The organism is Streptomyces sp. NPDC006602 (genome assembly GCF_042870385.1).
GTDB lineage: Bacteria > Actinomycetota > Actinomycetes > Streptomycetales > Streptomycetaceae > Streptomyces.
This window is the reverse complement of record NZ_JBIAHG010000020.1, coordinates 57249-159726: the sequence shown is the minus strand read 5'-3', so window position 1 is coordinate 159726 and position 102478 is coordinate 57249. Positions and strand designations below refer to the sequence as shown.

The 102478-nt window shown below is 71.1% G+C and carries 78 protein-coding genes; 24 read left to right on the top strand and 54 right to left on the bottom strand.

Going from position 1 to position 102478, the window contains the following annotated elements:
* Positions 1 to 160: 160 nt before the first annotated feature.
* The 6 genes from ACFYO2_RS35135 to ACFYO2_RS35110 form a co-directional block, all read right to left on the bottom strand.
* Entirely contained in the window at positions 161 to 289 is a 129-nt protein-coding gene (locus ACFYO2_RS35135; RefSeq protein ID WP_388357371.1) for a hypothetical protein, read from the bottom strand.
* A gap of 169 nt (positions 290 to 458) precedes the next feature.
* Positions 459 to 2426, bottom strand: a complete 1968-nt coding sequence (locus ACFYO2_RS35130; RefSeq protein WP_388357368.1) for a hypothetical protein — start codon at positions 2424 to 2426, stop codon at positions 459 to 461.
* An 86-nt stretch (positions 2427 to 2512) separates the two neighbouring features.
* Positions 2513 to 4609 carry a glycosyltransferase family 4 protein gene (locus ACFYO2_RS35125; protein ID WP_388357365.1) on the bottom strand — a complete coding sequence of 699 codons (2097 nt, stop codon included), beginning with the start codon at positions 4607 to 4609 and terminating at the stop codon, positions 2513 to 2515.
* Complete coding sequence (locus ACFYO2_RS35120; protein ID WP_388357362.1) at positions 4606 to 6381, bottom strand: stealth family protein; 1776 nt, start codon at positions 6379 to 6381, stop codon at positions 4606 to 4608. The genes ACFYO2_RS35125 and ACFYO2_RS35120 overlap by 4 nt, the downstream gene beginning before the upstream one ends.
* Entirely contained in the window at positions 6378 to 8000 is a 1623-nt protein-coding gene (locus ACFYO2_RS35115; RefSeq protein ID WP_388357359.1) for a sugar phosphotransferase, read from the bottom strand. Before ACFYO2_RS35115 ends, ACFYO2_RS35120 begins: the two co-directional genes overlap by 4 nt.
* Before the next feature lie 15 nt (positions 8001 to 8015).
* On the bottom strand, positions 8016 to 9671 hold the full coding sequence (locus tag ACFYO2_RS35110; RefSeq protein WP_388357357.1) for a stealth family protein: 1656 nt from the start codon (positions 9669 to 9671) through the stop codon (positions 8016 to 8018).
* 420 nt (positions 9672 to 10091) lie between these two features.
* Between ACFYO2_RS35110 and ACFYO2_RS35105 the strand changes: the two genes are divergently transcribed.
* Complete coding sequence (locus tag ACFYO2_RS35105; protein WP_388357355.1) at positions 10092 to 11177, top strand: LCP family protein; 1086 nt, start codon at positions 10092 to 10094, stop codon at positions 11175 to 11177.
* 50 nt (positions 11178 to 11227) lie between these two features.
* On the opposite strand, the gene ACFYO2_RS35100 is transcribed toward ACFYO2_RS35105, so the two are convergent.
* Both ACFYO2_RS35100 and ACFYO2_RS35095 read right to left on the bottom strand, forming a co-directional pair.
* Positions 11228 to 12349: a hypothetical protein gene (locus ACFYO2_RS35100; RefSeq protein ID WP_388357352.1), complete on the bottom strand. Its 1122-nt coding sequence runs from the start codon at positions 12347 to 12349 to the stop codon at positions 11228 to 11230.
* Between the two features lie 255 nt (positions 12350 to 12604).
* The gene (locus tag ACFYO2_RS35095) at positions 12605 to 13621 is read right to left on the bottom strand and encodes a hypothetical protein (protein ID WP_388357349.1); all 1017 of its coding nucleotides are present in this window, start codon (positions 13619 to 13621) and stop codon (positions 12605 to 12607) included.
* A 135-nt stretch (positions 13622 to 13756) separates the two neighbouring features.
* Between ACFYO2_RS35095 and ACFYO2_RS35090 the strand changes: the two genes are divergently transcribed.
* The gene (locus tag ACFYO2_RS35090; RefSeq protein WP_388357348.1) at positions 13757 to 14647 is read left to right on the top strand and encodes an NAD(P)-dependent oxidoreductase; all 891 of its coding nucleotides are present in this window, start codon (positions 13757 to 13759) and stop codon (positions 14645 to 14647) included.
* A gap of 43 nt (positions 14648 to 14690) precedes the next feature.
* Positions 14691 to 15065: an NTP pyrophosphohydrolase gene (locus ACFYO2_RS35085; protein WP_388357345.1), complete on the top strand. Its 375-nt coding sequence runs from the start codon at positions 14691 to 14693 to the stop codon at positions 15063 to 15065.
* Between the two features lie 42 nt (positions 15066 to 15107).
* Here ACFYO2_RS35085 and ACFYO2_RS35080 read toward each other — a convergent pair whose 3' ends face one another.
* The 9 genes from ACFYO2_RS35080 to ngcE form a co-directional block, all read right to left on the bottom strand.
* Positions 15108 to 16628, bottom strand: a complete 1521-nt coding sequence (locus tag ACFYO2_RS35080) for an amino acid permease (RefSeq protein ID WP_388357343.1) — start codon at positions 16626 to 16628, stop codon at positions 15108 to 15110.
* Positions 16629 to 16784: 156 nt separating this feature from the next.
* Positions 16785 to 18713, bottom strand: a complete 1929-nt coding sequence (gene dxs / locus ACFYO2_RS35075; RefSeq protein WP_388357340.1) for a 1-deoxy-D-xylulose-5-phosphate synthase — start codon at positions 18711 to 18713, stop codon at positions 16785 to 16787.
* A 300-nt stretch (positions 18714 to 19013) separates the two neighbouring features.
* Positions 19014 to 20333: a sugar ABC transporter permease gene (locus ACFYO2_RS35070; protein WP_388357338.1), complete on the bottom strand. Its 1320-nt coding sequence runs from the start codon at positions 20331 to 20333 to the stop codon at positions 19014 to 19016.
* Positions 20330 to 21121: an ATP-binding cassette domain-containing protein gene (locus ACFYO2_RS35065; protein ID WP_388357336.1), complete on the bottom strand. Its 792-nt coding sequence runs from the start codon at positions 21119 to 21121 to the stop codon at positions 20330 to 20332. The genes ACFYO2_RS35070 and ACFYO2_RS35065 overlap by 4 nt, the downstream gene beginning before the upstream one ends.
* 218 nt (positions 21122 to 21339) lie before the next feature.
* Positions 21340 to 22422: a sugar ABC transporter substrate-binding protein gene (locus tag ACFYO2_RS35060; protein WP_388357389.1), complete on the bottom strand. Its 1083-nt coding sequence runs from the start codon at positions 22420 to 22422 to the stop codon at positions 21340 to 21342.
* Positions 22423 to 22554: 132 nt separating this feature from the next.
* Positions 22555 to 23754 (bottom strand): ROK family protein, encoded by a 1200-nt coding sequence (locus tag ACFYO2_RS35055; protein ID WP_388357333.1) that lies wholly within the window; start codon positions 23752 to 23754, stop codon positions 22555 to 22557.
* A 183-nt stretch (positions 23755 to 23937) separates the two neighbouring features.
* The gene (locus ACFYO2_RS35050) at positions 23938 to 24861 is read right to left on the bottom strand and encodes a carbohydrate ABC transporter permease (protein ID WP_388357330.1); all 924 of its coding nucleotides are present in this window, start codon (positions 24859 to 24861) and stop codon (positions 23938 to 23940) included.
* A gap of 2 nt (positions 24862 to 24863) precedes the next feature.
* Positions 24864 to 25790, bottom strand: coding sequence for a carbohydrate ABC transporter permease (locus ACFYO2_RS35045; RefSeq protein WP_388357327.1), 927 nt, complete (start codon positions 25788 to 25790; stop codon positions 24864 to 24866).
* A 16-nt stretch (positions 25791 to 25806) separates the two neighbouring features.
* A complete protein-coding gene (gene ngcE / locus ACFYO2_RS35040; protein ID WP_388357324.1) occupies positions 25807 to 27261 on the bottom strand; it encodes an N-acetylglucosamine/diacetylchitobiose ABC transporter substrate-binding protein in 1455 nt (484 codons plus the stop codon).
* Between the two features lie 703 nt (positions 27262 to 27964).
* On the opposite strand from ngcE, the gene ACFYO2_RS35035 reads away from it, so the two are divergent.
* Together ACFYO2_RS35035 and ACFYO2_RS35030 are read left to right on the top strand one after the other, a co-directional pair.
* Entirely contained in the window at positions 27965 to 28489 is a 525-nt protein-coding gene (locus tag ACFYO2_RS35035) for a hypothetical protein (protein WP_388357323.1), read from the top strand.
* Positions 28482 to 30461 (top strand): alpha-glucuronidase, encoded by a 1980-nt coding sequence (locus tag ACFYO2_RS35030; protein WP_388357320.1) that lies wholly within the window; start codon positions 28482 to 28484, stop codon positions 30459 to 30461. Before ACFYO2_RS35035 ends, ACFYO2_RS35030 begins: the two co-directional genes overlap by 8 nt.
* On the opposite strand, the gene ACFYO2_RS35025 is transcribed toward ACFYO2_RS35030, so the two are convergent.
* From ACFYO2_RS35025 to ACFYO2_RS35000, 6 genes are read right to left on the bottom strand one after another with little or no spacing between them, the layout of a single operon-like run.
* The gene (locus tag ACFYO2_RS35025; protein WP_388357318.1) at positions 30400 to 32487 is read right to left on the bottom strand and encodes a beta-galactosidase; all 2088 of its coding nucleotides are present in this window, start codon (positions 32485 to 32487) and stop codon (positions 30400 to 30402) included. The genes ACFYO2_RS35030 and ACFYO2_RS35025 overlap by 62 nt on opposite strands.
* A complete protein-coding gene (locus ACFYO2_RS35020; protein WP_388357315.1) occupies positions 32484 to 33167 on the bottom strand; it encodes a hypothetical protein in 684 nt (227 codons plus the stop codon). The genes ACFYO2_RS35025 and ACFYO2_RS35020 overlap by 4 nt, the downstream gene beginning before the upstream one ends.
* Positions 33164 to 34675 carry a xylan 1,4-beta-xylosidase gene (locus ACFYO2_RS35015; RefSeq protein ID WP_388357313.1) on the bottom strand — a complete coding sequence of 504 codons (1512 nt, stop codon included), beginning with the start codon at positions 34673 to 34675 and terminating at the stop codon, positions 33164 to 33166. Before ACFYO2_RS35015 ends, ACFYO2_RS35020 begins: the two co-directional genes overlap by 4 nt.
* Positions 34672 to 36342 (bottom strand): extracellular solute-binding protein, encoded by a 1671-nt coding sequence (locus tag ACFYO2_RS35010; RefSeq protein WP_388357311.1) that lies wholly within the window; start codon positions 36340 to 36342, stop codon positions 34672 to 34674. The genes ACFYO2_RS35015 and ACFYO2_RS35010 overlap by 4 nt, the downstream gene beginning before the upstream one ends.
* 36 nt (positions 36343 to 36378) lie before the next feature.
* Entirely contained in the window at positions 36379 to 37260 is an 882-nt protein-coding gene (locus ACFYO2_RS35005; RefSeq protein ID WP_388357308.1) for a carbohydrate ABC transporter permease, read from the bottom strand.
* Positions 37254 to 38249, bottom strand: a complete 996-nt coding sequence (locus ACFYO2_RS35000; RefSeq protein WP_388357307.1) for an ABC transporter permease — start codon at positions 38247 to 38249, stop codon at positions 37254 to 37256. Before ACFYO2_RS35000 ends, ACFYO2_RS35005 begins: the two co-directional genes overlap by 7 nt.
* Positions 38250 to 38516: 267 nt before the next feature.
* On the opposite strand from ACFYO2_RS35000, the gene ACFYO2_RS34995 reads away from it, so the two are divergent.
* Entirely contained in the window at positions 38517 to 39542 is a 1026-nt protein-coding gene (locus ACFYO2_RS34995; protein ID WP_388357304.1) for an acetylxylan esterase, read from the top strand.
* A gap of 1 nt (position 39543) precedes the next feature.
* Here ACFYO2_RS34995 and ACFYO2_RS34990 read toward each other — a convergent pair whose 3' ends face one another.
* From ACFYO2_RS34990 to acnA, 5 genes are all read right to left on the bottom strand, one after another.
* Positions 39544 to 40635, bottom strand: coding sequence for a lytic polysaccharide monooxygenase (locus ACFYO2_RS34990; RefSeq protein ID WP_388357302.1), 1092 nt, complete (start codon positions 40633 to 40635; stop codon positions 39544 to 39546).
* A gap of 254 nt (positions 40636 to 40889) precedes the next feature.
* Positions 40890 to 41222 carry a hypothetical protein gene (locus ACFYO2_RS34985; RefSeq protein ID WP_388357300.1) on the bottom strand — a complete coding sequence of 111 codons (333 nt, stop codon included), beginning with the start codon at positions 41220 to 41222 and terminating at the stop codon, positions 40890 to 40892.
* Positions 41223 to 41304: 82 nt separating this feature from the next.
* Positions 41305 to 42885, bottom strand: a complete 1581-nt coding sequence (locus tag ACFYO2_RS34980) for a sensor histidine kinase (protein WP_388357298.1) — start codon at positions 42883 to 42885, stop codon at positions 41305 to 41307.
* 47 nt (positions 42886 to 42932) lie between these two features.
* Positions 42933 to 43268 carry a hypothetical protein gene (locus ACFYO2_RS34975; protein WP_388357296.1) on the bottom strand — a complete coding sequence of 112 codons (336 nt, stop codon included), beginning with the start codon at positions 43266 to 43268 and terminating at the stop codon, positions 42933 to 42935.
* A 146-nt stretch (positions 43269 to 43414) separates the two neighbouring features.
* Complete coding sequence (gene acnA, locus ACFYO2_RS34970) at positions 43415 to 46132, bottom strand: aconitate hydratase AcnA (protein ID WP_388357293.1); 2718 nt, start codon at positions 46130 to 46132, stop codon at positions 43415 to 43417.
* Positions 46133 to 46409: 277 nt separating this feature from the next.
* On the opposite strand from acnA, the gene ACFYO2_RS34965 reads away from it, so the two are divergent.
* From ACFYO2_RS34965 to ACFYO2_RS34955, 3 genes are all read left to right on the top strand, one after another.
* Positions 46410 to 46607, top strand: a complete 198-nt coding sequence (locus ACFYO2_RS34965) for a DUF4236 domain-containing protein (protein WP_388357292.1) — start codon at positions 46410 to 46412, stop codon at positions 46605 to 46607.
* A gap of 63 nt (positions 46608 to 46670) precedes the next feature.
* On the top strand, positions 46671 to 48200 hold the full coding sequence (locus ACFYO2_RS34960; RefSeq protein WP_388357289.1) for a helix-turn-helix domain-containing protein: 1530 nt from the start codon (positions 46671 to 46673) through the stop codon (positions 48198 to 48200).
* A 244-nt stretch (positions 48201 to 48444) separates the two neighbouring features.
* Positions 48445 to 48897, top strand: a complete 453-nt coding sequence (locus ACFYO2_RS34955; protein ID WP_388357287.1) for a flavodoxin family protein — start codon at positions 48445 to 48447, stop codon at positions 48895 to 48897.
* An 8-nt stretch (positions 48898 to 48905) separates the two neighbouring features.
* On the opposite strand, the gene ACFYO2_RS34950 is transcribed toward ACFYO2_RS34955, so the two are convergent.
* Entirely contained in the window at positions 48906 to 49250 is a 345-nt protein-coding gene (locus ACFYO2_RS34950; protein WP_388357284.1) for a hypothetical protein, read from the bottom strand.
* Between the two features lie 169 nt (positions 49251 to 49419).
* On the opposite strand from ACFYO2_RS34950, the gene ACFYO2_RS34945 reads away from it, so the two are divergent.
* Positions 49420 to 49614 carry a DUF5999 family protein gene (locus ACFYO2_RS34945; protein WP_388357282.1) on the top strand — a complete coding sequence of 65 codons (195 nt, stop codon included), beginning with the start codon at positions 49420 to 49422 and terminating at the stop codon, positions 49612 to 49614.
* Positions 49615 to 49623: 9 nt separating this feature from the next.
* Here ACFYO2_RS34945 and ACFYO2_RS34940 read toward each other — a convergent pair whose 3' ends face one another.
* Both ACFYO2_RS34940 and ACFYO2_RS34935 read right to left on the bottom strand, forming a co-directional pair.
* The gene (locus ACFYO2_RS34940; protein ID WP_388357280.1) at positions 49624 to 50022 is read right to left on the bottom strand and encodes a RidA family protein; all 399 of its coding nucleotides are present in this window, start codon (positions 50020 to 50022) and stop codon (positions 49624 to 49626) included.
* Positions 50019 to 51416: an acyl-CoA dehydrogenase family protein gene (locus ACFYO2_RS34935; protein WP_388357277.1), complete on the bottom strand. Its 1398-nt coding sequence runs from the start codon at positions 51414 to 51416 to the stop codon at positions 50019 to 50021. The genes ACFYO2_RS34940 and ACFYO2_RS34935 overlap by 4 nt, the downstream gene beginning before the upstream one ends.
* Positions 51417 to 51576: 160 nt before the next feature.
* Here ACFYO2_RS34935 and ACFYO2_RS34930 point away from each other — a divergent pair, with 160 nt between their 5' ends.
* The gene (locus tag ACFYO2_RS34930; protein WP_388357274.1) at positions 51577 to 53169 is read left to right on the top strand and encodes an AMP-binding protein; all 1593 of its coding nucleotides are present in this window, start codon (positions 51577 to 51579) and stop codon (positions 53167 to 53169) included.
* Between the two features lie 15 nt (positions 53170 to 53184).
* On the top strand, positions 53185 to 53997 hold the full coding sequence (locus tag ACFYO2_RS34925) for a PaaX family transcriptional regulator C-terminal domain-containing protein (protein ID WP_388357271.1): 813 nt from the start codon (positions 53185 to 53187) through the stop codon (positions 53995 to 53997).
* 126 nt (positions 53998 to 54123) lie between these two features.
* Here ACFYO2_RS34925 and ACFYO2_RS34920 read toward each other — a convergent pair whose 3' ends face one another.
* Both ACFYO2_RS34920 and ACFYO2_RS34915 read right to left on the bottom strand, forming a co-directional pair.
* Positions 54124 to 56460, bottom strand: coding sequence for a bifunctional salicylyl-CoA 5-hydroxylase/oxidoreductase (locus tag ACFYO2_RS34920; RefSeq protein ID WP_388357268.1), 2337 nt, complete (start codon positions 56458 to 56460; stop codon positions 54124 to 54126).
* A gap of 47 nt (positions 56461 to 56507) precedes the next feature.
* Positions 56508 to 57335, bottom strand: a complete 828-nt coding sequence (locus tag ACFYO2_RS34915; RefSeq protein ID WP_388357266.1) for an enoyl-CoA hydratase family protein — start codon at positions 57333 to 57335, stop codon at positions 56508 to 56510.
* A gap of 317 nt (positions 57336 to 57652) precedes the next feature.
* Here ACFYO2_RS34915 and ACFYO2_RS34910 point away from each other — a divergent pair, with 317 nt between their 5' ends.
* Complete coding sequence (locus ACFYO2_RS34910; protein ID WP_388357263.1) at positions 57653 to 58105, top strand: ATP-binding protein; 453 nt, start codon at positions 57653 to 57655, stop codon at positions 58103 to 58105.
* Positions 58106 to 58160: 55 nt separating this feature from the next.
* Here ACFYO2_RS34910 and argF read toward each other — a convergent pair whose 3' ends face one another.
* Both argF and ACFYO2_RS34900 read right to left on the bottom strand, forming a co-directional pair.
* Positions 58161 to 59168 (bottom strand): ornithine carbamoyltransferase, encoded by a 1008-nt coding sequence (argF, locus tag ACFYO2_RS34905; protein WP_388357261.1) that lies wholly within the window; start codon positions 59166 to 59168, stop codon positions 58161 to 58163.
* Positions 59169 to 59292: 124 nt separating this feature from the next.
* The gene (locus tag ACFYO2_RS34900; protein ID WP_388357258.1) at positions 59293 to 60516 is read right to left on the bottom strand and encodes an arginine deiminase; all 1224 of its coding nucleotides are present in this window, start codon (positions 60514 to 60516) and stop codon (positions 59293 to 59295) included.
* Between the two features lie 131 nt (positions 60517 to 60647).
* On the opposite strand from ACFYO2_RS34900, the gene ACFYO2_RS34895 reads away from it, so the two are divergent.
* Positions 60648 to 61685 carry an SPFH domain-containing protein gene (locus ACFYO2_RS34895; protein WP_388357256.1) on the top strand — a complete coding sequence of 346 codons (1038 nt, stop codon included), beginning with the start codon at positions 60648 to 60650 and terminating at the stop codon, positions 61683 to 61685.
* Positions 61682 to 62581, top strand: coding sequence for a hypothetical protein (locus ACFYO2_RS34890; protein ID WP_388357253.1), 900 nt, complete (start codon positions 61682 to 61684; stop codon positions 62579 to 62581). Before ACFYO2_RS34895 ends, ACFYO2_RS34890 begins: the two co-directional genes overlap by 4 nt.
* A 20-nt stretch (positions 62582 to 62601) precedes the next feature.
* On the opposite strand, the gene ACFYO2_RS34885 is transcribed toward ACFYO2_RS34890, so the two are convergent.
* The 4 genes from ACFYO2_RS34885 to ACFYO2_RS34870 all read right to left on the bottom strand — a co-directional run bounded on the left by ACFYO2_RS34885 (position 62602) and on the right by ACFYO2_RS34870 (position 67349).
* A complete protein-coding gene (locus tag ACFYO2_RS34885) occupies positions 62602 to 64638 on the bottom strand; it encodes an aKG-HExxH-type peptide beta-hydroxylase (RefSeq protein WP_388357250.1) in 2037 nt (678 codons plus the stop codon).
* Between the two features lie 92 nt (positions 64639 to 64730).
* Complete coding sequence (locus tag ACFYO2_RS34880) at positions 64731 to 64964, bottom strand: hypothetical protein (protein WP_388357247.1); 234 nt, start codon at positions 64962 to 64964, stop codon at positions 64731 to 64733.
* A 106-nt stretch (positions 64965 to 65070) separates the two neighbouring features.
* Positions 65071 to 66198, bottom strand: a complete 1128-nt coding sequence (locus ACFYO2_RS34875; RefSeq protein ID WP_388357245.1) for a caspase family protein — start codon at positions 66196 to 66198, stop codon at positions 65071 to 65073.
* Positions 66195 to 67349 (bottom strand): hypothetical protein, encoded by a 1155-nt coding sequence (locus ACFYO2_RS34870; protein ID WP_388357242.1) that lies wholly within the window; start codon positions 67347 to 67349, stop codon positions 66195 to 66197. The genes ACFYO2_RS34875 and ACFYO2_RS34870 overlap by 4 nt, the downstream gene beginning before the upstream one ends.
* 184 nt (positions 67350 to 67533) lie before the next feature.
* On the opposite strand from ACFYO2_RS34870, the gene ACFYO2_RS34865 reads away from it, so the two are divergent.
* Entirely contained in the window at positions 67534 to 68820 is a 1287-nt protein-coding gene (locus ACFYO2_RS34865; protein WP_388357239.1) for a cation:proton antiporter, read from the top strand.
* A gap of 122 nt (positions 68821 to 68942) precedes the next feature.
* Here ACFYO2_RS34865 and fxsT read toward each other — a convergent pair whose 3' ends face one another.
* The 11 genes from fxsT to ACFYO2_RS34810 form a co-directional block, all read right to left on the bottom strand.
* Positions 68943 to 73526: an FxSxx-COOH system tetratricopeptide repeat protein gene (fxsT, locus tag ACFYO2_RS34860; RefSeq protein WP_388357236.1), complete on the bottom strand. Its 4584-nt coding sequence runs from the start codon at positions 73524 to 73526 to the stop codon at positions 68943 to 68945.
* Positions 73527 to 74621 carry an AAA family ATPase gene (locus ACFYO2_RS34855; RefSeq protein WP_388357233.1) on the bottom strand — a complete coding sequence of 365 codons (1095 nt, stop codon included), beginning with the start codon at positions 74619 to 74621 and terminating at the stop codon, positions 73527 to 73529. It abuts the gene before it with no gap.
* Positions 74618 to 76138 carry a hypothetical protein gene (locus tag ACFYO2_RS34850; protein ID WP_388357230.1) on the bottom strand — a complete coding sequence of 507 codons (1521 nt, stop codon included), beginning with the start codon at positions 76136 to 76138 and terminating at the stop codon, positions 74618 to 74620. Before ACFYO2_RS34850 ends, ACFYO2_RS34855 begins: the two co-directional genes overlap by 4 nt.
* Positions 76139 to 76334: 196 nt before the next feature.
* Entirely contained in the window at positions 76335 to 78878 is a 2544-nt protein-coding gene (locus ACFYO2_RS34845; protein WP_388357227.1) for a polynucleotide kinase-phosphatase, read from the bottom strand.
* Positions 78875 to 80344 (bottom strand): 3' terminal RNA ribose 2'-O-methyltransferase Hen1, encoded by a 1470-nt coding sequence (locus ACFYO2_RS34840; protein WP_388357224.1) that lies wholly within the window; start codon positions 80342 to 80344, stop codon positions 78875 to 78877. Before ACFYO2_RS34840 ends, ACFYO2_RS34845 begins: the two co-directional genes overlap by 4 nt.
* 141 nt (positions 80345 to 80485) lie before the next feature.
* Positions 80486 to 81394: a DUF4232 domain-containing protein gene (locus tag ACFYO2_RS34835; RefSeq protein WP_388357221.1), complete on the bottom strand. Its 909-nt coding sequence runs from the start codon at positions 81392 to 81394 to the stop codon at positions 80486 to 80488.
* A 152-nt stretch (positions 81395 to 81546) separates the two neighbouring features.
* Positions 81547 to 82470, bottom strand: coding sequence for an LLM class F420-dependent oxidoreductase (locus ACFYO2_RS34830; protein ID WP_388357218.1), 924 nt, complete (start codon positions 82468 to 82470; stop codon positions 81547 to 81549).
* Positions 82471 to 82691: 221 nt separating this feature from the next.
* Entirely contained in the window at positions 82692 to 83150 is a 459-nt protein-coding gene (locus ACFYO2_RS34825) for a DUF6099 family protein (RefSeq protein ID WP_388357215.1), read from the bottom strand.
* 188 nt (positions 83151 to 83338) lie between these two features.
* Positions 83339 to 83665: a nucleotide pyrophosphohydrolase gene (locus ACFYO2_RS34820; protein WP_388357212.1), complete on the bottom strand. Its 327-nt coding sequence runs from the start codon at positions 83663 to 83665 to the stop codon at positions 83339 to 83341.
* Positions 83662 to 84849 carry an AAA family ATPase gene (locus ACFYO2_RS34815; protein WP_388357209.1) on the bottom strand — a complete coding sequence of 396 codons (1188 nt, stop codon included), beginning with the start codon at positions 84847 to 84849 and terminating at the stop codon, positions 83662 to 83664. Before ACFYO2_RS34815 ends, ACFYO2_RS34820 begins: the two co-directional genes overlap by 4 nt.
* 74 nt (positions 84850 to 84923) lie before the next feature.
* Positions 84924 to 85319: a cell division protein SepF gene (locus tag ACFYO2_RS34810; protein WP_388357206.1), complete on the bottom strand. Its 396-nt coding sequence runs from the start codon at positions 85317 to 85319 to the stop codon at positions 84924 to 84926.
* Between the two features lie 185 nt (positions 85320 to 85504).
* Here ACFYO2_RS34810 and ACFYO2_RS34805 point away from each other — a divergent pair, with 185 nt between their 5' ends.
* Positions 85505 to 89539: a molybdopterin-dependent oxidoreductase gene (locus ACFYO2_RS34805; protein WP_388357203.1), complete on the top strand. Its 4035-nt coding sequence runs from the start codon at positions 85505 to 85507 to the stop codon at positions 89537 to 89539.
* Positions 89540 to 89708: 169 nt separating this feature from the next.
* Entirely contained in the window at positions 89709 to 91421 is a 1713-nt protein-coding gene (locus ACFYO2_RS34800; protein ID WP_388357386.1) for a hypothetical protein, read from the top strand.
* Here the strand turns inward: ACFYO2_RS34800 and ACFYO2_RS34795 are convergent.
* Positions 91402 to 91917, bottom strand: a complete 516-nt coding sequence (locus ACFYO2_RS34795) for a YceI family protein (protein ID WP_388357200.1) — start codon at positions 91915 to 91917, stop codon at positions 91402 to 91404. The two genes, ACFYO2_RS34800 and ACFYO2_RS34795, sit on opposite strands and share 20 nt — an antisense overlap.
* Positions 91918 to 92001: 84 nt before the next feature.
* On the opposite strand from ACFYO2_RS34795, the gene ACFYO2_RS34790 reads away from it, so the two are divergent.
* Positions 92002 to 92481 (top strand): MarR family winged helix-turn-helix transcriptional regulator, encoded by a 480-nt coding sequence (locus tag ACFYO2_RS34790; RefSeq protein WP_388357198.1) that lies wholly within the window; start codon positions 92002 to 92004, stop codon positions 92479 to 92481.
* A 92-nt stretch (positions 92482 to 92573) separates the two neighbouring features.
* Entirely contained in the window at positions 92574 to 95750 is a 3177-nt protein-coding gene (locus ACFYO2_RS34785; RefSeq protein WP_388357195.1) for an FAD-binding and (Fe-S)-binding domain-containing protein, read from the top strand.
* Between the two features lie 58 nt (positions 95751 to 95808).
* Here ACFYO2_RS34785 and ACFYO2_RS34780 read toward each other — a convergent pair whose 3' ends face one another.
* From ACFYO2_RS34780 to ACFYO2_RS34770, 3 genes are all read right to left on the bottom strand, one after another.
* Positions 95809 to 96402 (bottom strand): sigma-70 family RNA polymerase sigma factor, encoded by a 594-nt coding sequence (locus ACFYO2_RS34780; RefSeq protein ID WP_388357192.1) that lies wholly within the window; start codon positions 96400 to 96402, stop codon positions 95809 to 95811.
* A gap of 124 nt (positions 96403 to 96526) precedes the next feature.
* Positions 96527 to 97255 carry a hypothetical protein gene (locus tag ACFYO2_RS34775; RefSeq protein WP_388357189.1) on the bottom strand — a complete coding sequence of 243 codons (729 nt, stop codon included), beginning with the start codon at positions 97253 to 97255 and terminating at the stop codon, positions 96527 to 96529.
* Positions 97256 to 97478: 223 nt separating this feature from the next.
* The gene (locus ACFYO2_RS34770) at positions 97479 to 97637 is read right to left on the bottom strand and encodes a hypothetical protein (protein ID WP_388357186.1); all 159 of its coding nucleotides are present in this window, start codon (positions 97635 to 97637) and stop codon (positions 97479 to 97481) included.
* 410 nt (positions 97638 to 98047) lie between these two features.
* Here ACFYO2_RS34770 and ACFYO2_RS34765 point away from each other — a divergent pair, with 410 nt between their 5' ends.
* From ACFYO2_RS34765 to ACFYO2_RS34750, 4 genes are all read left to right on the top strand, one after another.
* Entirely contained in the window at positions 98048 to 98485 is a 438-nt protein-coding gene (locus ACFYO2_RS34765) for a Fur family transcriptional regulator (RefSeq protein WP_388357183.1), read from the top strand.
* Between the two features lie 33 nt (positions 98486 to 98518).
* On the top strand, positions 98519 to 100735 hold the full coding sequence (gene katG / locus ACFYO2_RS34760) for a catalase/peroxidase HPI (protein WP_388357180.1): 2217 nt from the start codon (positions 98519 to 98521) through the stop codon (positions 100733 to 100735).
* Between the two features lie 216 nt (positions 100736 to 100951).
* The gene (locus ACFYO2_RS34755; RefSeq protein WP_388357177.1) at positions 100952 to 101911 is read left to right on the top strand and encodes an ATP-binding protein; all 960 of its coding nucleotides are present in this window, start codon (positions 100952 to 100954) and stop codon (positions 101909 to 101911) included.
* A 103-nt stretch (positions 101912 to 102014) separates the two neighbouring features.
* Positions 102015 to 102407, top strand: a complete 393-nt coding sequence (locus ACFYO2_RS34750) for an SCO5389 family protein (RefSeq protein ID WP_388357174.1) — start codon at positions 102015 to 102017, stop codon at positions 102405 to 102407.
* The last annotated feature ends 71 nt before the right edge of the window (positions 102408 to 102478 follow it).

Genomic DNA, 102478 nt, shown 5'->3' with positions numbered 1-102478 from the left:
GGATCGGACCACGGACAGGATCCGTGTCGCCACCCGGAGGCGAAAGCGGACGACCTGGGGGTGCCCCCTCTGGGGGAGCGCCCAAGACCGTTCGGGGCGTGCCAGTGCGTGGACTCCCCGCTCACTGTCCAGGAACGGTCAGTTGCACGCTCGTCCTCCCTCACGCCAGCCGGGTGGGGGTGCCGCCGACGCCCTTCCAGTACAGCTTGCCGTCCTTGGCGTAGAGAGAGCCGCCGCCGGCCGCGGCGGGCGCGTTGGTCGGTTCCGCGTCGACGTCCGCGAGCCGCACCGCGCCCTCCGCGAGGATGGCCGATCCGTGTACCCCGCCGCGGCCGACGCCGTTTCCGCGCCGCCGGCCGCGACGGTCACCGCGCCCGCGGTGAAGCCGCCCAGGAACACTCTTCGTCCAACTGCCATGGATCTACCCGCTTTCCGTGTCGGACGGTGGAGCGATTGCGTCAGGGACGCCAAGGTCCCAGCGGACTGCCCACGGCCGGAGCGAGCTGGCGGCGGGTGTGCAGTTTCCCGTCCGTACCGATGACGGCGACGACCAGCGCGCCCGTCGCGTCGTACGCCATCGCCGGTGCGTGTGCGAACATCTCGCCGGACTCGTGCCAGTGCGTGCCGGAGACGTCCTTGTCCCGGTCCGGCAGCGAGACGACGAGCCGGCCGCGGCTGCCGCGGTGCGCCAGGAAGGCCTCACGGGCGCCGCGTTCGGGCGCCCACAGCGCGGCGACGGCGCCGGTGCCGCCGTGCCCGCCGACTCCGGCGCCGGAACCGGGCCAGCGGCCGTCGGCGTGCTGGCGGTAGGCCATCACCTGCTGGGTGCCGGCCTCCCGGAAGTAGAGGCAGGTACGGCCGCCGCCCGAGTCGACGGCGGTGATTCCGCCGGTCGCCGGCCGGCCGGTCTTGAGGGTGTCGTCGAGGAGGAAGGCGCCGCCGGGCTCGGTCTGGTGCCAGCGCCACACCGAGTTCTTCCCCGGCACGTACAGCTCGACGGTGCCGCGCTCGGTGGTCAGGGCGGTGCCCGCGTCCTGGACGAAGCTGCCGCCGAGGTTCTCCCACGGGGCCCAGCCGCCGTCGGTGTCCCGGCGGCGGAGGCTGATGCCCTGGTCGAAGTTGCGGACGAAGACATGCAGCCGGCCGGCCGCGTCGACCGCGGCCGAGGGCACGCCCGCCTCGCGCTGGCGACGGCCGTCGCCGTGCGCCCAGTCGGGGTTCTCCAGGGACTGCCAGCCGTTGAAGCCGTCGCCGCCGGGGTCCTGAGCCGTGTGCACGACGTCGACGGTCACTCCGCCGCCGACCACGTGCTGCCGGCGCAGGCCGACCAGCTCGGCCGGGCCGCCGGGCAGCCCGGTCACGGCGAGCGTGGGCGCGATCCAGCCGTCGCCGAGGACGTAGGGCCCTTTCCAATCGCCGCTGCCGGGGCCGGTCTCCGTCCAGAAGGCGAGGCGGCCGGCCAGCACCCCGAAGGCGTTGAGCCGTCCGCCCGGGCCCAGGCGCAACCAGTTCGTGATCGGCGAGTAGCGGTAGGCGGCGCTCATCATGTGCGTACTGCGGAACGGGTCGGGCCCCAACTGCCGGTCGCCGCAGGTCTGGCAGGTGCCGTGCGGGCAGACGGTGGGGGCGTCGAGACCGGCGTACGTCGCCAGGTACTCGGCCTTCTCGGTGGCCGCCGTCGAGTCCAGGTTGAAGCCCCAGAAGCGATTGGCGTATGCGCGGTAGTGCTCGACCACCGGATTGTGGCCGGCCTCGCGGTACCGGGCCAGGGCGGCGAGCGCGAACTGGGTGGTGGTCGTGTGGTCGACGTGGTCGGAGCACACGAACTCCGGCCGACCGCCGTCGTGTTCGGGGTCGGGGTCCATCGTGCGCACCGTGGTCGGCCGGACGTGTTCGAACAGGGCGGCCAGCCCGCCGATCACCTGCTCACGGGAGACGTGCTGGACCTCGCCGACCGTGCAGCCGTGCACCGGCAGCGTGGCCTGGGTGCGCAGGGCGCCCTCCCAGAGGTCGTGGAGCCGGGTGCGGGTGCCACGCTCGGTGGGCGCGCCCATGTGCAGCTGGAGGAAGTACAGGCTCACGTGGTCGTTGCCGACGAGCGTGAACCGCTCCGCGGCGAACCCGGGCACCAGGTCCACGGGCTCGCGCTGCCAGGGATGGTCGCGGTTTCCGGTGGCCATCCGGGCGTACGCGGAGCGCAGTCCGCAGCCCCGCTCGGTGCTGTAGCGGGCGAAGTCCGGTGCGACGGAGCGGCGCTCGGGCTCGTTGGTGTCGACGTTGATGCCGTCGCCCTCGCCCGCGGTGACGACCACCGTGGCGATCCGGTCGCCGTCCTGGAGGGAGCGGACCAGGTCGGGGTTCATGAAGTACAGGTCGTCGTCCTGGTGCGCGACGACATGGAGGACGGTTCGGGTCGCGGCGGTCATCGGGCCTCCTCGGGCGTCGCGGTCAGCTGGGTCGTAAGTGTTCATGGGACTCTTCCGGCGGTCTTGTCGGTGTGGGTCACCGGCGCTCACCGGTCCACCACGTTCATGGCCATCGCCCCCGAGGCCGAGCAGTACGGCCGCACCCACACCGGACGGGCCGGGTGGACCACCGCGTACGGCGAGGGCTCGTCGCCGACCAGGGGGACGGACGGGTAGACGTACGCGGCCTTGACGTCGGGGAAGTCCTCCAGCACATGGCAGACGCGCACCTTGCGCCGGTCGAACGGGTCGGGCTGCAGCCACCAGTCCCAGTCCTCCCAGCGTTCCAGCCGGTGGTCGACGACTCTGCGCAGGGGTGCCTCGGCCCGGAACGCCTGGCGGCCGGTGACCTGCACGGGTACGGAGAAGCTCTTTCCGTGTCGGCCGCGGCGGCTGACGATGAACAGCGCGCCGGCCTCGATCCGACGTCCGCCGCACAGCACACCGCGCAGGGTGACGGCGCCGTCGCCGACCTCGACGCCGGTGCACTCGGCGTGTTCCTCGCGCACGACCGTGCGCAGCATCAGCCGGCCGTTCGGCTGGGCGTAGGGAAGGTTCCAGCCGATGGGGCCGGACGGCGGGCGGGCGATCAGACGGGCGCGGGCGTCGATGAGGGCGCGGGTGTCGCGGACGCCGGCCTTCATGTGGACAGGGGCTGTCTTGGGGGCGCCCATGGTCACCTGCCAGCGTCCGTCGCCGAGTTCGTCGAGGGCCGACGGGGTGAGGACGGCGCTGTAGTGGATGCCGCCGTTGTCGAGGTCCTTGCGCGAGGTGCGCAGGGGCAGGTCGGGGCGGCGTACCCCGTCGACGGCCTTGTGACGCAGGACGAACTGCCAGCGGCGGCGGCCCTCGGCGGGCCCGTCCGCGCTGAACCGCAGCCAGCCGGCATCGTCGGCGGTGACGTCGACGACGGCCGAGCGGAGGGCGACCGGCGGCACGGTCAGCTGGTCGGGTCCGGTCCCGCGGCCCGCGGCGGGTGCGCGGTAGCCGCGCTGAGCGGCGGCGCGGCGGCGGGCGGCCTCCTCGAAGAGCTCCAGATAGCGGTCGGCCACCGCGGCCGGGTCGTAGCGGGCGGCGTTGCGCAGGGCGGCGGCGCCCATGGTGCGGCGCAGCGGTTCGTCGGCCATGAGGCGGCGCAGGCCCCAGGCGATGCCCTCGACCTCGCCGTTGGGCACGAGGAAGCCGTCCTCGCCGTCGCGCAGGATCTCGCGGGGGCCGACGGGACAGTCGGTGGAGACCACGGGCAGGCCGCAGCGCATCGCCTCGACCAGGGTCATGCCGAAGGACTCGGCGCTGGAGGTGACGGCCGCGATGGAGCCCTTGGCCCACTCCGACTCGATCGGGGAGAAGCCGCCCATGAACAACGCACGCCCGGTCAGGCCGAGTTCGGTGACGAGGGTGCGCAGCTTGCCGGCCTCGCCGCCGTCGCCGTAGATGCGCAGCTGCCAGTCGGGGAACTCCTCGGCCAGGGCGGAGAAGGCACGGATGAGGAGGTCGTACCGCTTGATCTGATGCATGCGGCCGGCGCTGACGACGACCCTGCGCGTGCAGTCGGAGGGGGCGACGGCCGGCTCGGGCACGCTGTTGGGGATGCCGACGACGGGGATGCCCGGGATCGGGGTGTTCTCCATGAAGGAGCGCGCGTCGGCCTCGGTGACGGTCGTGATGGCGTCCAGGCGCGGGTAGACCCGGGCCATCTCCGCGCGCACCGCCGGCGGGATGGCCAGGTGGGTCATGTGCTCCTGGGCGACGCGCAGGGCGCCGTCCCTGGTGTGGGCGGCGACGAAGAGGTTGAGGCTGGGCCGGGTGCCGACGACGACGTCGGCGGTCGTCTTCTCCAGGTCACGGATGATGCGGCCGTCGGTGAACCGGCTGTACTGGGCGTAGAACTCCTCCTGGCGCGGTACCACCTCGCTCGGTTCGTCGCTGCCGGCGGCGTCCCGGTCGGCTGAGCCGGGGCGCAGGTCGACCAGGGCGCGGACGGTGATGCGCGGGGAGATCTCGAACTTGGTGGCGGTGGCGCGCCGGAACACCGAGACGATCTCCACCTCGTGGCGGACGGAGAGCGCCTCGGCGAGGTTGATGACGGTGCGGTTGGTGCCGCCGATGCCGTAGATGTTGTTGATCAGGAAGGAGATCTTCACCGGACCTCACGCTCCTTCTGTCCGTCCTTCCATTCGAAGGGGCTCGGCACGGGGTAGTAGGACTCCAGGAAGCGGCGGAGCATCACCGTCTGGCGGTCGGTGTCGTGGCCGTCGGAGAGGGTGTCGTTGATGCAGAAGGCCTGCCGGTTGCGGCGGGCGAGCAGGATGCCGAGCCGGCGCTGGATCTCCGGCCTGGCGAGGTCGAGGTAGGCGAAGCTGATGTTCGAGGGCACGGCTCGGCCGGTGAAGTAGGCGTAGTAGTGGTAGAGCGAGGAGGGGATGGAGATGTCGCTTGCGCTGCGGAACCGGCTGTGCGAGGTGCGCAGGTGCTCGTCGGCGAACGTGTGCTCGATCTCCTGGAGCACGCTGCGGCGCAGCGCGTAGGGGGCGTGCCGCAGCTTCTGCACGATGGCGGTGCCGAAGTGCTCCTGGAGGAGCCGCCGGTTGTTCTTGCCGGCCGCGTCGACCGGGCGGTCCACGGGGCTGGGGTCCCAGCGGGGCACCTGGGACGGCGAGAAGAAGGTGCGGGTCATGCCGTTGGACAGGAAGAAGTCGCCGGGGGTGACCGGGCTGCCGAGGAACATGTCGTCGTTGAAGTACAGGAAGTGCTCGGCCAGGCCCTTGATGTGGTGCAACCGGCTCTCGATGGCGTGCGAGTTGAAGGTGGGCAGCGCGGCCGGGTCCTCGAAGATCTCCGTGTGGTCGACGACCGTGACGCGCGGGTGGCTGTCGTTGAGCCAGACCGGCCGCTGTCGGTCCGTCACCAGGTAGACGTGGCGCACCCAGGGGGCGTTCTGCTCCAGCGCGCGCAGGGAGTAGCGCAGTTCGTCACGGCTGATGTAGCGGGCCGCGTTGGCGGACTCGGTGTGGTAGCCGCGCTCGCCGTAGCCGCCGCGTCGGTGCTGCCAGTCGGGGTCGCTGCCGTCGACCCAGGTGTAGACGACGTCGATGGGGAACCGTACGTCCTCGGGCAGCGGGTCGGCGCACGGCCGGATGGTGCGCACCGAGCGGGTGCGGCGGGTGTGCAGGGCGGCGAAACCCGTCAGGAGGCTGACCGGGACGGTGACCCGGGGTTCGTCGAGGGCGACGTCCTCGGTGACGCGGTTGGGCCGCGGGGCCAGCAGGCGTCCCTCCTCGGGCCGCCAGAACTCGATGTCGCAGCCGTGTTCCAGGCCCAGCAGCAGGGAGCCGGCCGGGTCGCTCCACATCATGCCGACGCGCAGCACGGCGGCCGTGTCGGCGAGGTGGCGGCCGGGCCGGGAGCCGGCCAGCGCCGTCCGCCCCTGGGCGGCCTCGCCCCGGCAGGCGCGCAGGTAGACGGGGCTGTGCTCGGCGCAGCGCCGCAACGCCCCGGCGACCCGGTCCCGGTCGCCCTCGGCGACGGCGAGGCAGGAGCGGAAGTCGGAGGTCCCGCGGACCGCGAAGTAGTCGACGCCGGCCTCCTCCAGGGCGGTGACGACGAGTTCGAGGTTGGCCTCGCGCAGCCCGAGCGGCGAGACGGTCGGCCGGACCAGGGCGATCCGGGCGCTGTGTCCGGCCAGCGCGGCGAGCCGCTCGCCCGGTCCGAACAGGTGCGGCCAGCGGCGGCGGGCCCGCACGCCACGGACCACGCGGGTCACCAGGCCGAAGGCGTGCAGCCGGCGCAGCACGTGCTTGAGCGCCATGCGCAGTCGGATCGGGACCCGGCGCGCGATACGGCGTCTCAGCCCGGCCGGGACCAGGGTGCGGTATGCCCCGACCGCGGCGGTTGCCTCGGGGTTGCCCATGCTCACGGCCGGTTGTCCGCCTTGTCGGAGGAGTGGGAGGCGTCCTGCTCGAAGACGCTCGGGACGGGGAAGTAGCGGTGCAGGAACCGCACGACGGCCTTGGTGCCGCCCCGGGTGCGCGCCTCTTCCGTGCCGAGCCCGAGGAACTGGATCTGCTGGGTGTCGCGGCGCACGAGGAGCCGGGTGAGGTGGGAGGCGATGCCGGGCAGCGCGGCGTGCAGCGTCACGGACGCCTCCCCGGAGGGCTCGGCGAGTCCGGCGGTGTGTCCGACGTGGTGGACCATGCCGTCCATGGGGTGGGTGCCGGGGACGACGGGCAGCCACTGCCCGTCGTCGAGCGGGAGCGGGGCGCTTCCCGTCCCGGCGAGCCGGGCGAGGGTCTCGGCGCGGTGCGGCTGCGGACCGTGCGCGTAGCCGTGGGAGGCGACCCGGCCGGTGGCGGAGTACGCGGCGCGAGTCCACGGCGCGAAGGACTCCTGGGCGTTCCAGGGGCCGCGCCGGGGGCGGGTCGAACCGCTCGGTGTGAAGTAGTCGAAGGGGCGGACCGGCCGGCCGAACAGGGCGCCGGGGCGCAGCAGCAGGAAGTGCTCGGCGAGGTCGGGCAGTTGGTGCAGGTACCACTCGGCGCCCGGCCGGGTGCGGACCACGGTGAGCCGGTCGCCGGCCTTCAGCCAGGCGGGCGGCTCGGCCTCGGCGACCACGTGGACGACGTCCACCCAGGGCGCGTACTGGTGCAGGGAGCGCAGCGCGGCGCGCAGCAGTTCCTCGCCCCAGGGGGTCGGATGCTGCCACAGCAGGACCGCGTCGAGGGGGAAGGTGATCTCTTCGAGGCGCAGGACGTCGAAGGTCTCCAGGGTGATCGTCGGCTCCAGGTCGCCGTCGATGTCGGCGTAGCCGCACAGCCGGTCGAGGCCGATCTCGACGCCGGGCGCGTCGCTGGGCACGGATCGCTGGACCCGGTTGGGGCGGGGGCCGACGAGGCGTTCCTGGGGCAGTTTCGTGTCGGTGGTCCAGAACTCGATCTCGATGCCCTGGTCCTCGCCGGCCCAGAGCTGTTCGGTGGGGTCGGTGCGCAGCCAGGTCAGACGGATGACCTTGGCCTTGGCGTAGTGCTTCCACGCCTTCACATGGCTGCCCGGGATGTCCGAGGTGTCGCTCTGCGCCGGAGACACGGAGACCACATAGCCGGTGTGTTCCTCCAGCAACGCGCGTAGCACCCGGCGGACGGTGCCCTTGTCCTGCTGGTCGACGGCCAGGCAGATGCGGCGGTCGTCGAGCGCGGGTACGGCGAACCAGGGGATGTCGGCCGTGTCGAGGGCCTGGGTGACCAGGTCGTGGTCGAGCCGGCGGGCCAGGTCGACGGTGAGTCCGGTGTGGACGTGGCCGAGCCTGCCGTCGGGTGCCTTGGTACGGCGTTCGGAGTGGCCGAACTCCGCCTTGCGCACCCGGCGCAGTGCGCGGCGGTGCAGTCGTGCCTCGCGCCGGCCGAGGGTGCGGGCCAGCTGCCGCTTGACCTTGCGTCGTACGCCCACCGGCAGCGTGGTGGTCGCGGCCGCGCGCACCGGCTGGGGGACGAACCGCTTGTAGACCTGGGCTGCGGAGCTCATGGACGTCGGGTCCGACACGTCATGAACTCCGTTTCATCGCTCGTGGGGGCTGGGTGTGGGGAAGTAGGAATCGAGGAAGCCGTCCAGCAACTCCTGCTGGGCCTCGATGTCCTCGGGTGTGGAGAAGGCGTCGTTGAGACAGAAGGTGTCCTGGTCACGTCCGTCGAGCAGGCGTCGCAGCCGGTCGGCGAGGTCGGGCACGGCGAGCTGGAGATAGGTGAAGGGCATCGAGCCGGGCTGGGCCCGTCCGGTCAGCGCCGCGTAGTAGAGCGCGAAGGACGAGGTCGGCGACAGGTCGGTCATCGCCCGGAACCTGCTGGCCGAGGTGCGCGCCCAGGCCTCGGGGAAGTCGCGTTCGGCCTCCTCCATCGCGGAGCGGCGCAGCGCGTACGGGATGTGCTCCATGGGCTGGGTGATCACTCTGCCGAAACGTTCTAGCAGTAGGGCTCGGTTGTTCTTGCACGCGGCGTCGACCGGGGTGTCGGTCTCCACGACCTGCCCCTGCGGGATGCGGTTGCGCGAGGGGAAGTAGCGCGCCGTGCCGGTGGGGGTGAAGAAGGCGTGCGGGGCCACCGGGCGGCCCATGAACATGTCGTCGTTGAAGTACAGGAAGTGCTCGGCCAGGCCCTCGATGTGGTGCAGCTGGCTCTCGATCGAGTGCGAGTTGAAGGTCGGCAGGTCCGCCGGATTGCGGAAGATCTCCCGGTGCGTGGCGATGCGCAGCCCGGGCACGTCCTCGCGCAGCCAGGGCGGCACCTGGTCGTCGGTGACGATGTAGATGTTGCGGATCCACGGCGCGAACAGGTGGATCGAGCGCACCGAGTAGCGCAGTTCGTCACGGCTGATGAAGCGGGCGTCGCTCGCCGACTCGGCGTGGTACACCTCGCCCTTGGCCTGTGCCTTGCGCTGCTTCCAGGCCGGGTCGTCGCCGTCGACCCAGGTGTAGACGGCGTCGACGGGGAAGGCGATGTCGTCGGCGCAGTGCACCAGGAACTCGGGGCGGGTGGCCAGGGCGGGCGCGAGCGGGGCCGGGGTCCAGTCCGACACGAAGCGGCTGAACAGCCGGGCGGCGCCGAGGACGTTCCCCCCGTCGGCGGCGACGGCCCAGGCGGCCCGGTTGGCGCGGGGCGCGACCAGGTGGCTTCCGTGCCGCTGCCAGAACTCGATCGCGCAGCCGTACTCGTGACCGAGCAGCAGGTGCCGGCCCGGGTCGGTGCGGTACCAGCTGATCTGCAGGATCCGGGCGCCGGCGACCGCGCGCCAGGCCTTGGCGTCCCGCGAGGAGACGGGCTTGGCGGGCCGCGGCGCGTCCGGGTCGATCACACTCAGGTGCCCCGGGAACTGGCTCATCCCGCGGAACACCACGGCCAGCACCCGGTCCCGGTCGTCCTCGGCGACGGCGATCACCGTGCCGTGGTCGGAGGTGCCGCGGACGGCGAAGTGGGCCACGCCGGCCGTGTCGAGCAGGGCGGTGAGCGCGGAGCGGTTGGCCTCGCGGGCCGCCAGCGGGGTGAGTCCCGGCTCGACGTAGACGTCGCCGTGCTCGGGGGTGAAGGTCGTGGACCCGGCCGCGACCGGCCGCGGGTGTCCCCCCTCGCCCCGCGCGGTGTGGACGGCTGCGCCCGGCGCCTGCCGGACGACGTGATCAGATACGGCCGTCACGCCGCCGCCCTTCACGGCCCGACGCACGCAGCACCTCAGCCACTCTCCCTCGTTCCTCACCCGGCCGAGGCCGACGGTGAGCCCCTGTGGTCGCCCGCCCTCGTGCCCCCCGGCTCGAATCCGCGACCACACTCAGCCGACTGTTTCGTCGGCACTTCATTCACACCAAAGATTTAACCTTCACAGGCCCGGCACATCATCACCATGAGCCCACATAGCTGTCAACGGGAATCACAAGTAACCCAAAACACACGGTCATTCGTGCAACCATTGAACATCGGGAATCGGGCGGGTTAACGGACACCTGGCACCGGCCGACCCGGAAATCCGTCTATAGTTCGGGCACATCACGGCGTTCACCGCGCGCGGCCCGGCCCCTCTCCCCCCACTCGTGCCCCCCACGTACGGACCCAGGCAACGAGCCATTGAGTGAGAGAGGACCGAGGCATGACGCATGCCCCGACGGACACCAGCCCCCGCAGATCAAGGCGAGCGCCGTCGGGCCGCAGGGCCGCCGCACCGCGCCGACGACGCGTGGGCCGCTGGGTGGCGCTGGGCCTGGTCACCGTCGTACTGGCCGCGGGCGGCACCGGCTACTGGCTCTACCAGGACCTCGACGGCAACATCAAGGGCGTCGACATCAATGACGCGATCGGCGGCGACCGGCCCGAGAAACTGCCCACCTCCGGCCAGAACATCCTGGTCCTGGGCTCCGACTCGCGCGCCGGCGCCAACGCCGCGCTGGACGGGGGCAAGGTCTCCGGAGCGCGCTCCGACACCGCGCTGGTGATGCACATACCCGAGGGCCGCACGAAGGCCGTCGCCGTCAGCATCCCGCGCGACACCCTGGTCACCCGGCCCGCGTGCGCGAAGTCCGACGGCACCGAGGTCGCCTCGGCGAAGCGCGTGATGTTCAACTCCATCTACGCGCAGGTCGGTCCGGCCTGCGTGGTCAAGACCGTGGAACAGATGTCCGGGGTCCGCATGGACCACTACATGGAGATCGACTTCGCCGGCTTCAAGGGCCTCGTGGACGCCATCGGCGGCGTGACCGTCACCCTCGACGAACCGATCAAGGACGGCAACAGCGGCCTCGACCTCGGCTCCGGCACCCACCGGCTGAACGGCACCGAGTCCCTGCAGTTCGTGCGCACCCGGTACGGCTACGGCGACGGCAGCGACCTCGGCCGCATCGGTCTCCAGCAGAAGTTCATGATCGCCCTGCTCTCCGAGATCAAGCAGCAGGACCTGCTGGGCAGCCCCACCAAGACCTACAAGATCGCCGACGAGCTCACCGAGTCCCTCACCACCGACTCCGACCTCGCCTCCCTCACCCAACTCGCCGAGTTCAGCCGCAGCATGAACGGGGTCGACCCGGCCTCCATGGAGACGATCATGCTGCCGGTGAAGTACGACGACCAGGACCCGAACCGGGTGGTCGCCGCCCAGCCGCAGGCCGAACAGCTGTGGGAGGCGCTGCGCAAGGACCAGGACGTACCCGAGTCGGCCAAGAAGTCACCGGCCGGGGGCTGAGCCAAAGTCTGAGCCAGGGGGCTGAATCCCCGCGGGGCCCCGTCCGGCGGTCAGACGCGGATCGACGGGGCCAGCGAGAACCCCGGCTCGGAGGTCTGCCGGGAGATGTGCAGCGCTCCGTCCTGGCCGAGCACGGCGAGCACGACCCGGCCGTGGCCGTCGAGCGCCAACGCCGGGGCGCCCACGGAGCGTTCCCCGGTCGGCGACCACCACACGCCCCCCTGCTCGTTCTCGGTGCCGAACGCGGCGAGCATGACCTGAGCGTCGAGATCGCGGTGGGCCAGCAGCGTGCAGTCGTAGCCGTCGAGCGTCGCACGCAGCACCGCTACCGGATCCCCCGCCGGGGCGCCGCCGAGCGGGATCACCCAGCCGCCTGGGCGGTGTGCGACGAGCCCGCCCGTGTCGGGGTCGGCCCAGTAGTACGTCGCCCGGTCGGGCCCGGTCGACAGGACGCTCGCCGTGCCCGGCGCCACCCGGACCGGGATGTTCGGCTCCGGCCGGAAGTCGCCGTCGGGCTCGGGCTGGCGCCACCACATCGCGGCCTGTTCGCCGCCGGCCAGCAGCTCCATACGCCCGGTGTCGTGGGCGACCGCGGCGAGTCCGTCCCGCACACCGCTGCCCGTGAGGTCCGTCCACGGCTCCCACTTCCCGGTGGGGGCCTCCCGGCGCAGCATCACCCCGCCACCGGCGTTGCGGACGAAGACGTGCACACGGCCCGACTCGCCGACCGCGGCCACCGGGACGCCGAAGCGGGCGGCCTTCTCGCGGTCCTGGTGGGGGTTGCCGAGCGAGCGCCACTCGGTGACGGGGCGACCGGTCTGGTACTGGACGGCGTGCACGACGTCGACGGCGGGCGGGCCGTCGCCCCTGGCGACCTCGCGCCGGCCGAGGAAGTGGACGTAGGTGTCGGTGCCCTGGGCGACGTACAGGTGGGTCAGGTTCGCGACCGGGAAGAAGTCGGGGCCCGTCCATGCCGGGCCGCCCGGCCGGACCTCGGTCCACCGCAGCAGGCCCGCCCGGGTACGGGCGTAGGCGGTCAGACGGCCGTCCTTGCCCAGGGTCAGCCAGCGGCCGTCCACGGTGCCCTGCGCCGCGTGACCTTCGGCCGCGGTCCGGTCGACGACCTCGGCCGTTCTCCCGCGGGGCGCGGCGCGCCCGGATCTGGTCCGCATGACGTGACCTTTCCCTTCCGTGACGCTCGGCCGGCTGACCCGCCAGTCCCGAACCTGTGTACGGGGCCGAGCTGGCCCATCATAGGATGAGCGTTCGGTGAACAGCGCATGGCGACCCTGTGCAGGACGCGCGCGCCGCGCGAGCCCGGCCGCCGGCCGTTCGCGTACGACGGGCGCCACTGGGAGCCCGGCCCCGATCGTCCCCGAGCGCGCCCCGTGCCGTCTCTCGCCCCCGGCGCCCCGTGGCCCCACCTCTCACACCAGCCGCCAGGCCTCCAGCGCGAGGCCCGGCTCGTCCTTGCGGCGGGTGAGGAGCAGTTGTCCGCTCGACGGGGAGAGCGTCGCCGCGACGACCCTGTCGTCCTCGTCGACGGTCAGGGACACCTCGGCGTCCACGGGCAGTTGGGGCCCCGACTCGGTCCACCAGGCGCCCGCCGACTCCTGCTCGGTGGGGTAGGCGGCGAACGCCACCCGGCCGCTCGCGGAGCGCTGGGCGACCAACGTGCAATCGTGCCCGTCGAGTTCGCAGCGCACGGCGGAGACCAGGCCGGGGCCCGCGGAGGCGAGGAGCGTGACCGGCTTGGCGCCGGGCCGCCAGGCGCACAGGTCGCCGGAGGTGTCGGCGAAGAAGAGGGTCGTACTCTCCGGGGACGTGGCGAGGGCCCGCAGGGTGCCGGGGCGCACCGGGGCCTCGATCGCCTCCTCCAGGACCGGCTGGGCGCCCGGCTTCTCCTGCCGCCAGTGCAGGATGCCGCCGGGGGCTGCCGCGTACAGCTCGACGAGGCCGGACTCCCCCGTCACCGCCGCCAACTCCTCTTGTACATCACTGCCCTTGAGGTCGCGCCAGGGGTCCCAGCCGCCCTTCTCCTTCTGGGCGATCATGCTCACGCCGCCGCCCTTGTTCCGTACGAAGACGTGGGCGCGGCCCTGCGCGTCGACCGCGACGGCGGGCGGGCCGGTGCGGGGGCCCTTCTTGTTGGGGTGCCCGATCGGGAGCCAGTCGAGGGCGGCGAGCCGGGGCCTGAAGTGCGTGGAGTGCACCAGGCCCGACTCGCCGGAGGCGGTGGGCCGCCAGGAGGCCAGATGGGCGTAGCCGTCGGCGCCCTGGCCGACCGCGAGCACCGGCTGCAGTTTCTGGTCGCCGCCCACCCGGCGTGCAGCCTCCCAGGGGCCGTCGGGGACGCGCTCGGCCCGGCAGAGCACGGCGTCGCCCGCAGGCAGATACACGATGAGGCGGCCGTCTCGGCCGCGCAGGAGCCAGTCGCCGTTCACCGGTTCACTTTAATCGGAGGGGGTCACAGGGCACGGCCCGCCCCCAGGTGCAGGGGGGAGGCCGACGCCTTCCGCTCTGATGGGGCAGGCTGGTCCGCAGTAGTTGGCACCGCGAGAGGACAGGAAGTCGACGTCATGACCGACACCCTCACCGTGAGCGTTCTCGGCACCGGGATCATGGGGGCCGCGATGGCCCGCAACCTTGCCCGCGCGGGACACACCGTCCGGGCCTGGAACCGCACCCGCGACAAGGCCGAACCCCTCGCCGCCGACGGCATCGAGATCGCCGACACCCCCGCCGCGGCGGTCGCGGATGCCGACGTCGTCCTGACCATGCTGTACGACGGGCCCGCCGCCCTGGACGTGATGCGTGAGGCGGCGCCCGGCCTGCGTCCCGGCGCCGCCTGGGTGCAGTCGACGACCGCGGGCATCGAGGCGATCGGCGAACTGGCCGGCTTCGCCCGCGAGCACGGACTCGTCTTCTTCGACGCGCCGGTGCTGGGCACGCGTCAGCCCGCGGAGGCCGGGCAGCTGACCGTGCTGGCTGCCGGACCGGACGAGGGCCGGGCCGCGGTGGCGCCGGTCTTCGACGCGGTCGGCGCGCGGACGGTGTGGACCGGTGCGGACGGCGCGGCCGGTTCCGCAACGCGGCTGAAGCTGGTGGCCAACAGCTGGGTCATCGCCGCCACCGCCGCGACCGGCGAGGTGCTGGCCCTCTCCCAGGCCCTCGGCGTCGACCCGCGGCACTTCTTCGACCTCATCGAGGGCGGCCCGCTCGACATGGGCTACCTGCGTGCCAAGGCCGGGCTGGTGCTCGACGACCGGCTGACCCCGCCCCAGTTCGCGGTGGCCACCGCCGCCAAGGACGCCCGTCTCATCGTCGAGGCGGGCGAGCGCAGCGGCGTACGGCTGGACGTGGCGCTCGCGAGCGCGGAGCGGATGGAGCGGGCGGCCGCGCAGGGCCATGCCGACGAGGACATGGTGGCGGCGTACTTCGCGAGCTTCGACGAGAAGGGGGAGGACTGAACCGGCGCTCTGCTCCCCCATCGGCCGTGGGACCCTGGCCGGTATGGACGACAACGCCCCGCTGCTCGTGATCGTGGACGCCGCGAACGTCGTCGGGTCGGTGCCCGACGGGTGGTGGCGGGACCGGCGGGGCGCCGCGGAGCGGCTGCGGGACCGGCTGGCGGCGGACAGGGTACCAGGGCGCGCCGGGCCGGTGGAGCTGGTCCTCGTCGTCGAGGGGACGGCCCGTGGCGTGGAGTCGGTACCGGGCGTGCACGTGGAATCCGCGCCGGGCAGCGGGGACGACCACATCGTGGGCCTGGTGGACCGGGCGGGTGACCGTCCGGTCCTGGTCGTCACGGCGGACCGTGAACTGCGGCGCCGGGTCGAGGGGTTGGGGGCCGAGGTGGCAGGACCGCGGACCGTCAGGCCGGCCTGAAGACCGGTCTGCCCAACGGGTCCGACGGGTCCCGCCCGACGGTTACCCTTCGCTGCCGCTCGGCGGCTTCGTGCCCTGGCCGACCGCGGCCTGCTGTCGGCCGAGACGGCTGTGGGAGCGGCCGTAGAGGAAGTAGACGAGGAAGCCGAGGAGCATCCAGCCGGCGAAGCGGAGCCAGGTCTCGGTGGGCAGGTTCAGCATCAGCCACAGCGAGGCGAGCACCGACACGATCGGCAGGACGGGCACCCAGGGGGTGCGGAAGGCCCGGGGCAGGTCGGGGCGGGACCTGCGCAGGATGATCACCCCGATCGCGACGACCACGAAGGCGAACAGGGTGCCGATGTTCACCAGCTCGGCGAGTTCGCTCAGCGGGGTGAAGCCGGCGACGATCGCGATGATCACGCCGAGCAGGATGGTCGGGCGGTGCGGCGTCTTGAACCGCGGGTGGACGTGGGAGAAGAATCGCGGCAGCAGCCCGTCGCGGCTCATCGCGAAGAAGACCCGGGTCTGGCCGAGAAGCAGGATCATGCAGACCGTCGTCAGGCCGACCGCGGCGCCGAAGCTGATGAAGCCCGCGAACCAGGGGTGCCCGGTGGCCTTGAAGGCGTCGGCGAGCGGCGCGGTGATCGACAGGTCTGTGTAGTGCTGCATGCCGGTCACGACGATCGACACCAAGACGTACAGGACGGTGCAGATGATGAGCGAGCCGATGATGCCGCGGGGCATGTCCCGCTGCGGGTTCCTGGTCTCCTCGGCGGCCGTGGCCACGACGTCGAAGCCGATGAAGGCGAAGAACACGACGGAGGCGGCGGTGAAGATGCCCATCACGCCGAAGTTGGACGGCGCCCACCCGAAGATCAGTTGGATGAGCGGCGACTGGATACTGTCTCCCGCCGGCACCTCCTTCGCGTTCGGGATGAACGGCTCGTAGTTGTCGCCCTTGACGAAGAAGGCGCCCGCGATGATCACGGTCAGGACGACCGTCACCTTGATGGCGACGACCAGCGAGGTGACGCGCGCGGAGAGCTTGGTGCCCAGCACGAGGATGCAGGTGAGCACCAGGACGAGCGCGGCGGCGAGGATGTCGAAGCCGAAGCCGTCGGCCCCGTCCCTGCTGCCGAGCGCTTCCGGCACCTGCCAGCCGGCGTTGTCCAGCAGCGAGGCGATGTAGCCGGACCAGCCGACGGCGACCACCGCGGTGCCGAGCGCGAACTCCAGGACCAGGTCCCAGCCGATGATCCAGGCGGGCAGTTCACCGAGGGAGGCGTACGAGAAGGTGTACGCCGAGCCGGCCACCGGGACGGTGGAGGCGAACTCGGCGTAGCAGAGCGCGGCGAGCGCGCACACGACCCCGGCCACCACGAAGGCCAGGGCGACGGCGGGACCGGCGTTGTTCTTGGCGACGGTGCCGGTCAGGACGAAGATGCCGGTGCCGATGATGACACCGACGCCGAAGACGGTCAGGTCCAGCGCGGACAAGGACTTCTTGAGCGCGTGCTCGGGTTCCTCGGTGTCGAGGATGGACTGCTCGACATTCTTCGTCCGGAAAAGGGTGCTGCTCACGGGTACCTCCCACGCTTTGTCGTCCTCGACATGATCGAGAGGGGGCGTAGTGCGTATGCCCCGACGCGGGCGGATTCACGCGAATGGGCCGGTGGCACCACTGTGAAGAGTGGTGCCACCGGCCCATTCGGGTGTGTCGGTCACGGACGGCCCGGGTCAGTCGCGGGCGGTCTCCACCGAGTCGACCTCGGCCGCCGTGCTGCCATACCTTCCGTCCAGCCTCGAGACCAGGCCGGTGACCTGGCGGGCGATGTCGGGGGCGGTGAGGCCGATCTCCGCCATGACCTCGGCGCGGGAGGCGTGGTCGAGGAAGCGCGGCGGGATGCCGAAGTCGCGCAGCGGTACGTCGACGCCGGCGTCGCGCAGGGCCTGCGCGATCGTGGAACCGACGCCGCCGACGCGGGAGTTGTCCTCGACGGTGACGACCACGCGGTGGCGCTCGGCGAGCGGGGCCATGGCCTCGTCGACGGGTTTGACCCAGCGCGGGTCGACGACGGTGGTGGAGATGCCCTGCTTGTCGAGGAGGTTCGCGATCTCCAGGCACATGGGCGCGAGGGCGCCCACGGAGACGAGGAGCACGTCCGGGGTGTCGGTGCCGGGCTCGCGCAGCACGTCCATGCCGCCGACACGTCCCACGGCGGGTACGGCGGGGCCGACGGCGCCCTTGGAGAAGCGGACCACGGTCGGCGCGTCGTCGATCGCGACGGCCTCGCGCAGCTGGGCGCGGACCTGGTCGGCGTCGCGCGGGGCGGCGAGCCTGAGGCCGGGGACGACCTGGAGGATCGACATGTCCCACATGCCGTTGTGGGAGGCGCCGTCGGTGCCGGTGACACCGGCCCGGTCCAGGACGAAGGTCACACCGCACTTGTGGAGGGCGACATCCATGAGGACCTGGTCGAAGGCGCGGTTGAGGAAGGTGGCGTACACCGCGAACACCGGATGCACACCGCCCGTGGCGAGGCCCGCCGCGGAGACGGCGGCGTGCTGCTCGGCGATGCCGACGTCGTAGACCCGCTCCGGGAAGGCCTTGGCGAACTTGTCGAGGCCGACCGGCTGCAGCATGGCGGCCGTGATGGCGACGATGTCCTCGCGTTCCTTGCCGAGCTTCACCATCTCCTCGCCGAACACGGAGGTCCAGTCGGCGCCGGAGGTGGAGATCGGCAGGCCGGTGTCGGGGTGGATCTTGCCGACGGCGTGGAAGCGGTCCGCCTCGTCCTGGAGGGCGGGCTGGTAGCCGCGGCCCTTCTCGGTGAGGCAGTGCACGATGACCGGCCCGCCGAAGCGCTTGGCACGCGCCAGCGCGGACTCCAGGGCCTCGATGTCGTGGCCGTCGATCGGGCCGACGTACTTCAGGCCGAGGTCCTCGAACATGCCCTGGGGGGCGATGAAGTCCTTGAGGCCCTTCTTGGCCCCGTGCAGGGTCTCGTACAGCGGGCGCCCGACGACGGGCGTGCGCTCCAGCACCTCTTTGGTGCGGGCGAGGAACCGCTCGTACCCGTCCGTGGTCCGCAGCGTCGCCAGGTGGTCGGCGAGGCCGCCGATGGTCGGCGCGTACGACCGCTCGTTGTCGTTGACGACGATGACCAGCGGGCGGTCCTTGGCGGCCGCGATGTTGTTGAGCGCCTCCCAGGCCATGCCGCCGGTCAGGGCGCCGTCGCCGATCACGGCGACCACGTGGTCGCCGCGCTTGAGGATCTGGTGGGACTTGGCGATGCCGTCGGCCCAGCCGAGGACCGTCGAGGCGTGGCTGTTCTCGATGACGTCGTGCTCGGACTCGGCCTGCGAGGGGTAGCCCGAGAGGCCGCCCTTCATCTTCAGCCTCGAGAAGTCCTGACGGCCGGTGAGCAGCTTGTGCACGTAGGACTGGTGTCCGGTGTCCCAGAGCACCTTGTCCTTCGGCGAGTCGAACACCCGGTGCAGGGCGATGGTCAGCTCGACCACACCGAGGTTCGGGCCCAGGTGGCCGCCGGTCTTGGAGACGGCGTCGACGAGGAAGTTCCGGATCTCCTCGGCCAGCTGGTCCAGCTGCTCAAGGCTGAGCCGGTCCAGATCACGCGGTCCCCTGATGCGGGTCAGCAGCGGCACCCGTGCCTCCTTGCAGTAGAGCTGTTGCCGGGCTTGTCGAGTCTAATGTTCCGCCTTTGCGCCCCGCGCCCGGGCAGTGCGTCATACGTCACGCGTTCGCCTGTACCCAGGTTGCGGCACTCCCACGACACGACTGTTGCCCGGCACTTTTCCGTGCCGGGCAACTGAGGCGCCCTCAGGAGGGCGGGCCTCCTTCACATGGGCGGAACCGCAACGCCCTCAGGGGCGCGGGGAACTGCGCGACCAGCCACAACGGGCCGGCACCCGCCATACGAACCGCGCCCCCACGGCGCGAACGCGCTACGCGCGCCCCGCGGCCTTCTGACTCCTACGCGAGACGGAGTCGATGACAACCGCACCCAACAGCACCGCACCAGTGATCATGTACTGGATGGACGTGTTCATGTTCAGCAGGTCCAGACCCGTCTGGATCGACTGGATCACCAGCATGCCCAGCAGCGCGGACCACACATTGCCCCGCCCACCGAACAGACTCGTACCACCGATGACCGCCGCGGCGATCGCCAGCATCAGCGTGTTGCCGCCACCGGCGTTCAGCGTCGCACTCTGCGTCTGCCCGGCGAAGAACATGCCGCCGACCGCCGCGAAGCCACCGGCGATGGCGAACACGGTGATACGGATCATGGACACGTTGATACCGGCACGGCGGGCGGCCTCGATGCCACCGCCGACCGCGAAGATCTTGCGGCCGTACGGCGTACGCCGCAGCACGAAGTCCACGATCACCAGCGACGCGAGGAAGATCACCAGCGCGTTGGACACACCGGCGGACGAGTTCAGGACGTACGCGGCGACGAACGCGGCCACCGCGAGGGCTCCGACCCGCAGCGCGATCTCACTGGTGGCCCGGAAGGGCACCCCGGCGGCGCGACGGCGGCGCTGGTCGATGAGCGAACCCGCGAGCATGGCGGCGACACCGAGACCGGCCAGCAGATAGCCACCTATGACGGCCTGATCCATGAAGAACGAGCTCTGGCCGAAGAGGTGCACCGGACCGTCGTCCGGGATGTTGATGGTGCCGCTCTCGCCGAGCAGCCACAGCATCAGACCGTTCCAGCCGAGGAAGCCCGCCAGGGTCACCACGAAGGCCGGTACGCCGATCCGGGCGAAGAACCAGCCGTGCAGGGCGCCGATGCCGATACCGGTGATCACGGTCAGCACCAGGGCCAGCCACGAGTTCACTCCGTGGTCGACCACGAAGACGGCGAACAGCGTGGACGCCAGGCCGCTGACGGAGCCGACGGACAGGTCGATCTCGCCCAGCAGCAGCACGAACACCAGGCCGATGGCGAGCATGCCGGTGGCCGAGAGGTAGTAGCTGATGTTGGAGAGGTTGTCGGCGCTGAGGAACCGGTCGTTCTGCACCTGGAAGATCGTCCAGATGACGATCAGACCGACGACGACCGGCAGGGAGCCGAGCTCGCCGCCCTTCAGCTTCCGCTTGAACTCGGTCCAGTAACCCTTGAGACCCTCTTCGCGGATCAGCAGCCGCGGGTCGACGACGGTGACCGCCGCGGCCGTCGGGTCGTCGGCCGGGGCGACGGTGACCTGGGAGGCCGACTCCGTATCCTTCTTCACGGTTTTGGACGTGTCGCTCACTTTGCCGCCTCCGTGGTGCGACGCCCGGCACGACGGGTCACGGCGTTGTCCGTGGCACCGGTGATCGCGGCGATGATCTCTTCGTGGGTGGTGTCCTTCACCGGGAAGGACCCGTTGTTCTTGCCCAGGCGCAGGACGGCGACGGTGTCCGCGACTGCCTTCACGTCAGCCATGTTGTGGCTGATGAGGATGACGCCGAGGTTGCGCTCGCGCAGCCGCTCGACCAGGTCGAGGACCTGCGCGGTCTGCTCGACGCCCAGGGCCGCGGTGGGCTCGTCCAGGATGACGATCTTGGGGTCGCCGATCAGCGCGCGGGCGATCGCGACGACCTGGCGCTGACCGCCGGAGAGGCTGGCGATCGGGATGCGCACGCTGGGGATGCGGATGGAGAGGGTGTTCAGCAGCTCGCGGGCGTTCTTCTCCATCGTGACCTCGTCGATGACACCGCGGTGCAGCAACTCACGGCCGAGGTAGAGGTTGCCGACGACGTCCAGGTTGTCGCACAGGGCGAGGTCCTGGTAGACCGTCGCGACGCCGAGTCCCTGGGCGTCGTGCGGCTTGTTGATGCTGACCGGCTTGCCGCCCCACTCGATGACGCCCTCATCGATGGGGTGCACGCCGGCGATCGTCTTGACGAGAGTGGACTTTCCTGCGCCGTTGTCGCCCACCAGGGCGACCACTTCTCCGGCGTGGACCTCCAGTTCGACGTCGGTGAGGGCCTGCACCGCACCGAATCGCTTGGAGACTCCGCGCAACGCCAACACGGGCGTAGCGGACACGTGAACCATCTCCTTCGCCGCCTGACCGGCGGGGATGCCGCGCTTGTCGAAAGGCGCGGAGGGTTGTGCTCGAGGCACTGGTTTACAAGATGAACATGCGCGCGGCCGATGCCTCTTGGCAACGGCTGAGCGGGGGTCGATTCATGCTTCCGTCCGGCGCCCGCCCCGCAGCGGGGTGTGAAGGTGGGGCGGGCGCCGGACAGGCTCTGTGTGCCGCTCGGCGGCTCCTACTGCAGACCGGCTGCCTTGCACTTGGCGGCGTAGGCCGCGGTGCAGATGTCGGCGACGGTGTAGAGCTTGTCCTTGACCACTGTGTCGTTGATGTTGTCGACGGTGACCGAGACCGGGGTCAGCAGCTGCGAGGGCACCTTGTCGCCGGAGCCGCTGGTCAGCGTCTCGGTGGCCAGGTCGTCGATGCTCTTGCCGTTGAGCAGGTTGACCGCGAGCTGGGCGGCCGCCTCGGCCTCCGGCTTGAAGGCCTTGTAGACGGTGCTGGACTGGGTGCCGGCGACGATGCGCTGGATACCGGCGAGCTCCGCGTCCTGACCGGTCAGCGGGATGCCGCTGATGCCGGCGCCCTTGAGGGCGGTCGCGATACCACCGGCCATGCCGTCGTTGGCGGCGTAGACGCCCGAGATGTTCTTGGCGCCGAGCTGGGTGATCGCGGCCGACATCTTCTGGGCGGCGATCGTGTCCTTCCACAGACCCGACTGCTCGTAGGCGATGTCCACCTTGCCGTCGAGGGCCTTGTGGGCGCCTTCCTTGAACTGTCCGGCGTTCGGGTCGGCGTCGTCACCGTTGATCATGACGACCTTGGACTTCGGGGTCGCCTTGGAGCCGAGGGCGTCGAGCAGGGCCTGGCCCTGGAGCTCGCCGACCTTGACGTTGTCGAAGGAGACGTACGCGGAGACCGGGCCCTGGGCCAGACGGTCGTACGCGATGACCTTGACGCCCTTGTCGACCGCCTTCTGGATCGAGGACTTGATCGCGGCGGAGTCCTGAGCGCTGATCACGATGACCTTGACGCCCTTGGTGATCATGCTGCTGACCTGCTGCGCCTGCTTGGCCGAGTCGGCCGCGGCGTTCGCGTACTCGACCTTGCAGTCGGAGCAGAGCGCGGCGACCTTGTCCTCGAAGTAGGGCTTGTCGAACTTCTCGTAACGAGCCGTGACGTTGTCGGGAAGAAGCAGGCCGATCGACTTGCCGCCCGAGCTGCTGCCGCTGTCCGAGTCGTCGTCGCCGGCCTTGCCACAAGCGGCCACCGAGACGGCGAGCGCTCCGATCGCGACAGCAACGGCGGTACGACGCATACGCGTGTTCACTTTGTAACCTCCCTGACGAGGCCGCGACGTTGCGGCCGAGGTGGCTGGAAGTCAACTCGGCCACACGTGCGACGTCAAGAAGTAAATACTTAACGAGATGGCAACGGCGTCCTGCGTTCTCTAAGTGAAGGCAGGAGTCGCTGCATGCAGCGTGCCATCCAAAAGGGTCGAATCACCCATCTCGCTGAGCGCGAGGGCGAGTGCTCCGAGCACTTCCGCACGACCGCCAAGTGCCCCTGGAAGCACGGACAGTTGGCGTGCCGCGCTGGGGATCGCGTAGCGGCCGACAGACTCCCTGATAGGCCCGAGCACCAGCTCACCGGCCTCGGCGAGATCACCGCCCAGGACCACTCGGCTCGGGTTCAGCAGATTGCAGAGATTGGCGACTCCACTTCCGATGTGTCGGCCGACGTCGGCGATCACCCGACGACAGCCCGGGTCTCCGTCCCGCGCCAGCCGTACGACGCCTTCCATCGTCAGGTCGGTCCCGTGGCTGGACTGGAGAAGCGGCAGCACATAGCGCGCCGCAGCGAAAGTCTCCAGGCAGCCCCGGTTTCCGCAACGACAGACGGGACCGGACTCATCGAGTGTAATATGTCCGATTTCTCCTGCAGTGCCACCGGGTCCGCGGTAGATCTTCCCGTTGATCACCAGCCCGGCTCCGACACCGCTGGCGACCTTGATGTACGCCAGGTCGCGCACCCCGCGGCCGCTGCCCCACACCAGCTCGCCGAGGGCGCCGAGATTGGCGTCGTTGTCCACGTGCACGGGCACGCCGAGGCGCCCGCGCAGTTCCTCCGCCGGCTTGGTGCCGATCCAGCCCGGCAGGATGGCGGAGGAGCCCAGCGTGCCGGATTCGAGGTCGATGGGGCCGGGTACGCCCAGGCCCACTCCGGCGATCTTCGACCGGTCGACGCCCGTTGCTGCAATCAGGCGATTGACCAGCTCTTCCGCCCGGTCGAAGCCCTGCGCCGAGGAGGCGTCCACATCGAGCGGCTCGGACTCCTCGGCCAGTACCTGGTGGGCGAGGTTTCCGACCGCGACGCGCAAATGCGTGTGCCCGAAGTCGACGCCGATGACGATCCCGGCGTCCCCGCTCAGGGAGACGCTGCGGGCCCGGCGGCCGCCCGCCGAGGTGGGCGTGACCTCGACGGTTCCGCGGTCCTTGAGTTCGCGCACGATGTTGGAGACGGTCGCCGCGGACAGGCCCGTCGTCCGCGCGATCTCCGCCTGCGTGAGCGACCCGGCCAGCCGTACGGCCCGTACGACACGCTCCAGGTTGGCTCGGTGCAGCGACGACTGCGACCCTGGAGTCTCCACGACGACCTCCTGCGCGCGGGGCCGCTTCGATGAGACCCCGTGTATGTCCAACTAGTGAACTCTAAGCTGAGCCGTTCGGGTCGCCTCCCGTCAAGAGGTTGAACCGCATCCGCGTTCATGTACACAAACACGACCGCCGCTTCCGGAAGATCCGGAAGCGGTGGCCGTACGGGCGGAGGGCCGCTACTTCAGCGCCCCCGCGGTCAGTCCCTGCACCACCTGCCGCTGGAAGATGATGTACGCCGCGAGCACCGGCAGCATCGCCATCACCAGGCCCGCGAACAGTCCCGACCAGTCGCCCTTGTACCCCTGGCTGACCGCCAGCTGCACCAGGCCCTGGGTGAGGACGCGCTTGTCCGGGTCGGTGTTCAGCACCGTGGGCAGCATGTACTGGTTCCACTGCCCCAGGAAGTTGAAGATCCCCACGCTGATCAGGCCGGGCTTGGCCATCGGCAGCATGATCTGGAAGAACGTCCGGGAGTGCGAGGCCCCGTCCACGAAGGCCGCCTCCGCCACCGAGGTCGGCAGCGTGCGGAAGAACGCGGTCAGGAAGAACACCGTGAACGGGAGCGAGTAGGCGATGTAGACCAGGATCAGCCCGTGGATCGTGTTCAGCAGGCCCATGTTGTTGACGACGTAGAACAGCGGGACCAGCGCCAGCATGATCGGGAAGCTCATGCCGCCGATGAACAAGTAGTAGATGAACCGGTTGCCCGGGAAGTCGAAGCGGGCCAGCACATAGGCCGCCATCGAGCCGAGCACCAGGGTCCCGATGAGCGAACCCCCCACCACCAGAAGGGTGTTGAGGAAGTAGTCGCTCATGTTGGCCTCGGTCCAGGCCCGCGACCAGTTGTCGAAGTGCAGCCTGTCCGGAAGCGACCAGGGCGAGCCGAAGATGGAGCTGTCGTCCTTGAAGGACGTCATCACCGCCCACAGCAGCGGCAGCACCACCAGGATCGCCCAGATGACGAGGATCCCGTGCGAGAAGACGTTGAGGGTGGTGCCCTCCTTCTTCTCCTTGGGGGGCGGGCCGGCCGGGGAGCCGACCTTGGCGACGGGGACACCGGGCTCGGCCGGTACGGGGGCGGGGGTCTCGGTCGTCTTCATGATCAGTACTCCAGCCGCTCGCGCCGGCCCAGCCGCATCACGAGGGCGGCGAAGGCCAGCGTGACGACGAGAAGGGCGACGCCGATGGTGGTGGCATAGGCGGCCTGCCCGTCGCGGAACGCCTTCTGGTAGACGTACAGGACCATCACGGTGGTCGAGTAGTCGGGACCGCCCGGCCCGGTCGTCATGATCTGTACGACCGCGAACGACTCGGCGCCGAGCGCGAGGATGCCCATGTACACCCAGCCGGACTGCACGGTGTCCCACAGCAGCGGCAGGGTGATCCGGAAGAACGTGGTGGCACGCCCCGCCCCGTCGAGCAGCGCCGCCTCGTACAGATCCGCCGGGATGGAGGCCATCCCGGCGGAGAACAGGACCACGAAGAAGCCGACCGTGGACCACACCAGCACCGCCATCACGCACCACAGGGCCAGGCTCGGGTCGCCCAGCCACAGGGGCTGGACGCTGTCGAGGCCGATCCCGCGCAGCAGGGAGTTGATGGCGCCGCTGTCCGGGTTGTACGCGAAGGCGAACAGCAGGGCCACGATGGCGATCGAGAGCACCTGCGGGAAAAAGTAGACGATCTTGTAGAAGGAAGAGCCCCGGACTCCGGAAATGACCGGGCCGCCCTTCCTTCTCCGCCCGCCGACATTGATCATGAAGGCGAAGAACAGCGCCAGACTGATGGTCACCAGCGGCAGCACGACCGCGAACATCAAGCTGTGCTGCAAGGACTTCCAGAAGATCTCGTCGTCCAGCATCCTCCGGTAATTGTCCAGGCCGACCATCTTGAATTCGGGGCTCAGGCCGGTCCAGTCCGTGAACGAGTAGTAGATGGACTGGATGAACGGCCAGATCACGAATAGCGCGTACAGTCCGAGGGGCAGCGCCAAAAACCCCACGATGAACCGGTACTTGCCGTGCTGCATCGCTTCTCCGGTCCGTTTACTGGTGCTTGTAGTGCTTGATCGACGTGTCCTTGGCGGTCTCGTCGGCGTAGGCCTGGATCTTCTTGATGGCCTCGGCGGGAGTAAGACGGCCGGCCATCATCTCGCCGAGACCGGACACCCCGATCTTCTCCTTCTGCAACTGCACGTACCAGTCCTGCATGCGCGGATTCAGCACGTTGTCGCCGGCCTTCTCCAGCGCCGCGACACCGGACTTGAGGCCCGGGGTGAGGGTGATGCCGTCGGTGCCGCCGTTGTACGCGGTCAGCGACTTGACCTTGCTGGTGAAGTTCTTCGAGGACGCCTCGCTGAGCATGATGCGCAGCTGCTCCATACCGCCCGCGCCGTTCTTCGCCTTGGCCGGGACGATGAACGGTTCACCGCCGGAGGCCCAGATGGTGCCGAAGGGCATCTTGTCGGAGGAGTCGATACCGGTGGGCGCGGAGACGGCGAGGTTGAAGTCGGCCGGGATGACGTTCGCCGACTCGTTCTCCACCCAGGAGCCGTTCGGGATGAACAGCGCCTTGCCCTTGGCCCAGGCGGTCTGCGACTGGATGTGGTCCAGACCGGGGGTGCCCTTGAGAATGTAGCCCTTCTTGTAGAGCTCGTAATAGGCCTCGAAACACGCCTTGACCGCGGGGTGCTTCCAGGCGTTCGGCTCCAGGTTGTCGATCGCGTCGAGGACTTCGACGCCCCCGACCTTGCCGATCATCGGGTACAGCGAGAAGGGGAGGTAGTACGGGTACTTGCCCGCGTACGTCCAGCCCGCCATGCCCTTCTTCTTGGCCTTCTCGCAGACCGCGAGCATCTCGTCCCACGTCTCGGGATACGTGGCGTCGAGGGAGTCCAGGGCCTTCTGCGAGTACCAGACGCCGTACACCGTGTAGGCGTAGTACATGATCCAGACCGGGTCGCCGTCCAACTGGCCCATCTCCACGATGCCGGGGCGCAGCGTGTCGCGGACCTTCTTGTTCGGGTCGTCGTAGGACGGGGCGTCGAGGAGCGCGGTGAGGTCGGCGAGCTGGTCCTTGCCGGCCAGGACGCCCATGTCCATCTGCTCGGCGCCGGAGTTGTCGATGAGGTCCGGCGGGGTGCCCTGGTTGAAGCGGGGCTGGAGGGTGGACTGGATCTTCTGGGTGGCGGAGAACTTCACCTTGGCCTCGGGGAAGTTCTTCTCGTAGATCTTCACGGCGTCCTCGGCGTACTCCTTGCCGAATCCACCGTCGAACAGCACGAATTCCATCTGGGCGGTCTCGTTGACGCCCAGCGGGTTCTTGGCGGTCTTCTTGCCGGCCTTGGCCTTGTCCCCGTCGTCGTCGCCGCCACTGCTGGCGCACGCGGACAGGAAGCTCATCGTGGGCACAGCGATCAGGCCCAGCGCGGCGGACCGCTTGATCAGATCGCGGCGGCCGACGCCACCGGTGCCGTTGTTCTCGGCGGAAGTGGATCCCATGCTCAAGTCCTCGCCTTCTCCAGGACTCAGGCGGTGTACCGGATCCTCCCGGGCACCGCGGTCAGGTCAAGCAGGGTCGTGCAGATCATGACGTGCGGATCGTGTGAATCGTCGACAGGTATAGTCCACTTCACGTCAATGGAGCAAGATCGAATGCAAGGTTCCCCTCGGGTCTTTCCCGAGTTGAGACCTCCCGGAAATATGAGCGACCTGTGTGCACCCTGCCGGAAAAATCCCTGACATAGAGCCCGAATGCCATAGGGGGCGACCTTTGCATCACTGCTCACTTCAGTCACGGCTGATCCTCACACAGAGGAGCTGACAACGTCGTCCAGGCGAGGCCGGGCGTCCACGGGACGCCTCCCCTTCCGGGCGAACGACCCGGCACCCGGTCGGCTCCACTGCGTCGGCATCCCGTCGGACGGCGGCGAACGGGTCTCGGGCGTCGACGGCGGTGCGGGCACCGGCGCGGTCCGCCGATCACGGGGGGAAAGCGAGCACACGGTCGCCGCCGACCGCCGGGGCGCCCGCACCAGCGGCTGGCCCTCAGCGGCCAATCGCCGCTCGTACAGGCGAAGTTGTCGGCCTGAATCCGCCACATCCCAGCAACCGACAGGTACCCCACGAGCGTCCCATGCCCCAAAATGGCCGGGTCGCCGGTGAACACCGCGCGGCACGGCATCCGGAGGGGGAGGACACGCGGATGAGCATCAGGAGACGGCTGTGGGGACTGCTCGCGGGGACCGGCCTGGTGGTGGGGGCGCTGTGCGCGACCGCCGTACCGGCCCAGGCCTACAGCCCGAATCCCCATATCGCCACGTACTACTACGACACCGACAATTGTCCGTGCAGCGGCGGCAACCTCACGGACCCGTTCGACGGCACCTACTTCGCGAACGACGCCGGCGGCCTGGCCGTCAAGATGGAACTGAACGACGACGGCTGGTTCGTCGGCAAGGTGGAGTTCCACCCGTACGACGAGAAGCTCTGGATCTACGACACCCGCAACGACGGGGACACCTTCTTCGTCGCCGTCGGATACTCCTCCGGCGGCACCTACCACGACCTCGGCACCTTCTCCGCGCCGGGCACCTCTCAGGTCGTGGACCTCACGGTGAAGGACTTCGACATCCCGGACGGCGCCTCCGTCGACATCTCGGTCTACGACGAGTCGGGCCGCAGCGACCTGATCGGCGCGGCGCGCGGAACAGGCGCGGCCATTGCCTAGCGTCGACCCCGCCTGGCTGCCGCCCGGGGCCTTCCGGGCGCTCGGCACCCGGCGCACGCTGATCCGCGGTTCCGGACCGCTGGTGGAGACGGTGCACGGGGAAGTGGCCGAGGCCTGCGCGCGGTTCGGCGGGCGTGTCGTCCGCGACTCCGAGCCGGGCGCCGCCGCGTACGACCTGGTGCTCGACGTGCGCGACTCGGACGGGCTCGGCGACGAGGGCTTCACGTACGCGCGCGAGGGCGGGCGGGCGACTGTCACCGCTTCGGCCCCCGCCGGACTGCTGTACGGGCTCCTCCACGTCGTACGGCTCGGGGAGGACGCCTTCCGTGGCGAGCGGCGGGCGCGGGAGACGCACCGTCCCGCGGTGGCGCTGCGGATGGTGGACCACTGGGACAACGTGGCCGTGCACCCCGTCATGGGCCAGGTGGAGCGCGGCTACGCCGGAGGGTCGCTGTTCTGGGCGGACGGGCGGGCGCGGGGCGACCTGGCGCGGGTGCGGGCGTACGGCCGGCTGCTGGCCGCCTGCGGGATCAACGCCGTCGCCGTGAACAACGTCAACGTGCACGAGACCGAGGCACGCCTGCTCACGGACCGGATCGGTGAAGTCGCCGACATAGCGGGAGCGCTCCGGCCGTACGGCGTCCGTACGCATCTGTCGGTCACCTTCGCCGCGCCGATGGTGCTCGGCGGGCTGCCGACGGCCGATCCGCTGGACGCCTCGGTGCGCGCGTGGTGGGCCGAGGCTACGGCGCGGGTCTACGAGGCGATCGACGACTTCGGCGGGTTCGTGGTGAAGGCCGACTCGGAGGGCCAGCCGGGGCCGTTCGCCTACGGCCGCAGTCACGCGGACGGCGCCGACATGCTGGCCGCCGCGCTCGAACCGTACGGCGGGACCGTGCACTGGCGGGCCTTCGTCTACGACCACCGCCAGGACTGGCGGGACCGGACGACCGACCGGGCGCGTGCCGCGTACGACCACTTCACGCCGCTGGACGGGGAGTTCGCCGCGAACGCGGTGCTCCAGGTGAAGCACGGGCCGCTGGACTTCCAGGTCCGGGAGCCGGTGTCGCCGCTGATCGGCGCGATGCCCGGGACCCGGCTCGCGGTAGAGGTGCAGGCCACGCAGGAGTACACCGGCCAGCAGCGGCACGTGTGCTGGCTGGGGCCGATGTGGAGCGAAGTGCTGCGGTTCAGGCCGGACGGGGAGACGGAGGTCGGGGCGCTGGCGCGCGGTGGCCTGGTCGCGGTGTCCAACGTCGGCGACGACCTGTTCTGGACGGGGCATCCGTTGGCGCAGGCCAACCTGTACACCTTCGGACGGCTGGCCTGGCAGCCGGACGCGGATCCGGGCATCGCCCTCGACGAGTGGATCCGGCTCACCTTCGTACCGGAGGAGACCCCGGACCCCGTACGGCTGCGGGACGGGCTGCACGCCGTGCTCGACGGCTCCTGGCGGACGTACGAGAAGTACACCGCCCCGCTCGGCGTCGGCTTCATGGTGCAGCCGGGGCACCACTACGGACCGAGCGTGGACGGCTACGAGTACAGCCCCTGGGGCACGTACCACTTCGCCGACCGCGACGGCATCGGCGTCGACCGGAGCGCGGCGACCGGCACGGGCTACGCGGCGCAGTACGCCAAGCCCTGGTCCGAGGTGTACGAGTCGCCGGGCACCTGTCCCGACGAGCTGTTGCTGTTCTTCCACCACGTGTCGTACGACCACGTACTGCACAGCGGCAAGACAGTGATCCAGCACATCTACGACACCCACTTCGAAGGCGTGGCGGAGGTGGAGGAGGCCCGTGAGGTGTGGGCCTCGCTCGCGGACCTCGTCGACCCGGCACGCCACGCGCGGGGCGCGGAGCGCTACGAGGAGCAGCTCCGCAGCGCCCGAGAGTGGCGCGATCAGGTCAACAGCTACTTCTTCCGGAAGTCCGGTGTGCCGGACGCACATGGGCGGCGGATCTATTGATTCCGCTCTGCTGAATCCGCAGGATCGCTGTGCCGAGTGGGTCGAGTGTCAGCGGGTCACCCTGCTCGACCCGCTTGTCGGTCAGCAGGTCGGTGGCGGTGGCGTGGGCCGTCAGGCGGGCCGGTTCGGGGGCGTGGTTGAGGAGGAAGAGGAGAGCGGTTCCGTCCGGGGCGACGCGGGTCGCGGTCTCCACGGCCGGCTGGTCGGCGTAGGGGCCGATCAGGTCGTGGCGGGTGAGGATGCGGCGGACGACCTCGTTGACGCCCGGCTGGTCGAGGGCGGTGGCGACGTACCAGCCCTCGCCCTTGCCGTACTTGTTGCGCGTCACGGCGGGGGTGCCCGCGTAGAAGTCGGCGCCGTAGGTGCCGACCGGCTCGGCGCCACGTGGGAGGACGATCTCGAAGACGAGGCGGGCGTCGCTCGTCAACTCCCCCATTCTTACCGGCTGTACGAAGTCCCGCGCGCGGGAGTCCCATTCGTCGACGCGGATGCCCATGAGAGGGGCGAGAGGGCCGGGGACGTCCGTGAGGAAGGCGCGGTCGTGTTCGTCCACGCGGCCGGAGAGGAAGGTGGACAGGACGGTGGCGCCACGTCCGGCTGCCGCTTCCAGGCGGGCCGCCAGGTCACCCTTGATCATGTGGAGGGCGGGGGCGATGACCACGTCGTAGGGGGCGAGGTCGGCGGTCTGGGGGATCACGTCCACGTCGGCGCCGGCCTCGCGGGCGGCTCGGTAGTAGGCGTGGACGGTGTCCTGGTAGCGGACCAGGCGAGAGGGGCCGTCTGAGATCTCCAGGGCCCACCAGCTGTCCCAGTCGAAGACCAGGGCGGTGCGGGCAGGGGTGCGGGCGCCCAGGCTCGCGTCGCCGAGGAGCTCCAACTCCCGTCCGATCTCGGCGACTTCGCGGAAGACCCGGGTGTCGTCGCGGCCCGCGTGGCCGATGACCGCACCGTGGTACTTCTCGCAGGCGCCGCGGGAGGCGCGCATCTGGAAGTAGAGGGCGGCGTCGGCGCCGTGGGCGACGGCCTGGAAGGTGGCGAGGCGGAGTTCGCCGGGGCGCCGCAGGGGGTTGACCTCTCGGCAGGCCGTGGTGGACGGGGTCTGTTCCATCAGCCAGAAGGGGGCGCCGTCCTTGAGGCCGCGCATCAGGTCGTGGGCGAGGGAGGGCCAGGTGGGCGGGGCGTCGAGGGGCGGGTAGCTGTCCCAGGAGGCGAAGTCGAGGTGGGGGGCCCAGCGGTGGTAGTCGAGGGGCCGGAACATGCCCATGAAGTTGGTGGTGACGGGGGCGTCCGGGTCCTGGGCGCGGATCACCTCCTTCTCGGCGAGGAAACAGCCGAGGAGGGCGTCGGTGGTGAAGCGGAAGTAGTCGAGCGTGGTGCCCTGGAAGGCGGTGTGGTCGGGGCCGCGCCAGTGCTCGGTCAGGGCGTTCGGCGGCTCGATCTCCGTCCAGTCCGTGTAGCGGTGGGACCAGAAGGTGGTGCACCAGGCATCGTTGAGGGCGTCGAGGGTGGCGTACTTCTCGCGAAGCCACTCCCTGAAGGCATCGGCGCACAGTTCGCAGTAACAGAGGCCTCCGTACTCGTTGTTGATGTGCCAGGCAAGCAACGCCGGGTGCCGGGCGTACCGTTCGGCGATGCGACCCGCCATCTGAGTGGACAGTCGGCGGTACGCGGGTGAGCTGGGGCAGAAGTTGTGGCGTTGGCCGTAGCGGTGCCGGCGGCCCTCGAAGTCGGTGCGGTTGACGTCGGGGTACTTCTTCGCGAGCCAGGGCGGAAGGGCGGCGGTGCCGGTGGCGAGGCAGACCCTGCGGCCCTCGGCGGCGGCGCGGTCGAGGATGCGGTCGAGGATCGCGAAGTCATAGGTGTTCTCGGCTGGTTGGGTGAGCGACCAGGAGAAGACGCCGACGGTGAGGGTGTCGATGCCGGCCCGGGTGAACAGGCGGTGGTCCTCGTCCCAGACCGGCTCCGGCCACTGCTCGGGGTTGTAGTCACCGCCGTAGGAGACCTTGGGGGTGCGGGGCGCGGTCATGCCGTGAAGTCCTCCTGGGTCTCGGCGATCACCGGGCGGCCGCTGTGCAGCAGGGACAGCAGCAACGGGGCGGCCAGCAGGGCGGGCAGGGCCTCGGTCAGCAGGGCGGTCAGTCCCGCGGCCAGGACGAGCAGCGAGGCGGCGCCGAGGGTGGCGCGGCCGTGCCGGAACAGGAAGTACGCGGCGAGGCGGGCGGTGTCGCGGGCGCGGAACGTGAAGAGGGAGGTGAGCACCAGCGCGTGCGCGCCCCAGAGGAGGGAACCGGCGCCGATGGCCGCGAGGAGCACCGCCCACCAGCCGGGCAGGCCGGTGGCGGAGAAGTGGGTGAGCGTGAAGGCGATCACCGTGAGCCAGGCCAGAAGGGGGGTCCACAGCTTCAGGGCCGGCACCGCGTTGAGCCGCCAGCCGCGCCGGTAGGTGCGGGCCGGGTGGAGGTCGGTGAGGTCCCGGTCGCGGTGGTGGAGGGCGTACAGGGCGGCGGACAGGGCCGGGCCCAGCGGCAGGAGGCATACGGCGGCCAGGGGGAGGTTGGCGGCGTCGGGGCCCGCCAGCAGCAGTCCGGCCAGGCCCGGCGCGGCGGCGAGGAGCAGCAGCGCCTCGACGGTGACGAGAGTGTGGATCAGTGCGGCGGCCCGGGAGAGGGAGCCCTCCCCGAAGGTGACGGACGTGTTGGTACTCATCGGGGCTCCTGTCCGAGCAGTCGCCGCTCGTCCGACCACGGCGGTGCCTCGTCCTCGACGGGGCTCACCTCGACGAGCGTGACCTCGTGGCGGCCGAGCGTCAGGTCCAGTTCCACCCGGCCGTCCTCGACCGGCAGCCTCAAGTGCCGGCGGGCGGGCTCGGCGGCTTCGTGCAGGACGTCGATCTGGTGCGGCCGGGGCGAGCGCGGGCTGCCCATCCGCTGCCAGGCCGTACGGGCGTTGCCGTGCTCCTCGTCCACGAGGGACCGTCGTACGAAGGCCTCCCCGCCGGTGCGGACGGGGACGGACAGGCGCAGGCTGTGCCTTTCGGGCCCGGGCGTCTCGCCGCTCGCGTCGACGGGCGCCCAGGCGAGGACGGTCACCCGGCCGTCGACGTGCCGCGTGACCAGGTGGTCGTCGCCGCGGGCGAGCAGGTCGGGGCCCATCCGTGCCATGAAGGCGTACAGGTGGTAGGTCGGCTTCTTCACCTGGCGGTGGGTGAGCAGGCCGAAGCCTCCGTGGAAGAGCGCGGTCGGGATGCCGCTCTCCTCGAACACGTCACTGAACGTCCAGTAGGAGAAGGAGTCGACGTGGTCCCCGCCCGCGGCGAGGACGGGCGCCAGGTAGGCGGCGTGGAAGGCGGTGTCGTGGACCGGGTTGTCGGGGCGGTAGGAGGAGTTGAACTCCGTGATGTGGACAGGGAGTTCGCCCAACCGGGTGCCCTTCAGGCGTTCGCGGGGCGCGGCGAACTGGTCCAGGAGGCTGTGCGACGGGGCCAGCTCCTGGTGGGCGCCGAACGGCACGTGCTGGGCGGGGCCCGAGGTGTACGCGTGCTTCGACACGAAGTCGACGGGTACATCGCGGTGTTCGGCGAAGGCGGCGAACCGCTCCAGCCAGTCGTCCGAGGCGGGCGAGATGGCCGGCCCGCCGACCCGCAGCTGCGCGTCCACCTCTTTCACGGCGTGCGCGGTCACCTCGTACAGCCGGTGGTACGCCGTCTCGTCCGCGCCCTGCCAGAAGTCGGCGAGGTTGGGTTCGTTCCACACCTCGATGGGCCAGGTGCGCACCTCGTCGAGGCCGTAGCGGTCGACGAGGTGGGTGAGCGTGGCGCGGACCAGGCCGGCCCACTCCTGGTGCGAGCGAGGAGGGGTGACGTTCCCCCGCCACCAGAACACGGTCTGCTCCCCCGACGCCAGCTCGCTGGGCATGAAGCCCAGTTCGAGGAACGGGCGGATGCCGAGCTCCAGATACGCGTCGACGACCTGATCGACGTAGGTGAAGGAGTGATGGACGCGGCGGGTGCCCTCCCAGTCGTACGGCCGGTGGATGCCCATGCCGTCACTGAGGAGGCCGTGCCCCCGGATGTGGCGGAAGCCGATCTCGCGCTGGAGGACCTTCAGGGACTCCTGGTAGTCACGGCGCAGGGCGAGGTCGATGCGGCCGGTGCCGACGCAGAACCGCCAGGCGTCGGAGAGCCGGCCACTCGACTCGGCGGGCACACGGATCACCCGTTCTCCTTCCTGAAGCGGTCGTACGCCTTGTTGTGCACGTCGACCAGCTGGTCCATGTTCTTCCCCTTCAACTCGGCGACGTAGTCGTCCCATTCGGACAACGGGCGCTTGCCGAGGGCGAACTTGAGCGTGTTCTGGGTGACGTGGTCGCGGAGCGGGGTGTCCCAGAGCGTCGCCTGCTCCTGCTCGACGGACTGGAGCGGGTGGGCCGGGGCGATGGGCATTTCCTTGCGCTGGGCCATGGCGTCCTGGAACTTCTTCTCGTCCGGGCTGAACGAGGAGGAGACCAGGGCCCAGCTGCCGCCGTAGGTGAAGACGCCGTTGAAGAAGCCGTAGTCCTTCTGGAGGTCCTTCGGGGCGTTTGGGTCGGAGCCCATGAGGCTGATGCCGGACTTCAGTACGGGCCGGCCTCCCGACTCGGTGTAAGTGACGCCCTGGACACCCCACTTGCAGAACTTCTGGCCCTCGTCGGAGTACCAGAGCCAGTCCACGAACTGCATCATCGCGACGAAGCTGTCGCTCTTGAGTGCCTTGCTGGAGATCATGACGCCGTTCTCGAGGCGGCTGCCGCCTATGAGTACCGGGCCCGCCGGGCCGAGCGGCACCGGGATCATCTCGATCTTCGCGCCCTCGACCTGCTTCTCCAGGTTGTAGCGGTAGTTCTGCACCAGCTCCTGCGGGTTGGCGCTGATCGCGAAGGACTTCTCGCCGAGCAGCTTCTGCACCGCGGCGTCGTCCGTCTGGGTGAAGCTCTCCGGGTCCATCAGCTTCTCCGCGACCAGTTTTCTCAGGAACTCGACCATCTGGCGGTAGCCGTCCTGCGCGCCGGTGAAGACGAACTTCTGCGCTGTGGAGTCGAAGCTGATGTTGTCGTACGTCCAGCCCGCCCTGACCCCGTGCGCCTGGCCGAGGTAGCTGAGCAGGGCGGCCACGGGGTACGGGGTGTTGATGCTCCAGCGGTCGGAGAACGGGTAGCGGTCGGGGTACTCCGCCTTGATCGCCTTGAAGACGTCGTACACCTCGTCCCAGGTGGTGGGCAGGCTCAGGCCGAGCTTGTCGAGGACGTCCGTGCGGAACGACAGCGAGTAGCCGGACTTGGCCTTCTCGTGCAGGCCGGGCAGCAGGTAGTACTTGCCGTCGGACTGGCGGATGGAGTCGAGCTCGGGCTCCAGGTGCCACTTCTTCACCTTGGCCTGGAAGTTGGGCATCAGGTGCACATAGTCGCTGACCGGGAGTATCGCGCCGGAGGACACGAAGGCGACCTCCGCCGGGTGGTACGTCTTGGGGATCAGGAACGGGGCGTCGCCCGCGCCGATCAGGACGCTGCGCTTCTTCTCGTAGTCCACGAGAGGGACGTCGACGGGCTTCAGGGTGACGCCGGTGCGCTTGGTGACCTCCTTCCAGAACAGCCAGCTGTCCTTCGTCGGATAGACCGGGTTGTTGTTGTGCAGGACCGAGAAGGACAGCGGCTCGGCAGCCTTGAACTGCTGGCCGGCGCGGTACTCCTTCATCGCGCCGTTCCGCTTCTTGGAAAGGTCCTTGGAGTCCCCTCCGTCGTCGCCGCTGCCGCAGCCGGTGAGGGTGGTGAGGCCGATGAAGCCTGCGGTGGCCAGGATCTGACGACGTGACAGCTCTCCTGCGTTCTTCCGTCCTGCTTTCCGCACGGATACTCCTTCGTTCCGTCGATGGATGAGGTGCCGTCAGCCCTTGACCGCGCCGAGCATCACGCCCGAGACGAAGTAGCGCTGGACGAACGGGTACACGCACAGAATCGGCAGCGCGGTGAGCACGATGGTGACCGCCTGGATGTTCGCCCCGACCTGGCTGAGCTGCTCCGTGGCGGCACCGGCGTTGCCGCCGCCGGTGGCGCCCGAGATGAGGTTGCGCAGGTAGACGGTGGCCGGCATCAGCTCGGTGCTGTCCATGTACAGGAAGGCCGCGAACCAGGAGTTCCAGAAGGCCACCGAGTAGAAGAGGATCATCGTCGCGACGACCGCCTTGGACAGCGGCAGCACGATGCGGAAGAGGATGCCGTACGTGCTGAGTCCGTCGATCTGCGCGGCCTCCTCCAGATCGGTCGGCAGGCTCTCGAAGAAGGCCTTCATCACCAGGAGGTTGAAGACGCTGATCGCGTTCGGGATCGCCAGCGCCCAGATGGTGTTCTTCATGCCGAGGCTGCTGATCAGCACGTAGTTGGGGATCAGACCGCCGGTGAAGAACATGGTGAACACGGCGATGCCGACGAGCGCTCCGCGCCCGGGCAGGTGCTTCTTCGACAGGACGTAGGCGTAACAGGTCGTCAGGACCATGGCGATGACGGTGGACACGACCGTGTAGAGCACGGAGTTGCCGTAGTTCCGCCAGAACATCGAGTCCTGGAACACGATCTTGTACGTGGTGAGGTTGAAGCCCTGGGGCCACAGCGTCACCTCACCCGCCCGGATCTGGCGTTCGCCGCTGAAGGACCGCGCGACGATGTTGAGGAACGGGTACAGGGTCACGACCACGACCAGGGTGAGGATCACCCCGTTGACACCCTGGAAGACGCGGTAACCACGCGTGGGCCGGTGGACGCTCACCACAGGCTCGTCCCCACTGTGCGACGCGAGAGCTGGTTGGCGGAGATGATCAGCACCAGGCCGATGACCGCCTCGAACAGGCCGATGGCCGCGGCGTAGCTGAAGCTGTTGGACTCGACACCGGTCCGGTAGACGTACGTGGAGATCACGTCGGCCTTCGGATACGTCAGCGGGTTGTACAGCAGCAGGACCTTCTCGAAGCCGACCGCCATGAACGTGCCGATGTTGAGGATCAGCAGCGTGATCATCGTGGGCCGGATGCCGGGCAGGGTGACGTGCCAGATCTGCTTCAGGCGGTTGGCACCGTCGATGCGCGCGGCCTCGTACAGGTCCTCGTCGATCGTGGTGAGCGCGGCGAGATAGAGGATCGTGCCCCAGCCCGCGGTCTGCCAGACCTCGGAGCCGACGTAGATCGTGCGGAACCACTCCGGTTCCTGGATGAACCGGATCGGATCGTGCCCGAACCAGCCGAGCGCGTGGTTGACCGGGCCGTCCGTGGCGAGCATCTGCATGGTGATGCCCGCGACGATCACGATCGACAGGAAGTGCGGAAGGTACGACACCGACTGCACGAACCGCTTCAGCGAACGTCTGCGCACCTCGTTGAGCAGCAGCGCCAGCACGATCGGGATCGGGAAGCAGAAGAGCAGCGTGAGCCCGCCGAGCCACAGGGTGTTGCGGAACACCTGCCAGAAGGTGGGGTCGGTGAGGAACATACGCACATAGCGCAGCCCCACCCACTGCTCCCCGAAGATCGAGCCGCCTGGCTCGAAGCGCCGGAAGGCGATGACGTTGCCGACCATCGGCAGATAGCGGAAGACCAGGAAGAACAGCAGCGGCAGGATCGCCAGCGAGTACAGCTGCCAGTTGCGGCGCAGGGTCCGCCGCCATCCGGGGCGGGCGGGTCCGCGCGTACGGCGGCGGGGTGCGGCCCTGGCCGGAGGGGGGTCCTGGGTGCCCGGCGGTGGGGCCGACGTGGTGGACGTGCTCATGCTCGGGCCTCCCGGGGCATGGGACGCGGAACCGAAACTTTCGAGCGCTTACCGGTAACTTCGCGGCAACTTAAGGGCAGCAGAAAGCGCTGTCAATGGGTGCTGCACGGGGGAAGGTTGAGGCCTGAGACGGTTGTGCCGCCGTGGATTCACTCCGGGAGGAGAGTGGAAGAGATGAAGGGATCGGCGCGGTCGCTTCGGAACTTTCTGCCATACGGCCGCAACGATCGGACCGAGCCGCCCCGTTGACGCCTGTGAGGTGCCGCCGTGCCCGCGTTCGACCTGCCCCTGAGAGACCTGGAGCACTACCGACCGGCCCCCGAAGAGCCCGCCGACTTCGACGAGTTCTGGCTCGGCACCCTCAAGGAGGCCGGGCAGTCGGACCCGGTGGTGTCGGCCGAGCCGGTGGACAGCGGTCTACGGCTGACGGAGACCTGGGACGTCACTTTCCGCGGCTTCGCCGGCGATCCGGTCCGCGCCTGGTACAGCCGGCCCGCCGGGGTGCGCGCGGCGCTGCCCGCGGTGGTCGAGTACGCCGGGTACGGCCGGGGGCGCGGCCTCCCGCACGAGCGGCTGACCTGGGTGAACGCCGGGTATGCGCACCTGCTCATGGACAACCGGGGCCAGGGCGACCAGTACGGCTGCGGCGGCGACACCCCCGACCCGCACGCGGGAGCGCCCGGCGGCCCCGGCCACGCGGCACGCGGCCTGCTCGCCCCGCAGGACCACCACTTCCGCCGCCTGATCACCGACGCGGTGCGCGCGGTCGCCGCGGTGCGGGAACTGCCCGGGGTGGACGGCCGGCGCGTCGCGGTCGTCGGCAACAGCCAGGGCGGCGGACTCGCCCTCGCCGTCGCGGGGTTGGTGCCGGACCTGGCGGCGGTCCTGGTCACCGCCCCCTTCCTGTGCGGCATCCGGCGCGCGCTCGAGCTCACCGACGCGGCCCCGTACGGCGAGATCACCGCGTACCTGTCCGTGCACCGGGGCGCCGAACAGGCCGCATACCGAACCCTGTCCTACCTGGAGGGCATCTCCTTCGCCCGGCGCGCGCAGGCCCCGGCGCACTTCGGGGTGGGCCTGCGTGACACGGTGTGCCCGCCGAGCGGGGCGTACGCCGCCTTCAACCGCTACGGGGAGTTGACCGGCGCGGACCCCCGCAAGGAGATCCACGCCTATCCGTACAACGGTCACGAAGGCGGCGACGCGGTGCATGTGCGGCGCCAACTCGACTGGGCGGCCGGGGTGTTCACACCGCCCACCGAATCCACCACGAGTGGATCGTCGGAAGGGTGATTCAGCCGACCCGGCAGGGAAGTGACGTCGCCGTGTCACCGCCGGAGCCGGAGACGACGTATCCGAACGTCGCGCTCTCCCCCGGATCGAGCGAGCCGTTCCAGTCGGCGTTGTGGACCATCACCGCCTGGCCGCTGTATGTCGCGTTGCCGCTCCAGAGGCTTTCGACCTTCTGGCCGCTCGGCAGCGTCCAGTCGACCATCCAGCCCAGCATCGGCACGTCGCCGGAGTTGGTGACGGTCACCTCGGACTGGTAGCCGCCGTTCCAACTGCCCGTCGTCCTGCGGGTGGCCGTGCAGGTGCCCGGCACCGGCTCGGTCGGGTTGCCCGGGTCGTGAATGCCGGTGACCTCTCCGTTGCCGCCGTCGAAGACGACGTCGGAGCAGGAGTAGAAGGTCTCCGCGCTGTCCGAGCGCTGCCACACCATGTAGATGATGTGGCGTCCCGACTTGCCGTCGGGGAGCTTGCCGTTCCAGGAGTAGTTGGCCTCGACCGTGCCCGGGCTGCCGTTGAGCGGCGGATGGTCGACGGAGAGGAAGGGCTGCTCCTCCATGTCGTCCCAGGTGAGGGTCTGCTTCGGGTCGAAACCGTCCTTCGTGACGTAGACGTAGAACCAACCCGGGTGCGCGGCCCATGCGTTGTAGGAGAAGTCGACCGTCGCGCCCGAGGTGAGGTGGGTGAGCGGCCAGTCGTCGCGGGCCGCGTTGAAGCCCGTGAAGTTGGTGTTGCCGCCGCTGCACAGCTCGCCGTCCGGCACGAAGCCGCGGGTGCGGCCGGCGCCGTCCGAGCGCAGCACCGAGAACCAGTTGTAGAACGGCGTGGTTCCGCTGACCTGCTGTGCGTTCTTGCAGGCCGGGTTGACCGGCTTGATCTCACCGGTGTCGGTGAGGCCGTCCTGCCAGCACAGGAAGGTACGGCTGCCGGGCTTCATCGGGGTGCCGTGGGCCTTGGCCTCGCCGCCGGCCGTGACGACCAGGCTGAGCGCCGGGATCGTCGCGAGCAGGGCCACGAGAACGAGGAAGAGGGCTCTGGCGCGGGTGGGGGGTGTTAATCGGCGCGGGGAGTCGGCGGACTCCGCCGTTGTCCTTGTCATGATCATGACAGATCAGTCCGTTCCTTGAGGTACGGGCCGTGTGGAGGCGTGTGTGCGGATGCGTGGTGCGGAAGCGGGGGGTGGGGGGCGACCACGGGGCGGGTTCCGGTCCACCGCATGGGAGCGCTCCCACCCCACCTGTGGGGGAAGCTAGCGCCGAGTGGCCGACTTGTAAACGTCTGGCGCACAAGGGCCGCGCCTTGGTGGGTGCGGCGCTCGGGGTGCCGGTGCCGTCAGTGGTGGTGCGGGGGAGATCAGGAGGTGCCGGCGCGGTCCGGACGTACGGAGAAGGCCGTGTCGCCGGCCACGGCCACGATCGCGTCCTTCACGAGCAGCACGCTCGGGATCCTGTCCTGCGCCGACGTACCCCGCTCGTCCAGCTGGTCCGTGGTCCACCGTACGGCGCCGGTTTCACGGTCGAGGGCGAGGAGGCGGCCGTAACGGTTGGCGAAGCAGAGGCGGTCGTACGTCGTCGACATCACCGGCGCCGACAGGTTCTCGATCCGCGTCCCCTGCTGCATATAGCCGCCGATGGACCCGATGGGCTCCGATTCCCCGGTGCTCGGCGGCATGTTCCGGTCACCCATCCCAAATCCCCTGTGCCGCACGGCGGTTCAGCCGCATCAGACCAGTGCCCGTCCCCGGGCCAGGTCGCGGAGGCCGGATCACCTAGACCGACGCCGGCCTGCTCCGGGCCGCCTGCACTCCCGCCGGATCGTCCGCCGCCGGGAGGTCGACGGTGAACTCCGTGCACCCGGGGACGCTGTGCACGTCGATACGGCCGCCGTGCGCTGACGTGATCGCCGCCGCGATGGCCAGTCCCAGCCCCGACCCTCCCGCTCGCGCGTCCGTGCGGGACCGGGACGTGTCGGCTCTGGTGAAGGGTTCGAAGACCCGGGGCCGGAGGGCGGGCGGGATGCCGGGGCCGTCGTCGCGGACGCGGACGACACAGCGGGCGGCGGTGGGCTCGACGGATGCCACCACTGTTGTGCCCACAGGTGTGTGCATACGCGCGTTGGCCAACAGGTTGGCAACCACCTGACGGAGCCGGGTCTCGTCACCGACGACCAGCGCGGGGGCGTCGAGGGACAGGTCCAGCTGCCATTCGTGGCCGCCGCCCGCGGCCCGCGCGTCCCACACCGCCTCCGCGACCAGCGCCGCCATGTCAACCTCGGCGGACTGCAACGCCCGCCCCTCGTCGAGGCGGGCCAGCAGGAACAGGTCCTCCACCAGGCCGGTCATCCGGGCCGACTCGGCAAAGACGCGGCGCCAGGCCAGTACCGGCTCGACGCGGTCCGTCCCGCGGTTCATCAACTCCGCGTATCCCGCGATGGAGGCGAGCGGCGTACGGAGTTCATGGCTGGCGTCGGCGAGGAAGCGCCGCATCTTCTCCTCGCTGCGGCGCACCCGCTCCTCGCTGCGGCGCACCCGCTCCTCGCTGCGCTGCCGCTCGGCGAGCGAGGACTCGACGTGGTCGATCAGACGGTTGAGCGCGGCGCCGACCTGGCCGGCCTCGCTGCCGGGGTCGGTGTCGGGTTCGGGCACCCGGGTCAGACCGAGGTGCTCGACGCGGCCGAGGGGCGCGCGGGCAACCTCGGCGGCGGTGGCGGCGACCCGGTCGAGGGGCCGCAGCTGGCGTCGTACGACGAGAGCGCAGGAACAGCCCGCGAGGACGAGCCCGGTACCCGCGAGGACCGCTTCGACCACGACCAGGCAGCTGATCATGTGGCGTACGTCGTCCATCGGGAGCCCGGTCAGCACGCGGAGCCCGTTGTCGTCGAGTGCGGTGATCCGGTAGGTGCCGAGGCCGGGGACGGTCCGGGTGTGCTTCGAACCGTCGGTGCCGATGCCCTGCAGGGCGGTGCGCTGGGTGGTGGTGAGTGTCTTGGGCGCGGCGTCCGGACCGACGACCTCCGCGGAGAGCACGGTGCCGTCGGCGTCGAGTCGGGCGGCGAGCGTGCCTGTGGGTTGGCCGGATTCGTGGAGGAAGCCCAGGCCGTCCTCGAGCCGCGGGTGGAGCGAGGCGCCGCCCAGGCTGCGTTCGGCGGCGCTGGTGACGCGGTCGTCCAGAGCGCCCATGAGATAGGCGCGTTGGACGTATGCGGTGGCGAACGCCATCGTGGCGCCCACGACGACGAGGGTGGCACCGACGAAGAGGAGCAGCCGGGTGCGCAGGCGGTGCGCGCGCGGCCTCGGGCGCGTCGGACTCCGCGGACACCTCGGACGCCACGGGCGCGGCTTGGCAGTCATCTGCGCTCCTCCGCCGGCCTGATCGGGTGGCCCGAGCAGGGTGCTGGTCATCGGGGTCCGGCCCGCCTCGGCCGCGGGCCGGGCGGCCGTACCCGCGCGGCGCACCTCGCGGCTGTCTCGGTCGGCACGAGGTCGCCGAGCACGCCCACCGAGTCGCCGTCGCCGGCATCGAGGCCCTGGAGGCGCCGCTCCCACGGCCTGTCGAGCACGACGGCGTGCGGGGCGCGGCCTCGGGCGGCGCGCGACGCGCTGTGCCCGTCCGCGGCCGGGGAGGTCCGCGGGACGGCCCCGGTGTCGGCCGCGGACACTTCGGTGAGCGTGGGCTCGTCGTCGACGATCTGCACGCGAACGCGGCCGGTTCGGGACCCGGCGGTGCCAGTCATGTACCGATCGTGTCCCCGTCCGCTGAGGGAACCCTGTGTTCCACCTGAGGGTGGGTGATGACCTGGGATGTCCTGGTTCCGCACACGGCGAGGGGCCGCACCCCCGTCATCGGGGATGCGGCCCCTCAACTGCCCTGCCGTACCGCTTACTTGCGGATGAGCGAGCGCAGCACGTACTGCATGATGCCGCCGTTGCGGTAGTAGTCCGCCTCGCCGGGGGTGTCGATGCGGACGACGGCGTCGAACTCGACGCCCGTGTCGGTGGTGACCTTGACCGTGCGCGGCGTGGTGCCGTTGTTGAGCTCCTCGACGCCGGCGAAGGAGAAGGTCTCCTCGCCGGTCAGGCCGAAGGACTGGGCCGAGGTGCCCTCCGGGAACTGGAGCGGCAGCACGCCCATGCCGATGAGGTTCGAGCGGTGGATGCGCTCGTACGACTCGGCGATGACGGCCTTGACGCCGAGGAGGGCCGTGCCCTTGGCGGCCCAGTCGCGGGACGAGCCGGAGCCGTACTCCTTGCCGGCCAGGATGGCCAGCGGGATGCCCTGCTCGATGTAGTTGCGGGAGGCGTCGTAGATGAAGGAGACGGGGGCGTCGCCCTTCGTGAAGTCGCGGGTGTAGCCGCCCTCGGTGCCCGGCGCGATCTGGTTGCGCAGGCGGATGTTGGCGAACGTGCCGCGGATCATGACCTCGTGGTTGCCTCGGCGGGAGCCGTAGGAGTTGAAGTCACGACGCTCCACACCGTGCTCGGTGAGGTACTTGCCCGCCGGGGTGTCGGCCTTGATCGCACCGGCCGGGGAGATGTGGTCGGTGGTGACCGAGTCGCCCAGCTTGGCGAGGACGCGGGCGCCCGTGATGTCGGAGACCGGGGTGGTCTCCATCGTCATGCCCTCGAAGTAGGGGGGCTTGCGGACGTACGTGGACTGCGGGTCCCACTCGAAGGTGTTGCCGGTCGGGATCGGCAGCGCCTGCCACTGGGCGTCGCCCGCGAAGACGTCCCGGTAGGACTTGTTGAACATGTCCTCGCCGATGGCGTTCGCCACGACGTCGTTGACCTCGGCCTCGGAGGGCCAGATGTCCCTCAGGAAGACCGGGTTGCCGTCCTGGTCGGCGCCCAGGGCGTCCTTGGTGATGTCCACCTTCATGGAGCCGGCGAGGGCGTACGCGACGACCAGCGGCGGGGACGCCAGGTAGTTCATCTTGACGTCGGGGTTGATACGGCCCTCGAAGTTCCGGTTGCCGGAGAGGACCGAGGTGACCGCGAGGTCGTGGTCGTTGACGGCCTTGGAGACCTCCTCCGGCAGCGGGCCGGAGTTGCCGATGCAGGTGGTGCAGCCGTAGCCGACGAGGTTGAAGCCGACCTTGTCGAGGTAGGGGGTGAGCCCCGCCTTGTCGAAGTAGTCGGTGACGACCTTGGAACCCGGGGCGAGGGTGGTCTTGACCCACGGCTTGCGGGTCAGGCCCTTCTCCACGGCCTTCTTCGCGACGAGCGCGGCGGCGACCATGACGTACGGGTTGGAGGTGTTGGTGCAGGAGGTGATGGCCGCGACCGTCACCGCGCCGTGGTCGATCTCGTACGTCGAGCCGTCGGGGGCGGTCACGGTGACCGGGTTGGACGGGGCGCCGTTCGGGGCGACGGCCGGGGCGTCGGAGGCCGGGAAGGACTCCTGGCCGGCCTCGTCGACGCTGTCGACGTAGTTGCGTACGTCCGTCTTGAACTGCTCGGCGGCGTTGGCGAGGACGATGCGGTCCTGCGGGCGCTTCGGGCCGGCGATGGAGGGCACGACCGTCGACAGGTCGAGCTCCAGCTTCTCGGAGAAGTCCGGCTCGGCCTTCGGGTCCAGCCAGAGGCCCTGCTCCTTGGCGTACGCCTCGACGAGCGCGAGCTGCTGCGCATCGCGGCCGGTGAGCTTCAGGTACTTGATGGTCTCGTCGTCGATCGGGAAGATCGCGGCGGTGGAGCCGAACTCCGGCGACATGTTGCCGATGGTGGCGCGGTTCGCGAGCGAGGTGGCGGACACGCCCTCGCCGTAGAACTCGACGAACTTTCCGACGACACCGTGCTTGCGCAGCATCTCGGTGATCGTGAGCACCAGGTCGGTGGCGGTCGTGCCGGGCTTGAGCTCACCGGTCAGCTTGAAGCCGACGACGCGCGGGATGAGCATCGAGACCGGCTGGCCGAGCATCGCGGCCTCGGCCTCGATACCGCCGACGCCCCAGCCCAGCACACCGAGGCCGTTGACCATGGTGGTGTGCGAGTCGGTGCCGACCAGGGTGTCGGGGTAGGCCTGTCCGCCCCGGACCATGACGGTGCGGGCCAGGTGCTCGATGTTCACCTGGTGGACGATGCCGGTGCCGGGCGGGACGACCTTGAAGTCGTCGAACGCGGTCTGACCCCAGCGCAGGAACTGGTAGCGCTCCTTGTTGCGGCCGTACTCCAGCTCGACGTTCTGCGCGAAGGCCTCGTTGGTGCCGAACTTGTCGGCGATGACGGAGTGGTCGATGACCAGCTCGGCCGGGGAGAGCGGGTTGACCTTCGCCGGGTCGCCGCCGAGCTCCTTCACGGCCTCACGCATGGTGGCGAGGTCGACGACACAGGGCACGCCGGTGAAGTCCTGCATGATCACGCGGGCCGGCGTGAACTGGATCTCCTGAGATGGCTGAGCCTGCGAGTCCCAGCCGCCGAGGGCGCGGATGTGGTCGGCGGTGATGTTCGCGCCGTCCTCCGTGCGGAGCAGGTTCTCGAGCAGGACCTTGAGGCTGTAGGGCAGGCGGGCCGAGCCCTCCACCTTGTCCAGCCGGAAGATCTCGTACGACTCGTCGCCCACCTGCAGCGTGCTGCGGGCGTCGAAGCTGTTCGCCGACACGACAGTCTCCTTCATTTTTGTGCGCTTACCACCGCATCCTGCCGCCACTCCGTCTTGGCCGATCCGCTAAGGTAAGGCTAAGTTAGGCATGCCTTACTGTCAGACCGATGATGGCGTGCGACCGCAGTGCACCTCGGCAGATATCTCGATGTCGAGATAACTCTAGTACATGGGCGCGGAATGGTCATGCCCGGCCCCGCGCGAAACCGCCATGTCCGCGCGACCGTCATGCCCGCGCGCCTTCCGGGTATCCGGTACGGGACGAAAGGGGGCGGGAATGCCGCTTACGTTCCGCAAGAGTTTCCGGATCCTTCCCGGAGTGCGCCTGAACATCAACAAGCGCTCCTGGTCCATCACCACCGGCGGCCACAAGGGCCCGCGGCACACGCACAGCAGTACAGGACGTCGTACGACATCGATGGACCTGCCCGGACCTTTCGGGTGGCGCCGCACGCGTAACGCCAGGCGGCATTGACGGCCATCACCCGAACGGACCCCTCAAGAGGTCCCATCTCATATCTGAGATAGCCTCAACCTCATGGCAGACGACTACCTCGTACGCATCGGCAAGCTCATCCGTGACGCCCGGCAGCACCGGGGCTGGACACAGTCTCAGCTCGCCGAGGCGCTCGGCACCAGTCAGAGCGCCGTGAATCGCGTCGAGCGCGGCAACCAGAACATCAGCCTTGAGATGATCGCTCGAATCGGCGAAGCGCTGGACAGCGAAATCGTCTCCCTGGGCTATGCGGGGCCGATGCATCTGCGGGTGGTAGGCGGCCGCCGGCTGTCCGGCGCCATCGACGTGAAGACCAGCAAGAACGCGTGCGTGGCACTGCTGTGCGCCTCCCTGCTCAACCGGGGGCGCACGGTGCTGCGCCGGGTCGCCCGCATCGAGGAGGTCTACCGCCTGCTGGAGGTCCTCAACTCCATCGGCGTACGCACCCGCTGGATCAACGACGGCGTCGACCTGGAACTCGTCCCGCCGGCCGAGCTGAACATGGCGGCGATCGACGCGGAGGCGGCCGTACGGACGCGGTCCATCATCATGTTCCTCGGTCCGCTGCTGCACCGCATGGACCGCTTCAAACTGCCGTACGCCGGCGGCTGCGACCTCGGTACGCGGACCATCGAACCGCACATGATCGCGCTGCGCCGGTTCGGGCTGGAGGTCGCGGCGACCGAGGGGCAGTACCACGCGACGGTCGACCGGTCCGTACGGCCCGCCCGGCCGATCGTGCTGACCGAGCGCGGGGACACGGTCACCGAGAACGCGCTCCTCGCCGCCGCCCGGCACGACGGCATCACCGTCATCCGCAACGCCTCCTCCAACTACATGGTCCAGGACCTGTGCTTCTTCCTGGAGGCCCTGGGCGTCGAGGTGGAGGGCATCGGCACCACCACGCTCACCGTGCACGGCGTGCCGGACATCAACGCGGACGTCGACTACTCCCCCTCCGAGGACCCGGTCGAGGCGATGAGCCTGCTGGCCGCCGCCGTCGTCACCGAGTCGGAACTGACGGTGCGCCGCGTGCCCATCGAGTTCCTGGAGATCGAGCTCGCGGTCCTGGAGGAGATGGGCCTCGACCACGACCGCACGCCGGAGTACCCCGCTGACAACGGCCGCACCCGCCTGGTGGACCTCACCGTCCGGCCCTCCAAGCTGGAGGCGCCGATCGACAAGATCCACCCGATGCCGTTCCCCGGCCTGAACATCGACAACGTCCCGTTCTTCGCGGCCATCGCGGCCGCCGCGTCGGGCAAGACGCTGATCCACGACTGGGTCTACGACAACCGCGCGATCTACCTCACGGATCTGAACCGACTCGGCGGGCGCCTCCAACTCCTCGACCCGCACCGCGTGTTGGTGGAAGGCCCGACCCGCTGGCGCGCCGCCGAGATGATGTGCCCGCCGGCCCTGCGCCCCGCCGTGGTCGTGCTGCTGGCGATGATGGCGGCCGAGGGCACGTCCGTGCTGCGGAACGTGTACGTCATCAACCGCGGGTACGAGGACCTGGCCGAGCGGCTCAACTCGGTGGGGGCGCAGATCGAGACGTTCCGGGACATCTGAGCAGCCTTGAGGTACCGGCGAGGCGAGGCGTCGGTCCTCGGGTGCGTCCGATCCTGTACGGCGGAGGCGTCGCGGGCGGGACACCTCCGCCGTACGTGGGCGCGATCTTCCACCAGTGCTCCCTGACCGGTTCCTGGGCGGCACGCAGCCTGACGTCACTCCCCGCCGCGGTGGACCGACCCGGCCCGGCAGGGCCGAGCCGCCCCGTTTGCGGCTCGACGCCCCCGCACGGCAGGGTGCGGGGGTGGCCACTTTGCTGATCGTGCATCACACGCCCTCGCCGAACTGCCAGGCGCTGTTCGAGGCCGTCGTCGCCGGTGCGACCGACCCGGAGATCGCGGGGGTCCGCGTCGTGCGGCGGGCCGCGCTGGCCGCGACGGCGTCCGACGTGCTGCAAGCCGACGGGTACCTGCTCGGTACGCCGGCGAACCTCGGCTACATGTCCGGCGCGCTGAAGCACTTCTTCGACCAGGTCTACTACCCCTGCCTCGACGCCACGCAGGGCCGCCCGTTCGGGTACTACGTGCACGGCGGCAACGACGTGACCGGAGCGGTCCGCGGCATCGAGGCGATCACGACCGGCCTCGGCTGGCGACGGGCCGCCGAGGCCGTGACCGTGACGGGCGAGCCCGGCAAGGCGGACGTGGAGGCGTGCTGGGAGCTGGGCGCGACGGTCGCCGCGGGGCTGATGGACTGACGCCGCGCTCAGCCCTCGATCAGGGTGCCGTCCTGGCGCTGGGCCGCGTGGAAGCCGGGCAGCGGGGCAGGCCGCCCAACGGGCGCAGCTCCATCAGGATGGCTTCTGCCGGTGCAGCGGTAGGTGCCGGAGGGGGACGGTCCCGTCGGACGCGATACGGCCCGTCGGTCGACCGTCACGGTCACGTACGGGTCGGTGCTCGTGGGGGTGGCCAGGGCGGCGGGAGCGACCGGCAGGAGCAGCGCGGCACCGGCGGCGGGCGACGAGGGCAGGACGCAGGGACATGGGAAGACGTCCTGGAAGTGGGGCCTCCACTGGTACGTGGCACGAGCGTCCGCGGCCGTGACCGTCACCCCTTCGGTGGCGAGTGGGCACCGGCGGTAGTCGAAGGGTCCGGGTGTTGTCCGCGTGATGTCCGCGTGTTGTCACGCTTCGCGGCGGGCTGTTCCGATGAGTTCGCGGCGGGAGGATCGTCTGTTCTACGGACCCGATCCGACGGTCCTACCGACGTGGAGGTGCGCCATGTGTTCCCACCAGCCTTCGTGCCCCGCAACCGACAACCACGCCCCGCACGTCGTCGCCGCCCACCCCGAGCAGGGCTGGAACCTGCTGTGCGACGGCGCGATCGTCTTCGACGACACGGGCGAGCTGCTGCCGGACGGCCGGATCGTCGCCCCGCACCGGGTACCCGTCGAGCGGCTCACGATCGCCGCCTGACGCCAGGTCCTAGGGCAGCACGGCGAAGCCGTCGAGCTCGACCAGCGCCTGGTCGTCCCACAGGCGTACGACCTCCACGACCGCCATCGCGGGGTAGTCACGGCCCGCCAACTGGCGCCAGGTGCGGCCGAGTTCGGGGGCGTGGGTGCGGTACGCGGCGATGTCCGTGGCGTAGACGGTGACGCGGGCGAGGTCGGCGGGGGTGCCGCCGACGGCGGTCAGGGCGGTCAGAAGGTTGGTGAGGGCCTTCTCGAACTGCTCGTGGAGTGTGTCGCCGACCACCTTGCCGTCGGTGTCGAGCGCGGTCTGGCCGGCGAGGAAGACGAGCCGGGTGCCGGTGGCGACGACGGCGTGGGAGAAGCCGGTGGGCGGGGAGAGTGCGGGCGGGTTCACGCGCTCGGTGCTCACAGGGCCTCCTGGTTCGCGTACAGCTCCTTGGCGATGATGCCGCGTTGGACCTCGGTGGCGCCCTCGTAGATGCGCGGGGCGCGTACCTCGCGGTAGAGGTGTTCGAGGAGGTGGCCGCGGCGCAGGGCGCGGGCGCCGTGGAGTTGGACGGCCGCGTCGACGACGTACTGCGCGGTCTCGGTGGCGAGCAGTTTGGCCATCGCCGCGCGCCCCGGGACGTCCGGTGAGCCTCGGTCGTACGCCGTCGCCGCCGCGTACACCATGAGGCGGGCCGCCTCGGTGCGCAGGGCCATCTCGGCGACCTGGTGGGCAACCGTCTGCAGATCCCTCAACTTGCCGCCGAACGCGTCGCGTCGGGAGGTGTGCGCGAGGGTGGCGTCCAGGGCGGCCTGGGCCATGCCGACCGCGAAGGCGCCGACGCTGGGGCGGAAGAGGTTGAGGGTGCCCATGGCGACCCGGAAGCCGCGGTCGGCCTCGCCGAGCACGTCGTCGGCGGTCACCGGGACGGCGTCGAAGTCGAGGCTGCCGATGGGATGCGGCGAGAGCATGTCCAGGGCCGTGCCGGTGAGGCCGGGGCGGTCGGCGGGGACGAGGAAGGCGGTGACGCCACGGGCGCCGGCGCCGGGGGTGGTGCGGGCGAAGACGGTGTAGAAGTCGGCCTCCGGTGCGTTGGAGATCCAGCACTTCTCCCCGGTGAGCCGCCAGCGCGCTGGGCCGTCGGGATCTACGGTGAGCGGGATGCCGGGTGGCACATCGCCGGGCTGGGCGTCGGAGGACACGCCGGGGCGCGTGCCGCTGGGTGAGGCGCCCGAGGAGACGCCGGAGCGCGACCCGCCGGCTGAGGCGTCGGAGGACACGCCGAAGCGCGCACCACCCCGCTCGGCGGCGAGGGAGGCACCGTCTCCCCAGTCAGCCCCGTCTCCCCGGTCGCCCGCGTCGCCCCCGTCTCCCGGCTCGGCAACCGGCGTGCCGGTCGGTCGGCGGCTCTCCGGTTCCGCGCGCAGCGTCAGCGCTGCCGCGTCCGAGCCCGCACCCGGCTCGCTCAGGGCGAAGGCAGCCACCGCCGTGCCGTCGGCCACGCGGGGCAGCCAGCGGTCCCGCTGGGCCGGGGTGCCGTGGGCGTGGACCGGGTGTGCGCCCAGGCCCTGGAGGGCGAGGGCGGTCTCCGCCTCGGTGCAGGCGTACGCGAGGGACTCCCGCATCAGGCAGAGGTCGAGGGCTCCGGAGGTGAACAGGCGGGCCAGCAGACCGAGTTGGCCGAGTTCCGCGACGAGCGGGCGGTTGACGTGGCCCGGTTCGCCCTTCTCCGCGAGGGGGCGCAGCCGGTCCACGGCCAGGGCGCGCAGCTCCGCACACCAGGCGATCTGTGATGGTTCGAGTGAGAATGCGGGCATTGCCGGTCCTCTCTCCCCGCAGCCCTGCGGCCACTCCCCCGACGGTATCGCGCACCGTTGACTGCCGTCACCAACACGATACGCTCGATGCGCGAACCCACCAGGGACGACTACCCGACGCCCACCACCGACGCCCACAAGGCAAGGGGGCGAACCGCCAATGAACCCCTCGGCCCACGTCGACACCTTCGCCCGCGACCACCTCCCGCCTCCCGACCAGTGGCCCGAGCTCCGCTTCGACCTGCCGGAGCTGGACTACCCCGATCGGCTGAACAGCGCCGCCGAACTGCTCGCGGGGCCGGCCGCGGACCGACCGGTGTTCCACACACCGGCGGGCGGTACCTGGACGTACGGCGACCTGCGTACCCGCGTGGACCGCATCGCGCACGTCCTCACCCGTGACCTCGGGGTCGTCCCCGGCAACCGCGTCCTGCTGCGCGGCCCCACCACGCCCTGGCTGGCCGCCTGCTGGCTGGCGGCCCTGAAGGCGGGCGCGGTCGCCGTCACCGTGCTGGCCCAGCAGCGCCCGCACGAGCTGGCCACGATGTGCGAGATCGCCCGCGTAGAGCACGCCCTGTGCGACATCCGGGCCGTCGACGACCTCGCCAAGGCCGAGGTACCGGGGCTCAGGATCACGACGTACGGCGGCGACACCCCCGACGACCTGCTGAATCGGGCGACGCCCGAGGAGCCGTACACCGCCGTGGACACCGCGGCCGACGACGTCGCGCTGATCGCGTTCACGTCCGGGACCACCGGCCGCCCGAAGGGCTGTATGCACTTCCACCGGGACGTGCTGGCGATCGCCGACACCTTCGCGCGCCATGTGCTCAGGCCACACTCCGAGGACGTCTTCACCGGCAGCCCGCCACTCGGTTTCACCTTCGGACTCGGCGGGCTGGTGGTCTTCCCGATGCGCGTGGGGGCGAGCGCGCTGCTCCTCGAACAGGCCGGTCCACGGCAGCTGTTGCCCGCGATCGCCGAGCACCGGGTGTCGGTTCTGTTCACCGCGCCGACCGCGTATCGCGCGATGCTCGACGAGCTCGACGCCCACGACGTCTCCTCGCTGCGCCGCTGCGTCTCCGCCGGCGAGAACCTCCCGGCCGCCACCTGGCGGGCCTGGCACGAGCGGACCGGGCTGCGCGTCATCAACGGCATCGGCGCCACCGAGCTGCTGCACATCTTCATCTCCGCGGCCGACGAGCACATCAGGCCGGGGACGACGGGAGTGCCCGTACCGGGATGGCACGCGCGCGTGCAGGACGAGAGCGGCACGCCGGTGCCCGACGGCGAGCCCGGGCTGCTGGCGGTGCGCGGTCCGGTCGGGTGCCGCTATCTCGCCGACCCGCGGCAGCGGGAGTACGTGCGCGACGGCTGGAACGTCACCGGCGACACCTATGTCCGCGAGCACGATGGCTACTTCCGGTACGTCGCCCGCGCGGACGACATGATCATCTCGGCCGGGTACAACATCGCCGGACCCGAGGTCGAGGACGCGCTGCTGCGTCACCCGGACGTCCTGGAGGCGGCGGTCGTGGGGCGGCCCGACGAGGCGCGCGGGCAGGTCGTGGTGGCCTTCGCCGTCCTCAAGGAGGGCGCCGAACGGGACACCGAGGCGCTGCGCGCCTTCGTGCGATCCGAGCTGGCGCCCTACAAATGCCCGCGCGAGATCGTCCTGCTGGACGCGCTGCCGCGCACAGCGACCGGAAAGCTTCAGCGATTCAAGCTGCGCACCGATGGTGACCAGCAGTGATGCCGACGACCTAAGATGATCAACGTGTCCGACCAGCATGCACCACGGTCTCTCATCGTCACGCTCTACGGCGCGTACGGGCGCTTCATGCCCGGCCCGGTGCCCGTCGCCGAGCTGATCCGACTGCTGGCCGCGGTCGGCGTCGACGGCCCCTCCGTACGCTCGTCCGTGTCCCGGCTCAAACGGCGCGGGCTGCTCCTGCCGGCCCGTACGGCACAGGGCGCGGCGGGGTACGAACTGTCGCCGGACGCCCGCCAGTTGCTCGACGACGGCGACCGGCGTATCTACGCCACCACTCCGCCGGACGACGAGGGCTGGGTGCTCGCGGTGTTCTCCGTGCCGGAGTCCGAGCGGCAGAAGCGGCACGTGCTGCGCTCGCGGCTGGCCGGGCTCGGTTTCGGCACCGCCGCGCCCGGCGTGTGGATCGCCCCGGCGCGGCTGTACGACGAGAGCCGGCACACCCTCCAGCGGCTGCGCCTCGCCCCGTACGTCGACTTCTTCCGCGGTGAGCACCTCGGCTTCGCGCCGACCGCGGAGGCCGTCGCCCGCTGGTGGGACCTGGCGGCGATCGCCAAGGAGCACGAAGCGTTCCTCGACCGCCACGCGCGTGTGCTGCGCGACTGGGAGGGGCGCACGGACGCCCCGGCCGAGGATGCCTACCGCGACTACCTCCTCGCCCTCGACACCTGGCGCCACCTGCCCTACGCCGATCCCGGGCTGCCCGCCGGCCTGCTCCCCCCGGACTGGCCGGGCGCCCGATCGGCCGCGGTGTTCCGGGGACTGCACGAACGGCTGCGGGACGCGGGGGCCGCCTTCGTGGGCCTATGAACGCCTTCAGCGCCGTGTGACGCCTCCGCGGGCATGTGACCTCAGACACACCACTGGCCCCTAAGGGAACCCTCAGTCTCCTCTGTCCTTCTTCTCAAGTTTCTTACCTGAGACCCGCGTACGCCCTCAAGTCCCCAGGGTCAGGCGGGGCTTGGGGGCGTCCGTGCGTCCGGTCTGCGGGCGGCGGCTGCCCGCCCGGTACGGCGTCGGCCAGGCGACGCCCGGCCCGTCGTATCCCTGCTCGGCCGCGGCGTGCAGGGTCCAGTGGGGGTCGTAGAGGTGCGGGCGGGCGAGGGCGCACAGGTCCGTACGTCCGGCGAGGATCAGGGAGTTGACGTCGTCCCAGGAGGAGATGGCGCCGACCGCGATCACCGGGATGCCGGTGGCGTGGCGGATGCGGTCCGCGTACGGAGTCTGGTACGAGCGTCCGAACTCCGGCCGTTCCTCGGCCACGACCTGCCCGGTCGACACGTCGATCGCGTCGGCGCCGTGCGCGGCGAAGGCGCGGGCGATCTCGACGGCGTCCTCGGCCGTGTTCCCGCCCTCGGCCCAGTCGGTGGCGGAGATGCGGACGGTCAGGGGCTTCTCCTCCGGCCACACACCGCGTACGGCGTCGAAGACCTCCAGCGGGAAGCGCAGCCGCTTCGCGAGTGAGCCGCCGTAGGCGTCGGTGCGGCGGTTGGTCAGCGGGGAGAGGAAGCCGGAGAGCAAGTAGCCGTGCGCGCAGTGCAGTTCGAGAAGGTCGAAACCGGCACGGGCAGCCCGCCCAGCCGCCGAGGTGAACTGCTCGCGGATGTCGGTGAGTTGAGCGCGGGACAGCTCGCGCGGGGTCTGGCTGGACGGCTTGTACGGGATCGGGGACGCTGCCAGGAGCGGCCAGTTGCCGTCCTCCAGGGCTTCGTCCATGCCCTCCCACATGAGCTTGGTCGAGCCCTTGCGCCCGCTGTGGCCGAGCTGCACGCCGATCGCGGTGCCGGGGGCCTGGGTGTGCACGAAGGTGGTGATCCGTTTCCAGGCCTCGGCCTGCTTGCCGGTGTAGAGGCCGGTGCAGCCGGGGGTGATCCGACCCTCTGGGGACACGCACACCATCTCGGTCATCACCAGGCCGGCACCGCCGAGGGCCCGTGCGCCCAGGTGGACAAGGTGGAAGTCACCCGGGAGGCCGTCGGTGGCCGAGTACATGTCCATGGGTGAGACGACGACCCGGTTGCGCAGGGTCAGACCGCGCAGCCGGAACGGTGTGAACATCGGAGGCGTGCCGGGCGGGCAGCCGAACTCGCGCTCCACGGCCTCGGTGAAGTGGGCGTCGCGCAGGCGGAGGTTGTCGTGGGTGACACGGCGGCTGCGGGTGAGCAGGTTGAAGGCGAACTGGCGGGGCGGCTGGTCGAGGTACCGGCCGAGGTTCTCGAACCACTCCAGGCTGGCGCGGGCAGCGCGCTGCGTGGAGGCGACGACGGGGCGCCGCTCCTGCTCGTACGCCGTCAAGGCCCGTTCCAGGCAGTCGTGTTCCTCCAGACAGGCGGCCAGCGCGAGGGCGTCCTCGACGGCCAGCTTGGTGCCGGAGCCGATGGAGAAGTGGGCGGTGTGGGCGGCGTCGCCCAGCAGGACCACGTTGCCGTGCGACCAGCGCTCGTTGACCACCGTACGGAAGGTGCTCCAGGACGACTTGTTGGACCTGAGCGGCCTGCCGCCCAGCGCGTCCGCGAAGATCTTGGCGCAGCGCTCGACGGACCCCTGCTCGTCGAGTTCCTCGAAGCCCGCCGCCCGCCAGACCTCCTCCCGCATCTCGACGATCACGGTGGAGGCGTCGGCCGCGTACGGATAGCCGTGCAGCTGCATCACGCCGTGCTCGGTCTCGGCGATCTCGAAGCGGAAAGCGTCCAGCGCGAAGTCGGCCGCGAGCCAGATGTAACGGCAGTGGTGGGCGGCCACATGGGGCCGGAACACATGGGCGTACGCCTCACGGGTGGTGCTGTGCACACCGTCGGCGGCGATGACGAGGTCGTACGACTCCGCGAGCCAGGACGGGTACGGCGCCTCGGAGTGGAAGCGGAGCTCTACGCCGAGGGCGCGGCAGCGGTCGTGCAGGATTTCCAGGAGGCGTTTCCTGCCCAGGGCGGCGAAGCCGTGTCCTCCGGAGGTGTGGCAGGTGCCGCGGTGGACGATGTCTATGTCGTCCCAGCGGACGAACTGCTGCTGCAGGGCCGCGTAGACGATCGGGTCGGCGTGTTCTATGCCGCCGAGGGTTTCGTCGGAGAGGACCACTCCGAAGCCGAAGGTGTCGCCGGGGGCGTTGCGTTCCCAGACGGTGACCTCACGGTCGGGGCGGAGACGTTTCAGCAGGGCTGCGGCGTACAGGCCGCCGGGGCCGCCGCCGATGATCGCGATGCGGTGGGGGTGGCTGGTCTCGTGGCGCGAGTGCGGGCCGGTGGGGGCTGGTTGCGCCCCGCGGCGGAGCCGCATATCGACACAGCCCCGCGCCCCTGAGGTACGTGTCCCTGAGGTCGGCATTACCGCCCCCGCCACTTCGGCGGTCGCTTCTGCGTGAAGGCCGCGTGGAACTCGGCGTAGTCCTCGCCGTTCATCAGCAGGGCCTGGGTGGCGGCGTCCAGTTCCACCGCCGCGGCCAGCGGCATGTCCAGTTCTGCCGTGAGCAGCGCCTTCGTCTGGGCGTACGCCAGTGCCGGGCCCTCGGCCAGGCGGCGGGCCAGCGCCTCGGCGGCCTCGTCGGCGCGGCCCTCGTCGGTCAGTTCGCTGATCAGGCCGATGCGCTCGGCCTCGGGGGCGCGGACCGGCTCGCCGAGCATGAGCAGGCGGGTGGCGTGGCCGAGGCCCACGACGCGGGGCAGGAGGTAGGCGGCACCCATGTCGCCGCCGGACAGGCCCACGCGCGTGAACAGGAAGGCGAAGCGGGCCGAGGGGTCGGCGACCCGGAAGTCCGCGGCGAGGGCCAGCACCGCGCCCGCGCCGGCCGCCACGCCGTGCACCGCCGCGATCACCGGGAACGGGCATTCCCGTACGGCCCGCACCACCTGCCCGGTCATCCGGTTGAAGTCCAGGAGCTGGGCGGTGTCCATGGCCAGGGTGGCGCCGATGATCTCGTCGACGTCGCCGCCGGAGCAGAAGCCGCGCCCCTGACCCGCCAGCACCAAGGCGCGCACGGATCGTTCCCGGGACAGTTCGGCGAGCAGGTCGCGCAGGTCGGCGTAGGCGCCGAAGGTGAGCGCGTTGAGCTTGTCGGGGCGGGCGAGGGTGACGGTGGCGACGCCGTCGGCGAGGTCGACGCGGAGGTGCTTCCAGTCGGGGGTGCGGGCGGCGGAGCCGGTGAAGGGACTCACGAGGTGCGGCCTCCTCGTTCGGGTGGCGGGCACTGCCTCACGGAACTCTGTCCTCCGAAGCTATCACTCATCCGTGACTGTCGTCACGACAGCGCTATACGCCGGAGCCGGGACATGGCTCCGGATGTGACCCGGCCCCGTCACATCCGTCACGGCTCGTCCACATCCACGTAACGGGGGGAGCAGCCGTGCGAGGCGGGGCGTTCATCCGGGTAAGCCGCCCGCAACGGGGCCGATGGTCCCGTACGGTGCCCGTCGGACGCCTCTGCGGGGCGGCGCCGTACCATTCATAAGGTTGAAAGCAGGACAGCCTGCTCATGAACGGACCCGCCTTGTACGAACGCCCCTCAGCCTCCGCTTCCTGGCGCATCGCGCTGCCGCACTCCGCCGCGGCCGTGCCGGTGGCCCGCGCCCTGGTGCGCACCGCGCTGGCCGAGCTGGACCACGGGGCCGACAGTGACACCGCGGAACTGCTGACGGCGGAGCTGGTGGCGAACGCCGTGGAGCACACCGCCGGGGACACGCCGATAGAGCTGGTGGTGGAACTGCTGCCGAGCGGCTGCCAGGTCGAGGTGCACGACCCTGACCCGGCACCGCCCGGCAACCTCACGCGCCCGGCGGCCACCGAGCCCGACCCCTGGCAGGAGCACGGGCGCGGTCTGCTGCTGATCCGCGCCCTCAGCTCGTCCTGCGGTCACCGCCCCACCGAGTCCGGCAAGGCGGTGTGGTTCCGACTGCCGACGGTGCCGCCCCAGCGGCGTCCGATGTGACCGGCTGAGACCTGCCGAGGTCCACTGAGGTCCACTGAGGCATGCCGAGGCCTGCTCAGGCCAGGGAAGCCACCAAGATCGCCTTGATGGTGTGCATCCGGTTCTCCGCCTCGTCGAAGACGACCGAGTGCTCCGACTCGAAGACCTCGTCGGTCACCTCGAGGGACTCCAGGCCGTGGGTGGCGTAGATCTCCTGCCCGACCTTGGTGCCCAGGTCGTGGAAGGCCGGCAGGCAGTGCAGGAACTTCACGTCCGGGTTGCCGGTGGCGCGCAGGACGTCCATGGTCACGGCGTACGGGGCGAGGGCGGTGATCCGCTCGTCCCAGACCTCCTTGGGCTCGCCCATGGAGACCCAGACGTCGGTGGCGACGAAGTCGGCGCCGCCGACGCCTTCGTCGACCTTCTCGGTGAGGGTGATGCGGGCGCCGCTGGTCTCGGAGAGCTTGCGGGCCCGGCCGATGATCTCCTCGGAGGGCCAGTACGACCGGGGCGCGACGATCCGCACGTCCATACCGAGCAGGGCGCCGGTGATCAGGTACGAGTTGCCCATGTTGAAGCGGGCGTCGCCGAGGTAGGCGAAGGCGATCTGCTGGACGGGGGCTCCACTGTGCTCGGTCATCGTCAGCACGTCGGCGAGCATCTGGGTGGGGTGCCACTCGTCGGTGAGGCCGTTGTAGACGGGCACGCCGGCGTACGCGGCGAGCTCCTCGACCTTGGCCTGGCTGTCCCCTCGGTACTCGATCGCGTCATACATCCGGCCCAGCACTCGCGCGGTGTCCTTCACGGACTCCTTGTGGCCGATCTGTGAGCCGGAGGGGTCCAGATACGTCGTCGAGGCGCCCTGGTCGGCGGCGGCGACCTCGAACGCGCAGCGGGTGCGCGTCGAGGTCTTCTCGAAGATCAGCGCGATGTTCCGGCCCCGCAGGTACTGCGTCTCGGCCCCGGCCTTCTTGGCGGCCTTCAACTCGGCGGCCAGCTCGATCAGGCCGAGGAACTCCCCCTCGGTGAAGTCCAGTTCCTTGAGGAAGTGGCGGCCGGCGAGGGCGGTCGGGACTGTCGCCATGGGGGGCGCTCCAGGGATATGCGAACAAGTACGCTGGAACTCTATACGATGATTGACATTTCTATACAGTCCCTCCAGCCGTCTCCAGCCGTCTTCAGCCCTCCCCGGCGATTCCTGGCCATCCCTACACAGCCTCCCGTTCGAGCGGACAGCTCATGCACCGTGGCCCGCCCCTGCCCCGCCCCAGCTCGCTCCCCGGGATCTCGATCACCTCGATGCCCTGCTTGCGCAGGTGCGTGTTGGTCGTGGCGTTGCGCTCGTAGGCGACGACGACGCCCGGCTCGACGGCCAGGACGTTGCAGCCGTCGTCCCACTGCTCGCGCTCGGCCGCGTGCACGTCCTGGGTGGCGGTCAGCACGCGGATCTCGTTGAGGCCGAGGGCAGCGGCGATCGCGCGGTGCATGTGCTCCGGCGGGTGGTCGGTGACCTTGAGCTCCTTGTCGCCGACGCCCGGTTCGATGGTGTAGGAGCGAAGCATGCCGAGCCCGGCGTACTGCGTGAAGGTGTCGCCGTCGACCATCGTCATCACGGTGTCGAGGTGCATGAAGGCGCGCCCCTTGGGCATGTCGAGGGCCACGATCGTCTGCGCGGAGCCGGCGTCGAACAGCTTGTGCGCGAGCATCTCGACGGCCTGCGGCGTGGTCCGCTCGCTCATGCCGATGAGCACGGCCCCGTTGCCGATGACGAGGACGTCCCCGCCTTCGATGGTCGACGGGTAGTCGACCTGCCCCTCCGACCAGACCCGGAACGTTTCGTCGCGGAACAGCGGGTGGTGCCGGTAGATCGCCTCGAAGTGCACGGTCTCGCGCTGCCGGGCCGGCCAGCGCATCGCGTTGATGGACACGCCGTCGTAGATCCAGGCGGAGGTGTCGCGGGTGAAGAGGTGATTGGGCAGCGGACCCAGCAGGAAGTCGTCGAGCTCCATGACGTGGAAGCGCACGGAGGTCGGCTCCTCGTGCACTTCCAGGAACTCCCGCTTGGTCATGCCGCCGACCAGCGCCTCGGCGAGGTCCCGGGCGGGCAGGGTCTCGAAGGCGGCCCGGAGGTGGTCGGTGGCGAGTACCCCGTACTCCTTCTCGTCGAAGACCCGGTCAAGGACGAGCGTCCTGGCCGCGGGGATCTCCAGAGCCTCGCTGAGCAGGTCGCCGAAGAGGTGGACGGCGACGCCGCGGTCGCGCAGCACGTCGGCGAACCCGTCGTGCTCCGCGCGCGCCCGGCGCACCCAGAGCACGTCGTCGAAGAGGAGGGCGTCCTTGTTGCTGGGGGTGAGCCTTTTGAGCTCGAGATCCGGCCGGTGCAGGATGACGCGGCGCAGCCGCCCGGCCTCGGAGTCGACATGCAGTGCCATGCCTCCATCCTGACCATCGAGAGGCGTCTTGACCCGTCGCTCACGTGTTTCCACGACCACTTGTTTTCGTCCCCTTGACGATAATCACCATCCGCGGTTATCGTCGTTCAGACGAAAAGCGAGGGGATCTCATGGCTGACATCACCCGGCGCCTCGGCCTGCGCCACCTGCGCGGCGCACCGACGGCGCACATCCGGCACCACCGCGCGGGCCGGCTCCTGCACGACGGGACGGGAGTGAGCTTCTGGTTCCGGTCACTGACCGCTGCGCTGTCGGAGGTACCGGTCGACGACCGGGAACTGGCGATGACCTTCCACGCCCGTACGTCCGACTTCCAGGACGTGGCGGTGCAGGCGACGGTCACCTACCGGATCAGCGACCCGGGCGTCGCCGCCGCCCGCCTCGACTTCTCCATCGACCCGGACACCGGCGTGTGGCGGGGCGCGCCGCTGGAGCAGCTCGGCACGCTGCTCACGGAGACGGCCCAGCAGCACGCGCTGGACGTCCTGGCGCGCACACCGCTGGCGGCCGCGCTGGTCGACGGCGTGACGTCGGTGCGCGAGCGGATCGCGGCCGGCCTGGAGGCCGAGCCGCGGCTGCCCGCGACCGGCATCGAGGTGGTGGCCGTACGCGTGGTGGCGCTGCGCCCCGAGCCGGAGGTGGAGCGCGCGCTGCGCACCCCCGCCCGCGAGCAGATCCAGCAGGAGGCCGACCGGGCTACGTACGGACGGCGGGCCCTCGCGGTGGAACGGGAACGGGCCATCGCGGAGAACGAGTTGGCCAGCAAGATCGAACTCGCCCGTCGCGAGGAGCAGTTGGTCGACCAGCGCGGCACGAACGCCCGGCGCGAGGCCGAGGAGCACGCGGCGGCGGACGCCGTTCGGGCGCAGGCGGAGGCGGCACGGACGGTGCGGCTCGCGGAGGCCGAGGCGGCTCGTGCCGTACGGCTGTCCCGTGCGGAGGCGGAAGGGGCGCGCGAGGTCGGCGAAGCGCGGGCCCAGGCGCAGGCCGCCTGGCTGCGGGTGCACGCGGAGGTGGACGTGGCGACGCTGCACGCGCTCACCGGGACCCGGATCGCGGAGAACCTGCCGCGCGTCGAGAGCGTGACGGTGTCGCCGGACGTGCTGACGGGGCTGCTGGCCAAGCTGGGTGCGCGGGAGCGGGCGTGAGCCTGGCACCGCGGGTCGTCGTCGTCCATCGCACCACGGAGTACGAGGAGTTGGTGGCCCGGCACGCCACGCACGGACAGGCCGCCTTCTTCCTCTCCTCCCGGGGCCGGGACATCGCGGAGCTCGCCGAACGACACCGCCGGACGCGGCAGGCGCTCGCCGAGGTCGGCGCGGCCGTCCCACTGACCTGGCGTCAGGCTCGAGTGGTGCGGGCCGACTTGGACCGTTTCCTGTTCGCCCCCGAGGACGTGGTGGTCGTGGTCGGGCAGGACGGGCTGGTGGCGAACGTCGCCAAGTACCTCGGCGGACAGCCGGTGGTGGGCATCGACACCGACCCCGGACGCAACCCCGGCGTACTGGTCCGGCACCGCCCACGGGACGCGGCGGCACTGCTGCCGGCCGTCCTCACCCGCTCCGTCGGCCTCGAGGAACGCACCATGGTCGAGGCCGTCGCCGACGACACCCAGCGGGTCGTCGCGCTCAACGAGATCTGTCTGGGAGCCGTCGGGCACCAGACAGTCAGATACCGCCTGGGCCTGGAGGGCGACGGGGGTGTCGTCGAGGCCCAGGCCTCCTCCGGGGTGCTGGTGGGCACGGGCACCGGCGCCACCGGGTGGATCCGGTCGGTGTGGCAGGAGCGCGGCGGCCACTGGCCGTTGCCCTCGCCCACCGAGGCGCGCCTGCTGTGGTTCGTCCGCGAGGCCTGGCCGTCCCCGGCCACCGGCACGTCGTCGGTGGCCGGGGAACTCACCGGGTCGTCGGGTCTGCACATCACCGTCGAGTCGGAACGGCTCATCGCCTTCGGGGACGGGATGGAGACGGACGCGGTGGAGCTGACGTGGGGGCAGTCGGTGCGGGTGGGGGTGTGCGGGGAGCGGTTGCGGCTGGTGGGATGAGGGAAGGCGCCGGACGGGTGTCAGCTGCTGGGCTGGGGCTGAAGCAGCTCTGGGCGGGCCAGCATGCGGCGGGCCGTGCGGCCGGGGTGGAGAGTGGCGCGGGCGACGATCCAGCCGGCGAGGGTGTGCGGTTCGGCGGGGTCGGCGGCCAGTTCGTCGTCGTAACGGACGAGCGCCGCGCCAGGATCGCCGGCGGCGAGATACTCGTCGGCGGTGTGCGGGGTGGCGGGGCGGAGCGCGAAGGCGTGGGTGCGCAGGTCCGGCCAGGAAGTGCGGTCGGGGCGGAAACGGGGGGCGCCCGCCGGGAACGCCGCGTCGTCCGTCGGAGCCACGTTGCGCAGCCGCCACTCGGTGCGGTGCAGTGCGGCGGCCGTACGGGCCCGGGCGAGGGCGGAGGCGGGGACCGGCTCGCGCAGCCAGCCGTCCAGCGTGCGCGCCAGGCCCGAGACCAGCGCACGCCCCTGGGCGGTGAGACGCCCCTCGGCCAGCAGGGTGCGCACGACGAGCCGACTCTGCAGGCGACGCAACGCGAAGTGGTACCCGGCCTCTTCTTCGGCGACGGCCCGGTCGTCCCACGCGGCGGACGTGCCGGTCCTCGCGCCGGACCCGCCGTCCTGGCGGCCGGTCCCACCCTCACTTACGGCCGTCCCGCCGGACCGCATGTCGGCCCCGCGGCCTCCTGCGCCCACCCGGCCCTCCCGCGCGGCGGCCATGCGGTCGCGCCAGAAGCCCGCGACGCCCGTGAAGGCGTACGCGCCGTGCAGCAGGCCGGTGAGATGGCGGGGGTCGGGGCGCCAAGGGGCGTAGTAGCGCTCTTCCCGGTCGTCGTCGAGCAGCGGGAAGAGGTGGAGAAGGGCGGCCAGCTTGCTGTGCTGGAACTCGTGGACGAGCGTCTCGGCGAGGGCGAGCGCGGACGACGGGCGGGCGATCACCATCGCGCCGAAGGAGTCGCCGCTGGAGGCGGAGACCTGGACGGTCGGCGGGGCGGGAGGAAGCGAGCTCGTGCGGCCCCAGGGCACGACCGCTCGGATCCACGCCGGGTCGAGCCGCCCGGGCCCCACCCCGCCCGGAACGGCGAGCACGGCGACCGCCTCCTCGAACACCCCCTGCCACGCCTCCGCCTCCGCGGTGTCGAGCCGGGCGGGCGGCAGGGGGTCGTCCAGGTCGCGGTAGGGGTCGAGGTCGTCGAGGGGGATGGCGACGGTACCGGTGGGCGTCGGGTGGGTGAGGGTGCGCAGGGGGAGCCAGGAGGAGGCCGCGGCCACGCCAACGGCCACGGGGAGGGCATCCCGGTCGTCCCGCGGTTTCACGTCGTCCCGCGGTTTCACGTCGTCCCGCGCTCCCCCGCCGCGATGTATCGTCCCCGCCGGATCGGCGTCAGCCGCTCCGGCGCGCTCCGCCCGCGGTGCCACGGCGTGCGCCGCACGTGTCCCCGCCACCGGACCCGACTCCGAGGCGCCGACCTCCCCGCTCCTGAGCTGCACGGTCCCCGGCCGGATCGACACGACCGTCGTATCTCCGTCGCGCCCGGGCCCCGCAAGGGTCAGCTCTCCCCCGCTCGTGCGGGCCCGTCCGACCGTCAACCCGCCTTCCCCGTCCGGGAGTCGGGCCAGCCCCAGGCCGGGCAGAGACAGCGCCCCGTCCGACAGGGCGACCCGGAGTTCCGCGTCCGTGCCGGCGTGCAGGGATGCGGTCACCGCGAGGGCGCAGAGGTGGCCCGCCTCCGCCCACAGCGGTGGTCCGGAGGCGGTGCCGTGGGCCCGGCGCAGGACGTGGGCTGTCCAGCCGCCGGTCGCGGGGGCGAGCAGCAGCCGGTCGACCGGCTCGGGGGCCCGCGCGGCCGCCTCTTTCAGGACGTGCCAGGCGTCGGCGGCCGGGGTCAGTGGTGTGGGGAGGGTGTCGAGTCGGTCCAGGAGGGTGCGCAGGAGCAGTAATCGGCGGGCCCGTTCGCCTCGTTCGAGGAAGGCGACGGCCGCCGCGGAGCCGCCGCCCGCGGCCAGTTCCGCGAACAGCCGCTCGGGCATGTGGAACGGGGCGGGGCGCTGCTCACTGCTCATGGGCGGGGGACCTCCGGTCGCGGGTGCGGGCATGCGGGTACCCCGACGGGCGCACGAGGCCTCGTCAGGGTTCTGCCGTCGGGGCGGGTCGCCTATTCGGCGCGGGCGCCCCCGTTCCCCTCACCTCCGCCCCGGATGCTGCTGCGGGCGCGCAGTACCTCCTCGAGAAGACGGGCGTTGGGGTGGAGCGGAGCGAGACCGTCCACGGCGGTCAAGGGCAGCGCCGCGAGGTCCGCCAGATCCGACTCCCAGACGTCGGCATGCCGAGCGGCGGCCGACGCGCGAGCGGTGGCTGCGGGGTGGTGCAGTGCGGGCGGCTGGTCCAAGATGCTCCCCCTTCTCGCACGGTGGCACGCGATGCCCCGTGCCCGTGTCCTTTTCCATCATGGCCATACATGCCCGGGTCGAAAACCGTACGATCACGCCACTCGATCATTTCCGATCGCTTCGACGCCTCGCCGAGGCCTCGAATTCATGTAGCGCCGCGTCGAGTTCGTCTCTGCGCTCGGAGTCGTCGTCGAGCGAGACGACGGCGTCGAGCAGCTCCCACAGGGCTTCCGGGTGGTGCCGGGCGAGCCCGTTGAGTATGCCTGTGGCATCCGTGCGGGCCTTGGTGTGACGGGGCAGCATCGCCGTGACACGCGGGTTCAACGCGGCGACCACCGTCTGCCGTTCGGTGGGGTCGTACATCAACGGGTAGGCGAGCAGCGCCTCCACGGCCCGCAGCAGCGGCGAGAGCGGACGCCGCTCGGGGGCCTGGCCTGCCACGGGAACGATCTCGGTGCGTTCGGGGCTCTGCAGCCGGATCTCGGGATACTGCAGAGTACGGCCCGCTTCCCTGAGGGCCGCGATACGTGTTCGTACGGCCGGAAACAGTTCCTCCGGATCGGGCGGGGCGGGCAAAGCGGACGCGCGGTCGGCCAGCAGACCGAGCAGCACCTCGGAGAAGAGACCCGTGCCGCGCTCGGGGTCGTTGGCGGCGACCCGGCCGCGCCCGGCGGCCCGCAGCAGGGTCTGCCGATGGGCGAGGTTGCGCCGCCCCACGGGCAGCGCGTCGGGCGGCAGGGCCTCCTGGAAGCCGAGGGTCTCCTCGAAGGTCTCGCAGGCGTCCACGATCCACAGCTGCTCGGCGAAGGCGGGCACGGCGTCGCCGGCGTACCGGGCGAGCGCGGAGTCCAGGTCGATGCCCAGCTTGTCGGCGGTGGTGGCGTCGGCGCAGAACAGCCGCAGGTGGCCGGCCCGGTCGAGGACTCCGTGCCCGCCCCACCACACCCAGAGCATGTCCCCTTGGGCCTGGGGCAGTTCCCGCACCAGGGCGCGGCGCAGGGTGGCGTGGTCGGCGGGTTCGTACGGGACATCGGGGGCGTACGGCGGCAAGGGCGCGAGGTGCAGCCGCAGTCGGTCCTGCGGCACCCCGGCGTCGCGCAGCAGCCGGTGGAAGGCGACGGCGTCCCGGGCGGGCCCGGGCAGGTCCCAGCCGGACCCGGCGTCGTACTTCTCGACACCGACGATCAGGGCGTGCACCCGGGCGGGATCCACGACCGGGTCGAGACCCGTCACGGCAGCCGGTCCACGATGTGGCGGTAGACCGCGGGGTTGGTCCAGTAGGCGCTGTGGGCGGCCGGGAAGGGCTGGCGGCTGTCGACGGCGACGTCGGTGACGCGCCCCGGGAACAGGCCGGCGCCGAGGTAGGAGAGCAGGTCACGGCGGTCGTACAGGTTCAACCAGTCCGGGACGTGCGGCGGCAGCGGGGCGGGGTGTTCGAGGGTGGGCAGGGAGCCGGACTCGTACAGGAAGGGCCCCTGGGAGCCGGCGGTGACCAGGAGGCGGACCTGGGGCAGCGGGGCGGAGATCAGCGTGTCCAGGGCGATGATCCCGCCGAGGCTGTGGCAGACCAGCACGACGGGCGGCTCCAGGCCCGCGACGAGTGTCCGCAGGTCCGCGCGGACCGCCTCGCCGCGGCTGAGGTAGCGCAGGATGTCCCCGGCCGCGGGGTGCGCGGCCTCGGTGAGGGCGCGGCGACGGCGTACGACGGCGCGGGACGCGGCGGATCCGGCGGCCCGCAGCAGCAGGGAGCGCAGCCCGCGTTCCGTGCCCCGGGGCGGTGCGCCGAGGGCTTCGGTGAGCCGGTCGACGACGGCGTCCCGGGTGTCACCGACCGGGACGAGCGGCGCGTCGGCGTTCAGGGCCTCGGCGATGACCCGTGCGGCCAGGCTGCGGGCGGCGAGAGGCGTGAGGTCGTCGGGGTCGAGGGCGTCGGCGGCGGGGCCGAGGAGCGGATGGGCCGCCAGGTCGGTGGCGGCACGGGCGAGCCCGGGGCCCAACTCGGCGGCGGGCGCGTCCCCTTGGGCGGCGAGTGCGGACAGCTGCACCTGCAGCTTCTGTTCCGGCGGTACGGATCCGGGCGGGCGCTCCACGACCGGTTCGGCGCCGGCCGCGGCGAGGGCGAGCTCGGCGTACCAGTCGGAGTAGAGGGCGGCCCAGGCGGCCGCGGTGTCGTCATCGACGGCGGGGCCCTCCGCGAGGCCGAGACCCAGCCCTCGGGCCGTACCCCCCGCATCCACCTGCGCCGGGAGACTCACCCCGCCCGCGGCGAGCGTGGCGCCGTGCGCGCCTCCCCAGTAGTACGGCACGATGCGAAGTCCGTCGCGCAGGGCGGTCAGCCCGGCCGCCACGCGCCCCGCGAGCTCCGAGAAGCCGGGTTCGCGCACCCCTGTTCCATGAATGAAGACGACCGCCGTCATGTGCCCCCCGTGACACCGGTGCAGCGTTGTGTACGACTCCCCTTACGCCGTCAAGTTACCAGTATCATCAGGGGGTTGGGGTCGAGCACACGTGCGAGGACCCTCCCGCGGCCGGACCACGGCCAGGACAACTGGACACCAGGGGGACACCGTGAGCCCTGACGCGATGATCAAGCATTTCGTGGGGGCCGCGGCCCTGATCCTGGTGGCCGCACACGCCGCCGGCTGGCTCGCACGGAAGCTGAAACAGCCCTACATCGTCGGCCAGTTGACGGCGGGCATAGCGCTCGGCCCCTCACTCCTCGGCAGCCTCGCGCCGGACGCGTACGAGAGTCTCTTCCCCGACGGCATCGGTCCGGCGCTGACCGGGTTCGCGCAGTTCGCCCTGGTGGTGTTCCTGTTCGCGGTGGGTTACGAACTGGACCTGAAGGTCCTCGGCGCTCGGGCGCGCACCGCGGCCACCGTCGCGCTGGCGGCGTTCGTGGTGCCGATGGCGGTGGGCAGCGGCTGCGCACTGCTGTTCCAGGAGCAGCTGCGGGACCTGGGCATGCCGCGCCATCTCTCCCCCGCCATGGTGGTGTTCGCCGGGGTCGCCCTGTCGATAACGGCGGTGCCGGTGCTGACGGCCATAGTGCGGGAGAACGGCCTGGCCCGTACGGTGCCTGGCGTGGTGGCCGTGTCGGCGGCCGGCCTGCTCGACGTGATCGGGTGGACCGTACTGGCCGGAACCATGATGGACAGCGGCAGCGGCGAGCACGCGGTGGCGTGGCCGTGGCGGGCACTGCTCGCGGTCGGCTTCACCGCACTGATGCTGGTGGCGGCCCGCCCGCTGCTGCGCAGGCTGCTGTGGGGGCCGCGGACCCGGATGGAGCCCTCGCTGCGGCTGGCGTTGCTGATCGGTTTCGCCCTCGGGTCGGCCTGGGTCACGCACTCCCTCGGACTGCATGTCATCTTCGGCGCGCTGCTCGCGGGGGTCGTGGTGCCCCGGGAGGAGAGCGGGACGCTCGATCCGGAGCTGGTGCGGCCGCTGCATGACGTCAGCTCGCTGCTCCTGCCCTTCTTCTTCGTCGTCTCCGGGCAGTCCGTCGCCCTCAACACCATGGACGCCACCGGGTGGGTCGCCCTGCTGGTGGTGACCGTGCTGGCGATCACGACGAAGATCGGCAGCGGGACGGTGGCGGCACGGCTGGGCGGGCTGGACCGGGACGACGCCCGGACCGTCGGAGTCCTGCTGAGCGCCCGCGGCCTCACCGAACTGATCGCCCTGAACGCGGGCCTCCAGGCAGGCCTCCTGAGCGAACCCCTCTACACGGTCCTCGTCTTCATGGCCCTGGCCACCACCCTCCTCACCCAGCCCCTGCTCCTCCTGGTCCGCCACCTGGCCGAACGCACACACCCGGTCCATTCGGACCCCGTACCCGTGGCAGACATGGGCTGACATCCCATCGCCGAGGTGCTCGACCCACCTGGGGGCGCGGGGAACTGCGCGACCAGCCCCCACCGGCCCGCACGGTGAACCACGACCCCGCGCCCACCCGAATTCCGCCCGACCGCCGGAGGCTACAGCGGCATCGGCGCCAGGTCGCACTCGATGCGCCGCCGCTGACGCGCCGCCAGCAGCCACGGGTGATCGGCACGCAGAACCCTGCTGAACCCGTCCACGGCCTTGCGCTGAAGCTCGTCCGCCTCCGGCCCGCGCCCCAGGCCCCGCAGGTCCAGCGCGAGGTTCGCCGTGCAGGACAGGGTCAGCGGATGGTCCTCGCCCGCCCCCTCGGCGAGCAGCGGCAGATTGGCCTGGTCGATCTCGTGTGCCCGCTCGAAGTCCAGGCGCGCGTACGCCGTGTTGGCCTGGCCGAGGGCGACGGTCAGGGCGATGACATGGCGCTCGCCCACCGTCTCGGCCAGCCGGCCGGCCGCGGCGTCCTCGTGCTCCTGCGCGGCGTCGAGGGACCCGAGCGCCCTGAGCGTGGCGGCCAGGTTGGCGCGGGCCAGCAGCGTGTAGGCGTGGTCCTCGCCGAGGCGCTGCTCGTAGCGCCGTAGCGTCACGTCGGCCAGTTGGCGGGAGCTGTCGAGGTCACCGGCCAGCCGCTGGTCGACGGCCAGGTTGATCGCCGTGGACAGCGAGTCGAAGTGGTCGGGGCCGTAGCGGGCGACGAAGCGCCGCAGGGTCTCCTCGGCGAGCTTGGCCGCCTCGGCGAGCGCCCCGTCGCGGCGCCGGCAGACCGCGAGGTTGCGGGCGATGCGCAGGGTGAGCGGGTGTTCCTCGCCGAGCGCGGTGCGCGCCCGCCGGTGGACGTCCTCCTGGAAGTCGCGGGCGCCCGGATAGTCGCCGCCCTCCCGCATGTCGATGGACAGGCCGTTGAGGGTGTTGAGGGTGAAGAAGCTGGCCGGGCCGAACAGCAGGTCACGCAGGCGGGCGTTCTCCTGGTCCAGGGGCAGCGCCTCCTTGAACTGCCCGCACAGCCGCAGGTCGACGCCCCAGCTGTGGGTGGCCCGCAGCGTGGCCGGGTCGTCGGAGCCGAACAGGGACCGGGCCAGCTCGGTGGCCTCCTTGCCGAGGTCTCGCGCCTCCTGGAAGCGGCCCTGGTAGCGGCGGGCGTCGGCCATCTCGCACAGGGAGTCGATCAGCTCCTCCGGCTCGACGTCCATCCGGCGGGAGACCTCGAGGGCCTTCTCGGAGAGCGGGACCGACTCGGGGACCTGCCCGATCTGGCGCAGCAGGAACGAGAAGCTCTTCGACATCCGGATGACGTGGATGTCCTCCTCGCCGGAGGCGGCGAGCCAGGCGCCCCAGGCCTGCCGGCCGAGATCCGCGGCGCCTTCGTGGTCGCCCCAGTAGTAGAGGAACCACACGGTGTCGTAGACCAGTTCGCGCACCCACTGGTCGGTGCTGGTGACGGCCTGCGAGGTGAGCACGTGCGGCAGCAGTGCCTGGTAGGCGCGCCACTCCAGCGAGGAGCCGTAGGCGCCCGGCTTGGCGGCCGACAGCAGCTGGTGGGCGGCGTCCCGCATCCGCTGGCGCTCCTCGCGGCTCAGCTTGGCCAGGAGCACGGTCTGCAGCAGGCGGTGCATCTGCAGGGTGTCGGAGCGCGGGTCCACCTTGATCAGCGAGAACTGGCTGAGGTCGCGCACCGCGCGGTTCAGCCGGATCGACTCGCGCAGCAGCGGGTCGATCTCGGGGGTGATGCTGACACCCCGGCTGCCGCGCAGCATGGACCGCGGGATCGGCTCGGGAGCCATGCTGGCGCAGATGTCGAGGAGCTGGCGGGCGCCGGGGTTGTTCTGCTGGATCCGCTCCAGCGAGATGTCCCAGGCGGCGGCGACGGAGACCGGGTAGTCGGGGTTGGGGTCGAGTTCGAGGATCTCGGGGCTGCGCTGGTCGAGCAGGTCGAGGTACTCGTCGACGAGCATGCCGGTGACCGCGCGCCAGGCGCCCGCCTGCTCGACGGCGAGCGGCAGGTCGCCCAGGGCCTCGGCGAGCCGGTCGGCGTCCTCGGCGCTCAGGTCGGGCGAGCGTTTCTGGAGGAGCTCGATGGACTCCTCGCGCTCGAAGACGTTCACCGGCAGCGGGGTGGCGACCCGCTCCCAGGCCCGGTTGCGGGAGGTGACGATGACCTTGCCCGGCCCGTTGGTGGGGAAGTAGTTGCGCACCGCCTCGACGTCCTCCGCGTTGTCGAAGACGAGCAGCCAGTTGTCGTACGGCGCTCCGGCGCGCAGCGCTTCCAGTACGGCGGGCACGGCGGTGTTGGCGGCGGGGGCGCCGAGGCTGTCCTGGCCGGTCGGGGCGACGCCCAGCTGGGCGGCCAGACTGGCGAGGGCGGCCAGGATGAGGCTCTCGCGCTCGGCGGGGATCCAGCAGATCACCTTGTAGTCGTGCTGGTGGGTGTAGATGTACTCCAGCGCGAGCTGGGACTTGCCGACGCCGCCGAGGCCGTGCAGTGCGTGCGGCAGGACGGCCGCGGTGTCCTGGGCGCTGAGCTGCTCCTCCACGGACCTCAGCAGCGTCTGGCGGCCGACGAACGACGTGTTCCTGAGGGGAACGTTCACCAGAAGAGCCGGTGTTGCGGTCGTGGTGCTCTGCATGAGCTGCTCAGCCTCCGGGGCTTCTTGTTGGTTCGCGTCGGTTACCAGGCTCTGCACGGGGGGTTCTCCAGGTCCGTCGGGGACGTTCGCTGGATCCCTGCCTTCTCCGCCGCCGGATGATCCCCCGCCGCCCGCGTGGTTCACCTCGGAGAGTGAGCCGGCGGGCAAACGGGCAGGCACCCGTTCGGCTGTACCGGTCCCGAGCCTGGCGAGGTTGGGTTCGATGCGTTTGGCGCGTTCGGAGTACGGTCCCGAGAGCGCGCGCATCACGGCCAGTTCGCTGCGCACCCAGCCGTGCTCGGCGGGGTCGGGCAGGGTGGTGCCGGTCGGGTCGCGCAGGGCGGCGCGCAGGGCGAGGCCCCGCTCGCCGGCGGCGGGCAGCTCGCCCACCACGCTGACGGTACGGGCGAGTTGGCTGCGGGTGGTGGTGGCGAGCAGCGCCTCGCGCACCCCGTCGGCGAACTCGGGCCGGCCCTCGCCGCCGCTGTCCCAGTCGATCAGACCGCCCATCAGGATCTCGGCGAGGTGATCGGGGCCGGTCTCCGGCATGGTGCGTCGTCGCAGCTGTTCCACGAGGTCGAACTCGAAGGGAATGGCGGCGAGTTGGGTGGCGAGCCGGCGGGCGGCGGGGGTGGCGAGGGTGAAGAAGCGGCGTACGGCGGCGGTGGCGGCGCGTGGGAAGCGCGGGGCGCGCAGTCCGGGCGCGGGGGCGCCCTTGGTGAGGGTGCCGGCCAGGACGACGGGCAGGGCGCGGCGTACTCCGCGTTCGCCGGTGACGAGGTCGGCCCAGGCGGCGACGGATCCGGCCTTCAGGGACAGCACGGGCACCGGCACCGAGCCGTCGCCAGCGGCGGGCAGCGGGCGCAGCGGGTCGGGGCCGCCGGGTGGCGCCCAGTGGGCGAGGCCGTTGTTGGCGGCGCCGAAGCCGCCGGCCTCCAGGACCGCCTGGTAGGGGTAGAGCGAGGAGCGGTGACGCAGGTGCGGCGGCAGCAGGTGGACGAGGGCGGTGGGGCCGGCGTGGGCGAGCCGGCCGAGCAGCTCGTCGGCGGCGGGCGCGGCCCAGCCGTGGGCGAGGCCGTCGGTGACGACGAGGAAGATGCGGCCGCCGCGTCCGTCGAGGAGTTCGGCGGGGTCCGCGGCGGCCCGGCCGGTGTCCCAGCGCAGGGTCGCGGACCCGGTGCGCGGCACGTTCACCCGGACCGTGCGCACGCCCCGGAAGGCACCGCTGTGCTCGGCCGCCCGGGCGAGCTGGCCGGCGGCCTCCTCCCAGATGCGCATGGTGGGCGCGTCGTCGGTGAGCAGGACGAGGTCGAAGGCGGAGGTGCGGGCGGGCCGCAGGAACGGCAGCCACATGCCGTCGACGAGGCCCTGCTCCGCGGTGGTCTCCTCGTCGAGCTCCAGGGTGTCGCGGGAGGGAATGCGCCGAGCGAGCTGGTGCAGGGCGCGCGCGAGCAGGGCGGTGGCCCGGCCGGACCCCTGCTGCGGACGGTCCTCGGGCAGCAGCGGTCGCCCCACGTGCAGCGCGAAGGGCCCTTCGGGGTCGGGTAACAGCCGGGCAGGTACGGCCAGTTCACCACTCGCGCCGTCGGTGTCCGACGGTCCGGGCCGGTGCGCGGGGTCCCGGGGCGGCGGGGCCTGCAGTCCGGGGGTACCGGCGTCGGCGGGCGAGCGCCGCGGCGGACGTACGGCGGCGGCGGGGCTCGCCTCGTCGGGGGTGCGCGCGTCGGGGCGTCGTACGGCGTCGGCGTCCGTACGAGTGGGCTGTGCGGTGGTGGGCGTGGTGTCGGGGCCCTGTGCCGCGTCGTCACCGGCCGGACGGTCGTGGCGCGACCAGTGCGCTGCGAGCCAGACCGCGTCGGCGACCTCCTGCCAGCGTGGCGCGGACCGCTCCTCGTCATGGGGCGGGCGGCCCGGTGCGTCCTGGTCCGGGGCGTCCGGGAACGTCGCTCCGTGCTCTCGCGGGTACTCGACGGACTCGGAGAACGCCGAAGGAGGCGACGACCCCGATACGGGACCTCCGTCGCCGAGCCCGGACGCGCGCTCCCTGGGAAAGCCGGTCATTCAGCGGCCCTTCGCGAGGTCGCGGAGCAGCATTTCCACGAGCTTACGCCCGTCACCATCCGCCTGGAAACCACCCGCGGTAGTCATCTGGACAGCGTTGAGTAGCTGGTCCAGGGAGTGGGTTCCACCGGCCTGGACCCGCTGTACGAACAGGTCGACCAGGTCTTCGGTGCCCTGCGGGCGGCCTTCGAGGTGCCGTTCGACCATGGCCAGGAGTTGCTCCCGGCTGGGCGTGCGCATCTCCAGCGGCAGGCAGCGCCGGCGGAAGGCCGCGGGGAATTCCCGCTCTCCGTTGCTGGTGATCACCACGACCGGGAACTCCCGGGCCTCGACCCGTCCGCCGCGCACGAGGGCGTGCCCGCCGGGGTCACTGGTGTGGACGCGCGCGGTGTCCGCGGCATCGCGCACCAGCTCCGGGACGTCATAGCTTCCGTTCTCCAGGACGTGCAACAGGTCGTTCGGCAGGTCGATGTCGCTCTTGTCGAGCTCGTCGACGAGAAGCACACGGGGACGATCGTAGGGCAGCAGGGCGGTGCCGAGGGGACCCAGGGTGATGAAGTCCCCGAGGAACGGCGGGAGTTGACGATCTCTTGACGTCAGACCGATGTTGACGTCCTCGTCGGCCGCCTGCGCGGCGACCAGGTCGGGTGCTCCCGCGGCCCGCAGCCCGGCCTGCCAGGCGGCGATCGCCTGGGCGCGTCCCATGGCGTCGTGGACGTAGAGGCCGTCGCGCAGGGTCGTACGGCTGACGATGTTCCACTCCAGGACCCGGCCCAGGCCCAGTTCCCGGGATATCAGGTAGGCGAGGGTGGACTTGCCGACGCCGGGCGGGCCGGTGATCAGCAGGGGCCGGCGCAGCAGCAGGGCGGCGTTGACGGTGTCGATCTCGTCCGGACCGAGCTGCGGGGTGATGTCGCCGGGCCCCAGGCGGCGCAGCGCGGCCTCCGGGTCGTCCGGCGGGGCGGGCTGGAGCGGTTCGCCGCGGAACCGGCGCCAGGGCGGCGGCTCCGGCAGCCGGGGCGGGACGGCCGGGGCGCTGCCCGTGGCGTGAAAGACGCGCCAGCCGTTCGGGGACGTCTGCTCGTGCGCGCTCATGCCGGTGCCTCCTCGCCGGCGAGATCGCCGGGGTCGATGTCAACGAGTCGGGTGGGGTCGTCCCAGAAGAAGCCGATGTGCCGACCGAGGAGCCGGCTCGGCCCCTGCGTGTGCGACTCGGCTTTCTGGCGCAGTCGGTGAATGGCCGTCGGGATCTGCGCGGGCGTCGGCACGGCGGCGAACACGGCGGTCACCACCTCCCGGCGTTCCTCGTCGAAAACCCCTCTGCGGTCCCAGACCGCGAGTCCGATCCCTTCCGCGATGGCGGCCTTGAGCGCCTCCAGGGCACGGCGGTCGGCCGGGGCGTCCAGCACAACGGCCGTATGTCTGTTCTCCCCAGCGAGCACGGCCTGCCATGCTTCCAGGCGCCCACCATCGGGTTCACTCCAGCCGTGCACCGTGACCCCGTGCTCCCGCAGGGTGCGCCAGCGCTCCCGCCACTGCTCCCTGACCAGTGCGTCGTTGCTGCGCATGCGCTCCAGGCTCCGCAGGTGCACTGCGTACCTCAGCCCGAGCGGCAGCGGCCGTCCGTCTCCGATCCGGTGGGTCAGCGCGGCGACATCGTGGTTGAGGAGCTCGTAGGGCAGGACGAACTCGATGTAGGGCGGCGGCTGCACGCGTCCGCCGGGGCCGGGTTCGCGCGGCACCGACCAGAGCAGGGCGCCCTGCGCGAGGGCGTGTTCGACGGCGGTGCCGAGGCGGTCGAGGGTGGTGGTGGCCGGTTCGCCGGGCTGGGGGTTCCAGTGGCCGGGGACGGTGTTGAGCCAGGGGCGTACGACGATCTCGCCGGTGCCGTCCCGGGCCGGTTCGACGGCGACGATCAGACAGCGCGGGATGTCGGGGTCGCTCGCCGTGCCGGCGCGCGCGGCCCTGCGCCGCTCCAGCTCCTGGGTGAGACCGGCGCGTCGGGCCCAGTCGTCGGCCCAGCCGGACAGGGCGGCGCGATGGCTGGGGGCGAGGGCGAGCTGGGCCGCCCGGTCCAGGAGGAGCACGGCGGGCGGCAGGCCGTCCGGTTGGGTGTTCCACTCCAGGACGTGGGTGAAGAGCTGTTCCGTTGAGAGCCCGGTGGGCAGGTCGAGTCCGTTGAGCTCCCCGACCAGGTCGTCCCGCAGTCGGGGCGCGGAGATCTCGCCCTTGGCCAGGACGGCACGGGCGCTGCTCTCGTCGTCGCGGCTGAGCGGGCCGAGCGGCGTCTCGGAGGCGGCGGCCGGGAAGGGGTCGATCAGCCGGTCGAGTTCGTCGCCCGCCGGGTTTCCTTCGAGGAGACGGACCACCCCGACCAGTACGCGTTCCCCGCCCGCCACGTTCAACGCGACGCGCACCAGCGCCACCACGTCGTCACGCTGCCGGACACCGCGTACGTCGACCGGCCGGCCGAGGTACTGTCCGAGGAGCGCGGCGAACTGGCGGCGGCTCTCGGAGTCCTCGGTGCAGCTCAGCTCGCACAGGCCGTCGGTCAGATCCTGGAGGAGCTGTAACCCCCGCGGGCGCGCGGAACCGTCCTCGGGCCTGTCCAACCCCGCGCCTGTCTTCACCGACTGTCCCCCATGAAGCCGGTATGCCTCCCTGACCGACCTGCGAAGTTAGCACGGCAACTGGCGGTTCACCAGGGACAAGTGGGGCCGCGAGGGCCGAAGTCCGGCCGAGCTACCCCCAGTTGGGCGACTCGGCCGAAAACCGACCCCGGCGGACCCCACTGGGCCCGGTCGTCGACTACAGCCTCGGGTCCACCGGCTCCGACTCCAGGGCCAGCACCCCGAACACTGCCTCGTGGACCCGCCACAGCGGCTCGCCCTCGGCCAGCCGGTCGAGGGCCTCCAGGCCGAGCGCGTACTCGCGGATCGCCAGCGACCGCTTGTGGTTGAGGAACCTCTGGCGGAGCCGGGTGAGGTTGTCCGGGCGGGTGTACTCCGGACCGTAGATGATCCGCAGGTACTCGCGGCCGCGGCACTTGATGCCGGGCTGCACCAGACGCCCCTGCTCGGTGCGTACCACAGCCCCGACCGGCTTGACGACCATGCCCTCGCCGCCGCGGCCCGTCATCTCCAGCCACCAGTCGACGCCCGCCCGCACCGACTCCGGGTCGGCGGTGTCGACGTACAGGCGCCGGGTGGTCTGGAGCAAACCGGTGCTGTCGTGCTCCACGAGCCGGTCCAGCAGGCCGAGCTGCTCGTCGTGCGGCAGGGCGGCGAGGCTGCGGCCCTGCCCGGCGAGGATCTGGAACGGTGCCAGGCGGACGCCGTCGAGGCCGTCCGTGGTCCAGCAGTAGCGCCGGTAGGCGTCCGTGAACCTCGCGGCGGCGTCGGCCCGTTCGCGCTGACGGGTCAGCAGGTCCGACACGTCGACGCCGCGGGCCGCCGCGCCCTGCAGGGCGGCCAGCGCACCCGGGAAGACCGCGCCGGAGGCGGCGCCCACAGCGGCGTACTGCGACCGCAGCAGACCGGATGCCTTCAGCGACCACGGCATCAGTTCGGCGTCCAACAGGAGCCAGTCGGTGTCGAGTTCGGCCCAGAGGCCGGCCTCTTCGATCGCCGACCTGAGGCGGCCGAGGATCTCCTCGGTCACCGACTCGTCGTCGAAGAACGGGCGGCCGGTGCGCGTGTAGAGCGAGCCCGTGGGGCCGTCAACGCCGAAGCGCTTGCGGGCCGCCTCCGCGTCCCGGCACACCAGGGCCACCGCCCGCGAGCCCATGTGCTTCTCCTCGCACACGACCCGCTCGACGCCGTCCTCCTTGTACTGGGCGAAGGCCTCGGCCGGGTGCTCCAGGTAGCCCTCGATGTGCGAGGTGGCGGTCGGCGCCATGGTCGGCGGCAGGTACGGCAGCAGCCGCGGGTCCACCGCGAAGCGGCTCATGACCTCCAGTGCCGCCGCCGCGTTCTCCTCCCGGACCGACACCCGGCCGGCGTGCCGTGTCTCCACGACCCGGCGCCCGTGCACGTCCGCGAGATCGAGCGGGCGTCCGTCGTGCCCGCCCGGCGCCTCGCTGCGCAGCGGCTTCGTCGGCTCGTACCAGACCTGCTCCGCGGGTACGTCGACCAGCTCGCGCTCCGGCCAGCGCAGTGCGGTGAGCTTGCCGCCGAAGACGGCGCCGGTGTCCAGGCAGATGGTGTTGTTGAGCCACGTGGCCTCGGGGACCGGGGTGTGGCCGTACACCACGGCCGCCCGGCCCCGGTAGTCCTCCGCCCACGGATAGCGCACCGGCAGCCCGAACTCGTCGGTCTCGCCGGTGGTGTCGCCGTACAGGGCGTGCGAGCGGACCCGGCCGGAGGTGCGGCCGTGGTACTTCTCGGGCAGACCGGCGTGGCAGACGACCAGCCGGCCGCCGTCGAGGACGTAGTGGCTGACCAGTCCGTCGATGAACTCCCGGACCTCGGCGACGAACTCCTCGTTCTCGCCGTCCATCTGCTCGATGGTCTCGGCGAGTCCGTGGGTGTGCTGGACCTTGCGGCCCTTGAGGTAACGGCCGTACTTGTTCTCGTGGTTGCCGGGCACGCACAGGGCGTTGCCCGACTTCACCATCGACATCACGCGGCGCAGCACGCCCGGACTGTCCGGGCCCCGGTCGACGAGGTCGCCGACGAAGACCGCGGTGCGGCCCTCCGGGTGGACGCCGTCGACGTAGCCCAACTTGCCCAGCAGCACCTCCAGTTCGGAGGCACAGCCGTGGATGTCGCCGACGATGTCGAAGGGGCCGGTGAGGTGGGTCAGGTCGTTGAAGCGCTTCTCGGTGACGACGGTGGCGTTCTCGATGTCCTCGACGCCCCTCAGGATGTGCACCTTCCGGAAGCCCTCGCGCTCCAGGTGCCGCACGGAGCGGCGGAGTTCGCGGATGTGGCGTCCGATGACCCGGCGCGGCATGTCGGCGCGGTCGGTGCGGGCCGCGTTGCGCTCGGCGCACACCTCCTCCGGCACGTCGAGCACGATGGCGATGGGCAGCACGTCGTGCTTCCTGGCGAGGTCGATCAGTTGCCGTCGCGAGTCCTGCTGCACGCTGGTGGCGTCCACGACCGTACGGCGGCCCGCGGCGAGGCGCTTGCCCGCGATGTAGTGCAGGACGTCGAAGGCGTCCCGGGTCGCGCTCTGGTCGTTCTCGTCGTCGCAGACCAGGCCGCGGCAGAAGTCGGAGGAGATGATCTCGGTCGGCTTGAAGTGCCGGTGCGCGAAGGTGGACTTGCCGGAGCCGGAGGCGCCGACGAGGACGACCAGGGAGAGGTCGGTGACGGGGAGGACCCGTCCCTTGTGCTGGGTCTCGGTCATGCCGCCTTCGCCTCCTTCTCGGTCACGCTCTTCATCGTGAACACCGCCATCTGCGTGGGCGGTCCCACCTCGGGGTCGTCCGGCCCGACCGGTACGAACTCCACGCCGTAGCCGTGCCGTGCGGCCACCGCGTCCGCCCACTGGCGGAACTGCGCGCGCGTCCACTCGAAGCGGTGGTCGCCGTGCCGGACGTGTCCGGCCGGGAGGCTCTCCCAGCGCACGTTGTACTCGACGTTCGGGGTCGTCACGAGCACCGTGCGCGGACGGGCCGAGCCGAACACCGCGTACTCCAGGGCGGGCAGCCGCGGCAGGTCGAGGTGCTCGATCACCTCGCTCAGCACGGCGGCGTCGTACCCCTTGAGCCGGTTGTCGGTGTACGCCAGCGAGCTCTGGAAGAGCTGGACGCGCGAGGCCTGCCGCTCCCCCATGCGGTCCAGCTTGAGCCGCCGGGAGGCGATGGTGAGCGCCCGCATCGACACGTCGGTGCCGACGATCTCGGTGAACCGCGGGTCCTTGAGCAGCGCCTGCACCAACTGGCCCTGTCCGCAGCCGAGGTCGAGCACCCGGGCGGCACCGGACGCCTGGAGCGCGGCGATGATCGCGTCCCGGCGCTGTTCGGCGAGCGGGGTCGGCTTCTCCTCGGTCTCGGCCTCCGCCTCGACCGCGTTGTCGATCTCCTCGACCTCGGTGTCGTCGGTCTCGGCCAGCCGCACGAGTTCCAGCCGCTCCATCGCCTGTCGGGTCAGCGACCAGCGGCGCGACAGGTAACGGCTGGTGATCAGCTTCTGCTCCGGGTGCTCGGGCAGCCAGCCCTCACCGGCCCGCAGCAGCTTGTCGACCTCGTCGGGGGCCACCCAGTAGTGCTTGGCGTCGTCGAGCACGGGAAGCAGAACGTACAGGTGACGCAGCGCCTGGGCGACGGTCAGCGCGTCCGACTCCAGGACGAGACGGACGTACCGCGAGTCGCCCCACTCCGGGAACTCGCTGTCCAGCGCCACCCGTTCGGCGGTCACCGCCCAGCCGAGCGGCTCGAAGAGACCGCGTACGAGGTCCGGGCCGCCCCTCGCCGGAAGCGCGGGCACCTCGATGCGCAGCGGCCTGGTCTGTTCGGCGGCTTCGGGCCTGGCGTTGCACACGCCCCGCATCGCACTGGAGAAGACGGCGCTCAGCGCCACGGCGAGCAGCGAGGAGGCGGCGTACGGACGGTCGTTGACGTACTGCGCGAGCGCCGCGTCGGGAGCGCCGCCGCGGCCCTTGCCCTTGCCGCGCCTGACCAGTGCCACCGCGTCGACCTCCAGCAACAGCGCCGCCGTGCAGCGCTCGGCGTCCGCCTCGGGGTAGAGGACGTGCGCCTTGCCGTAGGACGTGGAGAACGCCTGCGCCTTCTCGGGATGCTTGTGCAGCAGGAAGCCGAGGTCGGTGGCGGGGCGTTCGGGGGTGCCGGTGGTACTGATCGTCAGGAACACAGGGAGGCCTCTCCGGCCGGTGGATGTGATGGGTGCCGTCCGTGCGAAAGCCCCCAGGGCGGGTGTTCCCGAGGGCTCATCAGAACGACCGTCATACGATCCCACACCCCCGCCGACCGGCGCTTTCGTTTATTCGAGCCGCTACCGCTCCGCGGCCTTCCAGGGGCCGACCCCCAGTTTTCCGGTGGTTCCGAGATCGAGGTGGGGGGTCACCATGACCGGTGCGGCGCCGGATTTCGCGCGGACTCTGACATAGGGGGCGTCGACCGCGCGACCGGCCCCGGTCGTGTTGCGCCACACCAGGTCGGCGCGGGCGCGTTCGCCCGGCTTCAGCGTCACGGGCCGGGGCGGGCCTTCGGAGCCGGTGAGGGCGGTGGTGATGGCGTCGCCGCCCTGGAGGACCTTGACACCGTCGACCGGTTCGCGGTCCGCGTCGAGGACGGTGAGCCGCGGGTAGCCCTCGACCTGGTAGTCGGCGGTTCCGCAGTTCTCCAGCCACAGTCCCACGACACGCAGCCCCATGGCGGCGTCGCCCTCGTCGACCGTGACGTTGACCCCGGAGGGGAGGCACTTGCCGGGCGCGGCCGGCGCCTCGGCCGCGGGGACGCCGGTGACCTCGGAGACCTTCACCTGCGCCACGTTCATGTCCCCGCCGCTCCCCATGGTGAGCGGCATCTCGACGGTCCCTCGCACGGTTCGGCCGGGGCCTACGTCGTACACGGTCTGCCGGGTGTTGGTCATCTTCTCACCGGTGGCCGTCGTGAAGTCGAACAGAACCGTGTACGTCAGCGCTTCGGAGCTGTCGTTGACCACCTCGTAGGCGGCGGAGATCGAGGCGTGCGCGGAGACGATCCCGGGCGTCGGGGAGGGCGGAAGGGTCACGCCGGTGACCCGCACACCGTCCAGCCCGGGATCGGAGACCGGGGACACCGAGCTCTGGGGCGATGCGCCGGCCGGGGCGCTCAGGGAATCGGCGTGTTCCGATCCGCAGCCCGTCGCGAGCAGGGCCGCGGCGGCGAGGACCGGCAAGAGGGGGGTGGCTCTTCGCATCGGGCCAGCCCATCAGCACCTGATCATTCCCTCTGTGGTGGAGGCCACAGTTCCGGCCACAGGCCTGTCACAGTGGCCTCCTGGGACCTCTGGGACCTCCTGTCGGTCCGCTGCCGCCCTACGACAGTTGCCGCCCTACGACAGTTTCCGCGCTACGACAGCTGCGACTGCACCTGCGAGGAGATCAGCTCCAGGTGGTCCAGGTCGGACAGGTCCAGGATCTGGAGGTACATCCGCTCGGAGCCGATCTCCGCATAGCGGCCGATCTTGTCGACGACCTCTGAGGGGCTGCCGGCCAGACCGTTGACCTTCAGTTCGTCGACCTCGCGGCCGATGGCGGCGGCGCGGCGGGCGACCTCCTGGTCGTCCTTGCCGACGCAGACGACGAGCGCGTTGGAGTACGTGATCTCGGCGGCCTCGCGGCCGGCCGCCTCGGCGGCGGCCCGCACCCGGCCGAACTGGTTCTCGCAGTCCTCGAACGAGCCGAACGGCATGTTGAACTCGTCGGCGTACTGTGCCGCCAGCCGCGGGGTACGGGTGGCGCCCTGGCCGCCTATGAGCACGGGCACCTTGGCCTGCGCCGGCTTGGGCAGCGCGGGCGAGTCGGTGAGGTCGTAGTACGTGCCGTGGAAGTCGTAGGTCTCGCCGACCTCAGTCGCCCACAGCCCGGTGACGATCTCCAGCTGCTCCTCCAGCCGCGCGATCTTCTCCTTCGGGAACGGGATGCCGTACGCCTTGTGCTCCTCCTCGAACCAGCCCGCGCCCAGGCCCAGTTCGACCCGGCCGCCGGACATCTGGTCGACCTGCGCGACCTGGATGGCGAGCACGCCGGGCAGCCGGAACGTTCCGGCGGTCATGAGCGTGCCGAGGCGTATGCGCGTGGTTTCGCGGGCGAGGCCGGCGAGGGTGATCCAGGCGTCGGTGGGGCCGGGGAGGCCGTCCACGTCACCCATCTTCAGGTAGTGGTCGGAGCGGAAGAATGCGTCGAAACCGAGGTCTTCGGTGGCCTTGGCGACGGTGAGAAGAGTGTCGTACGTGGCGCCCTGCTGGGGCTCGGTGAAGATGCGGAGATCCATGCCTCCATCCTGCACTCCGTGCACACGGTCAACCTCACCGGTCCCTGCGGTCACCCCGATGCCCGGGCGGGTGAAAATCCGTCAAGGTCGCGCAGCCCGGCGCCACCGGGTGCCGCTGCGCCCACCCGTACCGCCCCAGCGGCACGACTACCCGCAGCTGCGGCGGGGGCTGCTGCCTCGGCGGCGGTGGCGGCGAGGGGTCCCGCGGACTGACGACCCACCTACGCCGGTAACGCCTCGTCTCTGTCCGCCAGTCTGCGGAGCATCTGCAGGACGCGGTCCCTTGACTCGTCCGCCGCGTCGATGGCTTCCATGCACTGCCAGTACGTGGTCTCGTCGTCCGCGGCGGAGGCGAGGCCGACGAGGGCGATGCCGACCTCGCCGAGGAGGCCGCCGAGGCACAGGAGGGCCTGGCGGGCGTCGCCCAACTCGGTGAGCTGGGCGGCGCGGAGGTGGTCCGTGTCGATGTCCGGGCGGTCGAGGACACCGCAGCCTCTGCCCGCCAGCTCGGTCAATCCCAGTGCCTCGCCCCGTAGTTCGGGCGGTCCGGCGACCGCGAGGCGGCTGCCGATGGCCTGGGCCAGGGCCTGCGCCTGCCACACCTCCGCCATGACCTCCGGCGCGTCACCGCCGGCCGCCAGGGCCCGCCTGCTCGTCACGATCAGCCGCACAGCGTCCATACGCTGCCCCCGTCTGTCCCGACGCGCTCATGGCACGTCCGCCCGCACTCCCTTGTCCACTACCCAGAGTGAGAGCCGTTGAGACGAAAAACCAGAGGAAGGCGGAAATCTGCGGACAACGAAACGGTTTCGGCTCGCCATTCAACTACGCACAGTGAAAGCGGACTTCACGGCTCCTGTCATTGGTCCTACGGCGCCGGGAACCTACGCTCGTTCCGGTCGATCTTCGCGTCCAGCGCCGCCAGCGGGTCGATGCCGAGCACCTCGCACAGCTGCAGCAGATACGCGAGGACGTCGGCCACCTCGTCCGTGACCCGGTGCGCGGTGTCGGGGTCGGCCATGACGTCGGCGGACTCCTCGGGCGTCAACCACTGGAAGATCTCGACCAGCTCGGACGCCTCCACGCTGAGCGCGGCGACGAGGTTCTTGGGGGTGTGGTACGGCTGCCAGTTGCGCGCGGCGGCGAACTCGGCCAGCCTGCGCTGCAGTTTCGCCACGTCGAGAGGTTCGGTCACGCGTCAAGGTGTACCACCGTGACTCCCGTGTGCCCGGCGGTCCAGGACGCGTCGCTCACCGCGCCGACCAGGCGGATGTGCCCCCGGTCGCACATGCGGGCGGCGAGCCGCAGCAGTTCGGTGCGCTGCCGTGGGTCCAGGCCGCGGTCGAGGTTGTCGGCGAGCACGGTGAGCGTCTGCAGGGCCGCCGGTACCTCGCCGACCGGGTCGACCTCCAGCACGCCGGGCCCGGTGAACAGCACCAGGGCGAGCGCGAGGTACCTCAACTCCCCGTCGCCCAGCCGTCCGAGCCGCGTCCGGACCCCGTCGCCCCGGTCGAGCAGGGCGCGTACGGTCCCGTCGGTGAGCGCTTCTGCGTACAGGTCGGTGACGGGGCCGGTGCATCCGGCGCGTACCGCCGCGACCAGTTGTGCGTGGCGGCGGGTGCACTCGGCGCGGGTGCGCCAGAGCACGTCGGCGAGGTTGTCGCAGCCGCCGAGCAGGCGTCCGGGGCCGGTCGGGACGGGGGCGCGCATCCGGCCGGGCCGTGGATCGCAGGCGAAGACGGAGCGCAGGGCGACGACCATCTGCTCGGCGGCGGCGAGCACCCTGCGCTGCCCGTCCGTCTTGCCGGCGACGCGCAGCGGGAGCAGGGCCGTGCCGAGCCGGTCGTCGGGCAGCGGGGCGCGGGTGACCGATGCGGAGCCCGCCGTGTGCCAGGCGGCCTGCACGGTGCGCGCCGAGGGGTCGCGCAGGGCGCTCTGCAGGAGGACCAGGCCGTCCGTCGACAACCGCTCGCCCACGACGCGCAGTTCGGGTTCCGCCTGGATCGCGACGTCGAGCCGGACCGGGCCCTCGGGTCCCTCGGCCGTGCAGCCGATGCGGAAGCCGCGCCGGCGCTGGGCGTCGGGCCGGGCCCGGTCGGGCACGCAGGCGACCGGGTCCGGGAACACCTCACCGAGGGCGGCCCCGCCACCGAGCCGGGCGAGTGCCTCGTACGCCCGCAGTGCCGTCGTCTTGCCGCAGCCGCTGGGCCCCACGAGCAGGGTGAGCGGGCCGAGCGGGAAGCCGGCACGCCGGTGCCCGGCGAAGGCGGACAGCCGGAGCTCGGTGACGCACGGCCGGTCCGGACGCCCCCTGCCGTCCCCGGAGGGCACCGGAGAGGCGGGTACGGCGGACATGGGGGACGTGCAGGACACGGTCATGTGCGGACCGTAGGACTCCGCCGCCAGGAGAACCGTTCCGCCCCGAGCACCTTCCTACGATCGGGGGACCGGCCTCACGTGCCGGGCACGCCGACCCCCTCCATCAGTCCGGTCACCTCGGTGCCGGCCGGTGTGAGCAGGAACACGTTCCGCTCCACGCGGTGCATTCCACTCGCCAGACCGAAGACGACACCCGTGCTGAAGTCGAGGATGCGTTTGGCGACGTCGGTCTCCGCGGCGGTGAGGTCGAGGAGGACGGGTATGCCCGCCATCAGCGTCTCGGCGACCTCGCGGGCGTCCGCGAACACTGTGACTCGCAGCACGACGAAGCGGCGCCGGGTCTCGGTCTCGGCCTCGGGCCGGGACCGGTGACCGACCGAGGACGGCCAGGCGTCCCGGCCGCGCAACGGTACGACCTGGGCGAGCCCCTCCCACTGTTCGTCGGTGACATCGTGGCTGTTCACCGGCATGCTCCGTTCTCGGCTCGCACTGCTGTCTGCATCGGGCAATTCTTACGCATGGTCACCCGTTCGGCCCAACACGACACGCTCCGCGACTCCCTCACACTGTCCCCGGAACGGCTGTGCAGCGGGCTTAACCCCTGGTGATCAAGTCGTGTCACATAGGCGTAACGGGCAATTCGTACGGTTGCGGCATGACGACGACCCCCCGGACGCAGCAGGTACGGACGGTCTGCTCGTACTGCGGTGTGGGCTGCGGCATGCTGCTCGACGTCGGGATGGGCCCGGACGGCAGGCGTACGGTCCTGAAGGCGTCCGGCGACAAGGCGCACCCGGCGAACGCGGGCCGGCTGTGCACCAAGGGCGCGACCACGGCCGAGATGCTCGCCGCGCCCGGCCGGCTGACCACCGCGCTGGTGCGGGACGACCGGGGCGAGGAGCCGGTGCCGGTGCCCGTGACCGACGCGATCGCCGAGACCGCGCGGAAGCTGCGCACGATCATCGACGAGCACGGGCCGGACGCGGTCGCCTTCTATGTCTCCGGGCAGATGAGCCTGGAGGCCCAGTACCTGGCGAACAAGCTGGCCAAGGGGTTCGTGCGGACCAACCAGATCGAGTCGAACTCGCGGCTGTGCATGGCCAGCGCGGGTGCCGGATACAAGCTGTCGTTGGGCGCCGACGGGCCGCCCGGTTCGTACGAGGACTTCGACCGGGCGGATGTCTTCCTGGTCATCGGGTCGAACATGGCCGACTGCCATCCGATCCTGTTCCTGCGGATGATGGAGCGGGTCAAGGCCGGGGCCAAGCTGATCGTCGTGGACCCGCGGCGCACCGCCACCGCCGCGAAGGCGGACCTCTTTCTGCAGGTCAAGCCGGGTACCGACCTCGCCCTGCTGAACGGGCTGCTGTACCTGCTGCACGAGAACGGGCACACCGACCCCGACTTCATCGCCGCGCACACCGAGGGCTGGGAGGCGATGCCGGGGTTCCTGGCCGACTACGCGCCCGCCGCCGTCGCGGAGATCACCGGGATCGCCGAGGACGACCTGCGCGAGGCCGCGCGGCTGATCGGCGAGGCCGGTGAGTGGATGAGCTGCTGGACCATGGGGCTCAACCAGTCCACGCACGGCACCTGGAACACGAACGCCCTGGTCAACCTGCATCTGGCGACCGGCGCGATCTGCCGTCCGGGCAGCGGACCCTTCTCCCTCACCGGCCAGCCCAACGCGATGGGCGGGCGCGAGATGGGCTACATGGGACCGGGGTTGCCGGGGCAGCGGTCGGTGCTCGTGCCCGAGGAGCGGGCGTTCGTCGAGGAGCTGTGGGAGCTGTCCCCTGGGACCGTCCGGGCCGACGGGGTCGGCAAGGGCACCGTCGAGATGTTCCAGAAGATGGCCGGCGGTGAGATCAGGGCCTGCTGGATCATCTGCACCAACCCGGTCGCCTCGGTCGCCAACCGCCGTACCGTCATCGAGGGCCTGGAGGCCGCCGAGTTCGTCGTCACCCAGGACGTCTTCGGCGACACCGAGACCAACGCGTACGCCGATGTGGTGCTGCCCGGCGCGATGTGGACCGAGGGCGAGGGTGTCTTCGTCAACAGTGAGCGCAACCTCACGCTGACCCGGGCGGTGGTCGATCCGCCCGGGGAGGCGATGGCGGACTGGCGATTGATCGCGGCCGTGGCACGGGAGATGGGGTACGAGAAGGGGTTCTCGTACGAGAGCGCCGAGGAGATCTTCGAGGAGATCCGGCGCTTCTGGAACCCCGTGACCGGGTGGGATCTGCGCGGGGTGACGTACGAGCGGCTGCGGTCGACGTCCGTGCAGTGGCCGGCCGCCGCGGAGGACGGGCCCGAGCGCAATCCGATCCGGTACGTCGAGGACGAGGGCGGGCCGCGGTTTCCAACCGCCAGTGGCCGGGCCGTCTTTCACGCGCGGCCGCACCTGCCGGCCGCCGAGATGCCGGACGACGACTACCCGTTCGTGCTGAACACCGGGCGGGTGCAGCACCAGTGGCACACGCTGACGAAGACGGGGAAGGTCGCCAAGCTCAACAAGCTGAACTCCGGGCCGTTCGTGGAGCTGCATCCCGAGGACGCGCGGGAGCTGGGGGTCGCGGACGGCGACCGGGTGGAGGTCGCCTCGCGGCGGGGGCGGGCGGTGCTGCCCGCGGTGGTGACCGACCGGGTGCGGCCGGGGGCCTGTTTCGCGCCGTTCCACTGGAACGACCTGTTCGGGGAGTACCTGAGCGTCAACGCCGTCACGAGCGACGCGGTGGATCCGGTGTCGTTCCAGCCGGAGTTCAAGGTGTGCGCGGTGTCGCTGACACGCGTGGCGGCACCACAGGCGGCCCCCGCTGAGGTCATCCTCCCGACCGCCGTCACGCCGGGCGCGGACCCCTTCGGGCTCGCCCCGGCCCCGCCGCCCGTCCTCACCTCTCAGGAACGGCTCTACCTCACCGGCTTCCTCGCGGGCATCAGCTCCGGCGCCCCCGGCATCCCGGTGCTCCCGCCGGACGCGCCCTTCAGCCCGGAGCACGCGCTGTGGGTGAACGGCGTCCTCGCCGGCATGTACTCGCGGACCACGGCCGAGCCCCAGGTCCGGCGCGGCCGCGAGATCGTCATCCTGTGGGCCTCGCAGACCGGCAACGCCGAGGAGTTCGCCTCGGCCGTCGCCGACCGGCTGTCCGAGAGCGGGCACACGACGAGGCTCGTCGGCATGGACGACACCGACCCGGGCACACTGCCGACCGGCGCCGATCTGCTGCTGATCACCAGCACCTTCGGCGATGGGGACGCTCCGGACAACGGCTCCGGCTTCTGGGAGGCGCTGTCCGGGGAGCAGGCCCCGCGCCTGGAAGGGGTCCGCTACGCCGTCCTGGCCTTCGGCGACTCCTCCTACAACGACTTCTGCGGGCACGGGCGCCGGCTGGACGCCCGGCTGGACGAGCTGGGCGCGGTGCGACTGGCGCCGCGTACGGACTGCGAACCGGACTTCGAGCTGTCGGCCGACGCGTGGCTGGACGAGGTGCTCGGCGCGCTGGCCGCCAAGACCGACGTCCACGAGCCCGCGACGGATACGCGGCCCCCGGCCCCGAAGCCCGCCCGCTCCCCCAAGCCCGCCCCCATCGCCGCACGTCTCGTCGGCAACCGGCTGCTCAGCCGGCCCGGCGCGGGCAAGGAGGTCAGGCGGTTCACGTTCGACACCAGCGGGACGCCCCTGACGTACGAGGCCGGGGACGCGCTCGGGGTGCGGCCGGTCAACTCGCCCGAACTGGTGAAGGAGTGGCTCGCTGCGACCGGGGTCGAGGGATCAACCTCCGTGTCGCTGGAGGGCGTTGGCGAGGTGCCCTTCGCCGAGGCCCTGCACCGGCACCTCGACATCACGAAGATCACCCCCGACCTGCTCCGCTTCGTCGCCGAACACGTGCGTGACGACCGGGAGTTGCGCAGGCTGCTGCGCCCCGACAACAAGGACGGCCTGGCACAGTGGAGTTGGGGCCGCCAGGCGGTGGACGTGCTCGCCGAGCACCCCGTGCGGGCGGACGCGCAGAACTGGGCGGACGTGCTGAAGAAGCTGCAACCGCGGCTGTACTCCATATCGTCCAGCCCGCTCGTCGACCCGCACCAGGTCTCGCTCACGGTGTCCGTCGTGCGCTACGAGAACCTGTACGGCCGTCCGCGCGGCGGGGTCTGCTCGCCCTTCCTCGCCGACTCGGACGCGGACACCGAGGTACCGGTGTTCGTGCAGCGCTCCCCGCACTTCCGGCCGCCCGCCGACGCCTCGACGCCGATGGTGATGGTCGGCCCGGGCACGGGCGTCGCGCCCTTCGTCGGCTTCCTCCAGGAGCGGCGCGCGCTCGGTCACCGGGCGCCCAACTGGCTGTTCTTCGGCGAACAGCACCGCTCCACCGACTTCTACTACGAGGACGAGCTGACCGCGCTCCTCGACGAGGGCGCCCTGACCCGCCTCGACCTCGCCTTCTCCCGGGACCAGCGCAACAAGGTCTACGTGCAGGACCGGATGATCGAGCACGGCCCCGAGCTGTGGCGCTGGCTCCAGGACGGCGCCCACTTCTACGTCTGCGGCGACGCCTCCCGCATGGCCAAGGACGTGGACCGGGCCCTCAGGGACATCGCGGTCGCGCACGGCGGGCTGGACGAGGCCGAGGCGGCGGCGTGGGTGAAGCAGCTGGCGGCGGCGAAACGGTACGTACGGGACGTCTACTAGAGTCCCGCCCGCCGAGGCACCCTTTGCCCGGGATGCCCGATTCTTACTGCCCTCACACCGGACTCTTCACCTCCATCGGCACCCCGCTCACCAGGCACGATTAGCGTCCGGTGGCGTGCTCCTGGCAGATACCCAGCTGTCGGCGCCCGGCCGGCGAATCCAGTCGGCGGTGTCCGTCGCCCAAGAACCCCCCGCGCAGTGGCATCGCGTCCTGACGCTGCTCGCCGACATCAGCCTTCTCATCGGTACGCGGTCGGTGTGGACGCAGGCAGCCGGCCACCGGCTCCCGCTGGCCGCGGTGATCTGCGTGTGCTACGCCTCGATCCTGGTGTGCGGGGTGCTGGCGCTGGTGGTGCGCCGGGAGCGGTCGCTGGCGCGGGTGGATCTGTGCGTCCTGGTGACCGCGGTGACGCTCGCCCTGTCCGCGCTCGCGCTCTACCACCGGGGCTCCGACGAGGCCGCCCTCACCACGCAGGCCGCCCGGGAGCTGGTCGCCGGGCACGCCGTCTACGGACAGCCGTGGCCCTGGCTCTTCGGCCACCCCGGTGTCGGCCTCACCCCGACGATCGCCGGCGGCTACGACCTCACGTACGGCTATCCCCCGCTGGCCCCGCTGCTGACCGCGCCCCTGCTGTGGCTGGGGCACGGCAGCATGCCCGCGACGGTACTGACCACCGGCGCGCTGGTCGTCGCCACGGTCGTTCTGTGGCGACTGCTGCCCGGACCGTGGCGGTCGGCGGCGACCATGGTGTGCCTCGGCTTCGGCCTGCTGCCCACGTACGCCCGGCTCGGCTACCCGGCGATCCTGGCCCTGGCCCTGCTGGTGCCGGTGGTGGTGCGCTGGCCGCGGATCGGGCGGGGCGGACGGCTCGGCCCGGCCGGGCTCGCTCAGGCCGCCTGCCTCGGAGCGGCGTGCGCGGCGCAGCAACTGCCGTGGTTCCTGGCGCCGTTCCTGCTGGCCGGCATCTACGCCGTGCGGCGCGGGGAACTGGGCGCGCGGGCGGCGGCGCTGGTGGTGCTGCGGGTCGTCGGGGCCGCCGTCACCGTATGGCTGCTGATCAGCACGTACTTCATCGTGAGCGAGCCGGGTCCCTGGTTCGCCGGCATCGCCCTGCCGCTGACGCAGGGGGCGGTGCTGCACGGGCAGGGCCTGGTGGACGTCTCGCTCTACTTCACCGACGGCAGCGACCGGCTCGTCTGGTACTCGCGTGCGAGTCTGCTGCTGGTCGCGGGCCTGCTGGGGCTGTTCGTGCTGTTCATGCGGCGGCTGGGACCCGCGGCGACCGTCCTGCCGTGGTGCGCCTTCTATCTGGCGACGCGTTCGCAGGACGGCTACTACCTGATGATGACGCCGCTGTGGCTGGCGGCGGCGGTGACCGCACCCCCGTCGGAGTTCACCGACGCGTGGGAGCCGCGGCCGCGCCCGCTGTCCGGGCCTCCCCCACTCTCGGCTTCGCTCGAGCGGGAGGACCCCCATCGGCATCCGGCGCGGGTCGCGGCGGCCGTACTGCTGCTGGCGCCCGCGCTGGTGAGTGCGGTGCTGGCGGTGACCGGGACGCCTCCGCTGCGGATGCGGGTCGCCTCGGTGCAGCAGGCTTCGGCGACGGCTCTCTCCCGCCTGACCCTGCGGGTCAGCAACAGGGACGACGCCGCCCTGACGCCCCACTTCACGCTCACCACGGGCCAGGGCATGGACGCGTACTGGTCGATCGTGCGCGGTCCGGCCGCCCTGCCCGCGCACACGACGGCGACGTACGAACTCCGGCCGCCGGGCGGGACATACGCCCTGCCCCGACAGCCGGGCGTACGGATTCGGCTGCGGGCCTTCACGCCCTCGCCGCAGACGCTGTCGAGCGCCTACATCACGCTGCGGTCCGGCTGAAGCGGAGCGTGGTCGTGACCGTGGTCGCGCCGCGGATCATGCCCATCTGGTTCCAGCCCATGCCGAACTGGTCACGGTCCACGGTGAATTCGGCGTTCAGGGTGAGCGCCTCGGCGTCCGCTTCGACGAGGCTCGCGGTGAAGGTCAGGGGCCTGCTGATGCCGCGCGCGGTGAGCTGACCGACGATGTGAACCGTCTTGTCGTCGCGGAGTTCGGCGCTGCGGACGGTGAGGGTGATCTCGGGGTGGTTGTCGACGTCGAAGAAGTCGGCGGACCGAAGGTGGGTGTCGCGCTTGGCGTTCTTGGTGTCCAGGGAGGCGGCGTCCAGCGTGAGGGTGCCGACGGCCGAACCGTCGGGGCGCACCTCGCCCTGGCCCGCGAAGCCGGAGAAGGTGCCCTTCACCGTGACCAGGCCCCACATCGTCTTGTGCTTCAGCGCGACGGTGGAGGCGGTGCGGTCGAGCTGCCACGTACCTGTTTCGACGGTGACGGTCATGATTTTCCTGCTCCTGTCGTACAAATTTGGATGACCTGACAGTAGCCAATAATCCAAAGTTGGACAACAGGTAGAATCGAATTCATGGCCGACCTGCCCGAATGCCCCTCCGCGTCCGACGACAGCCTCCTTCCGGACGAGCTGCGCGCGTGGATGCTCGTGCTGGCCTCCACCGGGGCCGTGGAGCAACGGCTGCGCTCCGTCGTCAAGGAACGGCTCGACGTCTCGCACGACGAGTTCCTGGTCCTGTGCCTGCTGGCCGAGCAGCCCACGGGCCTGCGCATGACGCAGATCGCGGAGCTCCTGGGCCGCCCCAAGACCCGGCTCACCTACCAGATCGCCTGCCTCCAGCACGCCGGCCTCGTCACCCGCCAGGCGGTCTGCGGCGACAAGCGGGGCGTCGAGGTGGCCCTCACGGACAAGGCGCGACGCCTGCTGGCCGAATCCTCCGGGCAGCTGGCCGAGACGGTGCTCCAGGCGCTGGACCAGTTCATGGGGCCGGCCCAGCGCGAGGCGATGCGCGCGCTGCTGCCGGGTCTGGCCTCGGAGGCGGACGCCCAGTAGGCCCCGTGTCGTCGGCGCGGCCGTGGGGTACCCGGTCGCCCCGTGCCCCGGGCACGGCGGCCACTGCTGCGCCGACACGCGAGGAGGGCCCCATGGGCGCGCTGGACCTGCCCGATCCCGTCACGAGGCGAGCGGCCGTGCCGCCGGTCGACGCGGCGGCGCTGGAGACCGCCCTTCGGGAGCGGGTCGACGGCGAGGTCCGGTTCGACGCGGGCAGCCGGGCCGCCTATTCCACGGACGCCTCCAACTTCCGGCAGACGCCGATCGGCGTGGTCGTACCCCGTACGCCCGAAGCCGCCGCGGAGGCGGTGGCCGTGGCGCGTGCGTACGACGTGCCCGTGCTGTCCCGGGGCGGTGGGACCAGTCTGGCCGGGCAGTGCACCAACACGGCCGTGGTCATCGACTGGTCGAAGTACTGCGCCCGGCTGGAGTCCGTGGACGAGGACGCCCGTACGTGTGTCGTGCAGCCCGGCATCGTGCTGGACGAGCTGAACCGGCAACTCGCGCCCACCGGGCTGCGCTTCGGGCCGGAACCCGCCACCCACGCGAACTGCACGATCGGCGGCATGATCGGCAACAACTCCTGCGGGGCCACCGCGCAGGCGACCGGCAAGGTCGTCGACAACATCGCCCGCCTGGAGGTGCTGCTCTACGACGGCACCCGCTTCTGGTGCGGCACGACCGCCGACGAGGAGTACGCGGAGATCGAGCGGCACGGCGACCTCAGGGCGGCGGTCTACCGCCGGCTGCGCGCCCTGCGCGACACCTACGCCGACGAGATCCGCCGCCGCTACCCGGACATCCCCCGCCGGGTCTCCGGCTACAACCTCGACTCACTGCTCCCGGAGCACGACTTCGACGTCGCGGGACTGCTGGTCGGCAGCGAGTCGACGCTGGTGACGGTCCTGCGCGCCGAGTTGGAGCTGGTGCCGGTCGTCAAGGAACGCACGCTGGTGGTGCTGGGGTTCGGGGACATCGCCCGGGCCGCGGAAGCGGTGCCGACGATCCTGCCGCACGAACCGATCGCGCTGGAGGGCGTCGACTCCAAGCTGATCCGCGACGAACAGCTCAAGCACCTCAACCCGAAGGCCCTCGCCGAACTCCCCGAAGGACACGCCTTCTTGATGGCCCAGTTCGGCGCGGACACGCTCGAGGAGGCGGACGAGCGGGCGCACCGGATGCTCGACGCGCTGCGCGAGTCCGAGCACGACCCCGAGGTCGCGTTCATGGACGACCCGGTCCGCGAGGAGGAGTTGTGGCAGGTCCGCGAGGCCGGTCTCGGCGCCACCGCGCACGTGCCGGGCCGGCCCGACACCTTCGAGGGTTGGGAGGACTCCGCCGTCCCGCCCGAGCGGCTCGGCGACTATCTGCGCCGACTGCGCGGCCTGTACGAGGAGTTCGGCTACCAGAGCGACACCGGGCCCAGCCTCTACGGCCACTTCGGGCAGGGCTGCGTGCACACCCGGATCCCCTTCGACCTGTACTCCGCCGACGGGGTCGCCACCTACCGGCGCTTCATGGAGCGGGCGGCCGACCTGGTCGCCGAGTTCGGCGGCTCCTTCTCCGGCGAGCACGGGGACGGGCAGAGCCGGGGCGAGCTGCTGCCGCGGATGTTCGGGGACGAGCTGGTGGAGGCCTTCGGGCGACTCAAGGCCGTGTTCGACCCGGGCGACCGGATGAACCCCGGGAAGGTCGTGGCGCCGTACCGGCTCGACGAGAACCTGCGCCTCGGCGGGGACTGGGCACCGTACGCCCCCCGCGATCTCCATTTCCGCTTCCCGCACGACGGCGGGTCCTTCGCCGAGGCCGCCAACCGGTGCGTGGGCGTGGGGAAATGCCGGCAGCACACCAACCAGGGCGGCGCGGTGATGTGCCCGTCCTACCAGGTGACCATGGAGGAGGAGCACTCCACGCGCGGACGGGCCCGGCTGTTGTTCGAGATGCTCGACGGACACGGCGACAGCGCCATCCGGGACGGCTGGCGGTCGGAGGCGGTGCGCGACGCGCTCGACCTGTGCCTGGCGTGCAAGGGCTGCAAGAAGGACTGCCCGGCCGACGTGGACATGGCCACGTACAAGGCGGAGTTCCTGTCCCACCACTACGAGGGCCGCCCGTGGCGCAGGCCGCGCGCCCACCTGTCGATGGGCTGGCTGCCCGCCGTCGCCCAGGCGGTCGGCCGGGCGCGGCTCGGCCCGGTCGTCAACGCGCTCACGCACACGCCCGGGTTGTCGAAGGCCGCGGTGGCCGTGGCGGGGGTGGAGGAGCGGGAGGTGCCGCTGTTCGCCGGGGAGACGCTGCAGCAGTGGTTCGCGCGGCACGAGCGGTACGGCGACGGGGCGCGCGGAAGCGCCCGTGGGACCGTCCGTGGAACCGGCCGTGGGAGCGTCCGTGGGACCGTTCTGTTGTGGCCGGACACCTTCACCAGCCACTTCCATCCGCACGTCGGGCAGGCGGCCGTACGGCTGCTGGAGCACGCGGGGTGGCGGGTGGTGCTGCCTCAGGAGCCGCTGTGCTGCGGACTGACCTGGATCTCGACCGGGCAACTGGCTGTTACGGAGCGGGTGTTGACCCGCACCGTGCGGCATCTCGCCGACCACGTCCGGGCGGGCGGTCTGGTCGTCGGCCTCGAACCGAGCTGTACGGCCGTGTTCCGGTCGGACGCGAGCGAGCTGTTCCCCGGCGACCGTGATGTGCGACGGCTGCGCGAACAGACCGTGACACTGGGCGAGTTGCTCACCGAGCACTCCCCCGGCTACGAGCCCCCGCACGTGCCGGACCGGTCCGCACGGGCGGTCGCCCAGGTGCACTGCCATCAGCACGCGGTGCTGGACTGGACGGCCGACGAGCGGCTGCTGCGGAGCGCCGGGGTCGACGTCGAGCGGCTGGAGTCCGGGTGCTGCGGCCTGGCCGGGAACTTCGGCTTCGAGCCCGGGCACCTGGACGTCAGCAGGGCGAGCGCTGAGCGCGTGCTGCTGCCGCGGCTGCGCGAGGAGCCGCCGGAGACCGTGGTCCTCGCCGACGGCTTCAGCTGCCGTACGCAGATCCACGAGTTCGACAGCGGCGGCCACGAGGCGGTCCACCTCGCGGAACTGCTGGCCTCGGCGCTGCCCGCGGCCGACCGTTCCGGCACACCGGGCAGCGCGTACGGCGTCGCCCCCGGCGCCCGGCCCACCCCACCCGGCCGCCCGGCCAAAGCGCTCGCCCTGGCCGGGACCGGCCTGGCCACGCTCGGCACGGCGGCCGAGCTGGCACGGAGACTGCGCCGCTGAGCCGCGTTGGGGCGGGCAGGGCAGCCACCTCAGTCCGCCGTCCGCCGCTTCCCCCGCGTCAGGCTGCCAGGGCGGGTGGTCGCGGGGGTTGTTCGTCCGGCGCGGTCAGCAGGGCGACAAGGGTGGCGCGGGCGCGGGCCACTCGGGAGCGGACCGTGCCGACCGGGCAGTCGGTCAGCGCGGCGGCCTCCTCGTAGGGCAGGCCCAGCAACTGGGTGAGGACGAACGCCTCCCGGCGCGCCTCGGGCAGCGTCGCCAGCAGGTCGGCCAGCGCAATGCCGTCGTCGAAGCCGGGCAGACCGCACGGCTGGGCCCGCTCGACGGCGAGCTGCCAGTCCGTCGCGTCGTGCAGCCGGGGCCGGGCCGCCGAGTACCGGTAACTGTCGATCACCGCGCGGCGCGCGATGGACAGCAGCCAGGCACGGGCGGAGGACCGGCCCTCGAACCGGTGCAGGCTGCCGAGCGCCCGCAGGAACGTGTCCTGGACCAGGTCGTCAACGGCCTGCCGATCGGCGCAGAGGTGGGCGACGTATCGGAGGACGTCGCGGTGGAGTGCGCGGACGAAGTGCTCGACGGCCTCGGCGTCACCGGCGCGGGCGGCGAGCGCCCAGGCGGTCGTCGAGTCGTCCATGGAGTCCCTTGCGGGGATCATCGGGTGTCCTTCTCGGGTCATCCGTGAGGGAGGGGGGATGGGGATGCGGCCGTACGACACCTGCGTGGGCGTACGGCGGCTGCCCGAGGCGCCGTGCGGCAGCCTCGGGTCACCAGAGCTGTCTTCAGACGACAGCCGTCCCCAGGGGCGGACCCCGAGAAGTGATCGCGTGGACGAGAAGAAGCAGGCGCGGCGCCCGGTCCGGGTGCGGGCGGCGTCCGCGCGGACGCGGGCGGTCAGGCGGGACGGGCAGCGCCAGCAGCAGCCGCAGCGGGGCCGCCAGCCATCCGGCGACGGCTCGCAGGATGCGGAAGGCGGCCCGTTCGCCGTGGGCCAGCCACAGGCCGCACAGCAGGGCGGCCAGGAGGTGGGCGGTGAGCATGCCGAAAGAGGACGTTCCACCGCTGACGGCAGAGGGCACCATGTGGCCCATGTCCATGTGGCCTAGGGCCATGGAGTCCATGCCGTCCATCTGCATCGAGCCCGTGTGGACGGAACCCGTGTGCGCGGAATCCATGTGCCGCGCATCCAGGCGCGCGGAGTCCATGTGCGAGGACCCCATGTCCGATGCCATCGAGCCGCCCGCCGACGCCCCGCCCGGCGGCTGCGCGAGCGAGAACGCCGAATGCAGGAGCGTCTGGACGGTGACCACGGCGGCCATGATGAGCACAAGCCCGCGCTCCCGCCCGGCCAGGCGCCAGCCGACCGCGCCGGTCGCGGCGAATCCGGCGGCCAGCAACCAGGCAGGTACATGTCTGCCGGACATCATGACGTGGCCCAGGGCGGCGAGCAGCACACAGACGGCCGCGAACACCGCGGCCCGTACCGTGCGTGAACCCCACCCGGCTGTCATGGCGCCTCATCCTCGCATCCAGGCTCAGATCGTCACGCTGGGGTACGGAAATCCCCGCGGAGCCTCGGACTCGTCTCCACACATGTGACCCAAGGCACGCCAACGGGGGTGCCGGGCCGACTGTTACCCGCGTGCGGCCGTGCGGCCCCGAACGCGACGTGCAACCCGCCCTGCGCCGCGAGGGTCACTCCCCCGATGGATACCAGCGACCGCTCCCGACCGCTCAGCGGACACCCGCACGCGAACACCGCCAGGAACCCGGCGACCTGCACCCAGGCGGGGCCATGCCGGTCGCCAGCGAGTGCCCCCCGGCGGCCAGCAGCACGCACAGCGCCGCGAACACCGCCGCGCGCAGCCCTCGTACCGCGGGGGACGCCTTCATGCGGCCCGATCCTGCCACCCACCCCGGGGCACCCTGTCCGCGCCCGGGAATTCCGGCACCGATTTTGCACGGGCATGACCGGACGATTCGCCTCGGTCGCCTTCCGCCGGGCGACCGCGGGTCGCTCAGTCGCATGGACGACGGGGGCGTTCGCGGTCCGGCCGGACCCGCCCCTGGCGGCCACATCGACGGTGGTGGAGGAATACCCCGGGAGAAAAGCCTGCCTCCAGAAGACCGCGACCTGTCGGGCCGCCACGGGTCGTACTCCGGCACGTCGGCCGGAGTTCGCCCGGGTGTCGGCCGATCACCGGTGCGGTTACGGCCCGGCGCCGGAGCGCCACTCGCACGACACCAAACTTGTACTGTTCCTTTTCTTGAACCGTTCGTGTTTATGAGGGTAGGTTGGTGTCATGACTTCGCCCCAGCCCCCGACCACTGCCGAGGAACTCCGCGGTGCCGGCCTGCGGGTGACAGCCGCCCGAGCCGCACTGCTGGAGACCGTCCGGGACGGTGATCACCTGGGCGTCGAGGCGATCGCATCCGGGGTGCGCGACCGCGTCGGCCACATATCGCTGCAGGCCGTGTACGAGGCCCTCCACGCGCTCACCGCCGCGGGGCTCGTCCGCCGCATCGAGCCACCGGGCAGCCCCGCCCGGTTCGAGGGACGCGTCGGCGACAACCACCACCACCTGGTGTGCCGGTCGTGCGGTGTCGTCGCCGACGTCGACTGCGCGGTCGGCCACGCCCCCTGCCTGACCGCCGCCCAGGACCACGGCTTCTCGGTCGACGAGGCCGAGGTCATCTACTGGGGCCTGTGCCCCTCCTGTTCCACCGCCCCCAGCCCCTGAGCTTGTGATCCACCCCGTTCGGAAGGATTCCCCATGACCGAGAACCATGACGCGATCGTCACGGACCCGAAGCCGGAGGAGGCCTCGGGCTGCCCGGTCGCGCACGGACGCGCCGCGCACCCCACCCAGGGCGGCGGAAACCGCCAGTGGTGGCCGGAGCGCCTCAACCTGAAGATCCTTGCCAAGGACCCGGTCGTCGCGAACCCCCTCGGTGAGTCGTTCGACTACGCCGAGGCGTTCCAGAACCTCGACCTGGCGGCCGTGAAACGGGACATCGCCGAGGTGCTGACCACCTCGCAGGACTGGTGGCCCGCCGACTTCGGCAACTACGGCCCGCTGATGATCCGTATGGCCTGGCACAGCGCCGGCACCTACCGCATCAGCGACGGCCGCGGCGGTGGCGGCCGTGGCCAGCAGCGCTTCGCGCCGCTGAACAGCTGGCCGGACAACGGCAACCTCGACAAGGCCCGCCGTCTGCTGTGGCCGGTCAAGAAGAAGTACGGCCAGTCGATCTCCTGGGCCGACCTCATGATCCTCACGGGCAACGTCGCACTGGAGACGATGGGCTTCGAGACCTTCGGCTTCGGCGGCGGCCGCGCCGACGTCTGGGAGGCCGACGAGGACGTCTACTGGGGTCCCGAGACCACCTGGCTCGACGACCAGCGCTACACCGGCGACCGTGAGCTGGAGAACCCCCTCGGCGCCGTCCAGATGGGCCTCATCTACGTCAACCCGGAGGGCCCCAACGGCAACCCGGACCCGCTGGCCGCGGCCCGCGACATCCGCGAGACGTTCCGCCGCATGGCGATGAACGACGAGGAGACCGTCGCCCTCATCGCCGGTGGCCACACCTTCGGCAAGACCCACGGCGCCGGCCCGGCCGACCACGTGGGCAACGACCCCGAGGCCGCCTCCCTGGAGGAGCAGGGCCTGGGCTGGAAGTCCACCTTCGGCACCGGCAAGGGCGGCGACGCCATCACGTCCGGTCTGGAGGTCACCTGGACCACCAAGCCCACCCAGTGGAGCAACGACTTCTTCGACATCCTCTTCGGCTACGAGTGGGAGCTGTCCGAGTCCCCGGCCGGCGCCAAGCAGTGGGTGGCCAAGGACGCCGAGGCGATCATCCCGGACGCGCACGACCCGTCGAAGAAGCGTCTGCCCACGATGCTCACCACCGACCTCTCGCTGCGCTTCGACCCGATCTACGGTGAGATCTCGAAGCGCTTCCACGAGAACCCGGCCGAGTTCGCGGACGCCTTCGCCCGCGCCTGGTACAAGCTGACCCACCGTGACCTGGGCCCGAAGTCCCTGTACCTCGGCCCGGAGGTCCCCGCGGAGACGCTGCTGTGGCAGGACCCGCTGCCGCAGGCCGAGGGCGAGGTCATCGACGCCGCCGACATCACGGCCCTGAAGGCCAAGGTCATCGCGACCGGGCTGACCGTCTCGCAGCTGGTGTCCACCGCGTGGGCCTCGGCGTCCACCTTCCGTGGCAGCGACAAGCGCGGCGGTGCCAACGGCGCCCGCATCCGCCTGGAGCCGCAGCGCGGCTGGGAGGCCAACGACCCCGACCAGCTCGCCCAGGTCCTGCGCGTCCTGGAGGGCGTCCAGGCCGAGTTCAACGCCGGTGCCAAGAAGGTCTCCCTGGCCGACCTGATCGTCCTCGGCGGTGCCGCCGCGATCGAGAAGGCCGCCAAGGACGCCGGCTTCGACGTGGAGGTCCCCTTCACGCCGGGCCGCGTGGACGCCACCGAGGAGCACACCGACGCGGAGTCCTTCGCCGCGCTGGAGCCGGTCGCGGACGGCTTCCGCAACTACCTCGGCAAGGGCAACCGCCTGCCGGCCGAGTACCTGCTGCTCGACAAGGCGAACCTGCTCACCCTGAGCGCCCCCGAGCTGACCGTCCTCGTCGGCGGTCTGCGCGTCCTCGGCGTCAACCAGGGCGGCTCGCAGCACGGCGTGTTCACCGCCACCCCGGGCGCGCTGACCAACGACTTCTTCGTCAACCTGCTCGACCTGGGAACGACGTGGAAGTCCACCTCGGAGGACCAGACCACCTTCGAGGGCCGCGACGCCGAGACGGGCAAGCTGAAGTGGACCGGCACCCGTGCCGACCTCGTCTTCGGCTCCAACTCCGAGCTGCGTGCCCTCGCGGAGGTCTACGCGAGCGACGACGCGAAGGAGAAGCTCGTGAAGGACTTCGTCGCGGCGTGGGTCAAGGTCTCGAACCTGGACCGGTTCGACCTCGTCTGATCGCACCCGTCTGATCGCACCACTGATGCCCGGGCCGGCCCGCAGGGGCCGGCCCGGGCATCGCCATGTGCGGGGCCCTTGCCCACCCATCTGGAGTAGGCGCCCCAACTCTCAGCAAAGGATGAACACTTCGGGGAGCGGCAATTTGACACGCCCACCACGCCCTCCGCAATCTATGCGCATGACATCCATTTCCAATAAGGCCGGCGGTTAGCCATGCGCATTGCCTTCGTCGGCAAGGGCGGCAGCGGCAAGACCACCCTGTCCGCCCTCTTCTCCCGTCACCTGGCCCGCTCCGGCGCGCCGGTCGTCGCCATCGACGGCGACATCAACCAGCACCTGGCGTACGCGCTCGGTCTCGGCGAGGACGAGGTCTTCGCCGCGCCGCCGCTCAGCGCGCGGACCGGCGAGATCAAGGACCACCTGCGGGGCACGAACCCGCGAATCGCGTCCCGCGACGCCATGGTCAAGACGACCCCGCCCGGTCGCGGCTCCCGGCTGCTGCGGCTGCTCGGCGACGACGAGATCCACGCCCACCACGTCCAGGAGGTCGGCGGGGTGGCGCTGATGGTCACCGGGGCCTTCGGCGAGAGCGACCTCGGCGTGGCCTGCTACCACTCCAAGCTCGGCGCGGTCGAGCTGTACCTCAACCACCTCGTGGACGGGCCCGGCGAGTACGTGATCGTCGACATGACGGCCGGCGCCGACGCCTTCGCCTCCGGGCTGTTCACCCGCTTCGACATGACCTTCCTCGTCGTGGAGCCGACCCGCAAGAGCGTCTCGGTCTACCGCCAGTACCGCGATCACGCCGCCGAGTTCGGCATCCCGGTCGCCGTGGTCGGCAACAAGGTCACCGGCGCGGACGACCTCACCTTCCTGCGGGAGCACGTCGGCAACGACCTGGTCGCCCACTGCGAGCAGTCCTCGTTCGTGCGCGCCCAGGAACAGGGCCGGGCCGCCGGGGAGCTGGAGTCGCACAACGCGCGCACGCTGGACCGGCTGCGCGCGGCCGTGGACGCCCGCCCCAAGGACTGGACCGCCTTCCAGCGGCACGCCGTGGAGTTCCATCTGCGCAACGCCACCGCCTGGGCCAACGAGGCCACGGGTCAGGACCTCGCCGCCCAGGTCGACCCCGACTTCCGGCACGGCCCGGCGGCGCTGGCGGCCTTCGCCTGACGCCGCCGCGCCGCCCTTCCTCCCCCTCCCCTCCCCCCACCACATCCAGCACTGCCAGTACCGCCAGTACCGCCAGTACAACGAACAGACAGGAAACACCGTCATGTCGCTCGACGTCTCCCCGAAGCTGCTCGCCGAAGCCGAGAACGGCGAGGTACGGGAGGAGGACTTCGTGGAAACGGTCCGTACGTCCCTGCCCTACGCCTACGACCTGATCGCCGGCCTGGTCGGCGAACTGCGCGCCGGTGACGCCGAGTTCACCGACAACCAGACCCCGCCGCCCTCCGAGAAGGAGCGCGGCCAGCTGCTGCGCGCGCTGTCCAGCGACGCGATCCGGGGCAGCCTGGAGCGGCACTTCTTCGTCGCCCTCGCCTTCCAGAACTGCCACCGCGTCGCCGCGTTCCGCCCCGAGGACCGTGGCGGTGAGACGTACGCGCGCTTCACCTCCCTGCGTGCGCAGATCCTCAACCAGTCCCCCGAGTTCCGCGACTGCTGACCTCGCGGGCGCGGCAGGCAGGCGCCACGCCGGAGCGGGCCGGGTACGTCAAGTATTGGCAATGGTTTTCA

Coding starts and splice junctions, on each gene's coding strand:
- ACFYO2_RS35130 (WP_388357368.1), bottom strand. CDS start 2,426: ATGACCGCCGCGACCCGAACCGTCCTCCATGTCGTCGCGCACCAGGAC.
- ACFYO2_RS35105 (WP_388357355.1), top strand. CDS start 10,092: ATGACGCATGCCCCGACGGACACCAGCCCCCGCAGATCAAGGCGAGCG.
- ACFYO2_RS35100 (WP_388357352.1), bottom strand. CDS start 12,349: ATGCGGACCAGATCCGGGCGCGCCGCGCCCCGCGGGAGAACGGCCGAG.
- ACFYO2_RS35090 (WP_388357348.1), top strand. CDS start 13,757: ATGACCGACACCCTCACCGTGAGCGTTCTCGGCACCGGGATCATGGGG.
- ACFYO2_RS35085 (WP_388357345.1), top strand. CDS start 14,691: ATGGACGACAACGCCCCGCTGCTCGTGATCGTGGACGCCGCGAACGTC.
- ACFYO2_RS35065 (WP_388357336.1), bottom strand. CDS start 21,121: ATGGTTCACGTGTCCGCTACGCCCGTGTTGGCGTTGCGCGGAGTCTCC.
- ACFYO2_RS35060 (WP_388357389.1), bottom strand. CDS start 22,422: ATGCGTCGTACCGCCGTTGCTGTCGCGATCGGAGCGCTCGCCGTCTCG.
- ACFYO2_RS35050 (WP_388357330.1), bottom strand. CDS start 24,861: ATGAAGACGACCGAGACCCCCGCCCCCGTACCGGCCGAGCCCGGTGTC.
- ACFYO2_RS35045 (WP_388357327.1), bottom strand. CDS start 25,790: ATGCAGCACGGCAAGTACCGGTTCATCGTGGGGTTTTTGGCGCTGCCC.
- ngcE (WP_388357324.1), bottom strand. CDS start 27,261: ATGGGATCCACTTCCGCCGAGAACAACGGCACCGGTGGCGTCGGCCGC.
- ACFYO2_RS35035 (WP_388357323.1), top strand. CDS start 27,965: ATGAGCATCAGGAGACGGCTGTGGGGACTGCTCGCGGGGACCGGCCTG.
- ACFYO2_RS35025 (WP_388357318.1), bottom strand. CDS start 32,487: ATGACCGCGCCCCGCACCCCCAAGGTCTCCTACGGCGGTGACTACAAC.
- ACFYO2_RS35020 (WP_388357315.1), bottom strand. CDS start 33,167: ATGAGTACCAACACGTCCGTCACCTTCGGGGAGGGCTCCCTCTCCCGG.
- ACFYO2_RS35000 (WP_388357307.1), bottom strand. CDS start 38,249: ATGAGCACGTCCACCACGTCGGCCCCACCGCCGGGCACCCAGGACCCC.
- ACFYO2_RS34990 (WP_388357302.1), bottom strand. CDS start 40,635: ATGACAAGGACAACGGCGGAGTCCGCCGACTCCCCGCGCCGATTAACA.
- ACFYO2_RS34985 (WP_388357300.1), bottom strand. CDS start 41,222: ATGGGTGACCGGAACATGCCGCCGAGCACCGGGGAATCGGAGCCCATC.
- ACFYO2_RS34980 (WP_388357298.1), bottom strand. CDS start 42,885: ATGACTGCCAAGCCGCGCCCGTGGCGTCCGAGGTGTCCGCGGAGTCCG.
- ACFYO2_RS34975 (WP_388357296.1), bottom strand. CDS start 43,268: ATGACTGGCACCGCCGGGTCCCGAACCGGCCGCGTTCGCGTGCAGATC.
- ACFYO2_RS34965 (WP_388357292.1), top strand. CDS start 46,410: ATGCCGCTTACGTTCCGCAAGAGTTTCCGGATCCTTCCCGGAGTGCGC.
- ACFYO2_RS34960 (WP_388357289.1), top strand. CDS start 46,671: ATGGCAGACGACTACCTCGTACGCATCGGCAAGCTCATCCGTGACGCC.
- ACFYO2_RS34945 (WP_388357282.1), top strand. CDS start 49,420: ATGTGTTCCCACCAGCCTTCGTGCCCCGCAACCGACAACCACGCCCCG.
- ACFYO2_RS34935 (WP_388357277.1), bottom strand. CDS start 51,416: ATGCCCGCATTCTCACTCGAACCATCACAGATCGCCTGGTGTGCGGAG.
- ACFYO2_RS34930 (WP_388357274.1), top strand. CDS start 51,577: ATGAACCCCTCGGCCCACGTCGACACCTTCGCCCGCGACCACCTCCCG.
- ACFYO2_RS34925 (WP_388357271.1), top strand. CDS start 53,185: ATGATCAACGTGTCCGACCAGCATGCACCACGGTCTCTCATCGTCACG.
- ACFYO2_RS34920 (WP_388357268.1), bottom strand. CDS start 56,460: ATGCGGCTCCGCCGCGGGGCGCAACCAGCCCCCACCGGCCCGCACTCG.
- ACFYO2_RS34910 (WP_388357263.1), top strand. CDS start 57,653: ATGAACGGACCCGCCTTGTACGAACGCCCCTCAGCCTCCGCTTCCTGG.
- argF (WP_388357261.1), bottom strand. CDS start 59,168: ATGGCGACAGTCCCGACCGCCCTCGCCGGCCGCCACTTCCTCAAGGAA.
- ACFYO2_RS34900 (WP_388357258.1), bottom strand. CDS start 60,516: ATGGCACTGCATGTCGACTCCGAGGCCGGGCGGCTGCGCCGCGTCATC.
- ACFYO2_RS34895 (WP_388357256.1), top strand. CDS start 60,648: ATGGCTGACATCACCCGGCGCCTCGGCCTGCGCCACCTGCGCGGCGCA.
- ACFYO2_RS34885 (WP_388357250.1), bottom strand. CDS start 64,638: ATGAGCAGTGAGCAGCGCCCCGCCCCGTTCCACATGCCCGAGCGGCTG.
- fxsT (WP_388357236.1), bottom strand. CDS start 73,526: ATGACCGGCTTTCCCAGGGAGCGCGCGTCCGGGCTCGGCGACGGAGGT.
- ACFYO2_RS34855 (WP_388357233.1), bottom strand. CDS start 74,621: ATGAGCGCGCACGAGCAGACGTCCCCGAACGGCTGGCGCGTCTTTCAC.
- ACFYO2_RS34845 (WP_388357227.1), bottom strand. CDS start 78,878: ATGACCGAGACCCAGCACAAGGGACGGGTCCTCCCCGTCACCGACCTC.
- ACFYO2_RS34835 (WP_388357221.1), bottom strand. CDS start 81,394: ATGCGAAGAGCCACCCCCCTCTTGCCGGTCCTCGCCGCCGCGGCCCTG.
- ACFYO2_RS34830 (WP_388357218.1), bottom strand. CDS start 82,470: ATGGATCTCCGCATCTTCACCGAGCCCCAGCAGGGCGCCACGTACGAC.
- ACFYO2_RS34825 (WP_388357215.1), bottom strand. CDS start 83,150: ATGGACGCTGTGCGGCTGATCGTGACGAGCAGGCGGGCCCTGGCGGCC.
- ACFYO2_RS34815 (WP_388357209.1), bottom strand. CDS start 84,849: ATGACCGTGTCCTGCACGTCCCCCATGTCCGCCGTACCCGCCTCTCCG.
- ACFYO2_RS34810 (WP_388357206.1), bottom strand. CDS start 85,319: ATGCCGGTGAACAGCCACGATGTCACCGACGAACAGTGGGAGGGGCTC.
- ACFYO2_RS34805 (WP_388357203.1), top strand. CDS start 85,505: ATGACGACGACCCCCCGGACGCAGCAGGTACGGACGGTCTGCTCGTAC.
- ACFYO2_RS34795 (WP_388357200.1), bottom strand. CDS start 91,917: ATGACCGTCACCGTCGAAACAGGTACGTGGCAGCTCGACCGCACCGCC.
- ACFYO2_RS34790 (WP_388357198.1), top strand. CDS start 92,002: ATGGCCGACCTGCCCGAATGCCCCTCCGCGTCCGACGACAGCCTCCTT.
- ACFYO2_RS34785 (WP_388357195.1), top strand. CDS start 92,574: ATGGGCGCGCTGGACCTGCCCGATCCCGTCACGAGGCGAGCGGCCGTG.
- ACFYO2_RS34780 (WP_388357192.1), bottom strand. CDS start 96,402: ATGATCCCCGCAAGGGACTCCATGGACGACTCGACGACCGCCTGGGCG.
- ACFYO2_RS34775 (WP_388357189.1), bottom strand. CDS start 97,255: ATGACAGCCGGGTGGGGTTCACGCACGGTACGGGCCGCGGTGTTCGCG.
- ACFYO2_RS34770 (WP_388357186.1), bottom strand. CDS start 97,637: ATGAAGGCGTCCCCCGCGGTACGAGGGCTGCGCGCGGCGGTGTTCGCG.
- ACFYO2_RS34765 (WP_388357183.1), top strand. CDS start 98,048: ATGACTTCGCCCCAGCCCCCGACCACTGCCGAGGAACTCCGCGGTGCC.
- katG (WP_388357180.1), top strand. CDS start 98,519: ATGACCGAGAACCATGACGCGATCGTCACGGACCCGAAGCCGGAGGAG.
- ACFYO2_RS34755 (WP_388357177.1), top strand. CDS start 100,952: ATGCGCATTGCCTTCGTCGGCAAGGGCGGCAGCGGCAAGACCACCCTG.
- ACFYO2_RS34750 (WP_388357174.1), top strand. CDS start 102,015: ATGTCGCTCGACGTCTCCCCGAAGCTGCTCGCCGAAGCCGAGAACGGC.